This window comes from Paenibacillus gyeongsangnamensis (assembly GCF_027533625.1).
In the GTDB taxonomy this organism is placed as follows: Bacteria; Bacillota; Bacilli; order Paenibacillales; family NBRC-103111; genus Paenibacillus_G; species Paenibacillus_G gyeongsangnamensis.
In genome coordinates, this window is the sequence record NZ_JAQAGZ010000015.1 from 57,672 (window position 1) to 173,014 (window position 115,343).

At 47.5% G+C, this 115,343-nt stretch carries 104 protein-coding genes, 6 pseudogenes and 3 riboswitches (2 of these 113 cut by a window edge); of the genes and pseudogenes, 83 read left to right on the plus strand and 27 right to left on the minus strand.

All coding sequences use genetic code 11. The annotated features are described in order from the left end of the window. From O9H85_RS21965 to O9H85_RS22025, 13 genes are all read left to right on the plus strand, one after another. Nucleotides 1–1,508, plus strand: the 3' portion of a protein-coding gene (locus O9H85_RS21965) for an ABC transporter permease (RefSeq protein WP_269883566.1). The gene continues 217 nt to the left of window position 1, outside the view; the window shows 1,508 of its 1,725 coding nt (coding positions 218–1,725); its start codon lies off the left edge, out of view; the stop codon is at nt 1,506–1,508. Between the two features lie 13 nt (nt 1,509–1,521). Beyond that, entirely contained in the window at nt 1,522–2,826 is a 1,305-nt protein-coding gene (locus O9H85_RS21970; RefSeq protein WP_269883567.1) for an ABC transporter ATP-binding protein, read from the plus strand. A 62-nt stretch (nt 2,827–2,888) separates the two neighbouring features. Then, nucleotides 2,889–3,359: a polysaccharide deacetylase family protein gene (locus O9H85_RS21975; protein ID WP_269883568.1), complete on the plus strand. Its 471-nt coding sequence runs from the start codon at nt 2,889–2,891 to the stop codon at nt 3,357–3,359. Nucleotides 3,360–4,006: 647 nt separating this feature from the next. After that, entirely contained in the window at nt 4,007–4,309 is a 303-nt protein-coding gene (locus tag O9H85_RS21980; RefSeq protein ID WP_269883569.1) for a sensor histidine kinase, read from the plus strand. Nucleotides 4,310–4,617: 308 nt separating this feature from the next. Then, nucleotides 4,618–5,211 (plus strand): class I SAM-dependent methyltransferase, encoded by a 594-nt coding sequence (locus tag O9H85_RS21985; RefSeq protein ID WP_269883570.1) that lies wholly within the window; start codon nt 4,618–4,620, stop codon nt 5,209–5,211. Between the two features lie 467 nt (nt 5,212–5,678). Beyond that, on the plus strand, nt 5,679–5,999 hold the full coding sequence (locus O9H85_RS21990; protein WP_409348182.1) for a metal-sensitive transcriptional regulator: 321 nt from the start codon (nt 5,679–5,681) through the stop codon (nt 5,997–5,999). Between the two features lie 15 nt (nt 6,000–6,014). Continuing rightward, entirely contained in the window at nt 6,015–6,218 is a 204-nt protein-coding gene (gene copZ, locus O9H85_RS21995) for a copper chaperone CopZ (protein WP_269883572.1), read from the plus strand. Between the two features lie 89 nt (nt 6,219–6,307). Next, complete coding sequence (locus O9H85_RS22000) at nt 6,308–8,731, plus strand: heavy metal translocating P-type ATPase (RefSeq protein WP_269883573.1); 2,424 nt, start codon at nt 6,308–6,310, stop codon at nt 8,729–8,731. Between the two features lie 20 nt (nt 8,732–8,751). Then, nucleotides 8,752–9,369 carry an NAD(P)/FAD-dependent oxidoreductase gene (locus O9H85_RS22005; protein WP_269883574.1) on the plus strand — a complete coding sequence of 206 codons (618 nt, stop codon included), beginning with the start codon at nt 8,752–8,754 and terminating at the stop codon, nt 9,367–9,369. Beyond that, complete coding sequence (locus tag O9H85_RS22010) at nt 9,366–10,061, plus strand: response regulator transcription factor (RefSeq protein WP_269883575.1); 696 nt, start codon at nt 9,366–9,368, stop codon at nt 10,059–10,061. The genes O9H85_RS22005 and O9H85_RS22010 overlap by 4 nt, the downstream gene beginning before the upstream one ends. Next, the gene (locus tag O9H85_RS22015; RefSeq protein ID WP_269883576.1) at nt 10,058–11,146 is read left to right on the plus strand and encodes a sensor histidine kinase; all 1,089 of its coding nucleotides are present in this window, start codon (nt 10,058–10,060) and stop codon (nt 11,144–11,146) included. The genes O9H85_RS22010 and O9H85_RS22015 overlap by 4 nt, the downstream gene beginning before the upstream one ends. A gap of 42 nt (nt 11,147–11,188) precedes the next feature. After that, nucleotides 11,189–12,049: a hypothetical protein gene (locus tag O9H85_RS22020; RefSeq protein WP_269883577.1), complete on the plus strand. Its 861-nt coding sequence runs from the start codon at nt 11,189–11,191 to the stop codon at nt 12,047–12,049. Between the two features lie 162 nt (nt 12,050–12,211). Then, complete coding sequence (locus O9H85_RS22025; RefSeq protein WP_269883578.1) at nt 12,212–13,099, plus strand: polysaccharide deacetylase family protein; 888 nt, start codon at nt 12,212–12,214, stop codon at nt 13,097–13,099. A gap of 47 nt (nt 13,100–13,146) precedes the next feature. Here the strand turns inward: O9H85_RS22025 and O9H85_RS37855 are convergent, their stop codons facing one another. Then, on the minus strand, nt 13,147–13,326 hold the full coding sequence (locus tag O9H85_RS37855) for a DUF3973 domain-containing protein (RefSeq protein ID WP_409348179.1): 180 nt from the start codon (nt 13,324–13,326) through the stop codon (nt 13,147–13,149). Nucleotides 13,327–13,552: 226 nt separating this feature from the next. Between O9H85_RS37855 and O9H85_RS22030 the strand changes: the two genes are divergently transcribed. From O9H85_RS22030 to O9H85_RS22045, 4 genes are all read left to right on the plus strand, one after another. Continuing rightward, on the plus strand, nt 13,553–14,536 hold the full coding sequence (locus O9H85_RS22030) for a hypothetical protein (protein ID WP_269883579.1): 984 nt from the start codon (nt 13,553–13,555) through the stop codon (nt 14,534–14,536). A gap of 148 nt (nt 14,537–14,684) precedes the next feature. Next, complete coding sequence (locus tag O9H85_RS22035; RefSeq protein ID WP_269883580.1) at nt 14,685–16,811, plus strand: bifunctional metallophosphatase/5'-nucleotidase; 2,127 nt, start codon at nt 14,685–14,687, stop codon at nt 16,809–16,811. A gap of 144 nt (nt 16,812–16,955) precedes the next feature. After that, a riboswitch (M-box (ykoK) riboswitch) is annotated at nt 16,956–17,120 on the plus strand. Nucleotides 17,121–17,401: 281 nt separating this feature from the next. Next, nucleotides 17,402–18,652, plus strand: a complete 1,251-nt coding sequence (locus tag O9H85_RS22040) for a magnesium transporter (RefSeq protein WP_269883581.1) — start codon at nt 17,402–17,404, stop codon at nt 18,650–18,652. A 3-nt stretch (nt 18,653–18,655) separates the two neighbouring features. Beyond that, complete coding sequence (locus O9H85_RS22045) at nt 18,656–19,909, plus strand: Nramp family divalent metal transporter (RefSeq protein WP_269883582.1); 1,254 nt, start codon at nt 18,656–18,658, stop codon at nt 19,907–19,909. Between the two features lie 162 nt (nt 19,910–20,071). On the opposite strand, the gene O9H85_RS22050 is transcribed toward O9H85_RS22045, so the two are convergent. After that, the gene (locus O9H85_RS22050) at nt 20,072–21,832 is read right to left on the minus strand and encodes an ABC transporter ATP-binding protein (protein WP_269883583.1); all 1,761 of its coding nucleotides are present in this window, start codon (nt 21,830–21,832) and stop codon (nt 20,072–20,074) included. A 503-nt stretch (nt 21,833–22,335) separates the two neighbouring features. On the opposite strand from O9H85_RS22050, the gene O9H85_RS22055 reads away from it, so the two are divergent. From O9H85_RS22055 to O9H85_RS22080, 6 genes and pseudogenes are all read left to right on the plus strand, one after another. Then, nucleotides 22,336–22,632 carry a metal-sensing transcriptional repressor gene (locus tag O9H85_RS22055; RefSeq protein WP_269883584.1) on the plus strand — a complete coding sequence of 99 codons (297 nt, stop codon included), beginning with the start codon at nt 22,336–22,338 and terminating at the stop codon, nt 22,630–22,632. Between the two features lie 125 nt (nt 22,633–22,757). Next, nucleotides 22,758–24,122, plus strand: coding sequence for an MATE family efflux transporter (locus O9H85_RS22060; RefSeq protein ID WP_333474241.1), 1,365 nt, complete (start codon nt 22,758–22,760; stop codon nt 24,120–24,122). A 347-nt stretch (nt 24,123–24,469) separates the two neighbouring features. Beyond that, nucleotides 24,470–24,934: a phosphotransferase gene (locus tag O9H85_RS22065; RefSeq protein ID WP_269883585.1), complete on the plus strand. Its 465-nt coding sequence runs from the start codon at nt 24,470–24,472 to the stop codon at nt 24,932–24,934. 23 nt (nt 24,935–24,957) lie between these two features. Further along, nucleotides 24,958–26,010, plus strand: coding sequence for a Cj0069 family protein (locus tag O9H85_RS22070; RefSeq protein ID WP_269883586.1), 1,053 nt, complete (start codon nt 24,958–24,960; stop codon nt 26,008–26,010). A gap of 116 nt (nt 26,011–26,126) precedes the next feature. After that, nucleotides 26,127–26,711 (plus strand): 3'-5' exonuclease family protein, encoded by a 585-nt coding sequence (locus tag O9H85_RS22075; RefSeq protein ID WP_269883587.1) that lies wholly within the window; start codon nt 26,127–26,129, stop codon nt 26,709–26,711. Between the two features lie 18 nt (nt 26,712–26,729). Then, nucleotides 26,730–27,883: pseudogene (locus tag O9H85_RS22080) on the plus strand (DNA polymerase). Between the two features lie 290 nt (nt 27,884–28,173). Here the strand turns inward: O9H85_RS22080 and O9H85_RS22090 are convergent. After that, complete coding sequence (locus O9H85_RS22090) at nt 28,174–29,124, minus strand: DUF1259 domain-containing protein (protein ID WP_269883588.1); 951 nt, start codon at nt 29,122–29,124, stop codon at nt 28,174–28,176. Nucleotides 29,125–29,674: 550 nt separating this feature from the next. Between O9H85_RS22090 and O9H85_RS22095 the strand changes: the two genes are divergently transcribed. Both O9H85_RS22095 and qcrB read left to right on the plus strand, forming a co-directional pair. Continuing rightward, nucleotides 29,675–30,088: a helix-turn-helix domain-containing protein gene (locus tag O9H85_RS22095; RefSeq protein WP_269883589.1), complete on the plus strand. Its 414-nt coding sequence runs from the start codon at nt 29,675–29,677 to the stop codon at nt 30,086–30,088. A gap of 525 nt (nt 30,089–30,613) precedes the next feature. Continuing rightward, entirely contained in the window at nt 30,614–31,285 is a 672-nt protein-coding gene (gene qcrB, locus O9H85_RS22100; protein ID WP_269883590.1) for a menaquinol-cytochrome c reductase cytochrome b subunit, read from the plus strand. A 384-nt stretch (nt 31,286–31,669) separates the two neighbouring features. Here the strand turns inward: qcrB and O9H85_RS22105 are convergent, their stop codons facing one another. The 5 genes from O9H85_RS22105 to O9H85_RS22125 form a co-directional block, all read right to left on the minus strand. Continuing rightward, nucleotides 31,670–32,794 carry a YncE family protein gene (locus tag O9H85_RS22105; protein ID WP_269883591.1) on the minus strand — a complete coding sequence of 375 codons (1,125 nt, stop codon included), beginning with the start codon at nt 32,792–32,794 and terminating at the stop codon, nt 31,670–31,672. Nucleotides 32,795–33,073: 279 nt separating this feature from the next. Beyond that, nucleotides 33,074–33,985 (minus strand): DUF1259 domain-containing protein, encoded by a 912-nt coding sequence (locus O9H85_RS22110; RefSeq protein ID WP_269883592.1) that lies wholly within the window; start codon nt 33,983–33,985, stop codon nt 33,074–33,076. Between the two features lie 213 nt (nt 33,986–34,198). After that, on the minus strand, nt 34,199–37,219 hold the full coding sequence (locus O9H85_RS22115; protein ID WP_269883593.1) for an amino acid permease: 3,021 nt from the start codon (nt 37,217–37,219) through the stop codon (nt 34,199–34,201). Between the two features lie 229 nt (nt 37,220–37,448). After that, the gene (locus O9H85_RS22120) at nt 37,449–37,853 is read right to left on the minus strand and encodes a hypothetical protein (RefSeq protein WP_269883594.1); all 405 of its coding nucleotides are present in this window, start codon (nt 37,851–37,853) and stop codon (nt 37,449–37,451) included. Nucleotides 37,854–38,222: 369 nt separating this feature from the next. Further along, the gene (locus O9H85_RS22125) at nt 38,223–38,726 is read right to left on the minus strand and encodes a C40 family peptidase (protein WP_269883595.1); all 504 of its coding nucleotides are present in this window, start codon (nt 38,724–38,726) and stop codon (nt 38,223–38,225) included. Between the two features lie 312 nt (nt 38,727–39,038). On the opposite strand from O9H85_RS22125, the gene O9H85_RS22130 reads away from it, so the two are divergent. From O9H85_RS22130 to O9H85_RS22145, 4 genes are all read left to right on the plus strand, one after another. Further along, complete coding sequence (locus tag O9H85_RS22130) at nt 39,039–40,244, plus strand: chromate transporter (RefSeq protein WP_269883596.1); 1,206 nt, start codon at nt 39,039–39,041, stop codon at nt 40,242–40,244. A gap of 62 nt (nt 40,245–40,306) precedes the next feature. After that, nucleotides 40,307–40,741, plus strand: a complete 435-nt coding sequence (locus tag O9H85_RS22135) for a Chromate resistance protein ChrB (protein WP_269883597.1) — start codon at nt 40,307–40,309, stop codon at nt 40,739–40,741. Continuing rightward, nucleotides 40,738–41,157 carry a chromate resistance protein ChrB domain-containing protein gene (locus tag O9H85_RS22140; protein ID WP_269883598.1) on the plus strand — a complete coding sequence of 140 codons (420 nt, stop codon included), beginning with the start codon at nt 40,738–40,740 and terminating at the stop codon, nt 41,155–41,157. The genes O9H85_RS22135 and O9H85_RS22140 overlap by 4 nt, the downstream gene beginning before the upstream one ends. A 60-nt stretch (nt 41,158–41,217) precedes the next feature. Next, nucleotides 41,218–42,132, plus strand: a complete 915-nt coding sequence (locus O9H85_RS22145; protein ID WP_269883599.1) for an OB-fold nucleic acid binding domain-containing protein — start codon at nt 41,218–41,220, stop codon at nt 42,130–42,132. A gap of 150 nt (nt 42,133–42,282) precedes the next feature. Here O9H85_RS22145 and O9H85_RS22150 read toward each other — a convergent pair whose 3' ends face one another. Both O9H85_RS22150 and O9H85_RS22155 read right to left on the minus strand, forming a co-directional pair. Beyond that, entirely contained in the window at nt 42,283–43,275 is a 993-nt protein-coding gene (locus O9H85_RS22150) for a cation diffusion facilitator family transporter (RefSeq protein ID WP_269883601.1), read from the minus strand. 16 nt (nt 43,276–43,291) lie between these two features. Then, on the minus strand, nt 43,292–43,555 hold the full coding sequence (locus tag O9H85_RS22155; protein ID WP_269883602.1) for a metal-sensing transcriptional repressor: 264 nt from the start codon (nt 43,553–43,555) through the stop codon (nt 43,292–43,294). Between the two features lie 187 nt (nt 43,556–43,742). Between O9H85_RS22155 and O9H85_RS22160 the strand changes: the two genes are divergently transcribed. From O9H85_RS22160 to O9H85_RS22205, 10 genes are all read left to right on the plus strand, one after another. Further along, a complete protein-coding gene (locus tag O9H85_RS22160) occupies nt 43,743–44,351 on the plus strand; it encodes an undecaprenyl-diphosphatase (protein WP_269883603.1) in 609 nt (202 codons plus the stop codon). 31 nt (nt 44,352–44,382) lie between these two features. Continuing rightward, nucleotides 44,383–46,317, plus strand: coding sequence for an efflux RND transporter permease subunit (locus O9H85_RS22165; protein ID WP_269883604.1), 1,935 nt, complete (start codon nt 44,383–44,385; stop codon nt 46,315–46,317). A 44-nt stretch (nt 46,318–46,361) separates the two neighbouring features. Beyond that, entirely contained in the window at nt 46,362–47,477 is a 1,116-nt protein-coding gene (locus tag O9H85_RS22170; protein WP_269883605.1) for an efflux RND transporter permease subunit, read from the plus strand. 135 nt (nt 47,478–47,612) lie between these two features. After that, on the plus strand, nt 47,613–48,905 hold the full coding sequence (locus O9H85_RS22175) for a bifunctional DedA family/phosphatase PAP2 family protein (RefSeq protein WP_269883606.1): 1,293 nt from the start codon (nt 47,613–47,615) through the stop codon (nt 48,903–48,905). 24 nt (nt 48,906–48,929) lie between these two features. After that, nucleotides 48,930–49,466 (plus strand): RNA polymerase sigma factor, encoded by a 537-nt coding sequence (locus tag O9H85_RS22180; protein ID WP_269883607.1) that lies wholly within the window; start codon nt 48,930–48,932, stop codon nt 49,464–49,466. Then, nucleotides 49,466–49,945 (plus strand): anti-sigma factor family protein, encoded by a 480-nt coding sequence (locus tag O9H85_RS22185; protein WP_269883609.1) that lies wholly within the window; start codon nt 49,466–49,468, stop codon nt 49,943–49,945. Before O9H85_RS22180 ends, O9H85_RS22185 begins: the two co-directional genes overlap by 1 nt. 15 nt (nt 49,946–49,960) lie before the next feature. Next, on the plus strand, nt 49,961–50,797 hold the full coding sequence (locus tag O9H85_RS22190; RefSeq protein ID WP_269883610.1) for a hypothetical protein: 837 nt from the start codon (nt 49,961–49,963) through the stop codon (nt 50,795–50,797). A gap of 18 nt (nt 50,798–50,815) precedes the next feature. Further along, nucleotides 50,816–51,394: a DedA family protein gene (locus tag O9H85_RS22195; RefSeq protein WP_269883611.1), complete on the plus strand. Its 579-nt coding sequence runs from the start codon at nt 50,816–50,818 to the stop codon at nt 51,392–51,394. Nucleotides 51,395–51,451: 57 nt separating this feature from the next. Beyond that, on the plus strand, nt 51,452–52,597 hold the full coding sequence (locus O9H85_RS22200; protein ID WP_269883612.1) for an MFS transporter: 1,146 nt from the start codon (nt 51,452–51,454) through the stop codon (nt 52,595–52,597). 202 nt (nt 52,598–52,799) lie between these two features. Continuing rightward, nucleotides 52,800–52,965: riboswitch (cyclic di-AMP (ydaO/yuaA leader) on the plus strand. A gap of 171 nt (nt 52,966–53,136) precedes the next feature. Next, on the plus strand, nt 53,137–55,050 hold the full coding sequence (locus O9H85_RS22205; RefSeq protein ID WP_269883613.1) for an APC family permease: 1,914 nt from the start codon (nt 53,137–53,139) through the stop codon (nt 55,048–55,050). A gap of 121 nt (nt 55,051–55,171) precedes the next feature. On the opposite strand, the gene kamA is transcribed toward O9H85_RS22205, so the two are convergent. The 5 genes from kamA to O9H85_RS22230 form a co-directional block, all read right to left on the minus strand. After that, a complete protein-coding gene (gene kamA / locus O9H85_RS22210) occupies nt 55,172–56,578 on the minus strand; it encodes a lysine 2,3-aminomutase (RefSeq protein ID WP_269883614.1) in 1,407 nt (468 codons plus the stop codon). A 176-nt stretch (nt 56,579–56,754) separates the two neighbouring features. Then, the gene (locus tag O9H85_RS22215; protein WP_269883615.1) at nt 56,755–57,606 is read right to left on the minus strand and encodes a carbohydrate ABC transporter permease; all 852 of its coding nucleotides are present in this window, start codon (nt 57,604–57,606) and stop codon (nt 56,755–56,757) included. After that, nucleotides 57,603–58,544, minus strand: coding sequence for a carbohydrate ABC transporter permease (locus tag O9H85_RS22220; protein WP_269883616.1), 942 nt, complete (start codon nt 58,542–58,544; stop codon nt 57,603–57,605). Before O9H85_RS22220 ends, O9H85_RS22215 begins: the two co-directional genes overlap by 4 nt. Nucleotides 58,545–58,558: 14 nt before the next feature. Further along, entirely contained in the window at nt 58,559–59,896 is a 1,338-nt protein-coding gene (locus O9H85_RS22225; RefSeq protein WP_269883617.1) for an extracellular solute-binding protein, read from the minus strand. Nucleotides 59,897–60,563: 667 nt separating this feature from the next. Beyond that, nucleotides 60,564–62,012: a sigma-54 interaction domain-containing protein gene (locus O9H85_RS22230; protein ID WP_269883618.1), complete on the minus strand. Its 1,449-nt coding sequence runs from the start codon at nt 62,010–62,012 to the stop codon at nt 60,564–60,566. Between the two features lie 344 nt (nt 62,013–62,356). Here O9H85_RS22230 and O9H85_RS22235 point away from each other — a divergent pair, with 344 nt between their 5' ends. The 18 genes from O9H85_RS22235 (at nt 62,357) to O9H85_RS22320 (ending at nt 81,097) form a co-directional block, all read left to right on the plus strand. Next, nucleotides 62,357–63,610 carry a nickel pincer cofactor-dependent isomerase, group 22 gene (locus O9H85_RS22235; RefSeq protein ID WP_269883619.1) on the plus strand — a complete coding sequence of 418 codons (1,254 nt, stop codon included), beginning with the start codon at nt 62,357–62,359 and terminating at the stop codon, nt 63,608–63,610. Between the two features lie 21 nt (nt 63,611–63,631). Continuing rightward, the gene (locus O9H85_RS22240) at nt 63,632–65,821 is read left to right on the plus strand and encodes a dihydroxy-acid dehydratase domain-containing protein (RefSeq protein ID WP_269883620.1); all 2,190 of its coding nucleotides are present in this window, start codon (nt 63,632–63,634) and stop codon (nt 65,819–65,821) included. Between the two features lie 139 nt (nt 65,822–65,960). Next, nucleotides 65,961–66,920 (plus strand): U32 family peptidase, encoded by a 960-nt coding sequence (locus O9H85_RS22245; protein ID WP_269883621.1) that lies wholly within the window; start codon nt 65,961–65,963, stop codon nt 66,918–66,920. A gap of 77 nt (nt 66,921–66,997) precedes the next feature. Then, entirely contained in the window at nt 66,998–67,771 is a 774-nt protein-coding gene (locus O9H85_RS22250) for an IclR family transcriptional regulator (protein ID WP_269883622.1), read from the plus strand. Between the two features lie 78 nt (nt 67,772–67,849). Beyond that, nucleotides 67,850–68,749 carry a fumarylacetoacetate hydrolase family protein gene (locus O9H85_RS22255; protein ID WP_269883623.1) on the plus strand — a complete coding sequence of 300 codons (900 nt, stop codon included), beginning with the start codon at nt 67,850–67,852 and terminating at the stop codon, nt 68,747–68,749. A 46-nt stretch (nt 68,750–68,795) separates the two neighbouring features. Then, entirely contained in the window at nt 68,796–69,101 is a 306-nt protein-coding gene (locus tag O9H85_RS22260) for a UxaA family hydrolase (RefSeq protein ID WP_269883624.1), read from the plus strand. Next, nucleotides 69,088–70,254 carry a UxaA family hydrolase gene (locus O9H85_RS22265; RefSeq protein ID WP_269883625.1) on the plus strand — a complete coding sequence of 389 codons (1,167 nt, stop codon included), beginning with the start codon at nt 69,088–69,090 and terminating at the stop codon, nt 70,252–70,254. Before O9H85_RS22260 ends, O9H85_RS22265 begins: the two co-directional genes overlap by 14 nt. 41 nt (nt 70,255–70,295) lie before the next feature. Continuing rightward, nucleotides 70,296–71,762: an alpha-ketoglutaric semialdehyde dehydrogenase GucD gene (gene gucD / locus O9H85_RS22270; RefSeq protein WP_269883626.1), complete on the plus strand. Its 1,467-nt coding sequence runs from the start codon at nt 70,296–70,298 to the stop codon at nt 71,760–71,762. Nucleotides 71,763–72,033: 271 nt separating this feature from the next. Then, nucleotides 72,034–73,329, plus strand: coding sequence for an MFS transporter (locus O9H85_RS22275; protein ID WP_269883627.1), 1,296 nt, complete (start codon nt 72,034–72,036; stop codon nt 73,327–73,329). Nucleotides 73,330–73,342: 13 nt separating this feature from the next. Next, nucleotides 73,343–74,362 (plus strand): galactitol-1-phosphate 5-dehydrogenase, encoded by a 1,020-nt coding sequence (locus O9H85_RS22280; RefSeq protein WP_269883628.1) that lies wholly within the window; start codon nt 73,343–73,345, stop codon nt 74,360–74,362. 40 nt (nt 74,363–74,402) lie between these two features. Continuing rightward, nucleotides 74,403–75,548, plus strand: coding sequence for an ABC transporter substrate-binding protein (locus O9H85_RS22285; RefSeq protein WP_269883629.1), 1,146 nt, complete (start codon nt 74,403–74,405; stop codon nt 75,546–75,548). Between the two features lie 27 nt (nt 75,549–75,575). Further along, the gene (locus tag O9H85_RS22290; RefSeq protein WP_269883630.1) at nt 75,576–76,445 is read left to right on the plus strand and encodes a branched-chain amino acid ABC transporter permease; all 870 of its coding nucleotides are present in this window, start codon (nt 75,576–75,578) and stop codon (nt 76,443–76,445) included. A 14-nt stretch (nt 76,446–76,459) separates the two neighbouring features. Further along, entirely contained in the window at nt 76,460–77,455 is a 996-nt protein-coding gene (locus O9H85_RS22295) for a branched-chain amino acid ABC transporter permease (protein ID WP_269883631.1), read from the plus strand. After that, complete coding sequence (locus O9H85_RS22300; protein ID WP_269883632.1) at nt 77,452–78,231, plus strand: ABC transporter ATP-binding protein; 780 nt, start codon at nt 77,452–77,454, stop codon at nt 78,229–78,231. The genes O9H85_RS22295 and O9H85_RS22300 overlap by 4 nt, the downstream gene beginning before the upstream one ends. Continuing rightward, nucleotides 78,215–78,922 carry an ABC transporter ATP-binding protein gene (locus O9H85_RS22305; protein ID WP_269883633.1) on the plus strand — a complete coding sequence of 236 codons (708 nt, stop codon included), beginning with the start codon at nt 78,215–78,217 and terminating at the stop codon, nt 78,920–78,922. Before O9H85_RS22300 ends, O9H85_RS22305 begins: the two co-directional genes overlap by 17 nt. Nucleotides 78,923–78,934: 12 nt before the next feature. After that, nucleotides 78,935–79,933 (plus strand): C-terminal binding protein, encoded by a 999-nt coding sequence (locus O9H85_RS22310; protein WP_269883634.1) that lies wholly within the window; start codon nt 78,935–78,937, stop codon nt 79,931–79,933. A gap of 140 nt (nt 79,934–80,073) precedes the next feature. Next, nucleotides 80,074–80,781 (plus strand): DUF3231 family protein, encoded by a 708-nt coding sequence (locus tag O9H85_RS22315; protein WP_269883635.1) that lies wholly within the window; start codon nt 80,074–80,076, stop codon nt 80,779–80,781. Between the two features lie 19 nt (nt 80,782–80,800). Next, nucleotides 80,801–81,097, plus strand: coding sequence for a DUF3231 family protein (locus tag O9H85_RS22320; RefSeq protein WP_269883689.1), 297 nt, complete (start codon nt 80,801–80,803; stop codon nt 81,095–81,097). A gap of 16 nt (nt 81,098–81,113) precedes the next feature. On the opposite strand, the gene O9H85_RS22325 is transcribed toward O9H85_RS22320, so the two are convergent. Then, nucleotides 81,114–81,782, minus strand: a complete 669-nt coding sequence (locus O9H85_RS22325) for a substrate-binding domain-containing protein (RefSeq protein WP_269883636.1) — start codon at nt 81,780–81,782, stop codon at nt 81,114–81,116. 210 nt (nt 81,783–81,992) lie between these two features. Beyond that, on the minus strand, nt 81,993–82,904 hold the full coding sequence (locus O9H85_RS22330) for an IS1595 family transposase (protein WP_269883637.1): 912 nt from the start codon (nt 82,902–82,904) through the stop codon (nt 81,993–81,995). 174 nt (nt 82,905–83,078) lie between these two features. Here O9H85_RS22330 and O9H85_RS22335 point away from each other — a divergent pair, with 174 nt between their 5' ends. The 10 genes and pseudogenes from O9H85_RS22335 (at nt 83,079) to O9H85_RS22380 (ending at nt 92,313) form a co-directional block, all read left to right on the plus strand. Then, nucleotides 83,079–83,501 (plus strand): DUF4372 domain-containing protein, encoded by a 423-nt coding sequence (locus O9H85_RS22335; RefSeq protein ID WP_269883638.1) that lies wholly within the window; start codon nt 83,079–83,081, stop codon nt 83,499–83,501. Between the two features lie 15 nt (nt 83,502–83,516). Next, the gene (locus O9H85_RS22340; RefSeq protein ID WP_269883690.1) at nt 83,517–84,221 is read left to right on the plus strand and encodes an IS4 family transposase; all 705 of its coding nucleotides are present in this window, start codon (nt 83,517–83,519) and stop codon (nt 84,219–84,221) included. A gap of 196 nt (nt 84,222–84,417) precedes the next feature. Continuing rightward, nucleotides 84,418–85,973: pseudogene (locus tag O9H85_RS22345) on the plus strand (ABC transporter substrate-binding protein). 139 nt (nt 85,974–86,112) lie between these two features. After that, nucleotides 86,113–87,681 (plus strand): glutathione ABC transporter substrate-binding protein, encoded by a 1,569-nt coding sequence (locus O9H85_RS22350; RefSeq protein ID WP_269883639.1) that lies wholly within the window; start codon nt 86,113–86,115, stop codon nt 87,679–87,681. 193 nt (nt 87,682–87,874) lie between these two features. Beyond that, nucleotides 87,875–87,978: riboswitch (purine riboswitch) on the plus strand. Nucleotides 87,979–88,140: 162 nt separating this feature from the next. Beyond that, the gene (locus tag O9H85_RS22355) at nt 88,141–88,761 is read left to right on the plus strand and encodes a xanthine phosphoribosyltransferase (RefSeq protein ID WP_269883640.1); all 621 of its coding nucleotides are present in this window, start codon (nt 88,141–88,143) and stop codon (nt 88,759–88,761) included. Further along, the gene (locus O9H85_RS22360; RefSeq protein ID WP_269883641.1) at nt 88,751–90,037 is read left to right on the plus strand and encodes a nucleobase:cation symporter-2 family protein; all 1,287 of its coding nucleotides are present in this window, start codon (nt 88,751–88,753) and stop codon (nt 90,035–90,037) included. The genes O9H85_RS22355 and O9H85_RS22360 overlap by 11 nt, the downstream gene beginning before the upstream one ends. A gap of 98 nt (nt 90,038–90,135) precedes the next feature. Then, nucleotides 90,136–90,566 (plus strand): annotated as a pseudogene (locus O9H85_RS22365) (amino acid permease); the annotation flags it as partial. Between the two features lie 141 nt (nt 90,567–90,707). Continuing rightward, the gene (locus O9H85_RS22370) at nt 90,708–90,983 is read left to right on the plus strand and encodes an RICIN domain-containing protein (protein ID WP_333474243.1); all 276 of its coding nucleotides are present in this window, start codon (nt 90,708–90,710) and stop codon (nt 90,981–90,983) included. 235 nt (nt 90,984–91,218) lie between these two features. Beyond that, nucleotides 91,219–91,557, plus strand: coding sequence for a zinc ribbon domain-containing protein YjdM (locus tag O9H85_RS22375; protein WP_269883642.1), 339 nt, complete (start codon nt 91,219–91,221; stop codon nt 91,555–91,557). Between the two features lie 168 nt (nt 91,558–91,725). Beyond that, nucleotides 91,726–92,313 carry a uracil-DNA glycosylase gene (locus tag O9H85_RS22380; RefSeq protein WP_269883643.1) on the plus strand — a complete coding sequence of 196 codons (588 nt, stop codon included), beginning with the start codon at nt 91,726–91,728 and terminating at the stop codon, nt 92,311–92,313. 60 nt (nt 92,314–92,373) lie between these two features. Here O9H85_RS22380 and O9H85_RS22385 read toward each other — a convergent pair whose 3' ends face one another. The 8 genes from O9H85_RS22385 to O9H85_RS22420 form a co-directional block, all read right to left on the minus strand. Beyond that, nucleotides 92,374–93,333 (minus strand): aminopeptidase, encoded by a 960-nt coding sequence (locus O9H85_RS22385; RefSeq protein WP_269883644.1) that lies wholly within the window; start codon nt 93,331–93,333, stop codon nt 92,374–92,376. A gap of 15 nt (nt 93,334–93,348) precedes the next feature. Then, on the minus strand, nt 93,349–94,020 hold the full coding sequence (locus O9H85_RS22390; protein WP_269883645.1) for an AroM family protein: 672 nt from the start codon (nt 94,018–94,020) through the stop codon (nt 93,349–93,351). 42 nt (nt 94,021–94,062) lie between these two features. Beyond that, the gene (locus O9H85_RS22395) at nt 94,063–95,010 is read right to left on the minus strand and encodes a DUF1177 domain-containing protein (protein ID WP_269883646.1); all 948 of its coding nucleotides are present in this window, start codon (nt 95,008–95,010) and stop codon (nt 94,063–94,065) included. A 23-nt stretch (nt 95,011–95,033) separates the two neighbouring features. After that, a complete protein-coding gene (locus O9H85_RS22400; protein ID WP_269883647.1) occupies nt 95,034–96,092 on the minus strand; it encodes a DUF917 domain-containing protein in 1,059 nt (352 codons plus the stop codon). Between the two features lie 10 nt (nt 96,093–96,102). After that, nucleotides 96,103–97,701, minus strand: coding sequence for an OPT/YSL family transporter (locus O9H85_RS22405; protein WP_269883648.1), 1,599 nt, complete (start codon nt 97,699–97,701; stop codon nt 96,103–96,105). A gap of 22 nt (nt 97,702–97,723) precedes the next feature. Further along, nucleotides 97,724–98,656: a DMT family transporter gene (locus tag O9H85_RS22410; RefSeq protein WP_269883649.1), complete on the minus strand. Its 933-nt coding sequence runs from the start codon at nt 98,654–98,656 to the stop codon at nt 97,724–97,726. A 4-nt stretch (nt 98,657–98,660) separates the two neighbouring features. Further along, a complete protein-coding gene (locus tag O9H85_RS22415) occupies nt 98,661–99,308 on the minus strand; it encodes an aspartate/glutamate racemase family protein (RefSeq protein ID WP_269883650.1) in 648 nt (215 codons plus the stop codon). A gap of 142 nt (nt 99,309–99,450) precedes the next feature. Beyond that, nucleotides 99,451–101,004 (minus strand): PucR family transcriptional regulator, encoded by a 1,554-nt coding sequence (locus tag O9H85_RS22420; RefSeq protein ID WP_269883651.1) that lies wholly within the window; start codon nt 101,002–101,004, stop codon nt 99,451–99,453. A gap of 518 nt (nt 101,005–101,522) precedes the next feature. On the opposite strand from O9H85_RS22420, the gene O9H85_RS22425 reads away from it, so the two are divergent. The 16 genes and pseudogenes from O9H85_RS22425 (at nt 101,523) to O9H85_RS22500 (ending at nt 114,506) form a co-directional block, all read left to right on the plus strand. Then, complete coding sequence (locus tag O9H85_RS22425; RefSeq protein ID WP_269883652.1) at nt 101,523–101,744, plus strand: hypothetical protein; 222 nt, start codon at nt 101,523–101,525, stop codon at nt 101,742–101,744. Nucleotides 101,745–102,029: 285 nt separating this feature from the next. Then, nucleotides 102,030–103,004 carry a ubiquinol oxidase subunit II gene (locus tag O9H85_RS22430; RefSeq protein WP_269883692.1) on the plus strand — a complete coding sequence of 325 codons (975 nt, stop codon included), beginning with the start codon at nt 102,030–102,032 and terminating at the stop codon, nt 103,002–103,004. A 20-nt stretch (nt 103,005–103,024) separates the two neighbouring features. Continuing rightward, a complete protein-coding gene (gene qoxB, locus O9H85_RS22435) occupies nt 103,025–104,995 on the plus strand; it encodes a cytochrome aa3 quinol oxidase subunit I (RefSeq protein ID WP_269883653.1) in 1,971 nt (656 codons plus the stop codon). Further along, nucleotides 104,995–105,603, plus strand: coding sequence for a cytochrome o ubiquinol oxidase subunit III (cyoC, locus tag O9H85_RS22440; protein WP_269883654.1), 609 nt, complete (start codon nt 104,995–104,997; stop codon nt 105,601–105,603). Before qoxB ends, cyoC begins: the two co-directional genes overlap by 1 nt. 1 nt (nt 105,604) lies before the next feature. Next, the gene (cyoD, locus tag O9H85_RS22445; protein ID WP_269883655.1) at nt 105,605–105,943 is read left to right on the plus strand and encodes a cytochrome o ubiquinol oxidase subunit IV; all 339 of its coding nucleotides are present in this window, start codon (nt 105,605–105,607) and stop codon (nt 105,941–105,943) included. Nucleotides 105,944–106,198: 255 nt separating this feature from the next. Continuing rightward, nucleotides 106,199–106,519, plus strand: a complete 321-nt coding sequence (locus O9H85_RS22450) for a hypothetical protein (RefSeq protein ID WP_269883693.1) — start codon at nt 106,199–106,201, stop codon at nt 106,517–106,519. A gap of 346 nt (nt 106,520–106,865) precedes the next feature. Next, nucleotides 106,866–108,400, plus strand: a pseudogene (locus O9H85_RS22455) (spore germination protein). Nucleotides 108,401–108,494: 94 nt separating this feature from the next. After that, nucleotides 108,495–109,425: pseudogene (locus tag O9H85_RS22460) on the plus strand (GerAB/ArcD/ProY family transporter). Further along, complete coding sequence (locus tag O9H85_RS22465) at nt 109,422–110,528, plus strand: GerAB/ArcD/ProY family transporter (RefSeq protein ID WP_269883656.1); 1,107 nt, start codon at nt 109,422–109,424, stop codon at nt 110,526–110,528. The pseudogene O9H85_RS22460 and the gene O9H85_RS22465 overlap by 4 nt, the downstream one beginning before the upstream one ends. Continuing rightward, nucleotides 110,525–111,778 carry a Ger(x)C family spore germination protein gene (locus O9H85_RS22470; RefSeq protein ID WP_269883657.1) on the plus strand — a complete coding sequence of 418 codons (1,254 nt, stop codon included), beginning with the start codon at nt 110,525–110,527 and terminating at the stop codon, nt 111,776–111,778. The genes O9H85_RS22465 and O9H85_RS22470 overlap by 4 nt, the downstream gene beginning before the upstream one ends. Further along, nucleotides 111,775–112,002 carry a hypothetical protein gene (locus O9H85_RS22475; protein ID WP_269883658.1) on the plus strand — a complete coding sequence of 76 codons (228 nt, stop codon included), beginning with the start codon at nt 111,775–111,777 and terminating at the stop codon, nt 112,000–112,002. The genes O9H85_RS22470 and O9H85_RS22475 overlap by 4 nt, the downstream gene beginning before the upstream one ends. 12 nt (nt 112,003–112,014) lie before the next feature. Further along, the gene (locus tag O9H85_RS22480; RefSeq protein WP_269883659.1) at nt 112,015–112,170 is read left to right on the plus strand and encodes a hypothetical protein; all 156 of its coding nucleotides are present in this window, start codon (nt 112,015–112,017) and stop codon (nt 112,168–112,170) included. 137 nt (nt 112,171–112,307) lie between these two features. Then, a complete protein-coding gene (locus O9H85_RS22485) occupies nt 112,308–112,916 on the plus strand; it encodes a TetR/AcrR family transcriptional regulator (RefSeq protein WP_269883660.1) in 609 nt (202 codons plus the stop codon). Between the two features lie 128 nt (nt 112,917–113,044). Continuing rightward, complete coding sequence (locus tag O9H85_RS22490; protein WP_269883661.1) at nt 113,045–113,167, plus strand: YjcZ family sporulation protein; 123 nt, start codon at nt 113,045–113,047, stop codon at nt 113,165–113,167. A 194-nt stretch (nt 113,168–113,361) separates the two neighbouring features. Next, a complete protein-coding gene (locus O9H85_RS22495; protein WP_269883662.1) occupies nt 113,362–113,631 on the plus strand; it encodes a hypothetical protein in 270 nt (89 codons plus the stop codon). Between the two features lie 98 nt (nt 113,632–113,729). Then, nucleotides 113,730–114,506 (plus strand): annotated as a pseudogene (locus O9H85_RS22500) (alpha/beta hydrolase). Between the two features lie 91 nt (nt 114,507–114,597). Here O9H85_RS22500 and O9H85_RS22505 read toward each other — a convergent pair. Then, complete coding sequence (locus tag O9H85_RS22505) at nt 114,598–114,822, minus strand: hypothetical protein (RefSeq protein ID WP_269883663.1); 225 nt, start codon at nt 114,820–114,822, stop codon at nt 114,598–114,600. A 157-nt stretch (nt 114,823–114,979) separates the two neighbouring features. Further along, nucleotides 114,980–115,343, minus strand: the 3' end of a protein-coding gene (locus O9H85_RS22510; protein ID WP_409348183.1) for an ABC transporter substrate-binding protein. The gene runs 1,010 nt beyond the window's last position; only the last 364 of its 1,374 coding nucleotides appear in the window; its start codon lies beyond the right edge, outside the window; it ends in the stop codon at nt 114,980–114,982.

Consider the following 115,343-nt stretch of genomic DNA (forward strand, 5'->3'; position numbering starts at 1 on the left):
CATTCGGAGCTTCACTTTTATTTACATTTGTTTATGGTCGAATCGCGGCTTATAACCGCATTGCTGAAAAAATAATGATTCCTGCCATCGACATCTTGCAGTCAGTACCGGTGTTAGGTTTCCTTTCGGCAACCGTGTTGATGTTCATGGCTTTATTTCCTGGGAGTTTGCTTGGTGTTGAATGTGCTTCGATTTTTGCCATTTTTACGGGTCAGGTTTGGAATATGACATTCAGTTTTTATCACTCTCTTACGACGATTCCACGCCCTCTAAACGAAGCTGCAAATATTCATCGTCTTGGCGTATGGTCACGCTTTACAAAACTCGAAGTTCCTTTCTCCATGATCGGATTAGTTTGGAACAGCATGATGTCATTCGGCGGAGGTTGGTTCTTTCTCGCGGCAAGCGAATCGATCAGCGTGTTGAATCAAAATATTCATTTGCCTGGGATTGGCTCGTACATGGCAATGGCCGCTGACCAAGGTGATGTAAAGGCCATTTTATATTCTATTGTCACTATGGTCATCTTGATATGCCTTATAGATCAGTTGTTTTGGCGACCCCTTGTCGCTTGGGCACAGAAGTTTAAGAACGAACAATCGGAAGCAGCTGAAGTACCAAAGTCATGGGTATATGATATATTAAAACGCGCGCGATTTATTGGTTATGTCAACCAAACAGTGGGTACTATCTCTCATGACTTGAAAAATAAATTTAAAAAAAGTAGCTCCTCCATTAATTGGCCGAAACCACCGTCTCTTGTGTCCAAAATGGTGATCTGGATCATTTGGATCGTCGTCGTCGTATTGGTTTGCAAGTATGTCTATGAAGCTGTTCTTGAAATCATACAACTAAGCTCGAAAGATTTACTTAGAGTTGTCGTACTCGGATTGGAAACAGCTCTTCGCGTATTCGTATCAACAGTTTTCGCTGTATCATGGACGGTTCCTGTAGGTGTCATGATCGGTATGAATCCTAAACTTTCTAGGATTGCACAGCCCATTGTACAGGTACTGGCTTCTTTTCCGGCAAATATGGCATTTCCTTTGTTTACGATTCTATATCTGAAACTTGGAGTTAGCATGAACATAGGTGCCATTCCTCTCATGATGTTGGGTACACAATGGTACATCCTGTTCAACGTGATTGCCGGAGCGATGGCGATTCCTTCTGATTTGAAAGAAGCCGCCGCTATTTTGCGACTGACCCGCCCGCAAACATGGACGAAATTAATTTTACCCAGTATATTTCCGTTTCTCGTTACGGGATGTATTACAGCAAGTGGGGGAGCCTGGAACGCGAGTATCGTCTCCGAGCTTGTTTCATGGAAAGATAACACTTTGCAAGCGTCTGGATTAGGTTCGTTCATAGCCCAAGCAACAACTAATGGAGATTGGCCGAAAATTATTTGGGGAATCATTGTTATGTGCTTGTTGGTTGTTCTTATAAATCGTTTGGTTTGGCGGAAGTTATATGCTCTCTCAGAAAAAAAATATCATCTGGAATAGAGGTGTTATTATCATGAAAAATAAATTGATTGAACTTCAAAAAATAAGTAAACGTTACGATATGCCAAATACAATGAATGTCAGCATCCTAGAAGATATACAGTTGAATATTACAGAAGGTGAGTTTGTATCCATCTTGGGGCCTTCCGGCTCGGGTAAGTCCACCCTGCTTAGGATTATTGCCGGACTAGTACCTCCTTCTCATGGTGCAGTCTTTTATAACGGAGAAGAGATACAGGGAACAAATCCTGGAGTAGGTATGGTGTTTCAATCCTTTGCGCTATTTCCTTGGCTTACCGTACTTGAGAACGTTAAATTAGGACTTGAAAATAAACCTTTAACAGAAGCAGAAAAAATGCGAAAAGCACTTTCCATCATTGATATGGTAGGGCTCGATGGATTCGAAGGTGCTTATCCGAAAGAACTTTCAGGCGGCATGAGACAACGCGTAGGGATTGGCCGCGCTCTCGTCATGGAACCAGATATATTGTTGATGGATGAACCTTTCTCCGCGTTAGATGTGTTGACGGCAGAAAATCTCAAGAGGGATTTGCTTGAATTATGGACTGAAAAAAAAATCCCCACGAAATCGATAATTATGGTCACACACAGTATTGAAGAAGCAGTCTATATGTCCGACAGGGCAATTGTCTTATCTCGGGACCCGGCTCGCGTTATAGCCGATATTGTGATTCCTATGTCTCATTGGCGCGATAAACAGGAAGCACAATTTACCGGGCTCGTTGATAAAATCTATTCCATATTAACTAAGCGTGAATTCAAGCAGAATGAACCCGTCGAGGAACAAAAGAAAAAGATCGAAAAGGTTCAAGAAGTACCCGCAGGTGCGTTAACAGGTTTTATTGAGTTGATTGATGATCTTGGAAATACGGTTGACCTATACAAGCTAGCTGATCAATTAAGTCTTAATCTGGAAGACTTCTTGCCAATTGTCGAAGCAGCCCAGATGCTCGGTTTTGCCCAGATTCAACAAGGAGATATTGAATTAACGGAAATTGGACGTCATTTTGCTGATGCCAGTGTTTTAGACAGGAAGGATATCTTCAAAAAGCAAGTGCTGCAACACGTCCCCATGATAGAGAAAATTATTTGGATCTTGCATTCGAAATCAAACAACAAAATGGAAAGAGAATTTTTCTTGGAAATCTTCGAAAAGCATTTTGGCTTGGAAGAAGCAGGTCATCAATTAGACATTTTGATTGATTGGGGAAGGTATGCAGAATTGTTGGCCTACGATGAAAAAGCAAAAAATCTCTACCTTGAACATGAAACTGCTGCGACGTCGGAAAAATATTAAGCATGAACGGCAGGAAACTGCAAAAGTTCACTTCGTAGTGTTCACCGTTTCATTGATTAGCGATGGACTGGGCAGCCGCGGCGGATTACACGCTTACGCCCGAGACTTTCAAAAAGCACCTCGAGCTCCTGGAGTCGAATTATTATCACGTCATTTCCATGCAGGAGTTCGTCGGCTTTCTTTATGGCGGGAATCCTGTGCCTCTGGATGCAGTCGTAATTACTTTTGATGATTGGTACGAATCATTTTACCGCTATGCATATCCCATCTTAAAGAAGCATGGCATGGTGGTAACCAACTTTATGCTTGTCAGCTATCTGGGGACCAATCCAGGTATTCTTTTTTTGTCCTGGGATGAAATTACGGCTATGGGGAAGACGGCTATTGCTTTTATTCTCATGACTGTATATGGGAACGCGAAGATCATAATAGTACTTCTTCCTTTGTTACTCTTATTACATCGATTCAAGTATTCAAGGCAGGTTGTCATAGGTGGTTCGATAGTTGCGTTGATTCTTGGGGGATATGGTTAAGTGAAAGGATTATTTCGGTAATCTAACGAAGAAGAAAGTTTGTAATAACTCTATTTAGAATCGGTGGATTTTCAACTACATGAAAACGAAGGGGGGGGCTGTCCCAAAAGAGTATCCGCAAGTGAGATAATCCCGAATTATGTACAAAGACGCTTCCAAAACCACTATATAAGTGGGACTGGAAGCGTCTTTGTATGTGCATATTCATGTCAAAGTGGGGCTTCAAAAATATTGATTGCCATGACTACAAAGTGTTATGGGTTGTATTCGGTTTTGAACATTCCGTGGCAGTTTAGGTTTGAACCAAAACATGAATGGCTGATTTTAATCATTCCGACTACTCAGATTGTTTACCATGTTAGAGGCAACACAAGAAGAATTAAATCGGGAGCGTTCTCGTCAGGCGGCGATAAAGGAACGTAAAAAGATCACGAGAGAGCTCATGATGGAATTGCGCAATCATTGTTTCTTTTGTCATGAGGATGGATCAGCTGGAGCAAGGGCAGCAAGATTCTGTTCAGGCGGAGAAAACCAAAGGACTCCGGAAAATCGAACACTAAGTCAATGACTATGTAAGACAGGCCATCTCGAGTCTAAAATACCCTAGCAACCCTGACGCCTTGCCTTGGATGCAGTATTTACAGAGCATGGTGATGATTTTAAAAAAGAGAGATGGGTTTGGAAGTACATTGGTTTGGAGATTATCGGACGAACTGTTTTCTACAAAGGAAAAAGTGGAACTTTACGCTTCCGTCCGCGAGGCACTGCTGAACGTAAGAAAGCATGCGCATGCAAAAGAAGTTTGGATTCGGGGCAAGGAAGAAAGGAAAAAATGGATTTGCGTCGTGGAAGACGACGGGCGGGGATATGAGGGGGATCCTCGTGGAGCATCTGCTGAAACGTCAATTTTCGATTTATTGATTACGTATGTGTGGCATGTGGTTGCATAGATCCTGTACCGGAATTCATAGTAGCAGAATGTGCCTATGACGTGGAGCCGGGAGAAGACCCGGAATTCTTTTGTCCAGAATGTAATGGAACGTTGGTAAGAAAGAAAGAGCCGACGGATAAGTAAACCGTCGGCTAGAAGGTTAAGTCACCCGAAGGGTGATTTTGTTCATTTATTTTAATAATCAGCGCAAGTTAAGGTATTGTATCCCAGTAAAGAAAGATGAGTTATAGTAAGATGAGCATTGGATAATGTTTTGTGAAGTAAAGCCATTTGATACACAAAAAGAAATGCGGGATGAATTTATAAATGGGAAAATTGTTTGCAAAGATTTATGATATAATGATGCAGCCTCTGGAACAAAAAGGATTAACTGAATTAAGAAAAAACCTGATACGTAATGCCAGGGGGAAAGTGTTGGAAATCGGGTCGGGTACAGGACTGAACTTTCCATTTTACGAACGGGCTGATAAAGTAATCGCAATTGAACCTCAACCATTGATGATGAATCGCTCTCTAATAAGAGCGAACGATGCTTTAGTTCCGATTGATGTTGTTTTAGCTGATGCAGAAGAAATCCCGTTTCAAGACAATACCTTTGATACTGTTGTTGGCACATTGGTTTTATGTACTATTCCAAACCCTTTAAAGACGTTAGAAGAAATAAGAAGAGTATGTAAACCTCACGGAACAATCCTTTTCTTAGAGCATGTCCGATTAGACCGTCCGATACTAGGGCGAATACAGGATTGGTTAACACCCATTTGGAAACATGTTTGCGATGGCTGTCATTTAAACCGGAAAACCGTTGAACTAATAAATAAAGTAGGATTCAAACTTGTTCGTAAAAAACAATATTGTAAAAATTTACTTCTGGAAATTGAATTGTTAAACAGTAAATAGCTTCCCAAAAATATGAGGTGAAACAAAGATTTCAAGCAAGTACGTGTAAAATTACGATGCCTCCTGATTGGTTCATTGAAGATAAAGCATTTTCTCTAGGGAATGGAGAATATCGTTTGACTGGCAGCTTATTACACGCAGGCTGGAGTAACCCAAATGGAAGTTATTGTAATGACCGACAATAATGAGGAGCTCCACTTTCCGTTTGAAATAAGAGTACCTTGAGCCTGTATGGCAAAGGAACGGCATTCCCTAGCACAAGCCAAACACATTTGACCGCATATTTGCGAATCTTGATTTGGATGCCTCAAGCATTCATTGGCGCAGATTTCACAAACTACGTATTGTGATGGATATGGCGGCGGGTGAGGTCTTTTTCTCATGCGCCCAAATTATAGAAAAAGACTTGATATACCATACAGGGGTATGTTATATTGTAACCAGAGGAGGTTGATTGAATGGAACATATGGACAATGAATTCAATGAATGCTGTCACACGGATTCCAGTGAACGTAAGAGCCATCACTCGGATAAAACAAAAAACAATCTCATTTCTCGTCTCAATCGCATAGAAGGTCAGATTCGGGGAATAAAAGGGCTTATTGAAAAAGATACGTATTGTGATGATGTGTTAAATCAAATTGCAGCGGTGCAATCGGCGCTTAACAGCGTAGGTAAAGTGTTACTGGAAAACCATATGAACAGCTGCGTTATTGAACGGATTCAGGAAGGCGATCATGAAGTGATCAAAGAACTTATGATTACGATGAATAAATTAATTAAATAAAGGGAGAGATTAGATATGAAAAACGTTACATTAAAAGTTGAAGGAATGTCTTGCGGTCATTGTGTTAACTCCGTTGAAGGAGCTGTAAAGAAACTCGGTGCATCCGGTAAAGTCGATTTAAATGCCAAATCCGTTACCGTTGAATTCGACGAGTCGAAGGTCTCCTTGGAAGCTATTAAGGAAGCGATTGAAGATCAAGGCTACGACGTGGTGAAATAAGGGGGCCGCTTTGCGGCTCTTCCTACAGACATATTTTTTTTGATTTTTATATACCCCATATGGGTATAATGATAAGAGGTGACGGTGACATGGAAAAACCATTGGAGCAGCAGCAAGCAATGCTGCAAATAGCAGGAATGACATGCGCGGCCTGCGCAAATCGTATTGAAAAAGGTCTCAAAAAATTAGAAGGCGTAACGGATGCAAACGTAAATTTTGCCCTGGAGAAAGCAGCTGTAACCTATAATCCGAACCAAGTAAGCCTTAAAGATATGGAACAAAAAATAGAAGATCTTGGTTACAGTTCCGTCAAGGATCAAGTTGACTTTAATATCATAGGAATGACATGTGCCGCTTGTGCTACGAGAATTGAAAAAGGCTTAAACAAAATGCCGGGTGTCAGCAAAGCTGTCGTTAACCTGGCTTTGGAGACGGCCCATGTAGAGTATAATTCCGCCGAGATCAGCTCTGCAGATATGATCAACAAAGTCGACCAGCTTGGATATCAGGCCATCCGCAAACAGGAAAACGCAGGAGTAGATTATCGGCAAAAAGAAATTCAACATAAGAAAATGCAACTGGCTGTTTCCGCGATTTTATCTTTCCCATTACTCTGGGCAATGGTCAGCCACTTTTCGTTCACATCATGGATTTACCTGCCCGATTTTTTAATGAACCCTTGGGTTCAGCTTGTACTCGCTACTCCGGTTCAGTTTATTATTGGCAGGCAGTTTTATGTAGGTGCCTACAAAGCACTTCGTAATAAAAGCGCGAATATGGATGTGCTTGTATCCCTTGGAACTTCCGCCGCATATTTCTATAGTCTGTATTTAACCATACAGTGGGCCGCCTCAAGTGAGATGCACCGCCATGCCCCGGATATGTATTACGAAACCAGCGCTATCCTTATTACTTTGATTATTTTAGGGAAATTATTCGAGGCTCTGGCTAAAGGGCGCACATCGGAAGCCATAAAAAAGCTTATGGGGCTGCAAGCCAAAACAGCGCTTGTTATTCGCGATGGAGCGGAGGTTTCCGTACCTGTTGAGGATTTGCTCATTGGGGACATCATTTTGGTTAAGCCCGGAGAAAAAATCCCTGTTGACGGTAAGGTGTTAGAAGGCAATTCCGCTGTTGATGAATCGATGTTAACGGGTGAAAGCATTCCGGTGGAGAAAAGAGCCGGGGATGGCGTCATTGGCGCCACAGTGAATAAAAACGGAAGCCTGAAAATCGAAGCTACCCGCGTGGGCAAAGAAACCGCACTCGCTCAAATCATTAAAGTAGTCGAAGAAGCTCAGGGATCAAAGGCACCCATTCAGCGTATAGCCGATGTCATTTCAGGTATTTTTGTACCGATCGTTGTAGGCATTGCGCTTGTAACGTTCTTGATTTGGTTCTTTTGGATTCAACCCGGAGAGTTTGCGGCTGCACTGGAGAAAGCGATCGCGGTGCTCGTCATCGCCTGCCCTTGCGCATTAGGTCTTGCGACGCCAACATCCATCATGGCAGGTTCGGGCCGAGCTGCCGAATTCGGTATCTTGTTCAAAGGCGGCGAGCATCTGGAATCGATGCAAAAAGTGCAAACCATTGTGCTTGATAAAACCGGAACCGTAACGAAAGGCAAACCGGAATTGACTGACATTTTATTGGATTCTGCGGATCAGCGAACCGCTTTACGCTTAATAGGTTCGGCGGAGAAACGGTCGGAGCATCCGCTGGCAGAAGCTATCGTGTCGGGCATTCTGCAGAAAGGGATTCCTTTGTCCCTAGTTGAGGAGTTCGAGGCGATCCCGGGATATGGTATACGAGCGATCGTTGAAGGTAAAGAAGTGCTTGTCGGAACCCGGAAACTGCTTCAGCGGGAAGGTATTGATTTCAGAAAGTCTGATACAGCGATGGAGCGTTTAGAGTCCGAAGGAAAGACGGCCATGCTGGCTGCGATCAATAACCAATTCGTTGGGGTTATAGCGGTTGCCGATACGATCAAAGAAACTTCCAAAGAAGGCATTGCCCGCTTAAAACAGCTGGGTATAGAAGTCATCATGATTACCGGCGATAACCAAAGGACCGCTCAAGCGATTGCCAACCAAGTGGGTATCGATCTTGTACTCGCAGAGGTGCTTCCGGAGGGCAAAGCGGAAGAAGTGAAGAAGCTTCAGGCCCAAGGCCGCAAAGTGGCAATGGTGGGTGACGGCATTAACGATGCTCCGGCGCTCGCTACGGCGGATGTAGGTATTGCGATTGGCACCGGAACGGATATTGCCATGGAAGCAGCCGATGTGACCTTGATGCGCGGAGAACTGACCGGCATTGCAGAGGCCATCGATATGAGCCGGAAAACCATGAGCAATATTAAGCAAAATCTGTTTTGGGCACTGGCATACAATACGCTGGGGATTCCCATTGCAGCTATCGGATTATTGGCTCCCTGGGTTGCCGGAGCAGCTATGGCATTAAGTTCCGTATCGGTAGTTTTAAATGCACTTCGCTTACAACGGGTGAAATTATAAATATGGGATGGGGATATCAGGTGGCTAAATTTGCTGTAACACCTGGCTTTTCTGAAGGTGGAACCATGTTTAAACCGGAACAGCTTGTCCTCCTCGGTTCGATTATAGGAGATGGCTCTCAGGTCGAACTTACAACGTTTAAGCAGCTCTATGTTGAGGTACAGGAAGATCGCATGGAGGAGGTTAAGGAGAAGCTTCAGGGAATCGGATTAGAAATTTATCCTGCAGGCTTTGTTACCAAGAGCCTGATCACCTGCAACTTTTGCCGCGGCGCTGAAGATGCCGGACTCCACGTAGCGGAGGAGCTAAACAAAGCGATTGCCGGTATGGAAACCCCCTCCCCGCTTAAAATTGGATATGCGGGATGTGCTCTCGGTACAAGTGAGCCCCTTCTTAAAGATATCGGGATTGTTAAAATGAAAGATGCTTTTGATATCTATATCGGCGGGGATGCCAAGTCGCTAAAACCTTCTTTTGCAACCCTGTTCCTATCCAATGTATCTGCCGATAAACTCATCTCTATCGTTCAAGGTCTAGTTCGATATTTCCAGATTCATGGTAAAGGCAAGGAAAAATTCTCGAAATTTATTAATCGCATCAGTCTTGAATCTTTACGTGAGGCAGTAAGCGCCGCATGAAAACAGTTCTAATGGTTGATGATGAAGAGAAAATCCGGGAAGTCGTGGTATCCTATTTGCAAAAAGAGGGATTCCAGGCGATGGAAGCAGAATCAGGAAATCAAGCCCTTGAACTGGTCCGCGGCGGAAGTATCAATCTTGTTATTTTAGATTTAATGCTTCCGGATATGTCCGGAGAAGAGGTTTGTAAGAAGATACGTCAGTTTTCACCCGTGCCTGTGATCATGCTGACGGCAAAAGTATCCGAAGATGACCGGATTCAGGGGTTGACACTAGGTGCCGACGATTATGTGGTGAAACCGTTTAGTCCTCGAGAGCTGATAGCCAGAGTGAAGGCCATCATGCGCCGCGCACAAAAAGATTCTCTGCTTACGGAAGTGATTTCTTTTCAAGAGGATGAGCTTGTGATTCATGCGACACAACACGAGGTATACAGACATGGGCAGTTGGTGAGCCTTACCCCTAATGAATTCAAACTGCTTCTTACGTTGGCTAGACATCCAGATCGAATATTTTCGAGGGATGAATTAGTTGAAAAAGTGCTCGGTTTTGATTATGAAGGTGACGCACGCGCTATAGACCAGCATGTAAAGAACCTGCGGCATAAAATTGAAACGGATCCTAAAAGACCAAAGTTTATCATTACCGTATTTGCCGTTGGGTACAGATTTGCAGGGGGAGACGTTTCATGAGAGGGTTAACGGCTCGAATTGCGATAGCCTTTATCGGAATCGTCTCCGGTATTTTGCTGATTTCCACCATCACATTTATTTTAGAGACGCATTACCATTTTGCCTTGTATCAGCATCAGGCACAAGATATGAACATGAACTCCCCCACATTTGATGCTCACTTTGAACAAGCATTGGTTCAATCCGTGCTTTGGACAGCCACCCTGGGCATAGCTTTGGCAATTGTGCTCAGTCTCTTTGTGGCAAGGCGAATCACCGCTCCGCTCATCCAGATGAAGGACATTGCTGAACGAATGGCAAAAGGAGAACGTGGAGCGAGAACAACCCTAAAAGGCAATGACGAGCTTTCTGAACTGGGAGGTTCGCTAAACTTTTTAGCCGAGCAGCTAGAACATCAGGAACAGCTTCGTAAAACGATGACTGCTGATGTAGCACATGAATTAAGAACACCGCTCACAACGCTTAAAAGCCACATGGAAGCGATGATCGAAGGGGTATGGGAGCCTACACGTAAGCGGCTTGTGTCTTGCTTTGAAGAAATTGAGCGGCTTCGGCATCTTGTGGGGGATTTAGAGCAGCTCACAGAGATGGAATCCCCTCATTTTAAGCTTTACAAAAATAGGGAAGACATTTCAGCTTTGATCCAGCATGCCGTTGAAGCTTCTATGGCTTCGTATGAACGAAAAGACGTTGATTTATATTTTGAAAAGGATGCTCCGGTATATGGCACTGTTGACCGTCAAAGAATTGGGCAAATACTCTTGAATTTGCTATCCAACGCGCTGAAATTCACCCCTCCAGGGGGATCCGTTTCCATCAAGTTAAAGCAGTTAAAGGATATGATATCCATTACTGTAACAGATACTGGAATCGGGATCCCGAGCTCCGAACTGCCATATGTACTCGAGCGGTTTTATCGAGTTGATAAATCCCGTGATCGCAAATCCGGTGGAAGCGGAATTGGACTAACGATCGTACAGAGACTGGTTGAAGCCCACGGCGGAATCATCAGACTGGAAAGTCATATAGGAGCGGGAACTGTCGTAACGCTTCTTTTCCCCTACACAAGTTCTACACAAGTATGATTTACAATGATCATGAGACAAAGAATGAATTAGGAGGAAATCATGAAAAAAGTTGTAATTTCCGTTTTACTTACTGCGGCGCTCCTAACAGCTTGCGGAAAAGCAGGAACGACGGATCAGCATTCGCACAGCGGAGCTGCAGGCTCAACGCAAGGCGATATGGCAGGCATGGATCATTCCGGGATGGCCAAAGGGGGGGACTCCTCCCAAGCCGCTAATGTTCAAGCCCAGTTTAAGCTTTCGACGGATAAGCCGCAGCCGAATCAAGATACGACAATCACCATAACGGTTCAAGATAAAAATGGAAAGCTGATTGATAAATTTGATACGGTGCATGAAAAACAAATGCATCTTATCGTTGTAAGCAAGGATTTGTCTTTCTTTAACCACATTCACCCTGATTATAAAGGGAACGGTGTTTTTACCGTTACAACTCAGTTCCCAACAGCCGGCGACTTTAAATTGATCGCTGACATAACTCCAACCGGTATGGGAGCGATGAACAAAAGCCAGTGGGTTACGGTTCAAGGTAGCGCACCGGCAGCCAAACCGATTGAACCGGATGCGACATACACTAAAGTCGTGGATGGAAAAGAAGTTACGCTTACGTTTGATCACTTGATGGCAAATATGGAACTGAACATGAATTTTAATATCAAAGATGCTCAAACGAAGAAGCCTGTCACGGACTTGCAGCCATACTTAGGTGCAGTCGGTCATGTTGTGATTTTAAGCCAGGATGCCGAAAATTATCTTCACGTCCACCCGACAGATGAGAAAGCAAAAGGACCAGACGCTAAATTTATGACGGCTTTCCCGCACAGCGGTATTTATAAAGTATGGGGACAATTCCAGCAAAACGGGAAAGTCATTACCGTACCTTTTGTCGTAAAAGTACCGTAATAGGTTTGAAGCTCAGTTGTTTTGCGACTGGGCTTCCTTCTTATGTGAAAAGTAAAGTAGCCAATTCGAATAAGAGTTGGCTACTTTACTTTTGATTTGATATAAATAAATTATGCGGCAATTATCAGATTGAACCATCATCATATTAAAGGCGGTTTGAACATGAAGTTGTATGGAGCTTCGTTTTTGGTTAGATTAGGTGCAGCTTCTCTTATAGTCCCCATGCTCCTTGTGTCGGGATGTCAATCTTCTCTTCCAAGTAATTTACCTGCGAAAGCTGACATGAATAATGTACAAGCAAATGAACAGCCCGTTACAACGGAAGTACAAAATTTAGAGGTTAAACCTTCGCAAGAGAAAGATATACCAAGTACACCGACAGATAAGATTCCTGATAACCCGTTGGGATCTGAAGTCGGAAAACCGAAGGAAGAAGCAAATGTTGTCGAAGCATCCAAAACGCACAAAATCTCCGCTTTAAAACCGGTTTACACCGTTGCAAAAGGCACGGTAGCGATTACGATCGATGACGGACCGACACGATATACAAAGGAACTTCTAAAGGTTCTTCGTGAGAATGATGCCAAGGTAACCTTTTTCTTTCTTGGGCAAAATGCCGCTGCTTACCCTCAAGCCGTAACCGAGGCGGTTTATGACGGTAATGAAATCGGTTATCATTCCAATTCGCACCCCAAAATGACTAGTATGACGTACGATGAACAAAAAAAAGAATTCGACCTCGGTTTAAATAAGCTGCAGAAATTGGTCGCCAAGCCTGTTAAACTATTCCGCCCTCCTTATGGAGCATATAATAATGATACAAAACTTGTGACGGAAGAGCACAGCATGAGCATGATTCTCTGGGATGAAGACCCACGGGATTGGTCCACAACCGATTCCGCCGCTGTGGTTAAGCAAGTATTAGCGCAAGTTAAATCAGGGGGGATTATTGTTATGCACGACCATCCCTCGACGATTGCTGCCTTGCCTGACATTATTAAAGGTATCAAGTCGAAAGGGATGAGATTGGTAACCATTCCGTCACGATAAAAATAAAAGGACATGTATGCAGTGCGGCGGCATCATGTCCTTTTCAGCTACAAAGCGGTGAGATGGTCATCTAAAGCATCATTTTGTAGCTGCTTAACTTGTTGCTCCCGACATAATCCCGCAGGATAAATAACTCCTTTAGAGGTGAAAAAGCCTGAATTGAAAACGAGCTCGTTCTCATTATAACCCCTGTCATGAATTTGAGCGCATTCAAGGCAATAATACATCTTCTTGTCACTTTCCTTCCCTCATCAAAAAAAAGTAACTGCTTTTATTATAATTCCGTTGATTCTTGGCGTATATTCAATAAAGTTATCATTTATATTGCAGAATTGAACAAAAAAATGGAATACGTGCCCATATGAACTAGCCACTGTAATACTATTCGTATAGGCTTCCGAATAGTATTACTACTGCATAATGTTCGAAGGAAAACTTATTTTATGAAGGAGGATGAGTCCGATAAAACACCGCGAGCATCTCATAACCATGTTGTTTGCCACTTGGTTGATTTTAGGTGTATTTGTCGATGGTTTTCATCACAACCATGGGGATGTAGATTCCTTTTGGACTCCGTGGCATGCCCTTTTGTACTCCGGATTTTTGGCATCCGCACTTTGGATTTTTTACTTGGTTTTCCGTACCAAAAAACAGACCGAACAAAGCTGGAAGAAATCCATTCCAAGCGGATACGGATTAGGCGTTCTTGGAATCTTTGTCTTTTTAGCCGGCGGAATTGCAGATATGATGTGGCATCTGTTTCTGGGAATTGAACACGATGTGGCTGCATTATTAAGCCCCAGCCATTTGACCTTGCTTGTCGGGATTCTTTTGATTGTTACAAGTCCATTTCGGGCGCTCTGGAGAGAAGCCGGGGAGATGCAGCCGTTTACGGCGTTATTATCCATTACTCTGACGTTTTGTATGCTCTCTTTTTTCTTATGGTATGCTTGGGCGTTTATTAATGATTTGTCATCCGCAAACGCGCTTAATCATTATTTATCGGTCTATCGTTCAAATCAACTGAAATCCGTTCTAGACGGGTTAGAAAAACGCGGAGTCGAACAAACGCTTCTAACCACCGCATTGTTGATGTATCCCATCCTTCTATCCTTAAAACGATGGAAAATCCCATTCGGGGCAATGACATTCGTTTTTGCTGTCGAAACAACGCTCATGAGTATGCTTGAGGGATTTACTTATGTTGAAAACATCTTATTAGCCATCATCGCCGGTGTTATAGGTGATATTATGATTAAATATGCCCGCTCCGCGGCTGTTGTCGCGATCATTGTTCCCTTAGTCTTATGGAGCTTATACTTTGCGGTAGTGATGGCAAAGGGAATGGCGTGGGCACCCGAAATATGGGGCGGTTCCATTGTATTATCGTCGATTGTCTCGTTCGGTTTGTACCAAATGAGCAAACCAAGTCAATAGCAAGCTGAATTTTATTCAGGTCAGGTCTCTTGGGACCTGATCTTTTGGTCTTATTTTACATTTGCTTAACAATCTGTTGATATAAGGAAAACGATTCTATCTTACAATGTTAAGGAGTTTATCTATAATATAGGGGAGAAGTGAAGTCATGAAAAATGCTTCGTCGATTCGAAAGAAAGGACTAGCTACGGTACTTTCAGGGTTCCTGTTGCTTTCTGTCCCGGTCACAGGTTTTGCTCATGATGGCGGTGCGGCAGATTCAAGTTCAGTGAAGTCCGAATTTGTAGGACCGGCTTTTGAAAAATCCACGCACGCGTTGTCACAAGTTACCTTTACGATCATTCATGATACGCATTTTCATGGAAACTTCGGAAATCCGAAAGAGCCGAATAATATTGCCAATTACTTTGGTATCGCTAACAAAATCAAGGCTGAGAAGCCCAATTCTCTATTCATCGGCAATGGCGATGATCTTGGAACATCCGTGATATCTTCCACATTCCAGGGACAACCCATCGTGGACGCATTCAATGCAGGCAAGCTCGATGTTGATACTTTTGGTAATCACGATTTTGACATGGGACCGGACCAATTGTCCAAGCTGGTGAAAGCCTCTGAGTTTCCATGGGTCAGCGCTAATGCAGTAGACAAGCGTACGGGAGACGTTTTTGCAGGTGAATCCGGAGCAAAACGGTTTATCATTAAAGAAGTGAATGGAGTCAAGATAGGGATCACGGGACTCATCAACGAGGAAGCGCCGCAAATTACTTCCATGGGACCGAATGCTATCGTGCTGAATCCAGTGGAAGCGATGAAAAAGATTGTTCCTGAAATGAAGGCGGCAGGCGCTCAGTTCATCATCGTGTCTTCACACCTGGCCAGCCCGGATGCTCGAATCGTCGCGGAAAAAGTGGACGGAATCGACCTGATCGTTGGCGACCATGCAGCTTTTGCATTTGATAGTCCTGAAAAAATTCACAACACGCTGCTTTGGTTCATTGGGGACGAGTTTACATACCTTGGGGAAATGAATTTTAACTTTCAAAACGGCAAAGTGGCCGATTTTAATTACCACCGATATGCATTGAAAACAGACGTGGCTAAAGAAGGCTATCAGCCGGACCCGAACGTCAAAGCAGTCATGGACGGCTACAACTCAAAGCTCAGCAAGGAGCTTGAAGTGCAAATCGGTTCTACACAAACCGAGCTCGATGTCATGAAATCTTCCCAACGTAAAGCGGAAACGGCTATAGGTAATCTGGTAGCTGACGCAATGAAGGACTATACGAAGGCGGACGTAGCTCTTATTAATGGCGGGGGCATTCGCGCGGAACGTATTTTCCCGGCAGGGCCGCTGACCAAGAAGGACATTCTGGACGCTATGCCGTTTACCAACTATGTCGAAAAGCTGGACATTACAGGAGATCAGCTATACCAAGCACTTGAAAATGGGGTAAGCCAAATCGAAAGCGGTGCCGGCCGGTTCCCGCAGGTCAGCGGCATTCAGTTTGTGTATAACCCTAAACTGACTCCAGGTGCTCGTGTGCTTGATGTTAAGGTGAATGGTCAGGCTCTCGATCGTAAAGCGCATTATAGCATTTCCGTCGTTGATTTTGTCGCAGAGGGCGGCGACGGCTACGATGTGTTCAAGGGCTCTAAAATATTGTTAGACAAAAATGCGGGTCCTGTATTGTCCAAGGTTGTTGGGGACTACATTCAACAAAAAGGTACTATTGCACCAAAAGTTGAGGGACGGATTCAGGTTTCCGGGGATGCTCCGACAAATCTTTATTCCGATTTAAACGGCCAGTCGTTCGAAGCCGTTCTGGCAGAAATGGATTTGCAAAACAAAGGTATTTTAGGCTCCGCTGACGGGGGCAAGCAGTTCCAGCCGGAAAAAGAGATGTTAGTCGGCGAGTTTACCCAAGTGCTGAGGAAAGCTTTAAATTTGAAGCCGTCGGATCTTCAGGAAGCCGATAAGCTGGACGCAAACGCAAAATTAACTCGCGAGCAAATGACGATGCTGCTCTCCAAAGCATTAAAAGTAATAAATAAACAGCCAACGGTGAACAGCGAAGCTTTGAAATCGTTGGATGCATTTGCCGATAAGGAAGCGCTGAATAATAATGCAAAGAGCGACTGGGTGGTTGTAGCCTATACCGGTCTTATCCGCGGCAAAGCGGATTCGAAAGGGAGAGCATATCTTTCCCCCGCGGATATTGTAACCCGAGTCCAAGCTGCGATTGTAATCGAACGATTGTTACAGCTGAAATAAAAGTTAAGTGAATAAGTTTAAGCCCCGAATCCTGATTCGGGGCTTTGTTATTCATTGCCATCGAAAGGTGGTTATTATTAATAATAAAATATAATTGACAGGCAGGAAAAACAGTCGTAAGATAACAATGTTTTCAAAATGAAATTTAATCCTCGTTAGGCGAGGCTCCTATACAAACATAGGCCATTGCCCGGAAACGTCGAAAGACGCCAATGGGTTACCAGGGATTGCCGGATTAAGGCTTTACCTAATATGGCTGAGCTGTTGCTCTACGTTGTATAGTGCTAAAGCTAAACTAGGGGGATGAATGTACTTCCGTGTACTTTTGTACTTCGAAGTCCAACCCCCTATGCCCATAGGGGGTTTTTAGTTTGCTTGAAAACCACCTTATCAGGAAACAATAACCATAACCGTTCCTGATGCTGGGAATACTATGGAGGTGAGTTTATGGATCCGGATCCTAGTATAGAGCGATGTAGACTGTGTGAGTCCGGAAGGATGCGTATATGAGAATTGAATGGTGATGCAATTCAGTTCTGATTTATGCATCCTTCCGGAGATTAAATGTTCAAACCGGGAGGGTTACCATTATGGCTGTCATACAAACCTTTTATTTGAGTCGGATTCTTGGTAACAAAATTTGGTCAGATCCGCAGCATGTAGTTGGAAAGTTATTGGATTTAATCGTGGATTTGACGGCTGTTCGTCCGCAAGTCGTGGCGGTTAAAGTGAAAGTCGGCAATAAGATTCGGATTGTTGATTTCTCATCTTTCACGATCTCGAAGGTGAATAAACAGTATTACATTGAATGTACGGATTTAAAAGAGAAGGACATTTCACCAGAACATACCTTGTTCCTTGTTAAGCATGTGCTCGATAAGCAAATTGTTGACATGTTCGGAAGGAAAGTGGTTCGGGTTAACGATCTTAGATTGGCGATTCTCTCCAACGGAGTTTATACGGTTGCGGTAGATGTGGGTTTTGAAGGTTTGTTGCGAAGACTTGGAATTGCTAAGCCTTTAAAAAATGTATTGAAACCGCTCGGAGTTAACATACCAAGCAATTTATTGCTTTGGGATGATGTGGAAACAATTGACTTTTCCCACCGGGGAATTAAGCTCTCCAAGTCGTATACCAAGCTATCTGCGCTTCATTCCTCGGATCTTGCCGATATTATTGAGGATTTGGATCGATCCACTCAGCTCGCCGTCTTTTCATCATTAGACGCCGAGAAAGCGGCGGATGTGCTGGAGGAATTGGAAACGGAAGCCCAGGTCAACGTGATAGAAAGTCTCACTACTGAAAAAGCGGCTAACATGCTTGAAAAATTACCGACGGACGAGGTTGCAGATATACTCGATGAAATGGATGAAGATCATGCTAATGAAATCTTAGATCAGATGGAAAGAGAAATATCGGAGGAAGTCAGGGAATTAATGGAATATCCTGATAAATCTGTTGGTAGTCTTATGACTACAGAACTGATTTCATTTAATGAAAATATTACGGTAAATGAGGCCATTCAAGAACTAAGAAGATTAAAACCGGATTCAGAGTCCATTTATTATATTTATATTGTAAATGATGAGGGAAAACTCATCGCCCATCTATCTCTTCGTGACTTAATCATTGCGGAACCCGAGACACAATTACAAGAAATTTTAGATCGCAACGTGATTTATGTTTCCGACGATGAACAGATCGATACACTTAATGAGATTATATCCAAGTATAATTTGCTTGCTGTACCTGTAGTTGATGACAAAATGTTTCTAGTGGGAATAGTCCCTATTAACGATGTGGTTTATAACCTGCTCAAATCCAGAAGAAAGAGGGCTTAACAAATGGTCTCTAATGTCACAAAAAAGCAAAGCTTCTGGAAAAGAACGCTACTTTTTTTAGCCCTCTTAGGGCCTGGAATTATTACTGGAAGCGTGGATAATGATGCCGGCGGAATTACAACGTACTCTGTAGCTGGGGCTTCTTATGGATATAATTTGCTGTGGACTTTAATTCCCGCCTTTATAGTGCTTCTTATCGTGCAAGAGATGAATGCTCGTATGGGCATTGTAACGGGAAAAGGACTTGCTGACCTTATTCGGGAGAATGCAGGAGTCAAAGTGACCTTCTTCATCTTTCTTGGTTTGCTTGTGGCTGATATCAGCAATACCATGACCGAATTTGCAGGGGTTGCAGGCAGTATGCAGGTATTTGGAGTCAGTAAATATATTGCAGTGCCTCTTGCGGCCGCGGCTGTTTGGTTGCTCGTGGTCAAAGGGACTTATCGATTTGCAGAGAAAATATTTTTAATTTTCAGCGTTGCTTTACTCTCATATATTATCTCGGCTTTAATGGGAAAACCGAACTGGTCTGAGATCGGAACAGCTATGATTCATCCTGAAATCAAGTTGAACATTGACTACGTTTCAACGGTCATCGGTATCATCGGGACAACCATTGCCCCCTGGATGCAGTTTTATATGCAATCCGCAGTAATTGAAAAGGGACTCAAGGTTGAGAATTATAAATATACCTTATTGGACGTCACTGTCGGATGCGTAGCCACGATCGTTGTAGCCTTCTTTATTATCGTCGCATGCGGATCTACCCTTTTTGTAAATGGACATGGTACGGAGATAACGGATGCGAAAGATGCCGCTTTAGCATTAAAGCCTTTTGCAGGAGCTATGGCATCGCAAGTATTTTCATTCGGGCTTTTCATCGCTTCCATTTTCTCGGCAACAATATTGCCTGTAGCTACGGCGTTTTACGTATGTGAAGCTTTCGGTTTTGAAGCGGGGATTGAAAAAAAGTGGAGAGAAGCTCCCCAGTTTTACTGGCTCTATACCGTGATATTAATCATTTCTGCAGGTATCATTTTGATACCGAATGCACCGCTCATAGCTATTACCTTGTGGTCCCAAAGAATTAACGGTCTTTTATTACCCATCGTATTGATTTGTATGATGCTTCTCGTAAATAATAAAGATGTTATGGGGAAATATACAAATAAGGCTTGGAACAACATTATTGGGTGGACCACCATCGTGATCCTTATTGTGTTATCCTTGATTTTAGTTATATTAACGTTGTTTTAAACAATGGCCCCTCCAGTTGAATGAGGAATATTGTGAAATAAGTGATATTGGAATTATCCCCTAGCGGTAAACAGTGAAAATAGAATTCATGGGATCATGAATTAAACGCTGTTAGCCGGAGGGGATTTTTTAATGCTGCATAGGACTATATCCATCCCATTTTTACATTTGAAGTGTGACGTCTTTGAGGTTTTGTACATTAAACAAGCGGGCATAGGCCCCATGCTTTAGCATCAATTCTTCATGAGTTCCTTTTTCCGTAATTTCTCCATGTTCAATGAGAACAATTTGATCTGCATGCGTAATCGTAGACAGTCGATGAGCAACAATTAAAGTTGTTCTGTCTTTTGCCAATTGTTCAAGGGATTCCTGTATTAAATGCTCCGATTCTAAATCAAGGGCAGATGTTGCTTCATCAAGAATCAAAATTCGAGGGTTTTTAAGAAATACCCTGGCTATAGCAATCCTTTGTTTTTGGCCTCCGGATAGCTTTACACCGCGCTCGCCAATTTCGGTTTCATACTCGTTCGGTAAACTCATGATAAAATCATGGGCATTTGCTGCACGCGCCGCGCTGAGTATTTCTTCCATCGAAGCCTTAGGATTTCCAAAAAGAATGTTTTCCCGGACGCTCCCGCTAAATAAAATATTGTCTTGAAGGACCATCCCAATCTGACTACGTAAGCTCCTTATTGTAATATCCTTGATATCTTTATCATCCAATAAAATTGTTCCCATCTGTATATCGTAAAAACGCGGGATCAGACTAATTAAAGACGATTTGCCGCCTCCGCTCATTCCAACAAAAGCTACCGTTTCTCCCTCATTGATAGTTAGGCGGATATCCTTTAGTACCCAATCCGTTGAGCTTTCATAGCGAAAACGGACTTGATCAAATACGATTTTGCCTTTTACCTTTTCAACGTTCTTAGCTTTTGGAGAATCCATAATATCATAGGGTTCATTCATGAGCTCAACCACACGCTCAAGGGAGGCGCTGGCTTGCGTCAACTCCGTAGAGGAATTTACTAATCGGCGAAGAGGACTATACAATCGGTCCAAGTAAGCAAAAAAGGCAACAAAAGCACCGAGCGTAATATGCCCTTGAATCACCTGGTAGCCGCCGTAAAATAATACAAATAAAGGTGCCAAATCCGTTAATGTATTGATGATGGCATTAGTGAGTGCATTCCATTTTGTTAAAGCCAATGCTTTTTGAAGGAAAACGTTGTTCTTCCCGCCAAATTTTTCTTTCTCCGCTTCCTCCAAGGTGAAGCTTTTTATAACAGGAATTCCGTTTACGCGTTCAAATAGATACCCCTGCATCTCCGCCAAGGCTTGAGACCTTGATTTAGTAAAAATCCTCAATTTTCGATATAGCTTTTTTACGGATAAGGCATAGAAAGGTAAGACGGCTATGGACACCAGGGTCAATTTAAAATCCATATGAAACATGAAGCCTATGGCAATGGAAAGAGTAAACAAATCAAGCCATACATTCATCATCCCGGTTTCTACAATGCTCTTTGTTTGTTCCGCATCATTGATCATCCGCGAAATAATTTCACCGGTTTTGTGATTCTGATAATATCTTAAAGAAAGCTTTTGAATATGCTCATACAATCGATTACGAAGGTCGTAAAGGATTCGGCTGGTTGTTAACTGTGCATAATACTGCCTGAGATACTCTATAGGTGCTCTTACGACTACAAATAAAACAGCCGCGCCCAACATGATATAGATCAATTTCTGCATCTTTACAGCGGCGGGAAGCGAGCTAAGCAATAAATCATCAACAACATACTTCATGATGAGAGGTAAGGTGAGCGGAATGCCAAACTTAATCATTCCAATCACTACAGTGAGTATGACAAGCTTCCAATAAGGCTTTACAAAAGTAAGATAGGTTTTAAATTCTGACATTTGATTACTCCTTTAATGAAACCCTTCTGCTTATCAAATTATATCCCCCTAGGGGGGAATGGTCAATTTATTGCTTTATCGACAAGCTCGGAAAAACTCCAATTCATTATGAATGAGGTCCGAACAAACGGACGAGTTGAGTCAATGTTCGTATTACAAGATATGCAATGCCGGTGCGGAAGAATGGAGCTATTGTTCCGATATTGCGACAACAGGCTTTTCCATCGGCACATGCCCATGCTCATCATGACCACAAACATGAACACCACCATTCACATGATAAGCATCATCAGCACTCTTCGGATGACCATAAGCATTCGCATCATAGCCATAAACACCATGTTACTAAGTAACCCAGTGAAATCCCATGCATTTATTCAATCATGGTAGATATAGGCTTACCCACGTTGGAGTGGATATCATCATTGTCATTAAAACCGCCCTTGTTTCCTTAACAAGGGCATGTTATTTTTAATGGATAAGAGCATGGAGGTAATAAAAAGATGAGTGACCACTCTGATCATACTCATGACCATCCCCATAAACACCGTAAAGACATCGTAAATCGCTTATCTCGTATTGAGGGTCATTTGAGGGCGGTTAAAGAAATGACTTCCGAAGGCCGAGACTGTTCCGAAGTATTGCTGCAAATCGCAGCGGTAAGAAAAGCATTGGATAATGCAGCCAAGCTGCTTCTTAAAGACCACCTTGAGGGTTGCGTTGTTGATGCAGTAAAGCATGGAGATGAAGAAAAAATATTGGCTGATTTGAACAAAGCGTTAGACCACTATATTAAATAAAGTCAATAAAAAGGGGATACCGGCACTGGTATCCCCTTTTTTACACTTGAAATAACCCCCTAGGGGGGATGTCATTAGCTTATATATTTTAAAAATAAAATCAATCTGATTCAGGGGGAATTGCTTTGTCAAAGAACATTGAAATCAAGGATACAAGCAATAAAGAAAAGATTAGAATCATTTTAGCTTTAGGTATACCGGCGATGATCGAAAATTTACTTCAAACGATCGTCGGATTTGTTGATACCCTGTTTGTCTCTAAATTAGGTTTGCTGGAAGTTACCGCTGTCGGTGTAACCAATGCGATCTTGGCTGTTTATCTGGCGGTATTTTTAGCGATGGGTGTCGGTACTTCCTCATTGATCGCAAAAAGCGTGGGTGCCGGAAATTTAGAGAAGGCCAAGGCAATTGCAAGGCAATCGACCTTGCTATCAGCTATTCTGGGCATTCTATTCGGTCTGGTTACGTTTTTCTTTGCTAAGCCCCTGCTTCAGCTCATGGGGGCGGAACCGGCAGTGCTAGCCAGCGGGATCGTCTATTTTCGTATTGTCGCCGTACCCTCAATATTTATTTCGCTTATGACCATTTTTGGGAGCATCCTGCGCGCCGCAGGCGATACCAAGACACCTATGAAAGTAGGATTATGGATTAACCTGCTGCATATAGGACTCGATTATATTTTGATTTTCGGATCATCAGACATACCCGGGATGGGAGTCGCAGGGGCAGCTTGGGCAACCGTTATGGTTCGAGTAATCGGCTCCATCGCACTATTTGCATATATCCGAAAATCCAAATTGTCATTTTCGTTCAAGAAGGGGACGGGCGAATACACGCTTCCGCTGCTGCAGCTTTCTGCTCCTGCCGCTGCGGAACGGCTGATCATGCGTTTTGGACAGGTTCTATACTTTGGGCTCATTGTGCGTATCGGTACGGAAGTGTACGCGGCTCACACCATAGCAGGAAATATTGAGATATTTTCCTACCTGCCGGGATACGGGCTTGCCGTTGCGGCCACAACGCTTGTAGGACAATACTTGGGTGCGGGTCGCCGTGAAGATGCGTACCGCTTCGGGCTTTTTACGACAGGGATTGCAGTCGTATTTATGTCCTTTGTGGGGATTCTCTTTTTTATCTTTTCCCCGCTCGCTGCAACCTGGTTTACAAACGAGCCCCCTGTCATTGATATGGTCACAACCGCGCTCCGAATTGATGCTTTTGCTCAGCCCTTTCTAGCGATAGGATTGGTTCTGGCTGGAGCTTTGCAAGGGGCAGGAGATACCAAAAGCCCCATGTACAGTACAGCCATTGGGATGTGGCTCATCCGGGTCGTAGGGGTTTACGTACTATGCATCTATTTAAAAATGGGAATTGCCGGTGTTTGGCTCTCCATAGCCTTCGATCTTTTCATTAGGGCCATTTTTCTTTTTATCCGGTTCAACGGGAAATTAGCGAAACCTGTATCCATACGAGAGGAAGGTAAATCATGAACTTCTATTGGTTTTCTATGGTGTTCTTTTTTGTTTGGATCGTTCTCGCGGTTCTGTATTCCTATATGCTTAAGAAAAAGTAATCAGATAAGTGCTTTTGACTCGTAATCGACTCTACCTTACCTAATCTAAATCATGTTCCGGCAGCAAAGGCAGTTCATAGAAGATGTTATTTTATTTGAGAAAATTAGACCATTTTGATTGTAAATTATGCTTGATTTTACAAAAAGTAAACTAAGCATTTTGTTAAGGAATGTTAAGTGAATATTGACAGTAAAAACATCTTATATATAATGTAACTATAGTTACATTATATATAAGATGCGATGGGCCTAAACGACGCGATAATGAGCTTGCTGGATGGTTATGATACGCCGCTCGGCGAATCGGGCAGCGCACTGTCCTTAGAGCGATCGTTTGGAAAACTAGAATTAAGAGGCACCGCGAAGGAAATTGAGCTCGCACGCCAAATTGCCGAGAAAGCGTTGGCCCAATTACCGGATGATGAAGCACTCGTGGCCGTGCACGCCAATCCGGCAACGACTCATACTTTCGTAGATCCGGATTCTGGACAATATATGGGAACGATCGATTTCGGCGATGCCTATATCAGCCATCCGGTGTTCGATCTTCGGAGATGGGGACCGGCCGACCACGGCATCCTTCTATCCGGTTATGTGTCGGAGAATCCTGTAAGCGAAGATTTTATGCGTATTTGGAACGTTGTACATATTGTCGACAGCATAAACGTTTTCAGCGATAAAGAGGATCTTAGTGCGGATTTGGCCGGACTATTAGAGAAATTGTCATAATTGATAAAAGAAGATGTCGGACCATGAATCGAAGTGCTAGAATAGCGATTCTTTGGCATGGCAACCGTGAAGCTCGGGATCATGCCACCGCCGAGAACAACAAGTTCAGTCCAATTTTTGAAGAATTTCAACGTTATAATAGCACGGCTGAGCCTGCGGTTTACAACGATGAATTTGTCGATGAAGTGCGGGATCAGCTGCGTCAAGTCGATGGCGTCCTCGTATGGGTCAATCCCATTGAAGGCGGAAGGAATCGGTCAATTCTTGACGACATGCTGAGAGATGTAGCTTCAAGCGGAGTTTTCGTCAGCACGCATCCCGATGTCATTTTAAAGCTGGGTACCAAAGAAGTACTGTACCAGACAAGGGAAATGGGATGGGGAGGCGACATTCATCTCTACAAAAACATTCATGAGCTCCGGGAGCAATTGCCTGTTCGCCTTGCAAATGGATCGTCACGCGTTTTAAAGCAGAATCGCGGCAACGGAGGGAATGGGGTATGGAGAGTTGAATTTGCGGGCGGAAGTACCGCACGAGAATCAGACCCCGTCGTCCGTGTACTTCATGCACTCCGCAACAGTACAGAGACCCAGATGCCGCTCAGTGAATTCATGAACCAATGCGAAGCCTATTTTGAAGGATCCGGGCAAATGATTGACCAACCCTTTTACTCTCCCGTCCCCAAAGGAATGGTTCGGTGCTATATGACCCAAAACGAGGTTGTCGGATTCGGACACCAGTACGTAACCGCATTACTCCGACCGGAGCCCGGTTCCGAACCTCTGCAGCCGCAACCGAGAATTTATCATCCCGAATCCAAACCTGAATTCCAGTCATTAAAAAGAAAGATGGAAGCCGAATGGATACCGCAGCTTCAGAAATTACTCGGGATTGAAACTGAAGCTCTTCCGATGATTTGGGATGCGGACTTTCTCTATGGACCAAAGACAGCAGCGGGCGAAGACACCTATATATTGTGTGAAATCAACGTCAGCTGCGTGCACCCTTTCCCGGATTCGGCTGTCCCTAAATTGGTACAAACCGCAGCGGCAAGCATTAAGAATGATCAGAAGTAATTAACTAAACTTCAACCTGCGCTTGCTTGAACATGCTGCATCGTTTCAGATTGCGGGTAGCGTCAGCTTCGCGGGCGCTACCCGCTACTATCATACGCGCAAAGGTTGATCAATGTATGCTTTCAACGGGAAGGGAATTACTGATTTTCCCGCAAGATGAGCTGGATTTGAAAACGCAGCTTGCCAAACTGAAGAGCATAAAGTGTGTGGGCGTCGATTCGGAAACGACAGGGCTTGATCCTTTCGTTCATGAGCTTCGGCTTGTTCAGCTTGCCGCTGAAGGTTATCCGGTGCTGGTCATTGACGTGCGGGAGCTTGATGCTCAGGACCTCCATGCGCTGCAAGACTTTTTGGCCGGTCCGACGGTTAAAATATTGCATAACGCCAAGTTCGATTTGAAATTTCTGCTAAAAGCCCATTTGCCTGTTGGAGGTCAGCTTTTCGATACAATGATTGCAGCCCAGCTGCTTCGTTCCGTATCGGGCCTGTACCGCTATGGACTCGAAGATCTGGCTGAGCATCATTTAGGTATTCGTTTGAACAAAGAAAATCAAACAAGCGATTGGTCGGGAATCCTTACACTGGAGCAGATCCGTTATGCAGCGGAAGATGCCTGCATTCTTCCGCGTCTTCGTGATGTGTTGGTGAAAGAGTTAAAGCGTTATCGCTTGATTGATGTTGCCAAGCTGGAGTTCGATTGAATCCGTGCGGTTGTAGAGATGGAACTCACAGGAATTAGGCTGGATCGTTTACGATGGGACAAATTACGGACTCAATGCGAGGCTGCGCGAGAGCATGCGGCAGCTGCTTTGCTGCAGGAGCTTGATACCTCGCCCGTCCAGCTTTGTCTGTTCGGGGATGAGCCTGCATTCAGACTGAATTTGGATAGCAATCAACAAGTATTGTTGGCTCTTCGGGGAAAGGGGATACTGTTAAAGAATACCTCCCGCCATTCGTTAATACCTCTCTCGATGGATTATCCCATTGTAAGGACGCTGCTGGAGTATCGTAAAGCGGCGAAAGCAATACAAGCGTTTATGTATAGCATTCCCTCCACGATCCATCAGGCTACCGGAAGAATTCATTCGAGCTATCGTCAGATAGGCGCATCTACCGGAAGGTTTTCCTGCGGCGGACCCAATTTACAGCAAATTCCGCGCGGGAAAGAATTTCGCGAATGTTTCGTAGCGTCCCCCGGGCACAAATGATTATAGCCGATTACTCTCAAATTGAACTGCGAATCGTAGCGGAAATCTCCAGCGATGCCACCATGATCGAAGCGTACAGACTTGGGCAGGATATTCATGCCCTGACAGCTTCGCTCCTGGCAAGTAAAAAAATCGAACAGGTATCCAAAGAAGAACGGCAAGCCGCCAAGGCGGTTAATTTCGGACTCATTTATGCCATGGGAGCCAAAGGCCTGCGGGCTTATGCCGAGGAGACCTATGGCGTCAAAATGACCCTGGAACAAGCGGAAACATTCCGCACCCGTTTCTTTGAGGCGTATAGCGGAATTGCGCGTTGGCACCAGCATGTTAAACAGCATCCGTCCACAGAAACCCGAACATTAAGCGGCAGGCTTAGGATTTCTAAAGAACCGAGCGTCACGGGGCAATATAATACGCCGGTACAAGGAACCGCGGCAGATATTACGAAAGTGGCTTTGGGCATGCTGGTTGCTGCTTTAAATGACACGGGGGCAAAGATGGTAGGAACGATTCATGACGAAATCATTCTCGAAGCTCCTGAGGATTACGCGGAGGAAGCGGCAATTTGTTTGAAAAACACGATGGAAATGGCAGGCTCGCGGTACCTGAAACGTGTTCCTGTTGTAGCGGATGTAGTCATAGGCGATAGCTGGGCAGACAAATGAAGGGAAGAAGAAAGCTTGAGAAATCAGGCTTTTTTTATGTAGGAATACTCCGGATCGTATGAGCTGTCGGTCAAGTATTTGCACGTTGTGAGACCGTCGTTTAGAAAGTCACAGTCGTTCATCTCGTCCTTTGACTTGTGGACTGGAAGGTGATATCAGCTTCGCTGATGTTGCTCCGCGAAGCTGATATCGACATAAAGATGGCCTACTACGGGATCAAGCTCATATACCATTTATAATTAAACGATTATAAGCTAATTGAACGACTAAGCCGTTTGATTCTCTAGAATTTATTTTGGTTTTTCAACGTTTGTTTGTTCCAAGGCCGCCTTTAATCCCTTGGCCAGATCCTCAGAATTCCCCAAACTCCAAAAATGCATGAAGTATAATTTGGGGGACTCATGAAGCATATGACTGTGAATGGCGGTAACGGTAATACCATTTTTCGTCAAAGCACGTTGTACGGAAGGAACTTCATTTGCAAGTAAAACGAAGTCGCCTGTGATGGCAGCTTTCTGTCCGACGGCTTGGAAATTAATTGCCGTAGCGGTCCCCATAAAAGGCGGAATAACCGTTCCGTCCATTTCAGTAATCTTTTCCTGACGCGGAACCGTAAATCCAATCACTTTTCCTTTTGCTTTTCCTTTATAACCTAAGATAGCCTCTACTTTAGACCAACCTGGAGTCTCTGATTGTACTTGTGTTTGCTGTAGTTCGAAAGGTGTTTTAGTAACGGAGAGGACGGCCTTCATTTGCTGGACCAACTTAACCGCTTCACCTTGTCCTTCATAGTGAACATAAGTTATGGCAGGGGATTCCGTCGTTAAGTGATTGTGGATGGCAGTCACATCGATATGCACTTTCGTTAGCTCGGATAATACGGCCGGTAGTTCAGATTGAAGTAAGACCAAATCCCCCATCACCATTACACCATCTTTGACCGGTTTAAATGCAACCCAAGAAGTTAAGGCAAATCCAGGTTCAATGGGTACTTCTCCAACACTGACTTTCAAATCTTCACGAGGAAAAGAAACCTTCAAGACATCATTGTCTACCGTTCCTTTTCGGCCAAACACTTGCTCCACTGTTCCCCAGTCAACCGGCTTTACGGCTTGATTGGAAGTTGCTTCTGCATGCCCCATAGCTTTTTTTTCATCTGGACCTTTAATCATCGCAATAATGCTGATTGCAATTACTAATAGTACTAAGCCGGTTCCAATCAGGAAAGATCTTTTTTTCATTGATAGTAACCTCCCTCAAACATATGTGCCATGTACACAATATACAAAAAGGCAACGTATACTTTTCAACTACTAAATGACTGGACGTTTAATACGTAACTTTTACCTCCTTTATTATTAAAATTGAAACCGTAGTTACACCCCCGCCTTTTTTTTCTAGCCTATCCTTATAAGGCGATAAATTCAAGGTCTTTCACAATATCTTAACAAGAGAGGTGCCGGTGACGCTGGCACGAGAGATGCTTTTTTTGAGAATTTGGAGCAATCTACACGTATGCCTAGCCTCCAACCTTCCCGCTATATGCCTTGTCACAAAATATTCCTATTCCCTTTATTGCATCATATCTCAATATCAAATATGATGTAACTGTGGTTACGTATTTTATAACTTTAGTTATATTTTTTGAGCTGCAACCGCGGACCTGATAAAAATCAAAAATGTTCCATCACATCAATCTTCCATTTAGGCTGTCAACTAGCAATACCTGGGGATAAAAAAGGATCATTCTAAAGCGTTTTTTTAAAATTACTACAAAATAAGGAGCGCAGAATGGCAAACAAAAAAATAATTGACAGACCAGAAAAGGAGACATTAAGTGGACTTTTAAAAGCAGGTAAAACTATCGATTGGATCTGTGAAAAATGGAATGTGACTCCACAAACCGTTCGTGTATGGATTTCTAAATTTAATTTGAAATTTCCTGAGAAAAAGAGCATAAAAACGAAATACACTAGAAAATCAAAACCGAATGCGAGAGATTGTCCTGTCTGCATGCAGAGCCGCTTCGTTCATTTTATAGCTACTGAAAAGCACTGGTATTGCACACATTGTGATGTGGAGTTCGACCGAAATAACGCTATACATGTATACGATGAAAATGGCAATATAATCGAAGTTCTCTCCAACAAGTCGGAGATTTGGGAAAAGTTAAGATTGGGGAAGGCATGGAACGTACATGCTTAAGAGATAACATCGATGTTGCAAGGATCTTGAGGAATTGGTTTGTATATGAATAGATAAATATTAGGACATATTACCCATTAAAAACCAAATTTACTAAAGAAAATGGTGAAGGGTGATGGAAATAAAGAGTAAATATTTATCGTTAAAAAAAGCTTTCGACTTAGTTAAGGTCTTATTGATTATATCTATTGTAATTATTGAAACAATTGGATTGTACTCGAATAATCCAAATGTAGGATTAGATACTTTACAAAATGTTCTTGTAGGTGCTTTTTTCTTGATATTGGGTATTCAATATCTTAAAACTAAAAAAAAACGATCATATGTTTTATTTGCTGCTGCACTATTGTTTTTTTTATTAGATATTCTCAATTTATTTATAGGGTGAAGTAAGATAGCTGAAGTATTATTTTTGACATTGAAATCTAACTTAAAACCTAAGTATTGCATTTAAATACAAATTAAGTATTATCAACTCAAATTAATGTAACCATAGTTACATATTTATATCAAAGGAGGATAAAAATGTTTAAAAAAGTCTATAATTGGATTGACGAACGTCTTGATATTACACCCATGTGGCGAGATGTGGCCGATCATGAAGTGCCCGAACATGTAAATCCTGCCCACCACTTTGCTGCCTTTGTGTATTGTTTCGGTGGTTTAACCTTTTTTCTTGTCGTAATTCAGATTTTATCCGGAATGTTTTTAACCATGTACTACGTGCCTGATATTTTGAATGCCTATGCGAGCGTTGATTACTTACAACATAAGGTAGCTTTTGGTGTGATTGTTCGGGGGATGCATTTTTGGGGAGCGAGCCTGATTATCACAATGATGTTTCTTCATACGCTTCGTGTTTTCTTTACAGGCTCTTACAAAAGTCCGAGGGAAATGAACTGGGTCGTAGGGATGCTCATTTTCTTCGTCATGATGGGGCTCGGATTTACAGGTTATCTGCTGCCCTGGGATAACAAGGCATACTTTGCTACGAAAGTCGGTTTGCAGATTGCAAATTCGGCACCGGTCATCGGTCCTTACATAACTAGGTTCCTTCAAGGTGGAGAAATAACCGGTGCTCAGACGTTAACCCGCTTTTTTACGATCCATGTGTTCTTTTTTCCAGCCATACTACTAGCATTACTTGGAGGCCACTTCTTTATGATTCGTAAACAGGGGATTTCAGGTCCGCTTTAATTGATTTATTTTAAGTAATATAGCAAGAACAACTTCCTTTCTAAATAATTCTGTTTGCCCCGGATCATGTAAATAATGGTTTCGGGGCTTTGCTTTGTCAAAAAACAACGGTCACTGGAATGATTACCTTTGTGTTTATTGTCTGGCAACTGTGGGAAACTCGAATTCAAAATGCACTTGGAGCAAAGGCGGACGTTGATTTGATGGTTAAAGGCGTGTGGGTATTGTTGCGGCAGTATTTTATTTAATTTCATTGTTGGTGATATCAGCTTCGCGGATGATGCAACCGAATCTGACATTGATACGACAGGATTCACTTCGGAATAATGTGGCGCGAGTGACTATCGCTCGAGTAGTAATGTCTAACAAAAGCCAATATTTTGATCATTCAATCGGCTCCATAATACGTAATACCGGACCGGTGATTTTTTCGAGTGGGAGGTAGACTCTATGCGTTTTCTGGTCCACAGCAATGGTATGAGCGTCTGGAGCCACAAAACCTTGGGTGATCTTTTCCAGAATAATTCCACCTCCCGAGTTACGTTCTTCAAATATCGCAAGCACACCGCTTTCCGCTGCTACATATAAGCGATGCAAACTTTCATCAAAGGCAAGAACATCCGGATCCTCACCGACGGTTTGCAGAGAAGTGACCTGCATGGTTTTGAGATCGATAACCGCAAGTTTCGCATTGTCGTCACAGGCTGCGAAAGCTAACCGAGATTGGGCATCAATAAGCAACCCATGTGGATGTTCACAACCGGGCAGATTATACTTGTCAACGACTACGTTCGTCTTCGGATCAATAGATGCCAGTTGATTTTGTGTCTGTATGACAGCCAGAATACGGTGTTCAATCGGATCGTACTGAGTATTGCCTACCTCCCCGCCCAAGGGAATTTCGGCTATCCGTTCGTTAGTCCGCGCGTCAATGACGATATCCTTACCACCAAATTCGTCAGAGACAAAGAGTTTTCCGTCCACTGGATCGTAAGCGATTCCATCAGGATACTGACCTCCGGGCGTACGGCCTACAATATGCAAGGTTTTATTGTCAATGGCGATTACTTCTTTGCTCCCGGAGGCTGTGGCAAACACTTTTCCCAATGAAGGCACCGCAAGGACACCATGAACGCTGGCGATATCAGGAATGTCTGCAACGACTTTCTGGCCTTCGGTATCAAACACTGTTACCGAACTTGACCATAAGTGGGCAATATAGAGACGGTTCGATTGCGGATCCAGGCTTTGATAATCATAACGGAATCCGCCGCCGCTAATGGGTATATCCGCGATGACACGCATGCCCGCTATAGAGTTTTCTGCATTAATAAGGAATGAAGTTCCATAACGAACATATTTAAAGGCAAAAATATCAACCAATGCATTAAAGATAACGAATAATAGTATGGCGATGCGGACTTTATTCCAGCGGCCGCGTCCCTTAATGACAGCACGAATGATCCAAATAATCCAAGCAACTGAAGATAGTTCAATTACAAAGAACAATATTGAGAGAACAGTGAATACGGAAATATTCAGTCCTCCTTTCCACTTTTGGCCAAAGATTATTATGCGGAAGGTTATATCATTTGATAAGCATCACCATCCTATTAATTTTAATATTGTACTCATAGTATCACTTTAATGTAACTATAGTCACATGAATAATCAGTAAATAAATTCTGTAAAAAATTATCATTGATTCGTAAACAAGGGAATTCAAGTCCGCTATAAATCGATATCAGCTTCGCGGATGATGCCACGCGAAGCTGACATGGACATTCATTATTTCTTTAAATGATTTGTTTTTTCCAATGCCGCTTTCAGACCCCGGGCCAATTTTTCGGGATCGTCGTATCCCCAGAAATGCATGAAGAATAGTCGTGGAGATTCAACCAACATGTGATTATGGATTGCTGTGACGGTAATACCGTGTTCTGTCAAAGCACGAATGACAGGGTTCACTTCGTTTGCCAATAGGACGAAGTCTCCCGTTATTGCTGCCTTGTTTCCGACTGCTTGAAAATTGATAGGTGAAGCCACTCCCATCGATGGCGTAATCACCATATGATTTTCCGTTATCGGTTCTGCGCGCGAAATATTGAACTGTAGAAGATTCCCGCTGCGATGACCCTTTTGGCCCATAATGGCTTCAACTTTTGACCAATCGAAAGATGAAGGTTGTTGAACGCTGGAAGGGGGAGTAAGCGGAGTACCCGACTTAGCTAAAGCCGCCTTTACGTTCTCGGCAAGCTTCGTAGATTCGCCGTATCCTGCAACATGCAAATACATCACTCTTGGCATTTCGTTAATGAGGTGATTGTGTAAAGCTGTTATCTCGATGCCGCTGCCGCTTAGTTCTGAGATGACCGGAGGCAATTCCGTTTCCAGAAGGACGAGATCACCCATCATCATTGTTTCGTTTCCATGCGGCTTAAAAGCAAGCCAGCCGGTAAGTGCGAGACCCGGTTCGATCATGACTTCGCCGACTTTTACTTTTAAATCGGTACGCGGAAACGTAACTTTAAATACGTCGTTTTGTATCGTGCCCTTTCGGTTGAAAATTTGTTCAAGCTTTTTCCAGACGGGTTGTTTTTCGACGCCTCTTTCTTCAGCGAAGATTTTGTCAGCCGGCCAGTTGAGCGGTTGCAAGAAAACAGCTGTAATCAGCAAAAAGACTAGGGTAATTTTTTTCATATGTACCTCCGGCAGAATAGGTTAGAGCCAAGAACAGCAATATTAAAAGGGGGATAGCGCTGGGAATCAAACCCAATCGGACTTTTTTGTACAATCGATCCTTGGTTAGCCATGCTGATAACTACACCTCATAATTTTTGGTGTAACAAGCGTTACCCGAAGTAAAGTTTGCCCGTGAAATTTCTGCCTTATTCAAAAGGTTACTACTTAGACTTAGATTTGCTGCGACTCGATCGTCGTTTCTGCCGTACTTCCAGTTTGGCCGCCAGGCTGTGGAATGATAGGGAATTGTTCCAAGTTTGGGCTGGGCATCATCCAGCTTGCAGCTACCGTCGTTAATGCTGCCGCACTCGCTGTCTGGCCAACAGCTTGTGCCGTTACTGAAATGGAATCGCCTATCGCCAAGGTCAAACCAGAGACCATCCAGTTACCACCGGTAGCTTCTATTGCCGGACGGGGTATTCCGTTAACGCTTAGCACTATACTTGCGCCGAAAGGGGCAGTTCCTGATACCGTTGTATCTGCTGCCATTATGATTCCGGATATTACTGGCTGTGCGGTTTGTAACAGCTCTGCAGCAACCACTGATGCCGCCGTACTCACCATTGGGCCATCAGACGGTGGAATGACTGGGAGTTGTTCCAAGCTTGAACCAGGCATAATCCAGTTTGCGGCTACTGTCGTCGTTGCTGCCGCACTTATGGTTTGGCCAACAGCCTGTGCGGTTACGGAAATGGAATCGCCTTTTGCCAAGGTTAAACCTGATACCATCCAGTTTCCGCCGGTAGCCACCACTGCCGGACGGGGTATTCCGTTAACGCTCAGCACGATATTGGCGCCGGAAGGAGCAGTACCTGACACAGCCGTATCTGCTGCTACTACTAATCTGGATATTACCGGCTCTGCCGTTTGAATTGGCGCTGCTACTTTCGTTGATGCTGCAGTACTTACGATTTGACCATCAGATTGTGACGTTACGGAAATGGAATCTCCTTGTGCCAAGGTTAAACCGGCCACCATCCAATTTCCGCCGGCAACTACCACTGCCGGATGGGACACTCCGTTAACGCTTAGCACTACACTTGCGCCGGAAGGGGCAGTCCCTGTCACCGTTGTATCTGATGCCGTTACGATTCCAGAAATTACTGGTTGTACGGTTTGTAACGGCGCTGCGGCAGTCGTTGATGCTATCGTCCTCAAAGGCTTACCGCTGCTGGCTAATACCGCTGGACGGGCTTTTCCGTTAATGCTAAGCGCTACTTTTGCTCCGTAAGGAGCAGTCCCTGAGACAGTTGTATCTGCTGCTGTTACAACCCCGGAAATTACCGGTTCAGCGGTTTTAAGTGGAGCTGGGGCTACTGTTGTTATTGCTGCTGTATGCACTGTTTCATCAGCAGACTGAGCGGTTACGGAAATGGAATCGCCTTGTGCCAAGGTTAAACCAGGTACAGTCCAATTTCCACCGGTTGCTACAACTGCTGGTTCGGCTTTTCCGTTAACGCTAAGCATTACACTGGCACCGGACGGGGCTTTCCCTGACACCGTTTTATCTACTTCTGTTACTGTCCCTGAAATGGTTACGGGTACTACGGTCTGGGGTGCTGGGGCTACTATCTTTGTTGCTGCTGTACTCATGGTTTCACCAGCAGACTGTGCCGTTACAGAAATGAAATCGCCTTGTGCCAAGGTTAAACCAAACACGGTCCAGTTTCCACCGGTAGCTGTAACTGCTGTTTGAGCCACTCCGTTAATGCTGAGCACTACACTTGCGCCGGAAGGAGCTTTCCCAGATACAGTTATGTCTGCAGCTGTTATTGTTCCAGAAATTACTGGTTCTTCCGTTTGAATTGGCGCTGAGGCTACGATCGTCGTTACTTCTGTACTCGCTGTATCACCAGCATATTGTGCGGTAACGGAAATGATATCGCCTTGTGCCAAGGTTAAACCAGATACTGTCCAGTTTCCTCCGGTATCTACGGCTGCTTTTTGGGTTACTCGTTTAAACAGCCAACGAATTCCGATAAGGAGTAAAAGGAATCCTATCGCCCCAACGACACTCCAACGGGGTAATGAAAAGAACAGCGCTATGCACGCAGCAATACCCAACCAGGAAACGATGGGCCGAGTAAAACGTTTTTCCTTACTGAGGTTTATAGCGGAAAGGTTAGTTGCTACATACCAGATGAGTGTACTGACGCTTGCCACCGGTATAAGCCGTCGCAAAGGAACCAGATTTATGAGTGCCAATGCCACGATAGTCAAAAGTAAAATCACGTATTGCGGACTTTTGAACCGCTTGTGAACGGTGCCAAACCAATGCGGCAATTCATGTTCTGCACCCATGGCATGGCCAACTTTGGAGGTACTCATCAGATCACTCAGTTGATCGCTAAATGCTAATATCCATGCAGATAACAGAATCGTCCAGATACCCCAGCCGGTAATCTTCGCTCCAAGCAAAAGCGGTGTATCGCTTTTCCCCATCGCGTTAGCGCCAAGAACACCGAGCGTAGTCTCTGCAAGAATGACGAAAATAATAGCGGCTAATGAAATTCCGCCAATAATGGCAAAGGGGAGTGTCTTGCGTGGATTCTTGACTTTATCCGCCATGATTGCCGTACGCTGAAAACCATCCCACGCCCAGAAAAAAGTCGCTGCTCCGCCAAGGATACCAGTGATTCCGGTCCCCAGAACCGGGGTCAGATTTTGTACCTTAACGCTCGGCATGGCCAAACCGACATATAGCCCCAGAAGAACCAGATTGATGAAGAATATACCGATGACTACTTTTGTAGTGGGTGTTATTCCGAAGAAATTTACGCCGGCAACAGCAAGCAGGGCGATACTTGCCGTAATTGGTATTGGTAATCCGGGGAATATCTGCGCTGAATAGGTCGCAAACCCGAGTGCGGCAATGCCAAGTCCAACAATTCCCTTTATTAAATATGAAATCCCCGCGGCAAAACTGATCGTAGGATAACCAAATATGCGCATCCAAATGAACGCACCACCTTCCTCCGGATATTTGGCGCCTACCTGCGCGGCACTGATACCTGTCAATAGTGCAATGATTCCACCAATGAGCATTGCAATCAAAATGCCGCTACGGGCTTCGGCTGTTGCTGCGCCCAATGTGGTGAATATTCCAGTACCAACCATCATTCCCGTCGTAAGAAGCAGTGCGGTTATTTTTCCTAGAGGTTGAGACTTGGAATTGGTTTTTGAAGTTGGCATAGCATGAATCTCTCCTTATCCATAATGGCCAGGGTTTTAGGTTTGCGGTCGATCTTTCCAAAATTTGTTGCAGGATTAATTCTGGATTTTTTTAGAGCATGAATCAAAATTCAGAAATGGATATCTATTATATATTTTGGTTATATAATTTTTTTGTATTCGTCTACAAAAAAAGAAACACTTTAGAAAAGAAATAGCCACAGCTCCTTGTCAGTCTGTGGCGTTATTTTTATTTCTGATATATTCGTTTTTCGGTTAATTTCCCATCGTCTGAATAAACTAGAGCCAAATAATATCCCACTGGATTGGATAGTGCAAACTCGTATGTTTTCTTCCCGCTCTCTTCTTTAATCTGCTTGCCTTTGGAGCCGGTTAGCTTCACCATATCTTCATATGTGCTGGTCATGCTAATCTGATCCGCCTGCTCCTTTGATATTACTGAAGGCGGAACTTCCTTCTTACCGGTGTTGCCCTTGTCTGAGCTTTGCGAGGCTGTAGACGACCCGCCTCCGCCTGTCGTTCCGCCTGCGCCTTCACTTTGAGTGCCTTGTGAAGATTCTGGATTTGCCGTACCCTGGGTGCAACCTGACGCGATGATCACAAAAGCCAACGCTATCATGAGCCGGATCCTCACGGTCAATAACCTCCTTCATGCTGTCCGCATAATTATTTTGTTCCCTGCCTTTCCCTTTTATCCGCGTTCGTCTTATGGTGAAATCTGATAAACCACCAATTCTTTGGTTGCGAATTAGGTCAGCGGATTCTTTCAGTAGCCTACGGAAAACAACGGCTCAACGGCGTGGGAGGTTTCCAAAGCAACTTTTAGTGTTGGACGAGTGAGCAGGTCCCAAATATTACGCAAAAGGACCTTCAACACCACTGGAAAAGTGGAGATGAAGGTCCTTTTAGCACATGAAATCCAACCTTGAGTAGAGGCTAGAAAATCATGAATGAGCACTTCCGATGACGCGAAATTCTTGAATAAAACGGATGGCGTTTAATTTTACAGATGACGCCCGGTGATGAAACGGTTCTTCCAATAGCCCGAGTTCATATCATAGATGGCAACGCCTCGGCTCGGCGAGTTGCCGACGAATTTGCCGTTACCCAAATAAATACCGACGTGGTTGATTTTGCCCGGTGTACCGACGCTGAACATGACGAGATCGCCCTTCTGCAGATGGGCTTTGTCCTTTACAGGAGATCCGACGCGAGTCTGGGCGCTAGAGCCCCATGGAATTGAAATGCCGTTTTTACTGAATACAAATTGCGTGAACGAGGAGCAATCGAAAGTCAGGTGCTGGGGATCTCTGACGCCAAAGCGGTATTTCACTTTCCCCTGGTATGACAACGCGGTATTCACGATTTGATCTGCCTTTGAGGTGCTAACCGCCGCGGCTTGTACAGACGGTGCAGGCAGCAGCAGGCTTGCCGAACCGAATAAGGAAAGGCATAGAGTTATGCCAACTAACGATTGACTAAGGCGATTTTTCTTCTTGTAAGACATTTTCGGAGATCCTCCTAATGAATCTAGTTAGTATAGTTGGTTAACCATGCCCGGTCACCTGAACTTACTATATCATGGATTTTGATGGAGGAATTTACTAGAGAAGTTCCCAAAACAAGTGGTTCCTAGGAAAAACCGCAATTATTAGAATTTAATGAGAAACCGATGGAGTGTTTATTCTTGACAGCCCCAATCGTAGAAAACATAACATTAAACAATGTGACTTAGCGTAATTTTATACTTCTATTGAAATGAATGACATCTCCGAATATAATGTAACTATAGTTACATTATACATGGAGGAATAAGAGCATGGTAGAAAGATCGCTTGAGAATGCGCGTGCAACGGTACAAACTGAACCCAAAGCATATAGCCTTTGGCAAATGATATTGTACTTTTTAAAATTAGGTACGTTCGGGTTTGGAGGTCCCGTCGCCCTCGTTGGATACATGTACAAAGACCTGGTCGAGAATCGGAAATGGATTTCCGATTCGGATTACAAAGACGGGCTGGCCTTAGCGCAATTAGCTCCGGGACCATTGGCCGCGCAGCTCAGCTTTTATTTAGGGTTCGTCCATTATGGGATTTTTGGAGCGACTATGGTAGGTGTGGCATTTACATTGCCGTCTTTTGTTATGGTGGTAGCTTTGGGGTGGGCCTATGTCCATTTCGGCGGACTGATTTGGATGCAATCCGTGTTTTATGCCGTTGGAGCAAGCGTCATAGGAATCATTACTTTTAGTGCCTATAAATTGACGAATAAAACCATTGGCAAAGATAAACTGCTTTGGGTAATTTTCTTACTCGTTACTGTTTTTACTGTCTGGAACGAATCGGAAGATGTCCTTATGTTTCTAGGAGCTGGTATCCTTTATTGGTTGGTCAAGTCTCCGCCGAAATGGAAATGGGGAAAGCATTCAGCCTTTTTTGGTTTAACGACAGAACCTCTCGGTCAAATTGCATCGGGAGTAACTACAGCTGATTCCAATATACTTTGGAGCTTATTTACGTTTTTTACTAAAGCCGGGGCGTTTGTATTCGGCAGCGGACTTGCCATTGTTCCTTTCCTTTTTACCGGCGTGGTCAAGGAACATCATTGGCTGACGGATAACCAATTTCTCGATGCGGTAGCGGTAGCCATGATTACGCCAGGACCTGTCGTTATCACCACAGGATTTATTGGATATTTGGCCGCGGGTTTTTCCGGAGCTAGCATCGCTGCGGTTGCTACCTTTCTTCCGGCTTATTTGTTTACCATCATTCCGGCTCCTTTTTTTAAAAAATATGGAAAAAAACCCGGGATTGCCAATTTTGTAACGGGGGTCACGGCAGCTGCCACAGGAGCAATTGCAGGATCCGTTATTGTCCTTGGAAAACGCTCCATTGTTGATATTCCGACATTACTTTTTGCACTCGTCACTTTATTGCTTCTTTGGAGAAGTAAAAAGATATCGGAACCGATTATCGTTCTTGGCGCGGCTATCGTTGGGCTTGTCGTATACCCGCTTATAAAGTAGAATTTGACAGGAAAGCTAATGATATAGCAATGTCCGGTTACCGTGATTGAAAGGGTGATTATATGCATGCTTGGCTCCTGTTCGTCTATAAAGTCCCTACTAAACCTACTTCAAACCGCGTATACGTTTGGCGTAAATTGAAAAAATTAGGAGCAATCTTACATCATGATGCTGTATGGGTATTGCCTTCGAATACTCATACGCTGGAACAGTTTCAATGGCTGGCGGCGGAAATTAAAGAACTGAAGGGCGAAGCCACGTTATGGGAATCCAAATTGGCTTTATCCTGGCAGGAAGAAGCCGTTATTCAACAGTTTTTGTCCCAAGTGGAACCCTTGTATGAGGAAATTCTTTCGGAGTTGGAACAAGAGGATGCTGATTTAACGTTGCTCTCCAAAAGATACCAGCAGGTTAGACTGCAAGACTACTTCCAATCCGATCTAGGGAAAATCGTAAGAATTAAGCTGCTAGGAGCACGAGGAGGAGATAGCGAATGAAATGGGTGACCTGGGAAAACGTCGGAGTGGATCGTATGGCTTGCGCTTGGTTAATTAAACGGTTTGTGGATCATGAAGCGGAATTTTTGTTTGTTCCGTCTGGAGATAAACTACCGGAAGATGCGGAGCCATTTGATATCCCGGGGGTGCGCTATACTCACCGAAGAGGCCATTGCACCTTTCATACGATGATTAAAGAATTTGAAATAAAAGATCCCGTCTTAATGCGACTAGCTCGAATCGTAGACGAGGCGGATACCGTACAAGAAGTATTGGTTGAACCGGCAGCTCCTGGAATGGATCTAATCTGTCGCGGAATCAGGAGTATAAGTGCAAGTGATGAAAAAGCGCTAGAAACGGGATATATCATGTATGAAGCGTTGTATGCTGAAATAGCGAAGGAAATGAAAAACTAAGATAAAGAAGTAACATTAAAAACCTGAACCAAAGCTAGACCTCTTCAAAGGAGATATTTTATGTTTTTATTGTTAGTGTATGTATCTATTGCACTATTGATTATATTCTTTATTGGTATAATCAAAGGCGGAATCCGTTCATTACGATTGCAAGGCAGAGGTACAAGTATATTTGGTTTTTTCATGTCCCTCTGTCTTCTTTTTTATTCCGTCATATCTTCTCCTGCGGAGTCTCCAAAAATCGGTTCCGCATCGGATTCAAATGACTATGAGGCCCAACAGAAGATAAGAGAAAATGGCAATGTAAAGGTGAAGCAATATGTTTCTTCCGCCCAAGCTAAGTTGGCCAATAATGATGTTCCAGGTGCCAAAGCGGACTTGAAGGAAGCACTTCAAATAGAACCCAAATTCCAAGAGGCACTTGACCTTTCAGCACAAGTAGACTTAAAAGAAAAAGAGGCGCTTAAAGAGAAAAACCAAGCGGAGGCTGCAAATTTATTAACTAGTGCAAAAGCCAAACTTGAGAAGAATGATTTTAATGGAGCACGAGCAGATCTGAAACAAGCACTAAGCATGAACTCGGGTTTACAGGAGGCCAATGAGCTTAGTTTAAAAATCGATTCGACTGAAAAGGCATACCTGGAACAACAAAAACAACAGGAAAAGGACCGATATAAAGCAGACAGTAAATCGATCACCTATGCTCAGTTATTAAAAAATTCGGAAGCTCTTATGGGAACAAAAGTAAAATTGCAAGGGAGAATTAGACAGATCAAAGACGGACATAATGGATCCTCGGCCTTTTTGGATATTACTTTCGATCAAGATAAGGGATGGATTGATCCTGTGAGACTATTTTATGATAAAATTAATGCTAATGAGGGGGATAGGATTATAGTTTGGGGCGAATTTATAAGCATAGACCAGACCACGGCTCCTTCGATAGAAGTTAAATATATGGAAAAAATACAATAACAGATTGCTGGCCTTTTGATGAGAGGTAAAGCCGTAGGCTTATTAATTGTCGTTCGATCAACTCCAATTTTCCCGTAACTGAAAGTTAAGTGAATAGGTTTAAGCCCCGAATCCAGGTTCGGGGCTCTTTGTTGTTTTCGTTTTAAGGTTTTAGTGATGATGGTGGCCATGATGATGATGGTCATGGTCTTTCTCCAGTTCCCGGCAGTAAATCGAATTTTCATGCGGATGCTGTTCGTCTTCGATTTGGATGGTAACATGCTCAATCTCTAAATGAAACAGCTTGTGTTCAATGGTACGCAAAGCACTTTGACACTCCTGAATCGTATGTACCCCATTCATCACAATGTGGCAGGAAAGCGCATTTTTTCCGCTTGTCAGACTCCACACGTGGAGGTCATGGATGTCCTGAACGCCGTCAATGGAGCGCAGTGTTGTAATTACCTTTTCCATGTCGATTCCGTGCGGTACACCCTCCATCAAAATGCTTATGGTTTGTTTTAAGATGCCCCAAGCGCCAAAAGCAATGATAAATGCAATCAGCACGCTTAAAATCGGGTCAATGATGTACCAATCGGTAAAGTAAATAATTATACCGCCGACAATGACCCCAGCGGATGCAACGGCATCCCCCAGCATATGAAGTACAGCCGCTCTGACGTTGATATTGTCATTCTTACTCAATCCAAGTGTTAAATAGCTATTGATCACGAGCCCTACGGCAGCCCCGATAAACATCCAAGTGCTTGTTACCGGAATGGGGTTGCGAATACGCCAATAGGCCTCGAAGGCAATGATAAAAGCTATTAAGATGAGAAACGAAGCATTAAATAATGCCGCTAAAATTCCTGCCCGATGATAACCAAAGGTTCTCTTTTCATCCGGCTTTTTCTTCGCTTGATTTATCGCAAACCAGGAAAGACCGATTGCTATAATGTCCGTTAAAACATGCCCTGCATCCGAGAGCAGAGACAAACTGTGTGAAATGATTCCGCCGGTTAGCTGGACCACAAAAATGAAAAGCGTAAGGAAGAAAGCTATTTTCAACTTATTTGCGGGAGCATGGCTATGAAAAACGTCATAATGGTCGTGATCATGTCCATGGTCGTGCCCGTGATGGTGGTGATGATGATTACCGCTCATTTTTTTGCCTAACCCCTTAAATGAATTTTTCTAACGCCTTTTTCATGCGTTCAACGGTTTCCGCGTCATTCTGCTGCCGAATCCCATCAATCACACAATCCTCTAAATAATCTTCTAAAATAACCCGTCCAACCTTGTTGATTGCTGCTTTAATGGCACTTACCTGCAACAGCAATTCCTCGCAGCTTCGCCCATCTTCAGCCATTTTTTTTATCCCTCGCACATGTCCCTCAATTTTGGCCAACCGATCTATAACTTCCGGTAATTTGTGAGAACTCATGACACACCTCCCCTCCCCCCGGGGGGGAGTAATGATGAGAATGTAGCAATTTTGATCTAAGATGTCAATAAAAAGGATACTTGATAAATATTAAGTTTAAATTTCAACAAATAAATCTGAACTTTTTCGACCCTTGGGCGGTCTTTTCATTTATCTTAAATTTACAAGCTGAAAGAAGGTTGAATGTATGGATTTGTCCGGCATTGATTTTCAAGTATTTCAATATATCAATCATTTGGCGGTGAAAATTCCCTTACTTAATCCTTTAATGCGGTTTTTATCAGAGGATGCGAAGTATCTGTTTTATTTGGGGATTATTGTTTATTGGTTTACCCGAGTTAAACAAAACAGACAAATGGTCGCGGAAGCACTAATTTCGGCTTGCTTGGCGTTAGGCGCGGGAGGCGCAATCTCCTATTTCTTTTACAGGGATCGGCCGTTTGTTCACCATGCGGTGAATCAATTAATCCAGCATCCGGCCAATGCTTCATTTCCGAGTGATCACGCGTTAGGAGCTTTTGTCATCGCAACGGCCATTTATTTATATCGAAAAAGAGATGGGGGCGTATGGTTTATTTTAGCGGCTATGATCGGAATTTCTAGAATTTGGACAGGAGTACATTATCCGCTTGATGTTATAGCCGGGGCTTTGCTTGGTATGATTGCTGCTTTAGCTGTTCATCAAGCGTTTAACCGCTGGTTTATAGCTCAGAAGTGTTGGAATATGGGCATTGATTTTTATGAAAAAATCGAACAAAGAATTTGGAGACGCGATTTTTCAAAAACAGAAGGTTAACACCGGCACGACCCAGGGGAGACATAAATAAATGAAAAAAATCATTGAAGCATCCATACAGAGGGCGATTCTCGTAGGTGTATGTATGCTCCTTATTCTGGCTTGGGGAGGAACGGCAGCCTTCCAAATGAAGCGCGATTACCTGCCGGGGATTAATAATACGACACTGCTTGTTTCGGTTCGTGCAGCATCATACCAGGCAGATCAAGTCAAACAAAATGTAACTCCTAAACTTGAAGATGCGATTAGATCATCTGACGGTTTAATGAATGTGGAGACGAATTCTTATGACGGCGGACTCTTAATGAATTTGTATTTTCCAATGGATTTTGACATGAAACAAGCCGAGAGCGAAATCAAGCAAGACCTCGCAGGCATCAATCTGCCGTCTGATGTAGGTGCACCTGTAGTAACACGTGTGACAACTAGCTCGTTTCCGATTTTGAGCTACAGTTTAACTTCCAATAATCCCAATATTAATGATACTGCACTGCGGTCTACGGTCGAAGCGGATATCGCCAAGCAATTGAAATCCGTTCCCGGTGTGGCGGATGTACGTGTCACGGGCTCAGCCAACAACGGATATGTATTGAACGTCAGAATGCCGGATTTATTGAATAACGGCTTGACGATGGATGATCTAAACCAATCGCTTGCCGCCGCGCTGCCGAATTGGACAACGGGCAAAGTGTCTAACAATAAAGATTCCTTTCCATTAACGGTAAATGGTTGGAACTTAACCGACCAAGAGTTGAATAATATTCCAATTAAAAATAAGCAAGGCATTAGTATCCCGCTTTCTAAGGTTGCCGATTTATCTCACTCGCTGACCGACGTTAAAACGGTATCGCGTACAAACGGAAAGGCAAGCATCCTATTGGATGTGTTAAAAACACCGTCTGCGAATATTACCGATGTTGGTCAGCATGTGAAAGATCGCATTCAGCAGATTGCGCCAATTAAAAATGGAGATGTTTCGTTAACCGTAATGCTCGACCGCGAACAGGAATTAAATGCTTCCTTGTTGGGACTTGTCCGCGAAGGACTCCTGGGCTGCGTATTCTCCATGCTGTGCGTGTTCTTCTTTTTCCGTAATGTTCGTTCGACACTGCTTATCGCCGTATCGCTGCCGATATCGCTTCTTGCGACAACGGCCCTTCTCAAATCCATGGGCATTACGCTTAACATTTTGACCGTATCGGGTCTTATTGTAGCCATGGGCAGAATTGTAGATGATTCCATTGTCATTCTCGACAACATGTACCGAAAATATCAGGAGAGCAAGGATCAATCCACCTTACATGCGTTAGCGTCTGCTGTTCATGAAATGGTACCGGCTATCTTTGCCTCGACTGCAACGACCATCGCTGTTTATGTGCCGATTGCCATGGTTGGCGGGATTATCAGCGCATCGTTCTCGGGATTTGCGTGGTCTGTTGTTATTGCGCTCATTGTATCTTTTTTTGTCGCAATGCTCGTTGTTCCCGCGTTTGCTTTTATGGGCTGGCGAAGTGACACAAGCAAAGCTGTGACGCTTGAACCTATGATGAAGCCCGTACTCCGGTTTGCGTTTAGTCATAAAAAGTGGATTGCTTCGGTATCGTTGATTATTTTCATCGGGGCGGCCGTGTTCGCAAGTACGCTGCCGATGAATTTGCTGCCTTCTGCAAAATCAGGTGAAATAGCCATTCAAATTGAATTGCCGAAAGGCAGTTCCATTCCTCAAGTCGATGGGGAAGTGCAAAAGGTCGAAAACGTATTGAAGGCAAACCCCAATATTGTTTCTTATTCAGCGAATTTCGGTTCCAATATGACGCCCCAAGCCGACGACGTCTTCGATACAGGCGGCGGGTATATTCAGCAGCCTAATATTGCAAATATGTCCGTTGCGGTAAAAGATAAAAATAATTTGGATCAAGTCATTGCAGATCTTCAAAAAACATTGCCGGGACTATCGAAAAAGTAGTTTACACGGTTACCAATCAAAATATATCCGGTGATGATAAACAGATGAAAATCATGCTCGCCGGTGCGGATCAAAAAACGCTGGATAGCGCGGCGCAGCTCGTTAGAAGCAAATTGGTCGAAGTTCCGGGTCTTAGTGTTCAGGGGGCGACCGATTTAACCAATGGCACGCCGAAGTATTCCATTACGCTTGATCGAAATAAAATGGAACAGGCTGGAGTAAAGGCAGAAGATGTCACGAAAATCATTAGTCGTTACATGACTGGAGGGAAAGATTTTAACATCCAGGTGGACCATAAAGCGATTCCGGCCGACATGTACGTCAATCAAGTATCCAAGGAAAATGCCACGCCTGCCGACGTTCTTTCACAGCTTGCAGCAGAAACGGTAAACGGCAAGGATGGACAAAAGGTGCGGATAGATCAATTGGCGACGATTGCACCTAACGAGGCTCCATCGTCCATCCAGGAACGCGATGGGATGCCGTTTGCTACGGTTACGGTTCAAATTACTTCGAACGACATTTCTAAAGTATCCAGTGATGTGGATAAGAAGCTTAACGGCATCTCCCTGCCGAGCGGAGTCACATATTCCATAGGCGGTATTTCCGAGCAGGTCAATCAAATGATTATCGACATGTCCATTGCGGTTGCTTTCTCCATCTTGCTTGTCGTGATCATTACAAGCAGCATCTTTAAAGGCTGGAGAGCGCCGCTGGCGGTACTGTTAAGCATTCCGCTTGCATTGAGCGGCGTGGTGCTTTCTCTACTGCTCTTTGGGGGCGAATGGAACTTGGCTGCGCTTATTGGGGTTCTGATGCTTACCGGTATTGTCGTCACAAACGGCATTGTGCTGATCGATAAAATTGAACGGAATCGCTTGGCCGGTATGGAGTTTAAAGAGGCCATTATGCAAGGCAGTCTATCCAGGGTAAGACCGATCTTTATGACCGCAGGCACGACCATTTTAACGCTTCTGCCTCTTGCCTTTACGCATAGTGCAGATACCGTTATTTCACAAACGCTGGGCATCGTCGTGATTGGCGGGATGATCACATCGACCTTGAACAGCTTCCTTGTGATCCCGACGTTTTACGAATGGTTGGCAAGGAAAAACACCAAATTACGTTCTCAAATCCAAATGAAAAATAATATGGCGTAATCTTAATACCCCTTGAGTTCGATGCTCAGGGGGTATTTTTATTTTCGGAAAGAAGAAACTAACAATGTATGATCTGAACTTTTATAATAAATAATAAGTCTTTTTATATAATCAAATGCTTTTATGGAGGTTCATATGGTACACTTCATCCAACATTTAATGGATCAGTATGGGTATTATGTGTTAGGTATAATCATGATGCTTGAACTGCTCGCCCTTCCGTTCCCTGGAGAAGTTTTTATGACCTATACGGGATTAATGGTTTTCCAAGGACATCTAAATTGGGTCTTAAGCATCATGACGGCAGGTTTGGGCGCTTCAGTCGGTATGACGATTTCCTATTGGATTGGATATAAATTAGGTATACCTTTTTTTGAAAAGCATGGTTCCAAGGTCCATTTAGGACCGGATAAGCTTAAGAAAACTTCTCAATGGTTTGAACGGTACGGAAACAAGCTCTTGATCATTGCATATTACATCCCGGGTATTCGTCATTTTACCGGTTATTTTTCGGGAATTACTCGCATGCCATTTCGAACCTTTATGATTTATTCTTATAGTGGAGCCATTCTATGGACCGGGACGTTTATATCGCTCGGAAAAATCCTGGGTCCCAAATGGGAGCAGTTTCACCATACGATTACAAAATACTTGCTTATTGCCGGAATTATAGCGGCGGCGATCTTTGTTTTGGTTTATTTATACAAAAAATACAGAAAGCAGCTCTATGATAAGGCGGTAATGAGCCTAAACAAAGGTATCAAAACATTTCATACTCTTGGCAGGATTAGGTTATTACTTCTCATATCATTTGGAGCGTTTCTTGCGCTTTTTATTTTAATGGCAGGCTTGGTTCAAGATTTTTTGTCAAACGAATTTGCCGATTTTGACACAGTCGCATCTTATATTGTCCACGCCGTATTTGATGAAAGCTGGGCAGCGTGGATGAATGGTTTTTCCTATTTGGCATCGTTACAGCTGCTCCTTGCGATTGCTGTCCTAACCCTAATCTGGATTTTGCTAACACGAAAGGACCGTATGCTTGAAGCAGGATTCTTATTGTTTGTAATCATTGTAGGGGAACTTTGGGATGAGGGGCTGCGGCGATTTTTTCATCGGGCTGGACCTACTAACCTTCTCGAGTCATTTCCAAGTGAACAGACGCTAATTACGGTCATTGTCATCGGTTTTGTATCGTTTCTTATTGCTCGGCATGTTAGAATCGCTTGGATTCAAACGGGTGCCGGCATCATTCTAATCGTTGTTTCATTATTAGTCGGTATCAGCCGTATTTATTTTGACATTCAATATCCGAGCGATGTCGTTGCCGGATATGTTTTTGGCGGAGTTTGGCTAAGTTTAAATATTGTATTGCTCGAGATATTTCGCTTTATCCGGAATAACAAGATGAACTTTTCTGTTCATTAGCGTGCTGTGGGGGGAAGATTATGCGTGGATCAAGAACTTTTTAATCTCATAAGCAAGGCAAAGACCGGTGACAAAGAATCGTTTGCCTTGCTTATAAAACGATATAAAGATAGCGTTTTTCGTTACGCTTATGGAATGCTTGCAAACCGTATGGATGCGGAAGACGTATCCCAGGATGCGTTTATTAAAGCGTTTTACTCACTTCCCAAGCTGGATAACATATACGCATTTTCATCTTGGTTAATGCGCATTGTCTCCAATTTATGCTATGACCGAATTCAGAAAAGAAAGAAAGAAAGCATGATTTCGGACGATTTCATTCAAACGCAAATAGCGAATAGCAACATCGAGCAAACGGATCTCCGTATGACCATTAAAGAAGCAATGAATAAACTAAGTCCCGAACACAGGGAAGCCGTTCTCCTAAGAGATGTTGAAGGATATTCATATGACGAAATCGCAGGGATGCTCCACATTCCGTTTGGCACTGTGAAATCACGCATTAATGCAGCCCGGTTGACGCTTCGTAAAGAAATGAATCGGGAGAGGGAGGACTACTAATGCAAAACCATATAGAGGACTTGCTTTCGGCTTATATGGATCACGAATTAACGGAAGATGAACGTCAACAAGTAGAAGACCATTTGGAAAGCTGCCCGCATTGCACGGCGATGCTAAACGAACTGATGGATATTCAAAACCAAGTCGTTACGGCTTTTCATTCGATCCAGGCGCAGGAAGGGTTGGAGGATCAGGTTATAAACGCAGTTGGTGTTGATGCTTCTAAACAGCGCAATTGGCTCTTGGTTCCGCTGTTGACCGTTTTGTGCTTCATTACAATTGCATTGGTTGCGGCAGGATCGCTGCTGTTCAAATTTGTTTCCGTTGGTTTTAGAGTCTTATATTACTTGGTTATTGCATTAGGAAGCATCTTAGGCTCAAACCCATATACAATTGCCGGATTGATCGGCTTTTCGATTCTTCTTATTGTGGTTTCGAGTATTTCGTTAAATCATTTGTTTAAAACGAAGTCCATTTAAGGAGGCTAGTTTTTTGTGAAAAACAAAAGCATTATTTTCATTGCTTTCATGCTGTGCACCCTCCTGTTTCTCACTCCTACCCATGCCATGGCAAAAGGAATATACGAGCATCAAGATACTTTCGTGCCGCAAAATCAGGCGGTCGACGATGTTGTAGTGGTCGGCGGGGATGCAACCATCTGGGGCACGGTGAATGATGCGGTGATTGTTGTTAACGGAAACGTGAATTTGAAAGCCTCTGCAAAGATAAACGGTTTTGTAGTAGTGATTGGCGGAAACGTGCGGCAGGAACCGGGTGCAGTGATCACAGGTGAAATCATTAGATTTTCTTTTGATAATGCGACAAAAAATAGCTTGCTGGTTGGCGGGGGGTTAGTTGCTGGAACCTGGTTATTGCAGCTTGCAATGACCATCGGGCTTATCATCCTGCCGGTTTTAATTGTTTTTCTAAGCAAGCATCATATCAATCCCTTTGTTGATCGCGCGCGGCAGGCTCCAGGGCATTTAATGTACATTGGTTTTTTCAGTATTCTCATCATCTTTGCGCTCACCGTTTTGCTCATTGTTACCATTATCGGGATTCCAATTGCCATATTATTGCTGGTTTTAGCCGCGGCATCGTTTATTTATGGTTTAGCCGCGGTAAGCTTACTGGTAGGGGAAAGAATGAAAGGGATGATCGGTCGACCTAACTGGATCGTCTCATTAGCGGGATCCGTCGTATTGATTTCATTTATGAACGTCCCCCTCCTTGGGGCCATACTTTTCATGGGGATATTCATTTTCACCATTGGAATGATGACTTTATGGATATTCGAAAAAATAAAAACGAAGCGTTTAAAGAAAACGTAGAAAAGGGGATCAACGCTGATGCAGGATAAGCTTTTGTATATGATTGCCCACTTTGGCTATATCGGCATTTTCGGTGCTTTGGTGCTTGGCATCATAGGCTTGCCTGTACCGGACGAGACCTTAATGACATTCGCAGGGTTCTTAATTTCAAAAGGTAAGCTTCACTACCTCCCGGCGGTACTCGTATCGGCGGTAGGCAGCTTTGCCGGCATGTCCGTCAGTTATTTTATTGGACATACATTTGGTTACCCCTTGCTCGAGAAGTACGGCAGTAAAATTCATATCACAAAAGAGAAACTGGATCATGTTCAGCATTGGTTCGAGCGTTTCGGGAAGTTTGCGGTTACGATAGGTTATTTTATACCTGGCGTTCGTCACTTATCTGCTTATTTTGCGGGGATCAGCAAATGGCCCTACCGTACCTTTTTTCTCTATGCCGCACCAGGGGCCATGATTTGGACAGTGACTTTTATAACCTTAGGTACCTATATAGGTGAGCATTGGCTCGTCGTTACGGAAACGATCCATAAATATCTCTTGTTTGTGATCGTTATTTTGATTGTTGCTGCAATCGGGATATGGTATATAAGAAAATGAAAACGAGGTGATCATGTGGACCCAGCGGCTGAAGGAAGAAGTAGGAAGCTTTTTGCGATGAATCGGGTCATTGTCGTGCTGGGATTGGTCAGTTTTTTTACCGATCTCTCCAGTAACATGATCGTACCGATTTTGCCGCTGTATCTCACCTCCGTATTACATGTGCAGGTGCAAAACATCGGAATTATTGAAGGGATCGCCGAGAGCACCGCGAGTATTTTGAAATTGTTCTCAGGCTGGATTACCGATCGCGTAGGCAAGCATAAGCTTCAGATGCTGATAGGATACGGGTTGTCGAATTTGACAAAACCGTTATTTGCTTTAAGCGCTACCTGGGGTCAGGTTCTGATGATTCGGTTTTCCGACCGATTCGGAAAAGGAATTCGAACGTCCCCGCGTGACGCGCTTGTCGCCGATTCGACAACCAAAGAGGAACGCGGCAAGGCGTTTGGCTTCCGCCGCGCGATGGATGCACTAGGGGCGGCAATCGGACCCTTAGCTGCCTTTGCTGTTCTAGCCGTATTCACGAATAATTATCAGCTCGTTTTTTGGCTTTCGATTATACCGGGGCTCATTGCTGTTGCTCTTATTGTTTTATTCTTAAAAGAAAAGAAGCAAAGCAACATTGGAAAAACCGCTTCGCTTCCGAAGATTGGATTTCGAAATTTAAATCGCCGTTTTATATGGTTTACCTTGATCTCAACCCTTTTCATGATCGGCAATTTCTCCGATGCATTTCTGGCTTTACGTGCACAAGATGCAGGGATGCTGCCCGCTTTAATACCACTCGCTTACTTTGCATTTAATTTGAGCACCAGTGTTTTTTCGATGCCGATCGGAATGTTGTCAGACCGAATCGGTCGCCGGCCGGTGCTGATTTCCGGATTCATTATCTTTGCGCTTATCTATTTTGGCTTTGGAATGGCAAAGAACGCAGCTTGGATCTGGATCCTGTTTGTTTTATATGGGCTTTACTACGCTTTTACGGAAGGAATTCAAAAGGCGTATATTGCAGATCTAGTACCGGAGGGGCAGCGTGGTACTGCTTTAGGTACATATAATGCGTTGACGGGATTAGCTGCACTCCCGGCAAGTATTATTGCGGGCTACATGTGGCAAGCATTCGGACCTGCCGTTGCATTTAACACAAGCAGTCTGATTGCCATACTCGCTGCAATAATGATGATTGTCTTTCGTGTCTGAGGCTTAATTATATGAAATTTTAATAACATCATTATTTTTGAAGAAAATAAAAGAAATAATTAGCTTGAAGGTAATGTAAGCGAATTAATCAGGAAATTCATCTATAACGAGGATGGTTTTGTCAGTTTTTATCACATCGTTAAGTTTTACAATCTATTTCATTAGGGGTATGATTAACCAGCATCATCAAATAACAATTCAAACGTCTTTATCGCTGAATCCCATTGTTACCGGGATCGGGGGAACCAATCGGGCATGTGTTATTGCTCATGGGGTGAATCCTAAAGCATATTTTTGTATGCTCAGGTAGGGCGACTCTTACGCCCGAATCCGACAGCTAACCTCGAAAGCGTTCAAAGAGAGGCGACTATTGTCGTGTGCAAAAAACATGGTATTGCTGTGTAAAAAAGCCGCGAGAAGAGTCAACTTCTTCTCGCGGTTATTTTTTGTGTGAAGGCAAACATAAGTTCGTTATTAAAACAATTTATGTTTCGTTTCTTACAACCGGGATTAATTACATTCGGGAGGAAGTCTGGTTCATGCATTATCATACGTTTAAAATGCTTGAGGTTATTTTCATTTTACTTGCCCTTTTTGCAATGTGGTACGCCTTTTCAAATTTCTCCAGCTTTAAAAGAATATTTATCGGCAGACCGATGCGTAACAAAGAATTGAACGCGCAGCATACTAAGTTATTCTGGATTCTGGCCCTTCCCATCCTATCTGCAGACTTGTATTCATCGGTTGCATACGGACCTGAGGCAGGCATTACAGAACTATTAAGTCTGGGTGAATCGGCGAAGTGGCTTATCCTGCCGATTACTTTTTCAACCGTCTTCTTGCTTGCCATACTGATCTTATCTTACATCATGGGCGTGATTGCGTACCCTAACGGCGGCGGAGCTTATGCTATTGCTAAGGATAACTTCAAATCTCCGTACCCTTCTTTGGTCGCCTCGAGCGCATTACTTGTAGATTATATATTAACGGTGGCGGTTTCGGTTTCAGCGGCGGTCGAGGCGGTCTCGTCCGCTTATCCTGTCGTAGCGCCTTATGAGACTTTATTAGCGATTTTATGCGTTTTCTTGCTAGTCGTGATCAATTTGCGCGGGGTAGCGGAATCGGCGGTCGTGTTTGCCTATCCAACCTTTTTCTTTATGGCATGTATGCTTTTTATTATCATCACGGGATTCACAAACGAATTCCATGATGGTTTTGTTCAAAACACGACACCTCCTTTCGGAACCTTTCCCCAAGGGCTAACGACTTTATTAATTTTAAAAGCGTTCAGCTCTGCATGCTCGGCATTAACGGGAATTGAGACGATTTCTAACGCAGTTCCTATTTTTCGGGAGCCTAAACAACGGAGTGCAATAAAAACTTATATTGCCCTTGGTATTCTTACCGCTGTTACGTTATCGGGGTTTGCTTATCATCTTTATGTTAAAGGCGTTGCACCGGATCCGCAAAACACCATGTTATCCCAATTGGCTGAAGGCTATTTTGGGCATGGCCTTGTTTATCAGCTGATCATTTGGTCCACCTTTATCGTGCTGATTTTGGCGGCGAACTCCACCTTCACCGGCTTTCCTCAATTGTCGGCTATCGTTGCCGCTGACGGTTATTTGCCTCGCGCATTAACAAACCGTGGAGACCGTTTAGGTTATTCCAATGGCATTTTATCTTTGGCCGGACTCGCTTCTATTCTCATCATTGCATTTAGAGCCCATACCAATGCCCTGATACCGCTTTACGCCATTGGGGTCTTTCTTTCCTTTACAGTCGCGCAATTTGGACTGTTGCGACGTTGGAAGAGGGTGAAGGACAAGAGTTGGCAGGCGAAATTCGCAATTAATCTCATTGGTACCGTCATTTCCGCCGTAGTGGCTGTCATTTTTGCGGTCACCAAGTTTACAAGCGGGGCATGGGTTGTTCTTATTGTTCTGCCGCTAATCGTATTATTCTCTTGCCTAATAAAGAAACATTATGTTGAGGTTGCAAATTCACTGCGGATTGATCCGAAAGTGACACGACCCGAGCAGCATCATATCGTTTCCATTGTGCTCGTTTCAGGTATTCATCGCGTAGTAAATAACACGGTCTCTTTTGCGAAAAGCTTGGGCTCGGAGGTTATAGCCGTATATGTAGGCTTCGATGACGAGTCGATCGAGAGAATGGAACACAAGTGGGAAGAATGGGGGGAGCCATGCAGATTGGTGGTACTAAGAAGTTCATACCGATCCATTCTTGAACCGATCACACGTTTTATTAACGCCATGGAAAAATGGGAAGGCGGGAAACCCGACCATATTCATATCGTAGTACCGCAGTTTATCCCTAAAAAATGGTGGCATAATATATTGCACAATCAAAACGCTTTGCTTCTGCGTGCGTGGTTATTCAGGCATAAAGATGTCATCATCACCACAGTACCCTATCACCTTGAAAAGTAAACACGAATAAGAAGCATTCGGTGCCGGCGAAAAGCCGCGGCGCATGAGAAAAAGACCTTACCCACGCGATGGAGGGACGATCCGGCGGCGGGTGAGGTCTTTTTGCAAACGGTGTTGCGGCTTAAGTCTCTTTCCCAGTACTTGGAGCGCCTTCTTTCTGCTGCGCTTTCATCAATTTTTCTTTCATTTCATCCCTCTTTTGCCGGCGGTCCTTGAGCGACGCATGCTCCGGCGTTTCCTGATACAATTTTCTTCTGCCGATCCGGCGCAAATTTTCCGGCACCAGATTAAATTTTTCATCTTTCATGAGTGCTATAATGCCGGTGCTTTCCTGCTGTTTTTCGATACCGTAGATTTCATTGAAATATTCATCCGCGCGGCCCGGTACGTAGTTTTTCGGTTCGGGGTAACCGACGATAACGCCTTCGTAGTTACGCAAAATGACTTTATCCTGGCTTTGCGAGATCAAATAGTTGGGCTGAAGCGCAATTTTTCCGCCCCCGCCGGGAGCGTCGACGACAAAGGTCGGTACCGCATATCCCGAGGTGTGGCCGCGGAGCGACTCGATAATTTCCAGCCCTTTGGATACGGGGGCCCGGAAATGGCCGATCCCTTCGGATAAGTCGCATTGGTAAATATAGTAAGGGCGCACGCGCATTTTCACAAGCTCATGCATCAGCTTCTTCATGATATAGGTGCTGTCGTTGATGCCGGCCAGAATGACGGACTGGTTGCCCAAGGGAAGGCCGGCGCCAGCCAGCATGTCGCAGGCCTTCTTCGCTTCGTCCGTTATTTCCAAAGGATGATTGAAATGGGTATTCAGCCAAACCGGATGATATTTTTTGATGATGCCGCACAAATGCTCCGTAATCCGCTGCGGGAAAACGACCGGGGCCCTTGTGCCGATGCGAATGATCTCGACATGGGGAATCGCCCGCAAATTTTTCAGTATATATTCCAAAATGTTGTCGTTGATTAATAATCCGTCCCCGCCGGAAAGCAGAACGTCACGCACCTCCGGCGTATTTCGAATATAGGCGATCGCATCGTCCAATTGTTTTTTCGGAACCCCCATGCCCACCTGGCCGGAGAAGCGGCGGCGCGTGCAGTATCGGCAGTACATCGAGCATTGATTGGTCACGAGGAACAGCACCCGGTCAGGGTAACGGTGAGTTAAGCCGGGCGTAGGAGAATCCTCGTCCTCGTACAAGGGATCCTCCAGATCGTATTTCGTTTTCTGCAATTCGGCGGAAACGGGAACGGACTGCATGCGGATCGGGCAGCGGGGGTCATCCGGATTCATCAGGGATGCGTAGTAGGGCGTAATATTTAGCGGGATCGTCTGCGTCGAGATGCGAACGCCTTCCGCTTCCTCAGGGGTTAAATTCACTACTTTCTTCAGATCCTCCAGGGTCCGAATGGTATGCGTCAGCTGCCAAAGCCAGTCGTTCCACTGCTCCTCCGTTACGTCTTTCCAAAGCTCAATCTGCTTCCAGTTGCGTCGTTCCATCATTGCACCCCCAGTCATGATGCTTTGCACCTTATTAAGATGCAAAACGCATGCCAACTCTTGGAGGAATCAAGAACCCGCTATTCCTTTTGCTGTATCTATACTGCTGCCTCCTCCAATGCTCGACGTTTGTTCCCAATCCAAATCCATCCCCTTTTGTCATCTGCCGATGATGTCTTCCTAATGATTTACGATCAACCTTTTACAGCCCCGGCGGTTAATGCGCCCACGATGAATCTTTGTAAGACAATGAACACTACCATAACCGGGATGATCGCAAGAACGCTGGCAGCCGCCAAGAAATGAATGGTAATCGTACTGCTGCCCTCCGTTGTTGCCATCAAGTGAACGAGGGCGACGGATACGGGGAACAGCTCGCTTTTATCCAGCAAAATAAGCGGTATGACAAATTGCGACCAGCTTTGCACCAACACGAGAATCGAAGCGGAAGCAATGCCGGGGATGATGACCGGAAAAATGATTTTGCTCAATATTTGCAGCTTGGTACATCCGTCGACTATGGCGGCCTCGTCCAAATCTTCCGGGATCGCATCCAGGTACCCTTTTAGAAACCAGGTTATAAACGGCAGTTCCACCGCTACGTATACGGCAATCAAACAAACGTAATTGTTGAAAAGCCCCAGTTGAACGAACAATCTATATAAGGGAACCCCGATCACAACCGGAGAAATCATCTGGCATACTAGAATGGACATTAGCGACGCCTGTTTCAAGCGAAATTTAAAACGGGACAATCCATAGGCGGCCGGTATGGCGATAAGCAGAGTGAAAATACAGGTCAATATTACGATTTGCGCGGAATTTTTCAAGCTCTGCAGAATGTCTGTGTTTTCCAGAACAAATGAATAATTTAACGTCATAAATTTCGAAGGTAGCAATTTTGGCGGGATGGCAAACAACTCCGGAACCGTCTTAAACGACATGGAAATGATCCAAAAAATCGGGAACATAAAAAACAGGGTAATGAGCACATAACTTATATACAACCCGAAATTAATCCAACGTTCCTTCCATACCCTGCTCATCTATTTCCCTCCTGTCTACCCATAAACCAGAAATAAACGATGGTCATGATCGCATTCAGGCACAGCAGCACCACAGCATTCGCCGCGCCTTGGCCCAAATTGGAGCCCGTAAAAATCGTGTTGTAAATATTTAAAGCAATCACGTCGGTGCTTTGCCCCGGTCCTCCGCCGGTCAGCGCCATCACCATGTCGAATGTATTGAAGGTTTGCACGGAAATTAAAATTAAATTAATAAGCAAAATCGGCGAAATGATAGGAACGACGACACGAAACAGCCTTTGCCAAACGTTGGTCCCGTCGATTTTAGCCGCCTCCAGCACATCGTTAGGGAAAGTCTGCAACGCCGCGTAAATGAGAATCATACTGAAAGCGGTACCTCTCCACACATTGGAAAAGATAACCGAAATTAAAGCAATGCTAGGAGAGGATAAAAAGGGAATGGCCTTAAAGCCCATGACTGTGAGTAAATTGTTTAAAATACCGGCTTTTGACTCGTTATAGAGAAGCTTCCATATGACCCCGATGATCACACCCGGGATAGCCCAGGCCGTCAGCACCGCAGTCCGTGCGATTACCGTTCCGAACAGTTTTCTCTTGGTGCCCTGATCTATCAATATAGCAATGAAAAAACCGAAAATCATCTGAAAAGTAACACTAAAGAAAACAAACAGCGCCGTAATCCAAAGCATCTTCCCGAAACCCGGCGTTGTAAACAAATTACTATATGATTTGAGCGTATAACTGTAGCCGTTATCCATTAGACTGGCATTGGTGAAGCTTAACCGGATCACTTCAAATATAGGATAAGCAAAAACCAGCACCAGTACGATCCCTAAAGGAAGTATCCAAGGTACCGGCGAATTCGCCAGTATCTTGGATTTAGATTTTTTAGCCGCCACGTTGTATGCCGCTAAGTTAGGTGGAGGGATATTTGCCATACATTGTTACCCCCTTATTGTTTGCTGACCGCATCCTGTGCATCCTTTAACGCATCTTCCGGCGATTTGCTTCCGGAAATTACACTTGAAAGCGCGATTTGCATTTGTTCGGATATTTTGCTATACACTGGAGCAGAAGGACGGGTTTGCGCATATTTGTCCAGCTGAAGCTTGAAATCGTCGTTGAATTTCGTGCCTTTCCAATCAGGAGAACCGTACAAAGATTTACGGGTAGGCAGCCATCCTCCGATGTCGCACCACTGACCCATTCCTTTGTCTCCCACAAACGCGTCAACCAGGAAATCAACTGCGGCCTGGGCTTTTGCCGGATCTTTGGTAAATACGCCATATACCCATCCGCCTGCGGCAGTCGCATTCTGGTCTGCACTCATTTGCGGGATCGGTGCTACGGCCCATTTGTCAAACTCCTGGTCCCCGAGAAGATCGTGCAGCACTTGACCCTGCCAGCTTCCGCCCAGGAACATGGCAATTTTTCCGCTAGGAAACTCGTTGTTTTGGTCGTTCTCGATCTTGTAGTTCGCTACGCGCTGCGGTGTAACGCCGGTTTGCACCAGCTTATTGACGAACGTGAGAAAATTTAACATTTTCTGTTTGTTGTCTCCACTGGCGAAGGTTGCGTTGCCTTGATCGTCAACCAACTTTCCGCCTTGTCCCCAAAAGAACGGTAGAATCGAAGTAATCGTAGCTCCTTCGCCGCGGCCGCCAGGGAAAATAAACGGATCCATTCCTTTCGCCTTAAGCTGCTGTCCGATCGTCAAAACCTCATCCCATGTTTTAGGCGGCTGGGGTATCAAGTCTTTCCGATAGAACAGGACACGTGTATCCGTGTTAAACCACAAGCCGTAAATTTTGCCGTCCGGTCCTTTGACAACCTTTTGCACAAACGGGAAGAAATCATCGGCTTTGATCCCGGCCTTAGCCAAATAGTCGTCAAGCGGCTGCAAATTTTTCATAAATTGCGGGAACATAAAGCTGTCGATCATACTGATATCCGGCGCTCTGCCCTGCGTCACCTGCTGCATCAGGTTGGCCATCGACTCATTCGAATTAGTTGAAGATAATTGGCTGTTGTCCAGCTTGAAATTCGGATGATTCTTCTCAAAATTTGAAACCGCATTTTTTACATATTCCAAACGTTTGGGATCCGGCGACTTCATTCCGTATTGCGGATGCGAAACCCAAGAGATTGTTTGCTGACCGCCTGCAGAAGGAGTTGTTTTACTGTCCATCGTTTTCGTACCGGCTACTTGGTTTCCACTGCTGCTGCAACCGGCGCCGAACATGGAAAGAGATATTACTAACGCTGCCAAACCTTTAGACTTTATCTTCACTGCCTCATTACCCCTTTCGAAGTTTTAGTTTTATATCGTTAGAGCATAATTTGCTCGGACGATCGAACAGATATTGCATAATCAGAGAAGCGGCTCCTATAATGGAAGCGCTTTCTCGAAGAAGAGCCGCCCAATATGATGGGTTCCGGATTAAAATAGTTGATTAGACTGGCGATCCCGATTCCAAAATACCATCCCGATTACGTTTAAATTCTCAATTTGTTCTATAATATAAAATTGCGTTTTGAAATTTTTGAGTTACAATTCTCAAATCAACTGTTTTCTCCCTGAATTCTCCTCTCAATTAATAAGCGAAAGGGGATCACACAAACGTTTTATAATATAAAACTATGTTTTATATGGATAGTACAGGATAAATCATAATATGTTTTATATTATAAAACTAGGTTTTGATTTTTTGTTCAAAGTAAACGATTACTATCATGAGAGATGTAATCGCTTAACAAAATACAATATATTCTGAAGTGTATAATATATCTAATTGTCGCTTATTGTCAATCCATTTGTTATTTTAACAACTTATCATGAAGCAGCTCGAATGGCGAAGGACGTTCTGGCGGCGGGTGAGGTCTTTTTGCAAACGGTTAGAGCAGCTGAAGTCTCTTTCCCTGTACTTGGAGCACCTTCTTTCTGCCGAGCTTTCATTTTACGGTTTTTTTGCGATGCCGTACCGATTCAGCTTATATTGCAAAGCCTGGCGCTTGATGCCCAAGGCCTGTGCCGTGAGGGTAATGTTATATTGATGCTGCTTCAGCGCCTCCGCGATGGCTTCCTTCTCTATTTGCTTCACTCTATCGGTCAATCTCCCGGCTGAATCATTCGCGGTTTTATCGCTCCAAGGACGGGACAAGAGAACGGGAGCCGCAGCTTTCATTTTATTCTCCATGAGCGAAGCGGGAAGGTGATGCTCTTCTATGGTTTCACATTCCAGCTCCATCATATTGTAAGTGGATTCGATGGCATGGCTTAATTCCCGGATGTTGCCGGGCCAGTGATAGTCTATCAGCCGATTCATGGCGGCGGGGGCGATGACCGTGATCTTCATGCCGAACATCGCATTGAATTTTTCGATGAAATGCTGCGTGAGGAGGGGGATATCTTCTTTTCTTTGCGCAAGCGGAGGAAGATAAAGATTAACCACACTGAGTCGGTAGTATAAATCGTTGCGCAACAATCCCTTTTCGAGCGCTTCTTTCGGGTCGATATTCATGGCCGTCAGGATCCGAACGTCCACTTGCTGTTCCTGGGTCCCCCCGATCCGGCGAACCATGCCGTCTTGAAGCACACGCAGCAGCTTGGCCTGCAATAATAAATCCAAGCTGTTCAGCTCATCCAAAAAAAGAGTTCCTCCGTTGGCCTGCTCGAATAAGCCGGCACGGTCAATCGCGCCGGTAAACGCTCCTCGCGCGGTGCCGAACATGATTCCTTCCATTAGCTCGTTGGGGACGGCCGCGCAATTTTGCGCAATAAACGGACGGTTCCTGCGGGCGCCGGCATTGTGTATGCTCTGAGCGAACAATTCCTTGCCGGTGCCGGTAGGCCCGCATATCAACACGGGGGAGCTTGTGCGTGAGGCCTTTTTGGCGAAGGAGACGGCATTTAGAAACAGCTCGCTCTTTCCGATCAAATCACTGAAATGATAAGGAGCGGAGCTTGCATTTTTTTTATCTTTTGCGGGGGATTCGTAGATTTGATGCCTGAGGTCCAGGATTTGGTCGTGGAGATGAACGATGCTTGTGATGTCCTTTGCCACTTCCAGGGCACCGATGATTTCGCCGTCTTCCAGAAGCGGGTAAGTGCTGTTAATCGTGGTGATTCGTTTCCCCTCGACATTGACATAGGTCTGTATTTTTTCGCGAATTTCTTTGCCGGTCTGCAGTACCTTAACGAACGTGCTCGTTTCATTGGTCAGGGAAGGGAAGAGGTCGAACACATTTTTCCCTAATACTTGCTCCCGGTGAAAGCCGTCGGTTTCAGCCATTTTATCGTTATAAAAAACGGTTATGCCTTTGTTATCGATAAGATGAACGCCTACATCGATCATATTGAGCATTTTCTCGAAATACTTGGATCCATCATCGTTCCGATCGGACATCAGGTTCACCCGCCTCGCGAAGAATGCTTCAACTAACATCTTATGATCTTTTGGTTGGAAAAAGAACAGGGGGGCTCCGGTTTAAAGTTTCTCCGGATTTATTGCCTGTGGCGGAATTTTATGGATTGACAATAAGCGATCCTTGGAGCTATGATTTAGATTAGAAAGAGTTGTAATCGCTTACTTCTTGCGCAAGCAAAATGAAAACCTAGTTCTATAATATAGAACAAAACTCCTTTGAAATGATTGCACAAGTTTGTTCTATGTAGAGAATATAAAACATAGTTCTATATTACAAAACAAAATCAAGGATAGTTCATCAACCGAAAGCAGGGTGAACAGCGATGAAGGTTATTGAAGATATGCTTCGCGAGATCCAATTGCCGCGCATGGTCAAAGTACGCCAACATTTCGCTGCGCCTGAGATTGACGATGTGCCCGCTGCCGTTCGCGAGGCGATGGTGCAGGCCGGCGTTCTCTCGCGGATTGTTCCGGGTGATAGGGTGGCCATTACGGTAGGAAGCCGCGGAGTAGCTGAAATACCGGTGATTACGCGGGAAGTGGTTCATGCCGTGAAGTCGGCAGGCGGGCAGCCTTTCATCATTCCTTCCATGGGAAGTCATGGAGGGGCTACGGCGGAGGGACAGAAGGAAGTGCTGGAGGACTTGGGAGTAACGGAAGAGTCCGTGGGCGCGCCGATACTCTCAAGTATGGAGGTCGTTCGAGTAGGCCAATTGCCGAACGGGCTGCCTGTTTATACGGATAAGCACGCTTTCGAGGCGGATAAAGTGATTGTGATCAACCGGATTAAGCCGCACACCGCTTTTCGGGGCCCGGTAGAGAGCGGACTTATGAAAATGATCACGATAGGGCTCGGCAAGCAAAAAGGAGCGGATGCGGCTCATGCCTATAGCTTTAAATACATGGCGGAGCATGTCCCGGAAATGGCCAAAATCGTGCTCTCCAAAGTCCCCGTTATTTTTGGCTTAGGCACCATTGAGAACGCCTACGACCGGCCTGCCCAAATCGTTGCGGTTCCGGCGGAAAGGCTGGAGGAAGCGGAGCCCGGCTTGTTGCTTGAAGCGAAATCTTTGATGCCGAGGATCATGTTCGATCCGATCGATGTTCTGGTAGTGGACGAAATCGGGAAGAACATTTCGGGCGACGGAATGGATCCGAATATTACGGGACGGTACGGAACGCCTTATGCAAGCGGAGGGCCTGAGATCACGCGGATTGTCGTATTGGGACTGAGCGAAAAGACGCATGGAAACGCCAATGGCTTGGGACTGGCGGATGTTACGACCAAGAAGGTGGTTGACCAGGTGATCTATGAAAAAGGCTATGCCAATGCTCTGACAAGCACCGTTGTGTGTATGGTTCGGACTCCCATGTTCCTTGAAACGGAAGAGCTGGCGGTAAAGGCGGCGATTAAAGCCTGCAACGCTTTCGATTTGACCAAGGCAAGAGTCGTGAGGATTCATAACACTCTGGAATTAAGGGAGATTTGGATTTCTGAGAGCTTGATTCCGGAAGCCTTATCCAATGAAGACGTTGAAATCTTGAGTGAGCCGGAGCCGATGGATTTTTCAAATTGATCATATAAAAGAGGGATAATCATGCCGCAGAGCTATCCGAAAATCGATAACACGGTAAATCCTTATCGCGATAATGTCCAGGGGAAGGCGAACGAGCCGATTACGGTTGCGGGTTTACTCGATCGCGCGAAGCAAATCCTCGGCTCTTCCTATGAGGGACCGGCTCCCGATTGGACATTGGAGGAAGTATACAACCGCCTGGAAGAGAACGCTCCCAGAATCGCGATTATCGGGGGATCGCCGGATCATCCGGCCCATATCATGGATTTTCAAACGTCCGCCCGTGCGGCGATCCGAATTTGGCGGAACGGCGGGGTGCCGTTTTATTTCTCCACGCCGGTCATGTGCGACGGAACCGCCCAGAGCAATCAGGGAATGAGCTATTCGTTGCAAAGCCGCAACGCCGTCGCCCAGATGGTCATTAACCAGTTGGAAGCCCACAGCTACCATGGCGCCTTCGTCATTCAGGGCTGCGACAAGCAGCCGCTCGGCGTAGTCAGCGCACTCGCCCATATGGACCGCATACGCCGTTATCGCGGAGAAGCCCCGTTTTTTGCCACCTTCGCACCCGCACATGTGCTTGCGGGAGGCACGATTCCGGCGGATTTGTTTGCCGAGCTCGAGGAGGTGGCGGAGAAGGCCGAGACGGCCGGCTTCGACGATATCGCGATCGATTTGCGCGATGCGTTGGCGTATATTCTGCAATGCTCCTCCAATACGGCTTTCCAGGGGGTACTGGAGAGGGCGCGGGAGAGGGGGATCATTACCAAAGACGCCCACAAGGATTACGAAAAGAGATTGGCCGTAGCCACCTGCGACGACAAAGGCGGGGTATGCGCCTTCAACGGAACGGGAAACAGCTCCCGCCATCTGGTAGCCGGTCTCGGTCTTGTTCATCCCGCCGTGGAACTCTTGACCTCGCCTCCGACCCAGGAGCAGGTCGATCGCGCTCTGGACGATTTGGGGAAGCTGATCAATGATCCCGTATTCGGCGTATCGAATATTATGGCGGCGAATATCAAAAATGCGATCCGCATCCACAGCGCCTCGGGGGGCTCGACCAACCTGATGATGCATCTTGTGGCAGGCATGCTCTATGGCGGCTACCGGTTCTCGCTCCGCGATCTGGATCGAATTCACCATGAGCATCCGGTGCCGGATCTGTTCGATTACAGCTTGACGCAGGGCAGGGACATTTTTCAGCTAGCCATGCAGTGCTGCAGCGGGAAGAGCAGAGGCATGGAGTCCTTGTTCCATGAATTGCTGCAGAACGGAGTCCCGATGGATGTCGATGCTCCGACCGTAACCGGTTCGACCTGGCGTGAGCGCCTCAAGTCAACGGAAAGTTTGTCGGCCTCCCATGTGGCGGAGAACCCGATTATCCTATCGAAGCCCCGGCGGCCGTTCAGCGGCGTAGATGTGTTAACCGGCAATTTCTTCGAGAGCGCGGTTGTCAAGATCAGCGGCATGACCACGTCGCAGCTCGACGCTTTCGATAAAAAAGCGGCGTTCGTTCTCTACTATGAGAATGAAGATGATGCGAACCGCAGCCTGCTCGATGCCGAGCTGGTGGAAAAGCTGAAAATCCGCCGCATGTTCAGCCATGAAAACTTGTTGGCGGTGTTGAAGCTTAATGCTCCGGCGTTATATGAAGCTTGGGAGCACGAAGATTACGATGCGTTGTATGACCTGATGGCGGACAAAGGCGTCCTCAAGATCGCCGTCATGATTTCGGGTCAAGGCCCGGCTGCCTTCGGCATGCCCGAGATGTTCACACCGATGCAGCATATCAATGCCAGCCGGAAATTAAAACGGCTTGCCGCATTGATCAGCGATGGACGCTATTCCGGCGTTACCTACGGGGCGGCCATAGGCCATATGACGCCGGAAGCTCATAGTGGCGGCGGCATTCTTTACCTGCAGACAGGGGATATCCTTTATTTGAATTTAAGGGAAAGACAAATTCAAATGCTCGATGAAGCTGCTTTACGCAGAGGCGAATTGAAATTTGAATTCGAAGCCATACGCGATTCCAGGCAGGCTCTGGCTGAGGAAAGAATGAAAACAATCAAAGCCCGCCAGCGTCTAGTTGCTGCGGCCAACCGGATGACCGGGCATACCGATGCCGCTAATGGCGTCGTGCCTATAGCCGTTTATGAAGAAGCCGTCTTCGACTACGAAGCGGACGTCTTAACGATACAGAAAGTTTAAGTTCGCTAAAGCATTAAAGCGGAATGCAACTTTCTGTACCAAGAAAAACTACCGCTAAAAACGGTCTGGCAACTTTGAAAGACTTCGATAAGGAGTTTTTCTTATTGCCCGTAAAAAAATGATCGGGGAGGAATGGATCGTGCAAAAAACGAGGGATTTGATTGAAAAATTAGGCTTTCCCGGCGGGGATTTGAATGAGCTGCCCAGCTCGGCCAAAACGTTTCCCGACGGCGCCCAGTACCGGGTGGAAATTCCAAGCTGCGAAGGTCCGGCCACCTTCGAAGCGATTGTGGAAGCCTGCGAGCAGTACGATGTTCTGATCCACCGGATCTCGCAGGGAAGCGGCATAATGCTTATGACGGACGACGAAATCAAGCGAATGGCTGAAATCGGCTGCCGCGAGAACCTGGAAGTCAGTCTGTTCGTAGGTCCCCGCGGAACCTTCGACATTACGCCGATGCAGCGTGCGAGCGCAGGAGGAATTGCCGGGCTTCGTTCTCAAGGCATGGATCAATTGGTTTATGCCATCGAAGATATTAAGCGGGCTTGCGCATTAGGCATACGCGGCATTCTTGTTGCGGATGAAGGCTTGCTGTGGCTCGTCAACGAATTTAAAATATGCGGCGAGCTTCCGGACGATCTGGTTGTAAAAATATCCGTGCAGCTGTACGGGGGCAATCCGGTAACCGTTAAATTATATCAAGACATCGGTGCCAATACATTCAACGTACCTTCCGATTTGACGTTGGCGAAGCTTGCGGCGATCCGTCAGGTAATCGATATTCCCATCGATATTTATGTGGAGGCACCCGATGATATCGGCGGATTTATCCGTCATTACGACATTCCGGAAATCATTCGCGTAGCTGCGCCGGTCTACATTAAGTTCGGCCTGCGCAACTCGCCCAATATTTATCCTTCCGGTACCCACCTGGAAGCCACGTCGATTGCGCTGGCCAAGGAACGGGTACGACGCGCGAGATTAGGCCAGGATATCATCCAGCGTTACGCTTCCCATCTTAGAACGTCGGCCAAGGGGGCTGCGGGGTTGGCCGTCCCTGCCGCTTCGGAGGGAACGGAAATTGAAATGATCCAATAAAGGCTGTGAATGGGTTATCCGCCTATGCTAATATAACATCTAAGACGATAGAAATTGACTTAAAAAGGGTGGATACAATGCCGATTATTCAAGCGGTTGACCGGGCTCTGCGGATTCTCGATTTGTTTGATGAATTTCATACGGAGCTGAAAATTACGGATATCAGCGAACGCATGGTTTTGCACAAAAGCACGGTTCATTCCTTATTAAAAACGCTCCAAATGCACGGTTATATCGATCAAAACCCGGAGAATGGCAAATACAAGCTCGGGATGAAGCTGTTTGAACGAGGCAACTTTGTCATTCACGGATTGGACATTCGAAAGATCGCCAAGAGTTATTTGATGAAGCTGTCGACGAATACGGGGCAAACGACTCACCTGGTCATTCTTGACGGCAAAGAAGGCGTCTATATCGACAAAGTGGAAGGCCCGCAGGCTCTGATTGTCTATTCGCGGATCGGCAGAAGAATTAACCTTCATTCGAGCGGGGTCGGCAAAGCGTTGGCCGCTTTCCGAAGCCATGATGAACTCAAAAAAATGTTGGATGGCTACGAATATAAGCGGATGACCCCCAATACCATTGATAATGAATCCGATTTTCTCAAAGAGCTTCGGAAGGTGGCGGACCAAGGATACGCGATCGACAATCAGGAGAATGAGCCGGGCGTACGCTGCGTTGCGGCACCGATTCTCAATCATACGGGGCATGCCATCGCGGCCATCAGCTTGTCCACGCTCACTTCCCGGGTCGACGACGATCAATTTGCCGGTTACATCGACATGGTGAAGAACGCTGTGGAAGAGCTGTCCGAACAAATGGGATACGGTATTCGCAATATTCGAAAATGAGCGTAGGCGTCCAAACCATTTTATGTGATTAATTATCGAAACACAGTTTTATATTATAAAATGAAAGGGGCTTTCTCTTTGCGAATTATTCGATTCATCAATGAGCATTCAGTACCCGTACTTGGCGCTTTAACGGATGACGGCAAGGTGTATCCTTTGCCTTGCGCCGATTTTATGGAGCTTGTCGATCAGGCTGAAAAAGAAGGGACGACGCCTTCCGATTTCATTCGGTCCAACATTCAATCAATAAAACCGTTGGCGGCAGGACTTGAAGATTTGCAGCTGCTGGTGCCGATTGTCGCACCGGAGGTTTGGGCAGCGGGCGTAACTTATGAAAGAAGCCGGGATGCCAGAAATTATGAGGCTACCGGCGGGAAACTGGATGCTGCAACCTTCTATGATAAAGTGTACGACGCGGTTCGTCCGGAAATTTTCTTTAAGTCGACGGCTGCGCGAACGGTTGGAACCGGTCAGCCTGTATATATACGGAGCGATTCCAACTGGCAAATCCCTGAGCCGGAGCTTGGCCTCGTGGTGAATAAAGAAGGCAAAATCCTCGGCTACACGATTGGAAATGACATGAGCTGCCGTGACATTGAAGGGGAAAATCCGCTCTACCTGCCGCAGGCCAAGATCTGGAAAAATTCCTGCTCAATCGGTCCGGCGATCCGCCTTGTCGATACGGTCGAAGATCCGTACGACTTTCAGCTGACTTGCAGAATCTACCGTAATGAAGAAAAAGTGGTGGAGGGAACGGCAAATACCGGGCAATTAAAGAGAAAGTATGATGAACTCGTTTCCTATCTGGTAAGAGACAATGAGATCTTCGACGGTACGGTTCTTTTGACCGGCACATGCATTGTACCGCCGAACGATTTTACGCTTCAGGACGGCGACCGCATCGAAATCGAAATCTCCGGCATCGGGGTTTTGAGCAATCCGGTGAAGCGGCCGTCCACTCACTCGGTTGCCGTTTAAACCCTCAGGCAGGGAATGAATAACGGGAAAGGAGCGATGGATTGAAATGGAAAAGCGGTATAAGACCGTGATGATGAATGCGCAAGACCAAGTGGCGGTGGCCCTGGAGAACATCCCTGAAGGCGCTGTTGTTCAGGTGGATTGCCAAGGCAATTCGTTCAAAATCGATGTAAGGGAACCTATTGATTTCGGACACAAGTTTGCCGTAACGGCTATCGGTCAAGGGGAAGATGTTCTCAAGTACGGCGAGGTGATCGGAGCGGCGTCCAGAGATATTTTCCCGGGGGAGCACGTCCACATTCACAATTTGGAAGGAAAAAGGGGAAGAGGGGATCAAATTGCCGGAGCTTAAATTTTGGGGCTATAGAAGGCCGGACGGCCGTGTCGGTGTAAGAAACCATGTATTGATTCTTCCTACGATTACTTGCGCGACTCAGGCCGCAAGGCAGATTACCGAGCTGGTTCACGGCACGGTAAGCTTTATTCACCAGCATGGCTGCGCCCAGGTTGGCGTCGACTATGAACAGACGTTCCGCACGTATGCGGGGATGGGAACCAATCCGAACGTATACGGAGTCGTCGTTCTGGGACTTGGCTGCGAAACGCATCAGGCAAGAAGCGTTGCGGGTGAAATTGCAAAGAGCGGAAAGCCGGTGGAGGTCGTATCCATTCAGGATCACGGCGGAACGCTCGGGGCGATTGCCCAAGGCGCAAAAATTGCGGCGAAGATGGTGCAGGACGCTTCCGCGCAAATGCGCGAGCAGTGCGATTTCAGCGAATTGATTATCGGAACGGAGTGCGGCGGCTCGGATGCTTGCTCCGGACTTTCGGCCAACCCCGCCGTCGGCGAGGTAAGCGACCTGATTGTCGACCACGGCGGTACGGCCATCCTGGCCGAGACCACCGAATTGATCGGAGCCGAGCATCTGCTCGCGAACCGGGCCGTAGACGAAAAGGTGGCCAAGAGGGTTTACGAGGTGATTCAAGCCATGGAAAACCGCGCGTTCATGATGGGCGTCGATATCCGTACGGGCAACCCGAGTCCGGGCAACATCAAGGGCGGACTCAGCACCTTGGAGGAAAAGTCGCTGGGAGCGGCGAACAAAGCCGGCTCCAGACCGCTGCAGGAGCTGATCGATTACGCGCAGGCGCCAAGTCGGAAAGGTCTTGTTTGGATGGATACACCCGGTCATGATATCGAGCAATTAACCGGTATGGTAGCCGGCGGTGCGCAACTGGTATTGTTTACGAGCGGCAGGGGGACGCCGACGGGTTCACCCATTGCTCCGGTGATTAAAATTTCCACGAACACTCCGATGTTTGAAAGAATGGGCGACAATATGGACATCGATGCCGGTACGATTATTGACGGGATTGAAAGCATCGGTCAAGTAGGCCAACGCATTTTTGAAGAGATCGGCCGGGTATGCAGCGGAAAGCTGACGAAGGCTGAAATTCTCAAGCAGCACGATTTTGGTATTTGGCGAATCGGACCAACGTTTTAATTTTATGAATGCAAATAAACGAGAGGACAGGTGAGTCAATCATGTCATTACAGACCCAATCGAAAACCTACTTGAACTATATCAATGGCGAGTGGACGGCATCTTCCGCCAATGCAGTGGAAGCAAGCTTGAATCCGGCCGATAAGCATGAGATTGTCGGATACATTCAAAATTCATCCAAGGAAGACCTGGACCGGGCGGTTGCGGCGGCGAAAGAGGCGCAGCCGGCCTGGAGAAAGCTTTCCGGTCCGGCACGCGGCGACTATTTGTACAAGATGGCGAATGCGCTGGAGAAGCACATGGACGAAATCGCGGAAACGATGACCCGCGAAATGGGCAAAACCTTCCCGGAGGCCAAGGGAGAAACGGCACGCGGCGTTGCCATTCTGCGCTATTATGCGGGGGAAGGCATGCGCAAGGTGGGGGATGTCATTCCGTCCTCCGACAGTGAAGCCTTCATGTTTACGACACGAGTTCCGCTCGGTGTCGTCGGAGTGATCACGCCCTGGAACTTCCCGGTAGCGATTCCGATCTGGAAGATGGCTCCGGCCTTGGTGTACGGCAATACGGTCGTGCTGAAGCCGGCTACCGAAACGGGGGTAACGGCGGCGAAGATCATCGAGTGCTTCCACGAAGCCGGATTGCCTGCAGGGGTAGTGAATCTGGTTACCGGCCGGGGCTCCGTGATCGGGCAGGGCTTGATCGACCATCCGGGCATCAACGGGATTACGTTTACGGGCTCCAATACCGTAGGCAAGCAAGTAGGCCTGGGGGCGATTGCCCGTGGTGCGAAATACCAGCTGGAGATGGGCGGGAAAAACCCAGTCATCGTGGCGGAGGATGCCGACATCGAATTGGCGGTGGAAGCGACGATCAGCGGCGGACTTCGTTCCACCGGCCAGAAGTGCACCTGCACGAGCCGCGTCTTTGTTCAGAGTGCCGTTTACGATGAATTTAAGGAAAAGCTGTTGAGCAAGGTCAAAGCATTGAAAATCGGCAACGGGCTGGACGCGCAAACCTGGATGGGGCCGTGCGCAAGCGAAAGCCAATACAACACCGTCGTGCATTACATTAATAAAGGGATTGAAGAAGGGGCAACCCTGCTGTGCGGCGGCAATAAACCTGAAGGAGAGGGCCTCGATAACGGATTCTACATTCAGCCTGCCGTATTTGAACATGTAAAGCCGTCCATGACCATCGCGCAGGAAGAAATCTTCGGGCCGGTCCTCGCCCTGATCAAGGTTGAAACCATGGAAGAGGCGCTGGAGCTGGCTAACGATGTGAAATTTGGTTTAAGCGCGTCGATCTTCACCAGGAATATCGGAAACATGCTTTCCTTTATCAACGAAATCGAGGCCGGTTTGGTGCGGATCAACGCGGAAAGCGCCGGCGTCGAGCTGCAGGCTCCGTTCGGCGGCATGAAGGAGTCCAGCTCCCATTCCCGCGAGCAGGGGCAGGCGGCGATCGAATTTTTCACTTCGATTAAGACGGTATTTGTAAAAGCTTAACACACATTCCAAGCTAAGCATGTTTAAATCAACGGTTTCCGTATTTTTGCACAGTCGCCGGTGGGAAAATACGGACCGTTGGTTTAACTTCCCCCACTCCGGAAGGAGTGATCGCCGGTTATCCGGAAGAACAACGCGAATGGCTGAAAGACGGGGACGAAGTGACGGTTGAAATCTATATTGTAAGCGCTTAAATTAACAGTAACGACAGCTTTCTCCAGGCATAACATCAGAGCCATAAAACTCATTTTCAAGGAGGTACGATGGTTTTATGAAAAGCGAAGTGAAACGAGCAGGTTATCCCCATCCTTCGTTAAATTCCGCTGTGGGCAATGTGCGCTGGAAAATCATTTTGTGGCTGCTGATCGGCGGGATTATCAACTATCTGGACCGTGCGAATCTATCGATCGCCGCGCCGGAGATGATCAGGGAGCTGCACCTGAGCCAAACCGATATCGGCTTACTCGGAACCGTGTTCTCCTGGACTTACGCGATCATGCAATTGCCCTCCGGCTGGCTGATCGATAAATTCGGCGCGAAGCGGATTTATTCTATTGCGGTGCTTTGGTGGAGCGTCGCTACCTTTTTGACCGGCGTTTGCAATAAAATGGGCTCTCTCATCGGGATCCGACTGCTCCTGGGTATAGGCGAAGCACCTTGCTTTCCGACGTCGGCCAAGGTCACTTCCCAATGGTTCCCGAAAAAAGAGCGCGGACTCGCCACGGGGGTGTGGGACTCGTCCTCCAAATGGGGTCCGTTCATCGCGCCTCTCCTTCTGGCTCCTATCATGGCCGTCTATGGCTGGAGAAGCCTCTTCTATATCACGGGTTTGCTGGGCATTGTCTTTATTGTTTTCTTTAAGCTTTTTTACAAGCGTCCGGAAGAAAGCAGCAGTGTTTCACAGGAGGAAATGGCTTATATCCATTCCGATTCCACCGATTCGAATCTGCAAAGAACGGTAAAGTGGGGCGAGCTGTTCAAATCCAGAACGGTTTGGGGCATGATTTTAGGATTCTTTTGCACGATTTGGATTTGGAACATCTTTATCGTATTTTTGCCGACGTATTTGAAAAATGTGTTTCATGTCGATCTTAAGACGCTGGGGATCGTTGCAAGCATCCCTTGGTTCGGCGGAATTGTCGGCAACCTTGTCGGCGGATATATCACGAAAAAAATCGCGGATCGCGGCAAGCATCCAATGACGGCCAAACGCGCCATGGTATCCGTTTGCGCTCTTCTGGCGGCGGTATGCGTCATCTTGGTGCCCTTTGCTTCCGGTTTGACGATGTCCATCATTCTTATGACCCTTGCCCTAGGCTTTATTTCCGCCATGACGGGAAGCGCATGGGCCTTAACCAGCGATGTGGCGCCGAGCTATTTGGTAGCGTCCGTCGGCGCGATTCAAAACTTCGGCGGATATTTCGGAGGCTCATTCTCCACGACCGTTGCCGGCTATATCGCCGATACGACAGGCTCCTTCGCCATGGCCTTCGTCAGCGGGGGAATCATCGCCGGATGCGCAGCGATCTGTTATTGGTTTATCGTTAAAAAACCGATCGCGGAATAAGGAGGAGACCGGAATGAAGAGTCTGGTTTGGACGAAGCCGGAATGGATGGAAATTCAAGAGACGGCTGAACCCGAAATTTCGGAGAACGATGTTCTGGTTAAGGTAGATGCGGTCGGAATATGCGGCTCGGAGCTGGAAGGCTACCTCGGCCACAATAGCCTGCGGGTTCCTCCCTTGGTTATGGGGCATGAATTCAGCGGTACGATCGAGCGTGCCGGTTCGAAAGTAAAAGGCCTGTCGGAGGGCCAGAGGGTCGTTGTGAATCCGCTGCAATCCTGCGGAAGCTGTAACGTCTGCCGCAAGGGATTGGTCCAACTCTGCAGCGAACGGTCCATTATCGGGATTCACCGTCCGGGAGCTTTCGCCGAGTATGTTCGTGTTCCGGCTTCTTCCCTTCATGTCATCCCGGAGACGATTAGCCCTTACCGGGCTTCCTTGACTGAACCGCTGGCCTGTTCCCTTAGAGCCGTCCGGCGGGCCATGGGGAATCATCCCTTTGCCAACGTCGTTGTGTTCGGGGCGGGAACGATCGGCCTTCTAAGCTTCCTCGTAGCCCGGATTATGGGGGCGTCCCGGGTCGTCGTCATTGATCGGAACGAGGAGCGGCTCAAAGCGCCGGAACGGCTCGGAGCCTTCGGCACGATAAGTCCGGCCCGGGACGGCTACATACGGAAGATTAAAGAATCGGTGGGGCCGCCCGGGGTTGATGTGGTGATTGATGCGGCCGGTTATGAGTCTACCCGGCAAGCGGCGCTTGAGCTTATCAATCCGGGAGGCACCGTCATGAACATCGGACTTGGGGTGAACGAAACGCAAATTCCGGTGAATGTGTGCATCCGAAGCGAAATTACGATATTGGGCTCTTTCTGTTACGAGGCGCAAGACTTTCACGATGCGCTTCAGCTGTTAATCCGCGGGAAAATAGACGAAACGCCGTGGTCGGAAATTCGCTCTATGCAGGATGGGAATCAGGCGTTCCGGGATCTGGTGAATGGAAATGTGAAAAGCGCAAAGATTTTTCTAACCCCATGACAAGCGATCGAACTAAAATTAAATTTTAGGAGGTTCGTCAATGAATAAGTGGGTAAAAGGCGTCTTACCGTTCACAGCAGCCATCGGCCTAATGCTTTCGGGCTGTGCGAATTCAGCATCAAGCGGAGGCTCGATCCGCATCGGTCTCGTAACGGCCTTGACGGGCGAGTATACGATCGTCGGCCAATATTTGCAGGAAGGGGCAGCCTTGGCCATCGATGAGATTAACGCGAATGGAGGCATCAACGGACGCAGAATCGAGACGGTAAAGGAGGATTCCGCCAATACGAATCCGACGGCGGTCAATGCCTTTAACAAAATGGTCAACAACGACAAAGTGGTTGCGATCCTCGGTCCGGACCTTTCAACACAGCTGCTGGCCGTCGCCCCTATCGTGAACAAGACTAAAATCCCGGTACTGGTCCAAGGAACGAATCCTAAGCTTACGACCGAATCGTCCTGGTACTTCCGGTTGCGTCCCGACGATTCGATCGCAGCGTCGGCGGCGGCCAACTTCGCCGTGCAGAAGCTCAATATGAAGAAGATCGGGATTACGCACGATACCGACGAGTTCGGATCGGGAGGCACCAAGATTATTCAGGATACGCTAACCTCGCTTGGAGCGACGGTGGTTGGAGTCGAAGCCTATAATTCCCAGGATAAAGATTTGTCGGCCCAGCTGACCAATCTGAAAAACAAGGGGGCCGAAGCGATTATCGACTGGGGACATCCTCAGCAATCCGCTACTCTGATGAAGCAGAATCGTCAGCTTGGAGTGAATTTGCCCATCGTCGGTTCGCCGGGGATGGCCATGCCGGCCACGACCTCGCTTGCCGGGGATGCCGTTAAAGGGGTATACGTGGTCGTCGATACCGTAGGTAAGGAAAATCCGGATCCCAAGGTGCAGGAATGGGTTAAGAAATACCAGGCCAAATATAACCGGCAGCCGGATTTCCATGCTTTAGCCGCATACGACGGCGTGTATATGCTGTCCGAAGCGTTGAAAAAGTCCAAGGATTTGTCCGCTCAAAGCATTGCCGACGAAATGCGCAAGATTGCCGGTTACAAGGGCATCGCCAATGAGTTCGATTTCTCCAAGAGCGGAGACGGAGCCAAGCAAGTGATGGTCGTTCAGCTGGAAGATGCCGATCGTCTCAAATTGATCGATACCGTGAAAGCGAAGTAAGACAGGGAAGGACAGGAGGGAATCCGAATGTTTTTGCAGCTGTTCATCAACGGGCTTGCCATGGGCGCAATTTATGCGCTCGTGGCCCTCGGCTTCGTGCTTGTGTCGAACGCGGTGAATGTCGTCAACTTTTCCCAAGGGGAGTGGGTGATGCTCGGCGCTTACTTTGCCGTAACCGCTTCGGTCGCCTTTCATACGCCGCTCATCTGGGCTTACCTCATCTCGGTCGTCGTCATGATTTTGTTCGGCTGGCTCTTTCAACGGGCCGTCTATCATCCGCTTCGTGATAAGCCTTTTATAACGATTGTCATCTCAACCATTGGCGTGAGCCTGTTTCTGAAGAATATCGCCCGCATTATTTGGGGGCCGCAGCCCACCACCTTCCCGTCCCTGTTCGGCGAGAATGCTTTGGATGTATTCGGGGTTCATATCCTCCCGCAAAATCTGATTATTATCGCCGTAACGGTCATCCTGGTTATTCTTCAGGAGCTCTTCTTTAACCGGACCATGGTAGGGAAAATGATGCGGGCCACGGCGCAGGACCAGGAAGCCTCCTCCTTGATGGGGATCCGGGTCAGCCGCATGGTATCGTTCACGTTTATGTACAGCGCGGCATTAACGGCGATTGCCGGTGTTCTGGTGGCCCCGATTTACTTTGTTTCGGCGGATATGGGAGGCAATTTGGCGCTGAAGGCGTTCGCCGCCGCCATCATCGGCGGGTTCAACAATGTGCGCGGAGCCATCATCGGAGGTCTGCTGCTGGGGGTACTCGAAACCTTCGGCGCAGGATACATTTCCTCCGTCTTTAAAGACGCCTTTACATTTTTCATATTAATCCTGTTCTTGGCGTTTCGCCCCGAAGGCATCTTTCGGGAACGGATTGCGGATAAGGTCTAGGGGGAGGGGAACGAATGGCTCGCCGAACGTCACTTATGATTGTGGGGACTGCCGTCTCGATCGGATTGCCGTGGTTCATGCCCAATAACTACTACGTCCAGGTTCTTGTGCTCGCCATCATCTACATCATCGCTGCGATGGGGCTTAACTTTATTTATGGTTTTACCGGCTATATTTCTTTTGCGCAAGCGGCGTTCCTCGGGATCGGAGCTTATACTACGGCCATATTGACCGTCGATTACGGCTGGCCGCCTTTATTATCCTGGATTGCCGTCATCGTCGTATCCGCTGTTTTCGGGATCCTCCTGGGAATACCGTCCTTGAGGCTGAAGGGACACTATTTGGCCATGGCTACCATCGGATTCACCATCGTTTTGCAAATGATATTGATGAACTGGAATGCCGTAACGCATGGGGCCGTTGGCGTGAACGGGATTCCCAGCGTTCAAATCGGAGCCTGGAAAGCCGATCAGCCGACTTCCTTTTATTATGTCGCTATGGCTGCAGCAGGTATCCTCTTCCTGTTTCAACGAAATATATTGCGATCGAAGCTGGGACGCAGCTTTCTGGCCATTCGCGAGGATGAAATTGCGGCAAGCAGCGCCGGGGTGAATTTGACGCGCACCAAGGTGTTCGCCTTTGTGCTCAGCGCCGTATACGGGGGGCTTGCCGGCGCACTCTATGCTCAGTTCTCCAGCTATATCAGCCCGGATACGTTCTCCTTCGACCAATCCATCGTCTTGTTCAGCATGATCCTGATCGGCGGCTCCGGAACGTTATTAGGGCCTGTGGTCGGGGGCGTACTGCTTACCTTCTTACCGGAATGGCTGCGCTTTATTAAAGAGTATTATATGGCGATTTATGGCCTCGGCATCTTTTTCGCCGTCCTGTTCATGCCCCGAGGGATCGTTCCGGTCATAACCCATTGGCTGGAAGGAAGACGCAGGGTCCGGAACCCGTCCGACACGATGCATGTGGTCGAAGCTTCGAACAAGGAGGGGGTCGTATGAGCTTGCTGGAAACGCGAAGCATCACCATGAAGTTCGGCGGGCTAACCGCGGTCGGGGATGTTTCGATGAAGGTGAAGCCGAGCCGGCTCCATGCTTTGATCGGGCCGAACGGTGCGGGAAAGTCAACGCTGATCAATGTGATCAGCGGATTTTACCGGCCGACCTCCGGCAGCCTTCTCTTTGAAGGGCAGGAGGTTCAAGGGAGGGGATCGGCGCAGCTGTCTCATCTCGGCATTTCCCGCACGTTTCAGAACCTTCGATTATTCCGCAACCTGACGGTGATGGAAAATATATTGATCGGTTTGCACAACCAAATTGATGTTTCCTTTCTGCCTTCCTTGTTGCGAACCTCGGGGCATCGGGCGGCGGAGCGGGAGGCCATGGAGACGGCCGAAGCCATGTTGAATGAAGTCGGCTTACGGGAATTTCGGGACCGGCCTGCCCGAACGCTTCCTTACGGAAAGCAAAAGTGGCTCGAGGTCGCGCGTTCGCTCGTATCGAGGCCCAAGCTGCTGCTGCTGGACGAACCCGCTGCAGGGCTCAATGCAACGGAAAGCGAGGAGCTCGAGCAATTCATCCGCACCTTGCCGGATAAGGGAGTTACCGTTCTGCTGATTGAGCATGACATGCGGCTCGTGATGAGCTTGGCCGAACGGATTACCGTCTTAAATTTCGGACGCGTGATTGCGGAGGGCACGCCGCAGGAGGTCCGGGACGATCCTACCGTCATCGAGGCGTATTTGGGGAAGGGGAGAAGCCATGCTGCAGCTCATTGACGTGATAACCTCCTATGGAGCAACGGAGGTGCTGCACCGGATTTCGCTTGAAGTGGGGGAGGGCGAGCTGGTAACTCTCCTTGGAAGCAATGGGGCAGGCAAGACGACCACCCTTCGGGTTATCTCCGGTCTTCATAAGCTGCACCAGGGCCAAGTGAAATTGGGCGGCGTGAACCTGGAAAATCGTCCTCCCGACGACATTGTGCGGATGGGGATCGCTCATGTGCCCGAAGGGAGGCGAATTTTTCCGGGGCTGACGGTCAGGGAAAATCTCGAGCTCGGAACGGTAGCTTGGCGCAAAAGAGGAGACCGGTTCGATCAGGATCTCGAACGCGTCTATCGGCTGTTTCCGGTCCTCCGGACCCGGGATCAGCAGCTCGGCTGGAGCATGAGCGGCGGTGAGCAGCAAATGGTCGCCATCGGGAGAGCTTTAATGGCCCGCCCGAAAGTATTATTGCTTGACGAGCCTTCCCTTGGCTTATCCCCGCTGCTCGTGGATCAGGTATTCGCCGCCTTGGAGGAGATTAAACGGCAGGGAACGACCATTCTCCTTGTCGAGCAGAATGCGGCGATGGCTTTGGAAATTGCCGACCGGGGATATGTATTATCGGGCGGAACCATTGTACTCGAAGATACGGCCGGAAGATTGAGCACGAACCCGGAGGTAAAGGCTGCCTATTTGGGCGGATAGGAGGATTCCGTTATGAAGAAGTGGAGGGTTGTCGTCACCGATTGGGAATACGAGGATTTGCGTTACGAGCAAGAGGTGCTGCATCACGATTCCATCGAGTTCATTGCCGCCCAGTGCCGCACGGAAGAGGAAGTGATAGCGGTCTGCCGCGATGCGGATGCGCTGATCAACCAATATGCTCCCATTAGCGCTAAGGTCATTGCGGCGCTGGATAACTGCAAGGTCATTACGCGTTACGGCGTAGGAGTCGACACCATCGATACGGAAGCCGCTACGGAGAAAGGCATTTGCGTCGCCAACGTGCCGGATTACTGCAAGGATGAAGTAGCCGACCATGCTTTGGCTTTGATCCTTGGATGGACCCGTAAAGTGGCTTTGGCCAATCAATATGTGAAAAACGGAGTATGGGATTTTAAAGTCGCCAAGCCGATTTACCGTTTAAGAGGCCGGATTCTCGGTTTGGTGGGATTCGGCATGATCCCGCAAGGATTGAATGAAAAGGTGAAGCCTTTAGGCCTAGAGGTGATTGTCTATGACCCTTACGTTCCGGAAGAGACGATCCGGCGGAAGGGAGCGGAGTCCGTCACTTTAGATGAATTGTGCAAAAGGGCGGACATCGTCTCCGTTCACGTCCCGCTTACGAAATCAACCGCAGGAATGATCGGAAGAGATCAATTCGGACAGATGAAGCAAGAGGCGGTCCTGATCAATACGTCAAGGGGACCCGTCGTTGATGAGGACGCGCTGGTCGAGGCTCTATCGGGCGGACTTATTGCGGGCGCTGCGCTGGATGTCCTGGAGAAAGAACCGATTCGCCCGGATCATCCGCTGCTTTCCATGGACCATGTGATTCTTACCCCTCATGTCGCGTGGTATTCGGAAGAATCCGCCGCGGAGCTGCGGATTAAGGCGGCTATGGGGGTTGCGGACGTGCTGCTCCGCGGGGCGTATCCGAAATATTTGGTAAACAAGCAAGTGAGGCCGCTATTAAGTCTTAGAGATCATACGTAGGATCTTCAGCGAGACCGATCCGGTCGCCGGTGCTTCATGCATCGGCGATTTTTTAGCTTCCGCAGGCAGCAATGGAATAAATTGCTTAAACATGCAAAATACTATCCATTGAAGGAAGTTTAGTCTAGCGGAGGATGTTTATGTCATCTCAAAAGCCTCAAGAAAAGACATCGAATATCGATTTATGCTGTACGGAAATCGGGGGACTTTGGGGCGTTTATTTTCAAGAGAGCATGACGGAATGCTTCCTTGTCTACTTACTGCATCATCTTCAGGATAAGGAAATTATTCCTTTGGCCGAAGAGGCTTTGAGCATTTCGCAGAAACGAATTGATAAAATTAAACAAATTTTTCTTGCGGAAAATTTCCCGATACCCGCAGGGTTTTCCGAAGGCGACGTGAACTTGGCCGCTCCGCCGCTATTTCACGATACGTTCACCTTAAGCTTCATCTACATGATGAACCGGCTCGGAATGATTAATTTCTCTTTTACGGCGTCCAATAACGTTCGTTTGGATGTGCTCGATTTTTTCAACGAATGCATCCATACATCGACCGAGATGTTCGGGAAAGCGGTACGAATGATGCTGGAGAAAGGCATCTATGACCGTCCGCCGAAAATGAACTACCCCCAAAAAATCGAGTACGTTGAGAAGAGTTCCTTCATCGACGGGTTGTTTGGGATGAAGCGGCCTCTCAATGCGATCGAGTTGTCCGAAATCTTTTTCAATATTGAGCGAAATTACTTTTCGGTTATTGTCATGCTCGGCTTTGCGCAAGTATTGGAGGATAAAAAATTAAGAGAATTCATCAAAAGAGGCAAAAAAAATAAGCGAGCGGCAGATTGAGCTGTTTAACCATCTGTTGATGGAGGAAGATTTGCTCGGAACGGTAACCGTAAGCATGGAAGTTACGGATTCCACCATTTCACCTTTTTCAGACAAGTTTATCATGTCGATGATTAATGTATTGAACTCGGTCGATATTTTGCTGCTATCGCATGCCTTGTCTCTATCGATGCGGCTCGACCTCACCACTCATTATGCCAAAATTATCGGCGAGGTGATGTCGTACGCCAAGGATACGTTTGATCTATTGGTCGAACGGAAATGGCTCGAGCAGCCCCCGCTGACAACCAATCGTAAACAGCTGACTCAATCTTAAACATGCCTAACGCTGCTCAGTTGTTCGATGGAGTCGATATATACTTGATAAACGCATGGACGATGGATAAATTCATAACGGACTCCCGGTAGTTCATCCAGCTCTCCATAACATACCGTTCCCCGTCTTCGGTCGGCAGCTCAATGATATGCAAGGGGTCATGGGGGTCCAGACAACCTTGAGGAACGAAGGCAACGCCTAGTCCGTTCATTACCATCCGCTTGCAGGTTTCCACATATTCCGTTTCCATGGTGATCAATGGAGGCGTCGCGAACCTTTTTGGCCACCAACCCGTAAGGACGTTTTTCAGCGAAGGGGTTGAGATATGGATCAGGTTGAGCGAAGGCAGATCTTCGACGGCTATCTTATCTTTGGAAATGATGCAAATCTTCTCACTATTGATTAAAACTTTCCGCTCCAACCATGCATGCCCGCCGCTCTCAATGCAGATATGAATTTCACGATCATACAGCAGCTTCATGACTTCTTTGCCCACTCCCGTTCGAAGTAAAATTTTGACCTTGGGATAGGCCTCGACAAAGCTGCCCAGGATCGAAGGCAATTTATAGAGGGCAAAATTATTGGCGACGCCGAGCTTTAACGTGCCTTGCACTTCGTTGCCCATGCTCTGTATATGATCGATGAGTTTTTCCGTTTCGGCCAGCAGGTTCTTGGAACTCTCCACCAAATATTCCCCTTGTAAAGTGAATTGAACTCCTTTATTTCCTCTGATTTAAGATGGGGGCTATTTGACGCTTACTTATCAACGATTATTAATAGATATAAGGAAGATTTTTTGTGGATTTTATCTGTTTGGATGGACAGCTGCTCTGCGTGGACTTCCGTAAGTGTGATTATCATTTGTGTCATTTCTGCTGTTTATATTTATATTTGATCATCCAACTAGCTCAGGATAGGTCACTGTCTTTGACAAAAGGCAACATTGAACTAGCCGGTTGAACAACTGACTCTTGATCTCGCGGCGATTAAATCGATAACAAAACTCATTGAGATAAGACTGAAGATGTTTAGAGTCGAGGCCATGATAGGTGCCACCAATAAAAGCTTTGGCATTAGAAATGATGGTGTGAAGCCATTTTAGATGATCTGGATTTTCTTCCAGGTTGTACGTTTTTGCTTCATGTTGAAAACCCTTCTTAGCTAAGGCTCTGTAAGAACCATATCGATCACTGGCAATCGTTGAACCTGATTCGATGTATTTGGTTGCAAAATCCGTGATTGTCGTTCCTTTCACATCAGGAATGACCTGCATTTTCAGATATTTCGGGCAGCCTTTCTTGTCTAGAGACAAGGCTACGAGCACGGGAGTTTGTTCAGTGCCGCGACCACGTTTCCCGCCTTCCGTGGGGGCTCCGAAAAAACCTTCGTCGAGTTCAACAATACCGGCAAGCATGTAGGCAGCAGCCCGTTCCCCCATCGCCTTGCGCACTTTATGGGTTATTGTCCAAGCTGTTTGATAAGCAATGCCAAGTTCTTCGGACAGTTGGGTAGCCGAGACGCCGCGCTTGTCTTGGGCGATTAAGTAAATGGCCCAAAACCACTTGAGCAAATCTGTCCGTGTCTTCTCGAAGATCGTTCCAGCAATCACGGTTGTCTGGTGTTCGCAATTTGCACACTCATACAGAGGCATTTTGCGAGTCTTGATTTCATAAGCTTTCGAATGCTGGCATTTCGGGCAACGAAATCCTTCGGGCCACTTCATGTTGAACAAGTGCTGGTGACAATCTTCCTCCGTTTGAAACCTTTTTTGAAATTGAATCAGGTTGATCGTTTCTTGTTTACCCATGGCGCTCACTCCCGAACGTACGTTTGATTTTATTATATCAAACCACTAGCGTTGCATTAATTTTCTCTGAATGTTCATAATCTTCTGTCTTTTTATCATCAGGGCATAAAAAAATCCTTTACAATGAAATGGCAGGTAGTTCCTGTCCATAATCCACTGAAAAGGATTAAGCCCATGGACAAGGATACTCTATTTTCTTCATTTGGTAAATGGTTAGCACCCATTTGTACGAAATCGTTCACGGAAAAAGTGAAGGAAACGAACCAAGATAAGTACGTTAAGAAATTCACTACGCTGTCCTATCTGAAGCTATTCCTTCATGCTCAGATTCAGCAGCGGGACGGACTGCGTGAAATCGCCGATGATGTGCTTTCGAAAGACTTCCAGAAAGAACTTGGGTTGAAATCGATCTCTGCCGCTCAATTGAGTCGGAAACATAACCAAGTCGATTCCGCTTTGCTGGAGCATGTTTTTATGCAGTTGGTTTTACGTATTCGCCAACATACAGCGCCCTCCATGTTACGGAAAGATTTTAAAATCATTGACTCCACAACCATCGGACTGTGCTTGCAAAAGTACAAATGGGCAGAATTCTGAAAAACAAAAGCAGGTATTAAACTGCATTTCCGGCTGGAATACATCGATGATGAGACGGTCGTTCCCGAGAAAGTGACGATCACCTCGGCAAAAAAGAATGATCGAACTCAGATGGATGCTTTAGTCAACGAACTCGGAGTCACCTATGTGTATGATCGCGGCTACATCGACTACGGGAAGTTCGATGATTACTGTGACCGCGGCATTTTCTTCGTGACCCGAACGAAGAAGAATACGATGATTCGTCCGATAGAATCCTTTAGCTTGCCGCCAGAGAGCGCCGTTCTTACCGATGAAATGGTCTATGTCGGTACCCCGCAAAAGAGAATGGAAAACGTGCTGCGTCTGATTCACACGGTAGATTCCGAGGGTAACCCTGTCGCCATTTTAACCAATCGATTTGATCTGAATGCCGATGAAATTGGACAGATCTACCGGGAACGGTGGGTGATTGAAACCTTTTTCAAATGGATGAAGCAGCACATCCGGATTAAGTCGTTTTACGGAACAAGCGAACAAGCCGTGATGAACCAAGTATGGACAGCACTGATTGCCTTTTGCTTACTGGTATTGGTGAAACTGGAGACAGGAACTCGTCACAGCCTGCTTCAGCTCTACCGATGGTTGAAAGTCTTGTTATGGGATTCCGTTCAAGACTGGATGGAACGAATACATCGCTTGCCTCAAAGGATATCCGAGGGTAGACGGAAAAAGCAATAAGCACCGTTGTTGGATGGAAGAGTAAATTACCATATAATTACCAAATGGGCAGAGCTACCTTTCAGGGGTGATCGACCTTTTGGCGATGCGACTTGAATCGTTGTTCTGAATAATTCGACAACTTATCCAAACGATTTTAATGCAACGCTAGTGTATCTAAATAAGAAATTAAATTCAGACGTAAAGGGGAAATCGTATGAAAAAGAAAATTGTTAGCGCTTTCTTGGTTCTGTCTTTGGCACTGGCCGGCTGCTCTTCCGGTAAGGAGACGAGCGGCGGCAGCAAGGAAACAACCCCTGTTGCCCAAAAGAACGGCGGTACGCTTGTCATTGCGCGTTTGAGCGATGCGAACAATCTCGATCCGCATTTCAGCACCCAGATCAACTCCATGGCCGTCATTCAGCATAAAATCTATGAAGGCCTCGTTCAAATGGATAAGAACAGCGAGTACAAGCCTTTACTGGCGTCGGAATGGAAGCAGTTGAATGATTTGACGTGGGAATTTAAGCTCCGCAAAGGCGTGACGTTCCATGACGGTACGCCATTCAACGCAGAAGCGGTGCGCAAAACGATAGCACGCGTGCTGGATAAGAATCAGCCGACGCCAAAAGCGAATCTTTTCTCGATGATTAAGGAAGTCAAAGCGGTTGACGATTATACCGTTCAATTTATTCTCGAGTATCCGTATGCTCCGCTGCTTTCCATTTTGGCCAGTGCGGAAGGCAGCATCCTGAGTCCCAAGGCGATCGAACAGTATGGCAAGGAGTTGACGAAACACCCTACGGGAACAGGACCGTTCCGCTTCGAATCGTGGACGCCCGGACAGGAGATCGTACTTGTGAAAAACGATGCTTACTGGGGAGATAAAGTAAAGATCAATAAGGTCGTTTTTAAAACCGTGCCTGAGGATACGACCCGCGTCGCGATGGTTGAAACGGGAGAAGCCCAGGTCGCCGAACAGCTACCGGTTACCGAAATTGAACGCGTGAAGTCTTCATCCGTCATGACCCTTGGCCGGTTCGATGCATTTGCCGTGGACCATATCGGTTTTAACACAAGTAAAAAGCCGTTCAACGATGTTCGTGTTCGTCAGGCCGTAGCTTATGCCATCGATAAGGAAGCGATCATTAAAGGCGTATATAATAATGTCGGCAAGGCATCCAATTCCAGTCTGGGACCGAAGGTAATCGGGTATAGTCCTAACATTAAAGGTTTTAATATGATTTGAACAAAGCGAAGCAATTGCTTGCGGAAGCCGGTTATCCGAACGGTTTGAAGGCAACCGTTTATTTAAACGATAACAAGCAACGAATCAACGTAGCGGAAGTTCTCCAGTCGCAGTTAAAAGGAATCGGCATCGATCTCCAGGTGAAAGTGATGGAGTTTGGAGCTTACCTCGATGCAGCAGCCAAGGCACAGACGGAAATGTTCATCAGCGGTTGGGGCAACGCGACAGGCGACGCCGATTACAACCAATATAACCTTTTCCACAGCAGCTCTCATGGGGTTCCCGGCAACCATTCCTTTTATAACAATAAAGAGGTGGATAAGCTGATTGAAAGCGGACGGAAGGAAGCCGATCCGGAGAAGCGCAAACAGATCTATGAAAAGGCGCAAGAAATTGAAATCAATGATGTTGCTTTATTGCCGTTCCGCAGCTCGGAGAATTTGGCTGCAATCGCTAAAAACGTCACAGGTCTATGGATCAGCCCTTCCGGGTATGTTGAAATTAATGAAGTAACAATGAAGTAAAATTCTGAAAATTAGTAAAGATTCTTTAAATAAACGTAAAGATCGTGCAATGCGGCCATGTCATGATTTTTTTATAATACTTGTAAGCATGTAAGGTGCTTTATTCTCAGCATGAGTGAAACAGGAGGGTTATTTTAGAATGAAAAGAAAAGTTATTCTTGGCGGTCTTCTCGCGATGTCTCTTGTAGCTACGAGCGTATTGGCCGGATGCTCGTCGCAATCGAAATCGCCGGAAGATGCAGGGCAAGCCGCAGAAGCTCCGAAAGCCGGCGGTACGCTGACCATCGCCAGAAAAGCGGATGCCAACAATTTGGATCCCCAATTCATTACCAACATTCCTTCCGCCAACTACATCTTCGGGAAAGTTTACGAAGGACTGATCAAGACGGATAAGAACATGGAGTACAAGCCTGCGCTAGCGTCGGAGTGGAAGCAGGTGGACGACGTGACTTGGGAATTCAAGCTGCGCAAAGGCGTTACGTTCCATGACGGAACTCCATTCAATGCCGATGCGGTCAAGAAGACGATGGAACGCGCTTTGGATCCGAAAGTGAACTCTCCGCGCGCCAGCAATTTCGACATGGTGAAAGAAGTGAAGGCCGTGGATGAATATACCATTCAATTCATTCTGGCCTACCCGTACGCGCCTATTCTGTCTATCCTAGCGAGCAATGAAGGCAGTATTCTCAGCCCGAAAGCGATGGCGGAACAGCCGAATAAGCTGTCGAAAAATCCTATCGGTACAGGTCCCTTCAAATTCCAGTCCTGGACGCCGGGTCAAGAGATGGTCTTGGTCAAAAATGACAGCTATTGGGGCGATATGCCGAAAGTAGACAAGGTTGTTTATAAAGTAGTGCCTGAGGATACTACTCGTATCGCGATGGTCGAATCCGGCGAAGCGCAGATCGGCGATCAGCTGCCTGTAACCGAATTGAACCGCGTACAAAGCTCCTCTGCGATGACACTGGCACGGGCCGAAGGACTGGGCGTCGAATACATCGGGTTCAATGTGAAGAAGAAACCGTTCGATGATGTTCGTGTACGTCAGGCGATTGCCTATGCGATCGAAAAGGATGCGATTATCAAGGGAGTCTATAACAGTGTGGGCAGCAGAGCCGTCTCAGCCCTGTCTCCTAAGATGATCGGCTTTAATTCCAGTTTGAAGGATTATGAGTACAACGTTAATAAGGCTAAGCAATTGCTTGCCGAGGCGGGGTACCCGAACGGGTTCAAAACATCGCTTGTGACAGACGACAGAAAAGAGCGCATAAACGTGGCGGAAGTCATTCAATCGCAGTTGAAAGGCATCGGCATCGAGCTTGAAGTGAAGGTGATGGAGTACGGCGCTTATCTCGATATTACCGGCAAGGGCGAACATAATATGTTTATCGGCGGCTGGGGGAATGCAACCGGCGATGCGGATTACAACCAATACAATGTGTTCCACAGCTCCTCCCAAGGCAGCAAAGGCAACCTTGCTTTCTACGTCAATCCGGAAGTGGATAAGCTAATTGAAGCGGGCCGCCGTGAAAAGGATACGGAGAAACGTAAAGCCATCTACGCTAAAGCGCAGGAAATAGAGCTTGAGGAAAGCCCGTTAATCCCTATTCTAACCGTTGATCACGTTGCAGCAGCAGCGAAAAATGTAAAAGGCTTCTGGCTCAATCCGGTCGGATATCTGATGCTGGGTGACGTTACTGTAAAATAAAAAAACATATTATTTAAAAGGTGTAGCTGCTGAAAATGCAGGCGCAAAAGAGCAAGAAAATGAATCTCTTGCAAGGCTGCCTTGAAGTCAAATTCAAGGCAGCCTTGTTTTTGAATAAAAGGTGCAGGCGGTTTTGACGAAAGCTGGAGAAACCTGCTCTTGAAATCACAGGACACCCTGTGTATTATATATTAAGATTTAAATTAAATAATCTCATATAATCATGGGGATATGGCCCATAAGTTTCTACCGGACGACCAATATAATTGTCCGACTATGAGTGAAAACGCATCGAAGGTTCCGCTTCTTGTCTCTTTGGCAAGAGCGGCTGGTCCAAGCGATGGACACGTTACGTGTCTACACCACTAAGGATAAAAACCGAGCAGGACAGGTTTCACTTGAGAGGGAAGAACTCAAGGAACTTGTCCTTTTTTAATTGAAAAGGAGCCATGAACGCCAATGAAGTTATTAAAGGAACGCATATGTCAAGAGGGATTGATTCTGTCCGAAACGGTGCTGAAGGTGGATTCGTTTTTGAATCACCAGGTGGACACGGAGCTTGTGCTGGAGATTGGGAAGGAATTTGCACAAATATTTGGGGATGAACCGATTACCAAGGTACTCACTGTAGAGGCAAGCGGTATCCAGTTTGCCATGGCGACCGCGGCAGCACTCGGCGTCCCGTTTCTTTATGCAAAAAAGAAGAAAGCAATCACACAGGCTGAAAAAATGTATTCAGCATCGGTCTTTTCGTTTACACGTCAGGAAACATATCAGATATGCGTATCCCAAAAATACCTCGGCCCGAGTGACAAGGTGTTGATCGTTGATGATTTTCTCGCCACCGGTGCGGCGTTGATAGGGCTAACAGATATCGTTAAAGAAGCTGGAGCTCAGCTAGTGGGGTGCGGCTGCGTCATCGAAAAAAGCTTTCAAGAAGGGCGGAATTGGCTGGAGAACAAAGGTGTACGCGTCCATTCCCTAGCCCGGATAGCTTCGATGTCCCCGGGGAAGGTCGAATTTTTGGAAGAACATCATTTAAACCGACAAACTCAAGGGAGAGAAGAAATTGTTAAGTAAACAAAAAGCCTTCACCCTAGGCTTTCAACACGTCATGGCTATGTATGCAGGAGCTGTTGTCGTGCCATTGATCATCGGGGGGGCGCTGAAGCTTACCGTCACTCAAATTGCTTATCTGATCGCTGCAGATTTATTCACTTGTGGGCTTGCCACCATATTACAAGTCATGGGGACGAAATACTTCGGCAGCAGACTGCCCGTTGTTTTAGGCTGTACCTTCACAGCGGTCGGGCCGATCATTGCGATTGCTTCTGCATCGAATTTAACAACAGTATACGGCGCTATCATTATTTCCGGATTGTTCGTTATTTTAGCTGCGCCGCTTTACGGAAAACTGCTCAAGTTTTTCCCCACGATTGTAACCGGGTCAGTTGTAACCATCATCGGGCTCTCCCTCATCCCGGTAGCGATGAACAACTCGGCAGGCGGGCAGGGAAGCGCCGATTTCGGCCAGCTGCACAACTTGCTGCTCGCGCTTCTCACGTTGATCGTCATTCTTGCAGTTAATCGCTGGGCTAAAGGATTTGTACGAAGCATTTCCGTACTTATCGGGTTAGCGGTCGGAACAGCGGCAGGATACGCCATGGGCGTTGTTCATTTTTCGGCCGTATCGGAAGCATCATGGCTTAGAATTGCGCAGCCTTTCTACTTTGGAACACCTCAAATGAACGTAACTGCCATTATTACAATGATTATCGTATGTATCGTTAGTATGGTGGAATCCACAGGCGTCTATTTCGCAGTTGGGAAAGCGACGGATCAACAAGTGAAACAGGAGCAGATCGTTAGCGGCCTACGCTCCGAAGGTCTTGCGATCGTACTAGGCGGGATTTTTAATGCGTTCCCATATACTGCATTTTCCCAAAACGTCGGCTTGATCACGCTCACTCGAATTAAATCCCGCGATGTCATTTTTGCTGCGGGCGGCATTATGGTTATTCTCGGTTTGTTACCTAAACTGGCAGCTTTAACTACCGTCATTCCGAATGCGGTTCTTGGAGGAGCCATGATTGTCATGTTCGGTTCGGTTGCGGCCGCCGGCATATCGATTCTATCGGAGGTTGACCTGCGCAAAGGCGACAATTTGTTGATCGCAGCTTGCAGTATCACTGTCGGTCTAGGTTCGGCAATTCTTCCGCAAATGTTCTATCACCTTCCGGACTTTGCGAAGATGTTGATGCAGAACGGCATCGTATCCGGTTCTTTGACGGCCATTATGTTGAATCTTTTCTTTTCGAATCGAACTGCTGATAGGGAAACGGTTACCGATCAGTAAACAATTGGGAAGTTGTGAAAATGGATTTCCCAAATATTCATTTCTTAAAACCTATTTGACCCTTCCGCTTAGAATTGCAGAAGGGTTTTTCCTAATTTTATACATTAGGAGTAAATGGACAGGCACCGAAAATTTTTACGAAACTATCCCATAACGGAGTGCCCCTGCTGGGTATGATTGGCGTGCTCGTGGGATTGGGCATTGGCGTGATCTTAAGCTATATTGCACCGGAAAATCTGTTTGTGCATGTATATAGCGCCAGCGTGCTTCCCGGTATGTACCGTGGTTTGTTATTCTGATCAGTCAAGTGAAATTCAGGAAAATAAAGGGGGATGAATTGGATAATCATCCGTTCAAAATGCCTTTCACCCCAGTAACAAACTATGTAACCATTGTCTTTTTGCTTATGGTATTGGTCGGTATGTGGATTAATGATGATACACGCATCTCCCTTATTACCGGAATTGTTTTCTTAGGTATGGTTATGATTAGTTTTTACGCTTTCGGAATTGGCAAAAAACACGTTTAATATGGACATTGGTACGATAACAATACCCGCAGCCCCATCGGTAATAGTTATTTCGGATCGTCCAATACGCAAATTGTTTGGAAGGAATTAACTTCTGCGCAAAACACCGGCTACGCGATAAAAGTCCAAGCTGCGAGCTATGTGGAAAATCAACCAATGGTTATCTATACCGATTCTGCGGCTGCAAGTCAAAAGTTTGATTTTGCACCGATGGGAGACGGCAGCTTTAAAATCGTGAGCAAAGGTGATCCGAGCATGGTGTTAAAGGTGCAATCCGGGATATTTGCGAGCGATCAGCCGGTGGTAAGCAATAATTCATACTACCTGAAGAACAAGTCCGGAATTATTGCCAACAATAATCCGATCGTGATCAACACTTGGGTTGATACGGCTGAGATGAAATGGATTGAAAAGTAAAGTCATCAAATAACCTGTGAACTGCCCTGTTAAAAAATGTAAAACAAAAAGAAGCCGTTTCTTACTAAAATGGAGGCGCGAAACCGCCATTTGAAAGGAAACGGTTTCTTTGTAGGCGTTGGGGTATGAAGCGGTCAAGTTGTAGTTTAAATTTACGATATGCCAATAGATTTGCTAAACTGAAAAGATGGTGACAGTATTTTAGAAAATAACTAACGAATGGAGAACAACAACCGTGTCCAATTTACCGAATTGTCCCAAGTGTAATTCCGAATATACTTACGAAGATGGAAGTCTTTTTATTTGCCCGGAATGCGGTCATGAATGGAGTGGAGAATCGGAGGCGGTACATAACGAAGAAAAAATCGTTAAAGATGCCAATGGGAACGTCTTAAAGGATGGCGACTCTGTAACCGTAATTAAAGACCTTAAAGTAAAAGGAACTTCATTAGTCGTAAAAATAGGTACAAAAGTAAAAAATATTCGTTTAGTTGACGGTGATCACGATATCGATTGCAAAATTGACGGGTTTGGAGCCATGAAATTAAAATCGGAGTATGTAAAAAAGATCTAAAAGGCGATTTTAAAGAAGCCTCTTGCAAAAGCGGCTGCTATTAGGGTAGTCGAATAAGAAAAGCTCAGCCTGTCATTCTTGACTCGGCTGAGCTTTTTAAATAATTGTTGCTAGAGGCGGGCATAATGGAATTCATTGGGTACTGAGAAGGAGCTGCGATGAACTGGAATGGATAATCCATTTGAAATCTTACCCGAAGAATCAGCGCCACAAGGTCTGCAGCATTGTGAGCGCTGTGAACTATCTAAGCAGCGGACTCGCGTCATCTGGGGTGAAGGAAATCCAGATGCTTCGCTCCTGATGATTCTGGATAATCCCGGAGCGCGGGAGGATCGACAAGGAAATTCTTTTCTGTGCGGTACTCGCGAGACACTCCGACGCGGCATGAGGGAAGCGGGTTTAGATACAGGCTCTGTATATGTTACCTATTTGCTTAAATGTAGTCCGATCCGTGCCTATAATAAGCCGGAGGCCAGAAAAGCTTGTTTACCGCATCTTCAGATGCAGCTCCTGGAGAAGCGGCCTCTTGTATTATTTGGATTCGGGAATATCGTGGCGGAAGCTTTATTCCCATGGAAGGAGAATGCCAGCGTTAAGGAGTTGCGAGGGAGCTGGCACGAGTTTCAAGGTATCCCCATTGGGTTTACCTATCACCCGCTTGCAGTAAGAAGGCGTCCAAACTTAATGAAGTTTTTCGTGAATGATCTCATAGCTCTCAAGGATAAGTGGAATGGGGTTCAGCGCGAGGGGCAGTAGTACGGTGAGAAGGCCATCCATAAAAGGATGGCCTTCTGCGCCCTGAGCATCAGAGGTCCCTCATAGCGATTCGATAAGCTTCCCCTGCTCCATAATCATTACATCGTCGATGAAGACGTTCGGTTTCGTAACCACTCCATCAATATGGACACCGGCCGAGATCGTCCCGCCGAACGTATTATTGCTTCCGAACGCGACATGGATCGTTCCGTACACTTTCTCGTCTTCGAGCACCACGCCGGTAATTCTCGCCTTATTGTTTGTGCCGATGCCGAATTCGCCAAGCAGCCTGCCGTCGCCATCCCCCAGAATGCGGAGCAGCTGTTCCGCTTCGGGGCCTTCTCCTTCGGCGCGGATGATGCGTCCGCGTTCAACCGTCAGCAGCACCGGCGCGCTTAATTTGCCGATTCCGGCGAACGAGCCGTCAATGCGGATTTGACCTTCGCCGCTGCCTTCGACTGGAGCGATGTAAGCTTCACCGGAAGGCAAGTTTCCGGATTCACCAGGGTTCACGTAGACGCCCGTACTTGGAATGCCCTGCCGCTCGGCAATGGAGAAGGTCAATACATGACCTTCCTTCTCGATCCGCACCTTGCTGCCCTTCGTCAATCGCTCCGTAACCTCGTTTGTTAACTGCATAACCCCCGCATAGTCGGCCGAGATCGCGCCTTCCAGGAACATGTCTTCCGTAATGCCGGGCATGGTCGCGAGACGCGCTCCTACTTTTACGGCATTTTTGCGGGCTTGCGTGTGCGTCAGGGAATGCTCGGTAATGCATAGAACGACATCGGCGTTTGCCATCGCTATAGATATCGCCGCCGGCGGCTCCTCGCCCGATTTCTGCCGCTCCTTCATGACGACCATCATCGCTTCGGAGCCAAGCTGCTTGCCCGCTTCGTAGACCGCATCCGCGATCTCTTTTTTGGCATCGTCCGTTACAATGAGAAACGATTCGTTTTCCCGGAGCCCCAGGCAATTTCGGAGCACATTTTTACTGATTTCGGTAATTTGCTGGTTCATTCTTGTTACCTCCGGTCAGATCATCTCGGATACTAGCTTGGCCATAATCGCATTGGATAGCACCGCGGGAAGTCCCGTCGCCTCCGCCAACAGCCGTCTGGCTTCCTCCGTATACCCCATGCAGTCCAACAAGAGGAGATCCGCCTGGTCCTTCAGCTCTTGGGCAGCTTTACGGAAATCGATCTCGTCGTTCTTATAAGGCGAAGCGACGGCGAAGACGGGATCGAATCCATGCGGCTCATACTTCGAGCGCAGCGATTCTTTCTGCTCTTCGAGCGGCACCAGAACCCCCAGCCGGCGGGAGCCGACCATCGCCTTGATCGCAGGCGGAATGATATGGTCCGGCTCGATCAAATACGAAGTGCCGGTGTGGAGCCCAGGGAAGACGCCGGTGCAAAGCAGCAAAATCTGTTTGATTCCTTGCGCTTCAAGCTCGTTGATCTTGCTTTGCAGGATCGGCTGGATTTTGTGCCGGGCCATGACGACAGATTCACCGTTCGTCAGGCGGGAAGTCAGCACGTAATCTCCTTCCACGGGATACAAATGTTCTTCAATATACGCTTTTGAAAGTCCGTCCAGCACGCCGGCCTGAACGAGCTCGGCGCGATCCTCCAAATATTTCTCGACGATCGGCGCCACGTCACTGCGCGGCGCTTGGCCGATTGTTATCATTCCCAAACGTCCCATAATTAGCCTGCCTCCCATCGAATCGAACAAGAAGTATCGCGTTTATCCGCGGGCGGCGTTTTCTCCGCCGGTTTGCAGTATTTTCATGGAGCCATAGAGTCGGGTGATCCGTTCGAACTCCTCTTGATCGTAAAACCGGCAGGTTCCGTTCGTAAACTCCTTGGCCACCTCAACGGAAAAGCGAACGGCAGCGGCAATGTCGGTTTCATGGCTTGCGCCCGTACCGCAGCCCGGTACAGCCGATTGCGCGGTGACAGCGACTCCGACAACCGGCACGTCCGTTGCAACGCTCGGCTGCAATATGGAGTTGATATGATACAAATCATTACCGTAAGGGGTAATATCCTGCATGGTGATCGGGAAGGTCACGGCGAGTTGTCCTGTCGCCATCTCCATAATCCGCACCAAATCTTCGCTGATGCGTAAAATATAGCCTTCCTTGACGGTCGGCGAAATGGCGATGCCCTTGTGGTTAATGACCCGGTTCCCTTTGGTTGTATCGATGGAAAGGATCGCTTCCATTTCAGGGGCAACCTCATGCTGATTCATCGTCAAAATATCGACCGGTGAATCCATAAAATCGACCGGCTCGTGCGGGCGTGTCGGGGCGTCCGGGCAAATATGGGTGCTGACGATCACATCGCCTTGTAACGCATCCCCCTTCGTTTGCATATCTGCCAGCTTGAGAGCGGAAGCGACGGCTGCGACGGCTCCGTCGGCATCGGAGACGAGCCCGATCCGGCTCGGCCGTGCGCCGATACCGCCAAGACGGCCGATAATACCGAAGGTTGGGGCGCTGCCGCCTTTGAGCTTTCCGTTCGTTCCCGGAATAACGATTTTAATAAAGTCCGTACTGCCTTTCTCGCCGGTTACTTTCGTTACGGTAACCGAAACATCAGGATACTCGTTAAACAGCGCCTTGACCTTTTCTCCGTTTACGAAACCGTTGTCCAATACATCAAATGCAATCAGAGTTTGTTTCAATGCCATTTCAATACACTCCTATCTATTCTTTATAAAAATGGAATAATCGATTTTTTGATGATTTCTTCAACCGGCTTTAACAGATTTTCGTTACGCATGGTGCTGCTCAGAAGCAGCTTCTCCTTCGGTACGGTGATGACGGCAAGCTGCTGTCCTATTTCGACGGCCGCCGTCACGATCGGCTTTGCGGTCTTGGCGTCCAGCGTCATAATCAGATCCGGGAAAGTGCCGAACCGCTCCCCGTCCTTCTCCAGCGTCATATACTCGTTCCAGAACGTTAATTCGTAGGCATGATCGATCTGCACCGTACCTACGTCGAATCCGCCGGTCGTTTCCAGCTGGAAGTCCGTCACCGTCCCGGCCGTAACCAGCTTCCCTCCAAGCTCGGAAACGACCGAGTCAATAGCGGCTTCCCCTTGACGGGAGAGCAGCGCCCTGCCTACTTCAATGGCTTGGGAGATGGCGCCTGCCGCGCCATGCTGCCTCGCATAGGCGACCGTGACCGGATTTCGCGCCACAGCCACAAGTCCTCCCGCCTCGATGGATGCCCTGCGAATCATGGAAGCAGCCTTCTCCAGCGTCCCCGATACGCTCAGCTCGATATAATTGTCACCCTTGCCGCCGGCTGCGGCTTGATGGGAAACATAGCCTTCCAGCTCCGTCAAATTGAGCGATCCCATCGCTCCAGTCGGATGGGCGCGTCCGTTGCAGGCCAAATCGACAATCGGAAGACCGGTGACGGCGGCTTGAAACCATCCGTTGACCGTCGTTCCCGCTCCGTTCTCGTTCGTATTCAGCGCTTTAATCGGCCTTCCTATTTTTTGCGAGAGCATGTCCAGCGCTTTGGCGTAATGAATCGGCTTGACATATTGGTCCTTCGCGGCAGGCGCGCCGACCATCGATACGGTGACGAGCAAATCCTCGTCGTCAAATTCGTCGACCGTAAGAAGCTCGGGCTGTCCGACCTCGAGCGCTAAACGGCCGATCTTCAGCCCTTCTTCGATCCAGCCGCCCCCGCCGCCGCCCAGGACGGCACCGCCATAAACCGCATATTCAACCATTTTCTCGTCTAATTTAATTTTTGCCATGAAGCAAACCTCACTTTCTGAACTTGAATACGGAATTAAAGAAGCTGTAGAGCGCATCCCCTGCAATGAAGCCCGCGGCCATAATGCTCATTGGGGTTTCCGCTTCTTTCTTCCAAATCTTCAGTACGATCAACCGAATCGCAATCCCCGCGAGTACAGCCCAACAAGCGTTCGGCGTTAAAATGAGAAGACCGGTAGCGAACAATACGCCGATTTGACGGCTCGGTCCCCCGACAAATTGCAGAATGGCGCCCGGGATGGCCCAGAGCAGAAGCTGTATCATAATGTCCGGAGAAGCGCCGGCTTTAATGGTCGAAACGTATACCTTGTCGATCGGCGGCACGAGATTTTGCGCAAAATAGCCTTTATAAGAGACGATTACCGTAAGCAGCGCCACGCCGAAAGCGATCATGCCGGTAATATACTGCTGCTTTCTGCCTTGCAGCTCCAGCTCCTTGTCCTCACCGTTGCCGCGCAAAATATGGCCGGTTTTCAGATCGTATCCCATGTCGGCAAAAGCCGGACCCGTAGCGGCGCTAAAGCCGGCGAGCAGGGCAAGAGCCGTCGGCGGGAAGCCGATCAGAATACCGAAGAGAAGCGTAATAAACGCTACGGCAAAAGCCGGAAACCAGCCGGAGTGCATCGCTGCGATCCCGACGATCAATTCGTGGACGAAGGCGGCAAAAGCGGCAAACACCATAAAACCGATCAGCATGCCGAAGGACATGTGTGTAATCAGCCCGCCAATAAGGGCAATGATCAGCGCAATAATGAGATAAGCGACAAAACCGAAACCGAGTGCCCGTTTCGCTTCGTTGATCGGGCGGGTCAGTTTTTCGTCGGAAGCGGCTTCCGCCGTTGCATTCGATTTCTGTTCGTTTTTATGCTTGCTGAAAATGAGTATCGAAACCTGGATCAAAGCGACGATTCCGGCGCCAATCATCACTCCATGCGCAATATAAAGCTTATTCACATCCACATTGAACCATGGGATGGAATACTGGCGGATCATAAGACCGATGCCGAACATGGTCAGAGCCCAAATGTTGCCGATAAACGCAACGCCGAAGGCCGACATCGAGATATGAAAATAAGAACCGATCAATCCGAGAGCCGTACCGACACCAAGCAACCCTGCTCTTTTCCCGCCTTTGTCTCCGGCCAGTATCGATTCGGCGGTGGCGACGCCGGGCGCCCAGGTACCGGATGCCGGGAACAGCTTGGAGTCGAAAATTTTGTACAAAATCGCCGCATCCACGAACATGGCGAGCGCCGCGCCGATCAGCATCGGTACAATAAGATTCGGCGTTCCCATGGCAAACGGGATACCGATTGGAATTAATAAGCTGTTCGCCGCCCCGAAGGTCGCAGACGAGATGGAGGTCTGGACAATATTTTGGCGATGGACGGATTTGTATTTTTTAAATATCGTAATCGGGATTCGGGCAATCAGCATAGCCACAAGCGCTCCGATGATTGCGGTATTCGGGGTTACCCCGAGTGTCGTCACGATTTGCATACCGATAATAGCGCCGATCACCGCGGTGACGATATTCAGAATGAGCGCGAACGGTTCGAAAATACTTGGATGTTTTTTTTCTTTTTCCATGGACTTGTCCCCCAATTCATCATTAAGCTTCGATATTGCGGTTTGAAGGCAATTCTGGCTGGTTCATGTTTTTCTGCTTATAGAAGCTCCCGGGCATCGTTCCGAGGAGGACACCGGCAAATACAAGCGAAACGCCGAATATTTGCTTTCCAGTAACAATATGGCCTAACAGTATAAATTCTAGCAGAATAGTCATCATCGGCTGCAGATTGAGCACGATAGCGGCCCTGGCGGCTCCCACCGTTTCCATCCCCTTGTTCCACATGACATTGGTCAGCCCTTGGGCGACGAGTATGGATACAATAGCCAGTACCCATATAGAGAAGGAATGATGCCATTGCATCTCGGTAAACAAAAATACGAACGGGTCATATAACAGGAAGCTGACGGCAAAGCTGTAAGCCGTAATCAGGAAAGGCGACAACCGCTGTGAAAGCATCCGGACGAAAATCAGATTGCAAGAGAACGTAAACGTGGCGCCCAGTATCATCCAATCGCCGATTTGCAGCTTGATTCCCGTCATGTTCAGCGCTTGGTACAAACCCGCTAACGCGATCAGACATCCCGCAATCATGCGCCAGGTGACGGTTTCTTTTAAAAACAGGGCAGCAAGCCCCGCCGTCATCAAAGGCGACATGGTAAAAATCAACGAAGCGTTCGTTGCCGACGTCATCTGCAAGCCTTTATACAAAAAAATTTGGTTGGCGATCAGACCGACGGTGGCCGACAGCAGCAGCAGCGCCATTTCTTTTCGCGTAACGGAAACGATCGATTTCGTCATGAAGGCAGCGGCTACAAAGATGCAGGAAACGACAGTGAGGCTAAGAGCTGAAAGAAAAAAAGGTGAAAATTCCTTCAAAAGAATTTGTCTGACGATGTAATTGAGCGCCCAAATGAAGACGGAGCCCAAAAGAAGCAGATACGATATGCCGAAGGAACGCCCTTTTCCAGCCAATCGTTTACTCACCTCTAAGCTGTCTGTACAAGTTGGAGGCAATTAGACCTTCCGCTTCCACCGCATCAATGACCGGAATGTTCAGCTCTTTCCTTAATATTCCGGCAAGGCCGATCGTGGAAAATCCCGTACAAGCGAATACAATCACTTCGATTCCTTGCTCCATTAACGTTTTGGCCGCAGCAATCGCCTGTTCGCGTCCTGCCGGTGTCAAAAGATCGGTTGTGTTCGTTACCCCTTCAGGCCGGATATACCGGATGAACAAATCGCCCAAAATATCGAGCATGACTGCCGGCACCGTATCTGTGATCCCCATCACCCCGACAGGTTTTCCAATCATACGCGCCATATAGGAGGCAGCGCTGCCGGCACCGATGACGGGAACGGATACATTCCTGCGGAGCAGCTCGACAGCCGGATCGGCCGCGCAGCTGACGACAAGCACTTTGCAGCCGTCCTGCTCCATGTGCTTGCCGAGCGCTACAATTTTCGGGTTGGCGAGCTGTTCCGTTTCGTCATTGTAAATCCCGAGCGGCTGTTCCGGAATGCAATCGCTTTTCACTGGAACCGCATACATTTCCAAGATCAAGCGGCCGTGCTCGTGAAGAACCTCTGCGTTTGCTGTAGTTAATACCCTAATTAGCCCGATCACTGGTCTCATTCCCTTCTTGACTCGCTTTAATAGGTTGAATCGATAAATAAATTGTAAAGGTTCACGGAACGTTCACACAATGTACTGGCTCGCCAAAACTAAAGAAGCCCTATTGTGCTGTCAGCACAAATAGGGCGGAATCTCAATCTTCTTTCTTCAATAAATAGAACGCCGCGCACAAATAATATACAAAGCGGTTAAGCGGATTCTCCAGATCCGCGTCGGATATTTCCTTAATCCGGTCCAACCGGTATTTCACGGAGTTTCGATGAACGTACAGCAGGTTCGCCGTCTCCATCAGGCTGCCTCCGGTCGCCAAATAATAGTAGAGGGTAGACACAAGATCCGTTCCATTTTGTTTGTCGTATAGGCACAACTTTCCTATTTTCCTCTCGATTAACGCATCGAATGGAACCTGCTCCGAAGCATCCAACAATAATTGAAACATTTCCACATCGTTAAAGGTAAATACGGCTTTGTAGCGGTCGAGATGAGTGCCGATGAATATCGCTTTTCTCGCTTCGATATAGCTGCGGTGCACTTCCCACAGCGAGCATTTGCTTCCGAAACCTACACGGATCCCGCTCCATCCGGCAAGAAACGAGGACAGAATGTGCGGCCACTCCTTGACGTCGTCCCGTCCGACCGATCCTTTTTTAATCGGATCCGTCAAAGGTCCCGTAGCCAGCAGCAGGATCAGGCGATCCCCCTGCCGCAGCACATGCGAACGCACGCGGATTCTCCGGTGCTCCGATTCGCGCTGAATCAGCGCATTGAGTTCCGATAAAAAAGGAGACTGCTCTTCGAAATGCGACGAGTCTCCTTCGACCATGCCAACCTCCCAAATCCATCCCGGCAATAGTCCCAGCTTGCTTCCCTTGTCCTCCACCTCCTGCCTGGACAGCGGCAAACCTAGCAAAAGCTCTTCGAGAAAACTGCCTCTCAGTCTGACCTCGGTATCGAAGGCAATCTTCCTTCTCATCAGCTCCAGTGAAAACACGAGCCGCGCTTGCTCGATACAGACCTGCTCGAATTCGTCCAGCTGCTCTTTCCCGACGATCAATTTTCCGACAAATTGCTTATCGACCGTAACCTCCCAATGGCGCGTCTTGATGGTGGATACGTACGGTATGTCTGCAGGAGAGGATACGAGAACATCCCCAGCACTACTGATCACCCAAATCGGGCATTGGACCAGTTCGGCCACATTGTCCGCCATGACCTGAATGCCGCTGTTGCTTAGAACCAGATTCGTAAGCGCTTTGTATATTTCTTCGGATCTCCTTAACAAAGCCGCTTGCCGATCCAAAATCTGTTCCATAATCGTATAAGTGATATCGATATAAGGAATACCAGGCGGAATTTGAATGATGGGAATATGATACAAATTGCTTTTATCTATGACTTCCTGCGGAATTTTCGATAAAAACCGTTCCGGCTTAATGGCGAGCGCCGCTCCATTCACTTGCGCCAGATGCTCGACCACATCCTCCAGCAGAGCCGGATTATGGCGGATCGAATAACCGGTGGTTAAGATCAGCTCGCCTTCCCTCAGCCAGCCTTTGATATCCGGAACCTCCATAATATCGGTAAAACGTACGATGCGGTCCAGCCCCTGTTCGCCGCCGATCACCTTCGCATCCTTTAGAATCGGCAGCCGCAGCAGCTCCTTGACGGTCACACCCTCGAATTTCATTTTTGCCTCCCCCGTTCAGACGGAATGATCCATTCTCAGGCTGTAGAGAAACCCATGAAATAGAGAAATCTGCATTGGTACCCGGTGGGGTATCCCCTTCCGGCCGCTGTTGTTATCGGAAAACTTTCAATTAATCCGTTAAACAGCGGTAATTTTCCGATAACAAAGGCGGACGCTATCGCTCCTACAGGGGATACCCCACCTACACCTTTGGCATTTCAGCATATTAGGGTTTCTCGTGAATCTGGGAATGATCCATTCTTTTATTGTAGCATGTTTCATTCCCGACATACGTCCCAGGCTCAATAATTGCGTAACGATGAAGCTAGGTCTTTGCGGTTTCATTACGCTTCCTTACGAAAATAAGGTTAGCGCAGCGATTCATTTTGGCTTCAGCTGGCCTTCCGTACATTTTGTCTAAAATTTGATCAAATTTTGAATATTTTTTGAACAAAATCCGTATCAATGTGTTATAATAAGGGTAATCCTATTTATAACGACTCGGTGAGGTGATTCAAATGCAAGAGAACGGCGTGAAAGAATATTCTGTCATGATAAAGCTTTCGTTTATTCTTACGGCGATCGGCCTTGTATTTTGTTTCTGGAATGTAAGCGACTTCAGTGATCAGAATTTATCCTTGATGGTAGGGATCGGATTCATTGTCGGTGCGATTCAAATTGCGGTGATCGGCATAGCCGTTGAATTGTTTAATGGGAAGACGCCCCGGACATTTCCATAATGCAGCGTGATTAGCATGGGCTTCCAAGTCAGCCGTTTCCACGGCTGGCTTTTTTTGTGTGAACTCCTTCCCGAACGGGTAAACATTGGTGAAATTGAAAACTTTCCGTGAACACTTTTTGGCTAAGAAACGACAGAATCTTGAAGGATTTGAAAACAGTGAAAAATGTCACATGGTTCTCTGTTATGATAATGGCATAGTAGTACAGAGACAGATTCGGCAGGTAAGAGGAGATGAAGGAAATTGGGAGCTAACAAACGATTCGCGCTCTGGAAGCTGGTGCTGATGACAGTGCTGACGGCGGTTCTGCTGTCGGGCTGCAGCGGCTCATACTTGGTTCTGGATCCGAAAGGTCCGGTTGCGGAAACCCAGCAACGCTTGATCATCATATCGGTGATATTGTGTGCGATCGTGGTCATTCCGGTCTTATGCATTCTGGTTTATATCGTCTGGCGCTATCGGGATAAGCCCAATAATAAAGCGCCTTATACGCCGCACTGGGAAGACAGCAAGGTGTTGGAAATCATTTGGTGGGGGATTCCGGTCATCATCATCGGCATTCTCGGCTTCTACACGGCTAGAGATACGTATGCTCTGGTGAAGCCTCCGGTGGCGGCCGACTCCAAGCCGATCAAGATTCAAGTGACGTCGCTCGACTGGAAATGGTTCTTTACTTATCCGGACCAAAAGATCGCGACTGTCAACTACGTTGAAATTCCGGCCGGCGTCCCAGTACAGTTCGAGCTGACCTCGGACGCGCCGATGAACTCTTTCTGGATTCCGCAGCTGGGCGGCCAGGAGTATACGATGCCGGGCATGGCGATGCAGCTGTGGCTGCAGGCGGACCAACCGGGCGATTATTACGGCACGGGCGCGAACTTCAGCGGCAGAGAATTCGCTCACATGCGCTTCCAGGTCGTTGCGAAGACCCAGGCCGAGTTCAATGATTGGGTACAGCAGGTGAAGAAGGATTCGCCGGCGCTTACCCAGGAAGGCTACGCTAAGCTTGCGACGCCGGGAACGGCGGAGAAAGCACTGTATTCTTCTTATCCCGACGGATTGTTCCAGTCGATCGTCGATAAGAATGGAGGACATATGAATCACTCCGGCGGCGGGCATGACATGGGCGGCATGCAGCACGAAGGCTCCTTGAAGCAGTCGGCGCCGTCCAAGGAAGAGAAGCCGGGCTCCTCTTCGACGAAAAGCATGGACGACATGAAGGGCATGGACATGAAGGACATGCAGCACAATCATAACTAGGGGAATAGAAGGAGATACCTATGATCGAGCAAATCAAAGACTTCGCCTCCCACTTCTTTGTTACCGGCGACCCGCTCATTTACGGCGCGGACGTGGCGATCGGTCTGACGATGGTGACGGTCGTCGCCGTCCTTACGTACTTCAAGAAGTGGGTATGGCTTTGGAAAGAATGGCTGACTACGGTTGACCATAAGAAGATCGGCATCATGTACTTGATCGCCTCGCTGCTCATGCTGTTCCGCGGCGGCGTGGACGCCCTGCTCATGCGGCTGCAGCTCGCTTTGCCGAATGTACAGTTTCTGAATGCGGAGCATTATAATTCCGTCTTCACCACGCACGGTACGATCATGATCCTGTTCATGGCGATGCCGATGATGTTCGCCTTGTTCAATATCGTCGTTCCGCTCCAGATCGGCGCGCGCGACGTCGCCTATCCTTACCTGAACGCACTCAGCTTCTGGCTCTTCTTCTGGGGAGCGATGCTGTTCAACCTGAGCTTCGTTATCGGGGGATCGCCGGACGCCGGTTGGCTCAGCTATCCGCCGCTCTCGGAGATGTCACACAGCCCGGGCGTCGGAGAGAACTTCTACATCTGGGGCATTCAGATTTCCGGTATTGGGAGTCTTGCGACCGGAATTAACTTTCTCGTTACGATTCTGAAGATGCGCTCTCCGGGCATGAAGCTGATGAAGATGCCGATGTTTTCCTGGTCCGTCTTCTCCACCAGCATCATTATTATTTTCGCCTTCCCGATTCTAACGGTGACGCTGGCGCTGCTCTTCATCGACCGCTTCGCCGGAGGACATTTCTTCACGATGACAGGCGGGGGCAACCCGATGATGTATGTCAACCTGATCTGGATGTGGGGTCACCCCGAGGTGTATATCGTCGTGCTGCCGGCCTTCGGGATTTTCTCGGAGATCGTGGCTACTTTCTCGAGAAAGCGCCTGTTCGGCTACAAATCCATGGTCTTCGCCATGATGATTATCAGTATTCTGTCGTTCTTTACCTGGGTGCATCACTTCTTCACGATGGGCGCCGGGGCGGACGTCAACACGTTCTTCGCGATAACGACAATGTTGATTGGCGTACCGACCGGGGTCAAGGTGTTCAACTGGCTCTTCACGATGTTCCGTGGCCGAATCCGGCTGCAGCAGCCGATGCTGTGGACGCTCGCGTTCATTCCGTGCTTCGTGGTCGGCGGCGCGACGGGGGTCATGCTGGCGGTGGCGCCGGCGGATTACCAGTACCACAACAGCTACTTCCTGATCGCCCACTTCCACCAGGTTCTGATCGGCGGCGTGGTGTTCGGTTACTTGGCAGGGATTTATTATTGGTGGCCTAAAATGTTCGGCTTCAAGCTCGACGAGAAGCTCGGCAAATGGGCGTTCTGGCTGTGGAACATCGGCTTCTATGTTTGCTTCATGCCGCAGTACGCGCTCGGCTTCATGGGCATGACGCGCCGCGTGTACACTTACGGCTGGGATATGGGCTGGGCTCCGCTCAACTTCGTATCGACCATCGGGGCGTTCCTGATGGGGATCGGCTTTATCTTCCAAGTATGGCAAATTGCTTACAGTATCAAAAAGGGCGACCGGGACATCACCGGGGACCCATGGAACGGACGTACGCTCGAATGGTCCATCCCTTCGCCGGCCCCGCTGTATAACTTCGCGGTCGTACCGAAGGGGGATGAGCGGGACGCATGGTGGGAAGCGAAGGAACGCGGCGTAGAGGGAGCGACGATGAATAAAGGCGCTCATCTGGAGCCGATTCATATGCCGAAAAACTCCGGCATTCCTTTCATCATGTCGATCTGCTGGTTCGTGGCCGGCTTCGGCTTCGTCTTCGGCTGGTTGTTCTTCGCGATTCCGGGACTCATCGGCGTCGCCCTGTGCCTCTTGGCCCGTTCGTTCCAGTATGACACGGATTATTACATTCCCGTGGAGGAAGTCCGTTCCACGGAAGCGTCGCTGGGGAGGTCGTTATAATGGCGCAAACAGCCGCTCACGCTCAGCACGAGCATCATGAGCACCATGTAGATCAAGAAGGCCTGAAGGTACTGGGCTTTTGGATATTTCTCGTTACCGACTGTCTGCTCTTCGGGACGTTGTTCGCTACGTATGTCGTGCTCCGCACCCATACGGACGGCGGCCCGATCGGCAAAGAAATTTTTGAAATGCCGGGCGTGATCGCCGAAACGTTCATATTGCTGACAAGCAGCTTCACCAGCGGTCTCGCGATGCTTGAGATGCACAAGGGGAACCGCAAAGGTCTTATCGTCTGGCTGATCGTAACCGCGATTCTGGGTCTGGCGTTCGTAGGTCTCGAAATCAACGAGTTCGCGAAGCTGGCTGCCGACGGAGCGACCATCTACCGAAGCGCCTTCCTGTCGTCCTTCTTCACGCTGGTCGGCACCCACGGCTTGCACGTGTCGGTCGGTATCGTCTGGATGATCGGCATCATGATTCAGCTCTCGCGGCACGGCATTACGCCCGTGACGACCCGCAAAGTAACGATCATCGGGCTGTATTGGCACTTTCTCGACGTGGTATGGATCTTCTTGTTCACGGTCGTATATTTGATGGGGGTGATGTAGCATGGCTCAGCCGCATTCGCAGCATCACGGGCATGGGCATGAGCAGCAGGGACACGGTTCGTTCAAGAGCTACGTGATCGGTTTTATCCTGTCCATCGTGCTGACCATTATTCCCCTGGTGCTGGTCATGAACCACATGCTGTCCAAAATTCCGCTCCTGATCCTGATCCTTGTGATGGCGGTGCTTCAATTCCTCGTGCAGCTGTTCTTCTTCATGCACATCCGCGAGGGGGAGAAGCCGCGGTATAACGTGATGACGCTCATTCTGGGTCTGGTGATCGTATTCACGATCGTGGCCGGCTCGGTATGGATCATGTCCTTCAACTCGCAAGTCCAGTAAATTCGCTTAATGAAGCCTTCGGTCATGGAATCCATGGCCGGAGGCTTTTTCAATTGAAAAGAATTTATATCCCGAGCCGAGGGCTGGAGTCTATTTTTCGGGCGGTTGGGTAAATACCGTGTTCCCTATAGGTAGATCTCCATAGACTGATGGTGTGTTCGATAGGAACACTTTACCTGATTTGAACCTTGCGGGGGCGGCAGCCGTGACCGGTTGTCTGTGCATCCGCTACATTCTACGGAGGTGTCCGAATCAATGGAAAACATTAGCCCGCTCGGAATGCACAAACCAATGCCTTACCCAAACATGATGCCTACAGCTGTTTCGCCAATGGCTGCAGGGCCTGCCAACATTGCGCCAATGGCTGTAGGGCCTGCCAACATTGCGCCCATGGCCGCTGCACCGATGATGCCCTACCCGGCTCCTGTCAACGTTCATACCAGCTATGAAGAAATCAACATCTACGCGCCAAAGAAGCATTACTTTCATGGCTATCCAGGATGGACATCGGTAGGCGTCATCCTTGTGCTCTACATCTTGCTGGTTATCGTGCTACGCGGCTTGCACCGCTTCTAACGGGCGGATCCGCGCAGGCGGTCTTGCCGGGTAAGTGAAACTGAACCGGATCCACCGCCGCTGCGCCAAGGCTCCCTGTCGGCAGGGAGGGCAGGGAGCCTTGCGAAGGTGGAAAGTATAACGACAGGCCCAGTGACTTACAGGGCGTTAAAGCGCTCATAGAATCGAATACATAGTTAGTAAGCTTAATAAAAGACATCTGAACGAAGGGGTTGCTGTCAAGCAGCTCCTTTTATATTTCTTGACCTCGCCCTTGCTTGCTAGTGATGCATAAATTTCCTCATTCTAACAAAAAATAGGATCGTTTTATCGAGAGAAGGGGCAGATTATATTGTTGTTTCACAAGTTGCTTCTAAAGTCCAGACAACTGAAAAAGGAACAGACGGTCACGACTGAGCAAAATCCGCTTTCAACGGATTTGAACGAAAATTTGCGAGTTTTTCACTCAGTCTATGCCGATTGTTCGGACGCCGTCTTTCGTACCTTTGTGATTGGCGGAACCAAAAACGCGGCTCTGATCCACATAGACGGCCTGTCCAACATAGAGGAGATCGATCGGAGTGTACTCGCCCCGCTCATGCAGGAGAAGGAGGCGGGATCCGACAATCTTAAAGCGATGTTTGACCAAAGGCTGTCCGTCGCCAAGATTAAGGAAGTCCTGACGTTCGCCGATTGGAACAAATTTCGTTAGGAAATCCCGTACTTTTGGTGGATCAAGAAAATCGGGGGTTTTCTTTGGGGCTCGGCAAATGGGAGAAGCGGGGAATCGAAGAGCCGGTCGCCGAAGCGGTTCTGAGGGGCCCCAGGGAAGGATTTACAGAAACGTTGTCGGTGAATATGTCCCTGCTGCGCAGAAAGATCAGAACCCCCGAGCTGAAAATGAAATCGATGCAAATCGGGCGCCGTACCCGGACGGAGGTCGTTATCTCCTACATGGAGGGGGTCGCCGAGCAAACTTTGATTGAAGAGGTCAAGACCAGGCTGCAGCGAATTGATATCGACGGCGTGTTGGAAAGCGGATATATCGAGGAGATGATTGAAGACAATTCCTTTTCCCCGTTTCCTCAAATCTTGAATACGGAACGGGTCGATGTTGCCGCTTCTTCCCTGCTCGAAGGACGTGTCGTCATTTTGACTGACGGGACTCCCTTTGCCCTGATTGCTCCAATTACGTTTTTTTCGCTGCTTCACTCGGCGGAAGATTATTACCAACGGTTCATGATCGGCACAGCCATCCGCTGGCTGCGCTATATCTTTCTTGCGATCTCGATGCTTCTTCCTTCGCTCTATGTGGCGGTTCTTACATTTCACCATGTGATGGTGCCAACGACGCTCCTGATCAGCATGGCGCGATCCCGGGAAGAGATTCCGTTTCCGGCGCTCGTGGAAGCACTTATAATGGAGGTCACTTTCGAAGCGCTGCGGGAAGCGGGTGTCAGGCTGCCGAAACAGGTGGGTGCCGCCGTCAGCATCGTAGGAGCCCTGGTGATTGGGCAAGCGGCGGTGTCGGCAGGCATCATTTCGGCACCGATGGTCATGGTGGTCGCGATAACGGGAATCGCTTCCTTCACGGTCCCGCGTTATAACGCGGGAATCGCGCTCAGGCTGATGCGCTTTCCGATGATTTTACTCGCGGGAACGTTAGGATTACTCGGGGTTATGCTTGGAATTATAGTGACCTACACCCATTTGTGCACCTTGCGTTCCTTTGGGGTTCCGTACCTGAGCCCAATCTCTCCCATGAAGGTCCGCGATATGAGAGACGTATTGATTCGGTCTCCGTGGTGGGCGCTCAATACAAGACCTCACTTAACGGGGGAAGGGGACCAGTACCGGCAAGCTCCCGGACAAAAACCGGGGCCGACCAGAGGAAGCGAATAGAAGGCAGGTGCACGAACATCGTACACCCGTCGAGGGAGGCGAAGGAACAATGATCGAGAAAGGCCGGATTTCGGCAGTTCAGATGGCCGTCATGATGTATCCGGTTGTGGTGGCAACGGGAGATCTCTTGCTGCCTGCCATTTCGGCGAAGGCGGCAGGGCGGGACATGTGGCTGTCCCCGATGTGGTCTTCTCTCATCGGATTTTTGATCGTTTATATCGTATTTCGTTTGAACAAGCTTTATCCGAAAGAGAGCATGATCCAATACACCGATGTTTGTAGTTCTTGGAAGCCTGGTATTGGTCTGCGCCTTCGCCGTACGCGGAGGTTTGGAGGTAGTAGCAAGAGCCGCCCAATTCTTCGTGCCTATTTTGATTCTTTTATGGGTATTGATCATCGCCATGCTGATTCCTGACTTAAAACCGAATCTTATGTTTCCGATTATGGAGAAGGGGATGCTGCCGTCCATCAAAGGGGCGCGTACTCCACATGCTTTTTTCACCAATTTTATTTTAATTTCTTTCCTGCTTCCTTTTTTGACGGACCGGGTAAACGGGATGAAATGGGGAATGATCTCGGTGTTCGGGATTATGGTTACAATGACCGTTCTCAACATTGGGGTTCTGTTCTTGTTCGGGGACATTGCGGCCAGCTTCGCTTTCCCGGTGATGGAAGCTACAAAATACATCAGTATTGCAGACTTTCTTGAACATCTTGAAGTTTTGGTCATGGTGATTTGGGTGGCGGGGGCATTTATCAAAGTCTCAGTCTTCTATTACGTGCTTGTTCTTGGCGCAGCCCAATGGCTGAATCTGTCCGATTACCGGCCGCTAGTATTTCCTTTCGGTTTTCTGTTGGTGTTGATCGGCGTTTGGTCCGCTTCCAATATCGAGGAATTGTCGGGATTTTTAAGAACGATCGTCCCTTTTTACCAAAGCACAATCCAATTGGCGATCCCGCTGCTGCTGTTCCTTATCGCTGTCATACGTAAGGGCGTACCCGGAAGAAAAGGGGTGAGCGGGTGATTGAGAAGGGTAAAATCTCCTCGTTCCAGATGGCAATCATGATGTACCCGACCATATTGGCAACGGCGCTTTTACTCTTGCCGGGCATTACGGCGGCGCGCGCGGGCCGCGATATGTGGCTGTCTCCCGTTTGGGCCTCCCTCGCCGGCTTTCTTGCCGTGTATCTTGCCTATAGGCTGAACCGGTTATATCCGAAGGAATCGATCATCCAATACAGCGGGCATATTGTCGGCAGGACTCTGGGCAAGGCGATCGGGCTTATCTACCTGTTCTTTTATCTGCACACCACCGGGATCATCTTGCGGGAGTACGCGGAGTTCATCCTTTCGAGCTATCTCTTCAAGACCCCGATAATTATAGTTATCGGCAGCATGGTCATCGCCTGTTCTTTAGCAGTAAGGGGCGGAGTGGAAGTGCTGGGAAGGATCGCCCAGACCTTCGTTCCCATCTATATTGTTCTCTTGATGCTCATGATGATCATGCTCTTGCCTGAACTCAAGACGGATAACATGCTTCCGGTTATGGGGAAAGGGATCGTGCTATCGATGCTGGGAGCCGTTACGCCGTCTAGCTGGTTTATTGGCGAATTCATTCTGATGTCTTTTCTGCTGCCGGTTGTGACCGATCGGGAAAAAGGGCTGAAATGGGGCATCATCTCCACGTTTGCCATCATGCTGACCATGGTTTTTACCAATCTGATCACCCTGTTTATATTCGGGGATATTACGTCAACTATAACTTACCCGGTAAATGAAGCGGCGCGCTGGATTAGACTGGCGGATTTTTTTGAGCATGTCGAGTCTATCGTGATGGTGATTTGGATGGCAGGGACGTTTGTCAAAATATCGGTATACTTTTACGCGCTTGCCGTCGGCACTGCTCAATGGCTGAATCTCTCCGACTACCGGCCGGTCGTGCTGCCGCTCGGTTATCTCGTGGCGCTGTTCGGGATTTGGTCCTTCTCCAGTCTCCAGGAAATGGCTCATTTTCTCGGAACGACAGGCACTTTTTACCCTGCGTCGGTGCAAACGGTGGTTCCGATCGTGCTGCTGCTCGTATCCGCCATAAGAAAAGGAGATCGGCAAGGGGGATTTAAGAGTTGAACTTCTTTTCTCCAGGCAACAAGTCCAGAGCGCTTCTGATCACGTTCCTTTGTGCGTCCGTTCTGCCGCTTGCCGGATGTTGGGACCGAAAGGAATTGAACGATGTTGTCCTGATCATGGGGGCAGGCATCGACAAGAAAGGGGACAAGATTGAGGCTTCGGTTCAACTTACGGTTCCGAGAGCCATGGGCGGCGGGGAGCAGTCACTGGGTGGAGGAGGCGGAGGCGGCGGAAAAGAAAAGCCGTCGCTCGTGAGATCGGCAACCGGCGTCACGGTTGCCGATGCGATGGCGAGGCTTCAGGAAAAGGTCCCGCGCAAACTCTTTTGGGGGCATACGAAAATCCTTGTCATCGGCGAAAAGCTGGCGAAGGAAGGCATTCGGGAGTACATGGACTACATAGCCCGCCACCCGGAGCCTCGCTTGCGCATGTTTGTTTTTGTCAGTAAGGGCAAGGCGGCGGATATACTGGATACGATCCCGAAATTAGAAAGAGAGTCGGCGGAAGCCGCCCGGGAAGAGGCCAAATTCCGATTCGCGATGCAAGTGACGTTCAAAGATTTGATGCAAATGTTTAGGGGCGACTCGGGCGCGGCCGCTCTGCCTTGGCTCGAAATGGTGCCCGGAAGACCGGGCGGAACCGAATCGGTGCTCCGTCTTAACGGAACCGCTGTTTTCAAGAAGGATAAAATGGTCGGATATATCGACGATGAGGTGACGAGAGGGGTTGTGTGGCTGAGAAACGAGATCAAAACAGCCACGATCACGATTGAGCCGAAGGAGGCGGAAGGGCATATTTCCTTTGTAATGCTTCGGGCCACCACGAAGCTGATTCCGCAAATTTCAGGCGGAACTTGGAAAATGACGGCTAAGCTCGAGACGGAAGACGATATCGTCGAAAATACGACCAGCCTGAATATGATGAATCCGACCGTTGTGAAATTACTAGAGCAAGAAGCCGAAAAAGACCTCGAAGAGCGCACCCGTAAGGCGCTCGATGAAGGACAGAAAAAGCTGAAGGCCGACATCTTCGGCTTCGCGGAGGCATTTCACCGCAAGTACCCGAAGCAGTGGGAAGCGTCGAAAGACCGCTGGGATGAGATTTTTCCCAACATTGACGTTCAATTGGAGTCCAAGGTCCGTATACGCAGACCTGGACTAGCGACCGAACCGCCGGCCGTACCGGAAGAAGAAGTGAAGGCGAAGGAGAAAGAGGTCAAGCAGAAAGAGAAAGAGGTGAAGGAAAAATGAAATGGGGCGCCGTATTGGGTGCGACTGTTATTTTGTTTTTGATGGCTCTTTATGAATGGCCGAAAATGAATCAGGAGCCGAAAAAAGAGAAAGCGGTTTTTGTGTCATTGGCGGCCATGGGATGGATCCTTGCTGTCCTGCTCATTTTCTTCCCGGACATGCCGGGTCCCACGCAGTTGATTGATAAGATCTATAAACCGCTAGGCAGATTAATTGAAAAGTGAGCAATCCGCCGCGTGAACGAAGCAGCGGATCGATTTTACATGGCGGACGCAGCGGCGCTGGCATGCATCTTGGCCGTTTATGCTGCCGTTGGCATCTTGTTCACCGCGCTCCGCAAAGAAGCGGAGGCCCGCGGGGCAGCCTTGCGGCCGGCAGGCTCGAGCGCTTAAGAGCATGGCTAGGCAAGATTCGACCGAGTCCATCGGATGGCCCGGTTTTTTTGATAGGACATGAATGCGCTTTCCCGGCTTGCACTTCCGCTTCTTTCGCCCCATAATTGAGCTTAAGCATGGAAGGGGAGGTCCCTATGGCACAGGCAGAATCCGAAATGAAAATGCGCATATTGTTCGCGGCAAAGAAGCTGTTCGCCAGACAAGGCTTTGACGGGACGAGCGTACGGCAAATTTGTGAGGAAGCGGGAGCTAACGTCGCGCTCATTTCTTATTATTTCGGCGGGAAAGAAAAGGTATACAGGGCGCTGTTCGAATGTTTTTTCCCGGGTCAGCGCATGTCGCAGTACGAGGATTTGTTGAAATCGCCGGTTGAAGGCCTTAAGCTTCTGATCAGCGAAATTATATCTTTCAGCATGAACGACAAAGAGCTCAGCAGCATCATCCAGCAGGAAATGGTCATGGTATCGCCGCGTACCGAGCTGATTGTTTCCTTTACGGGGCCGGTATGGAAGAAGGCGAGGGAGCTGCTGGAGCAGGGCCGGGAGCAAAGCTTGTTTCATTTTGACTCGCTCGATCAGGCGCTGATGATGGTCGTAGGCGTTACCTTGGCCCATAAGAAGCAGAACTGCTACAGCGGGCTGCTGACCGACGGCCCGCCCAAACGGGAAGAGACGGTCGAGAGCGCCGTCCGGTTCGTCTTGCTGGCGCTGGGGGCGGATACGGCTGGAACGGCCCCATCCTGACGTAAATTTCCCGCGGCAGGGGTGCAGGTGTCCATACCAAGCAGACATAACGCCATATACTATCTTGAGCGTCGATGGAGCCGTCTTCCTCCAAAGACTCATCACGAAAGGTGAAGGAGCGGATCACTGTGGGTGGATTTGTTGGCGGAGTAGGCTGCGGCGGTTTAGGATTCGGATTTACAACGACCGGCATTATTCTGGTTCTCTTTATTCTGCTCGTTATCATATTGTCCGCCGGTTTCCTGATCTAACCGGGAACGGGGCAGAGGGCCGGCCTTCGGGGCGGCTCTTTGTGCTATAGGCAGCGCATCCGTCTAGCTGAACGCTGATCTGCAAGACCGGACAAAAGCACCCATAAATCCCGGCTGCACGGGACGGTAGCCTAAGCCCCCGGGCGGGCTTGCTGCATAAGATATAGGGAAACTGGATAACAAAGGTGATACCAATGGATATGAACCGGGTTCCTTACGTGATGAGGCAGGTTAACGAAGGACTGGACGAATTGCTGGTGGCGCTGGGGAAGGTGAACTCCCTTTATGAGTCGGCGAAGCAAGTATCCCCGATGCTCACGGATTTTGCCAAATGGATGTATGCCGCGGAGAAGAGCGCGGGCAAAGCGCGCGTACACAGCGAATCGGCTCCCGGAGGAGCCAAACGCAAGAAAAAGAGCGCGAAACGCAGCGGCAAGAGCGTCGTATATCGCCGGGACTTTTAGTCCGGGCTTTTTTTCATTATTAAAGGAGAAGAGGTTGGCAGCTTCTGCGGGACGCTCTATACTGGAATAAACTGTACCGAAAGGAAATGTGTATCCTTATGGCTTTTATTGACTGCCACTTCTTCTCCGAGACGCTGGGCTTAAGCACTTCGATGTATGTCATTCTGCCGCAGCCTGCATCATCCGGTCAAATCGGGCTGGAATCGCGTGCCGGAAGCGGTAAGCATCCGGTGCTGTTCCTTCTGCACGGACGCTCGGACGATCATACGATTTAGCTGCGCCGCACCTCGATCGAACGGTATGCCTCGGCGCTGGGGCTCGCCGTCGTCATGCCCAATGTACACCGGAGTTTTTATACGGATATGGCCGCGGGCGCTCGGTACTGGGCCTTTATCAGCGAAGAGCTGCCTGCGCTTGCGCGGTCGTTCTTTCCGCTCGCGGAGGAGCGGGAGCGGACGTTCGCCGCGGGGCTGTCGATGGGCGGCTACGGCGCCCTGAAGCTGGGATTGACGCATCCTGAACGCTATGCCGCCGTTGCGAGCTTATCCGGGGTTGCAGACGTGCATGAATTTGCGTTAAAGCATTCGGACCGGCGGGAGTCGGAGCTGATCTTCGGCGACCTGTCGGCTATTCCGGGCAGCGATGCGGATTTGTTCCATCTGGCGAGCCGTCTGGCGGCTTCGGACAAGCCGCGGCCGAAGCTTTACCAATGCTGCGGAACGGAGGATTTCCTGTATGACGGCAACGTGCGGCTCAGAGAGCATCTGCGCGGCGCGGGGCTTCCTCTAACTTATGAGGAAGGTCCAGGGACGCATGAGTGGGGCTATTGGGACCGGCAAATTCAACAGGTGCTGGCTTGGCTTCCGCTAACGTAGCGGTGGAGGAAGAGCCGAGGTCCGCCTTCGGCTGCCTGCGGGAGAAGCGGTAAGACCGAAAGGCGGAGCAACCCGGGACATGTGATGAGGCCTATCTTTTTCTGCGTTTGACCTTCTTGGCTGCTATGGTTGCGTTGCAGAACTCATCTTTCACCGATACGCAAAAAAGATGGTTCGGAACCGGAACGCAGTGATGGCGGTTGACGATTTCGATCGGATGAATGACGTTGACGATTTGAGGATGGAAGAAATCCTGAAAGACGCGTACCGGCGGATCGAATACCTCTCTTGTCGGACAATGCGGATGACAAGACATGAGCGAGTCACTCCTTTCGGTGATTTGATTTATCCTATGAGCAGGGGATCGGTTTGGACTAGACTTCTTCCCATAGACTAACGGCATTCCGCTAAAAAGGCCCCCGTCTTCGCTTGCGGAGCAAGCGAAGACGGGGGCCTTGCTGAGACCGGAAAGCTTATTTGCTTACCGTTTTGTTGTACGTTGCAATTTTCGCTGTAATCTCCTTGGCCGCGCCGTCCAGCGCGTCTTTCGGGGATTTTTTGCCGTTCAAGGCCTCTTCGATGGCGGTCTCGGTCAGCTGGCGAGCTTCCGGGAATACGCCCATGACGGCACCTTGCGTCGCTTTGATCGCTTTCGTTTGATGCAGCTGGTCAACGGCCGTTTTGAACTGCGGATACTTCGCCATGTTGTCCTTCACGCTCTGCTCGTCGTAGGCTTTCTTCGTGATCGGGAAGTAGCCGGTGTTGACGTGCCAGTAAGCCTGCTGCTTCGCATCGGCAAGGAACTTCATGAACTCCCATGCGCCCTTCTGCTCGGCT

Excerpts from the sequence above, each read along its gene's own strand:
- O9H85_RS22250 (WP_269883622.1), top strand. The coding sequence starts at position 66,998 with ATGCCGATTATTCAAGCGGTTGACCGGGCTCTGCGGATTCTCGATTTG.
- O9H85_RS21975 (WP_269883568.1), top strand. The coding sequence starts at position 2,889 with ATGGACTGGGCAGCCGCGGCGGATTACACGCTTACGCCCGAGACTTTC.
- O9H85_RS22160 (WP_269883603.1), top strand. The coding sequence starts at position 43,743 with ATGGATTTGTCCGGCATTGATTTTCAAGTATTTCAATATATCAATCAT.
- qcrB (WP_269883590.1), top strand. The coding sequence starts at position 30,614 with ATGTTTAAAAAAGTCTATAATTGGATTGACGAACGTCTTGATATTACA.
- O9H85_RS22305 (WP_269883633.1), top strand. The coding sequence starts at position 78,215 with ATGCTGCAGCTCATTGACGTGATAACCTCCTATGGAGCAACGGAGGTG.
- O9H85_RS22050 (WP_269883583.1), bottom strand. The coding sequence starts at position 21,832 with ATGTCAGAATTTAAAACCTATCTTACTTTTGTAAAGCCTTATTGGAAG.
- O9H85_RS22385 (WP_269883644.1), bottom strand. The coding sequence starts at position 93,333 with ATGAACCAGCAAATTACCGAAATCAGTAAAAATGTGCTCCGAAATTGC.
- O9H85_RS22200 (WP_269883612.1), top strand. The coding sequence starts at position 51,452 with ATGAATCGGGTCATTGTCGTGCTGGGATTGGTCAGTTTTTTTACCGAT.
- O9H85_RS22070 (WP_269883586.1), top strand. The coding sequence starts at position 24,958 with ATGAATCGAAGTGCTAGAATAGCGATTCTTTGGCATGGCAACCGTGAA.
- O9H85_RS22240 (WP_269883620.1), top strand. The coding sequence starts at position 63,632 with ATGCCGCAGAGCTATCCGAAAATCGATAACACGGTAAATCCTTATCGC.
- O9H85_RS22310 (WP_269883634.1), top strand. The coding sequence starts at position 78,935 with ATGAAGAAGTGGAGGGTTGTCGTCACCGATTGGGAATACGAGGATTTG.
- O9H85_RS22155 (WP_269883602.1), bottom strand. The coding sequence starts at position 43,555 with ATGAGTTCTCACAAATTACCGGAAGTTATAGATCGGTTGGCCAAAATT.
- O9H85_RS22420 (WP_269883651.1), bottom strand. The coding sequence starts at position 101,004 with ATGAAATTCGAGGGTGTGACCGTCAAGGAGCTGCTGCGGCTGCCGATT.
- O9H85_RS22015 (WP_269883576.1), top strand. The coding sequence starts at position 10,058 with ATGAGAGGGTTAACGGCTCGAATTGCGATAGCCTTTATCGGAATCGTC.
- O9H85_RS22135 (WP_269883597.1), top strand. The coding sequence starts at position 40,307 with ATGCATGCTTGGCTCCTGTTCGTCTATAAAGTCCCTACTAAACCTACT.
- O9H85_RS22095 (WP_269883589.1), top strand. The coding sequence starts at position 29,675 with ATGGCAAACAAAAAAATAATTGACAGACCAGAAAAGGAGACATTAAGT.
- gucD (WP_269883626.1), top strand. The coding sequence starts at position 70,296 with ATGTCATTACAGACCCAATCGAAAACCTACTTGAACTATATCAATGGC.
- O9H85_RS22140 (WP_269883598.1), top strand. The coding sequence starts at position 40,738 with ATGAAATGGGTGACCTGGGAAAACGTCGGAGTGGATCGTATGGCTTGC.
- O9H85_RS22355 (WP_269883640.1), top strand. The coding sequence starts at position 88,141 with ATGAAGTTATTAAAGGAACGCATATGTCAAGAGGGATTGATTCTGTCC.
- O9H85_RS22025 (WP_269883578.1), top strand. The coding sequence starts at position 12,212 with ATGAAGTTGTATGGAGCTTCGTTTTTGGTTAGATTAGGTGCAGCTTCT.
- O9H85_RS22285 (WP_269883629.1), top strand. The coding sequence starts at position 74,403 with ATGAATAAGTGGGTAAAAGGCGTCTTACCGTTCACAGCAGCCATCGGC.
- O9H85_RS22395 (WP_269883646.1), bottom strand. The coding sequence starts at position 95,010 with ATGGCATTGAAACAAACTCTGATTGCATTTGATGTATTGGACAACGGT.
- O9H85_RS22425 (WP_269883652.1), top strand. The coding sequence starts at position 101,523 with ATGCAAGAGAACGGCGTGAAAGAATATTCTGTCATGATAAAGCTTTCG.
- O9H85_RS22280 (WP_269883628.1), top strand. The coding sequence starts at position 73,343 with ATGAAGAGTCTGGTTTGGACGAAGCCGGAATGGATGGAAATTCAAGAG.
- O9H85_RS22205 (WP_269883613.1), top strand. The coding sequence starts at position 53,137 with ATGCATTATCATACGTTTAAAATGCTTGAGGTTATTTTCATTTTACTT.
- O9H85_RS22220 (WP_269883616.1), bottom strand. The coding sequence starts at position 58,544 with ATGGCAAATATCCCTCCACCTAACTTAGCGGCATACAACGTGGCGGCT.
- O9H85_RS22165 (WP_269883604.1), top strand. The coding sequence starts at position 44,383 with ATGAAAAAAATCATTGAAGCATCCATACAGAGGGCGATTCTCGTAGGT.
- O9H85_RS22380 (WP_269883643.1), top strand. The coding sequence starts at position 91,726 with ATGGATAATCCATTTGAAATCTTACCCGAAGAATCAGCGCCACAAGGT.
- O9H85_RS22260 (WP_269883624.1), top strand. The coding sequence starts at position 68,796 with ATGGAAAAGCGGTATAAGACCGTGATGATGAATGCGCAAGACCAAGTG.
- cyoD (WP_269883655.1), top strand. The coding sequence starts at position 105,605 with ATGGCTCAGCCGCATTCGCAGCATCACGGGCATGGGCATGAGCAGCAG.
- O9H85_RS22405 (WP_269883648.1), bottom strand. The coding sequence starts at position 97,701 with ATGGAAAAAGAAAAAAAACATCCAAGTATTTTCGAACCGTTCGCGCTC.
- O9H85_RS22275 (WP_269883627.1), top strand. The coding sequence starts at position 72,034 with ATGAAAAGCGAAGTGAAACGAGCAGGTTATCCCCATCCTTCGTTAAAT.
- O9H85_RS22295 (WP_269883631.1), top strand. The coding sequence starts at position 76,460 with ATGGCTCGCCGAACGTCACTTATGATTGTGGGGACTGCCGTCTCGATC.
- O9H85_RS21970 (WP_269883567.1), top strand. The coding sequence starts at position 1,522 with ATGAAAAATAAATTGATTGAACTTCAAAAAATAAGTAAACGTTACGAT.
- O9H85_RS22195 (WP_269883611.1), top strand. The coding sequence starts at position 50,816 with ATGCAGGATAAGCTTTTGTATATGATTGCCCACTTTGGCTATATCGGC.
- O9H85_RS22235 (WP_269883619.1), top strand. The coding sequence starts at position 62,357 with ATGAAGGTTATTGAAGATATGCTTCGCGAGATCCAATTGCCGCGCATG.
- O9H85_RS22150 (WP_269883601.1), bottom strand. The coding sequence starts at position 43,275 with ATGAGCGGTAATCATCATCACCACCATCACGGGCACGACCATGGACAT.
- O9H85_RS22020 (WP_269883577.1), top strand. The coding sequence starts at position 11,189 with ATGAAAAAAGTTGTAATTTCCGTTTTACTTACTGCGGCGCTCCTAACA.
- O9H85_RS22115 (WP_269883593.1), bottom strand. The coding sequence starts at position 37,219 with ATGCCAACTTCAAAAACCAATTCCAAGTCTCAACCTCTAGGAAAAATA.
- O9H85_RS22300 (WP_269883632.1), top strand. The coding sequence starts at position 77,452 with ATGAGCTTGCTGGAAACGCGAAGCATCACCATGAAGTTCGGCGGGCTA.
- O9H85_RS22035 (WP_269883580.1), top strand. The coding sequence starts at position 14,685 with ATGAAAAATGCTTCGTCGATTCGAAAGAAAGGACTAGCTACGGTACTT.
- O9H85_RS22335 (WP_269883638.1), top strand. The coding sequence starts at position 83,079 with ATGGACAAGGATACTCTATTTTCTTCATTTGGTAAATGGTTAGCACCC.
- O9H85_RS22090 (WP_269883588.1), bottom strand. The coding sequence starts at position 29,124 with ATGAAAAAAAGATCTTTCCTGATTGGAACCGGCTTAGTACTATTAGTA.
- O9H85_RS37855 (WP_409348179.1), bottom strand. The coding sequence starts at position 13,326 with ATGTATTATTGCCTTGAATGCGCTCAAATTCATGACAGGGGTTATAAT.
- O9H85_RS22450 (WP_269883693.1), top strand. The coding sequence starts at position 106,199 with ATGGAAAACATTAGCCCGCTCGGAATGCACAAACCAATGCCTTACCCA.
- copZ (WP_269883572.1), top strand. The coding sequence starts at position 6,015 with ATGAAAAACGTTACATTAAAAGTTGAAGGAATGTCTTGCGGTCATTGT.
- kamA (WP_269883614.1), bottom strand. The coding sequence starts at position 56,578 with ATGACTGGGGGTGCAATGATGGAACGACGCAACTGGAAGCAGATTGAG.
- O9H85_RS22055 (WP_269883584.1), top strand. The coding sequence starts at position 22,336 with ATGAGTGACCACTCTGATCATACTCATGACCATCCCCATAAACACCGT.
- qoxB (WP_269883653.1), top strand. The coding sequence starts at position 103,025 with ATGATCGAGCAAATCAAAGACTTCGCCTCCCACTTCTTTGTTACCGGC.
- O9H85_RS22175 (WP_269883606.1), top strand. The coding sequence starts at position 47,613 with ATGGTACACTTCATCCAACATTTAATGGATCAGTATGGGTATTATGTG.
- O9H85_RS22230 (WP_269883618.1), bottom strand. The coding sequence starts at position 62,012 with ATGTCCGATCGGAACGATGATGGATCCAAGTATTTCGAGAAAATGCTC.
- O9H85_RS22145 (WP_269883599.1), top strand. The coding sequence starts at position 41,218 with ATGTTTTTATTGTTAGTGTATGTATCTATTGCACTATTGATTATATTC.
- O9H85_RS22330 (WP_269883637.1), bottom strand. The coding sequence starts at position 82,904 with ATGGGTAAACAAGAAACGATCAACCTGATTCAATTTCAAAAAAGGTTT.
- O9H85_RS22110 (WP_269883592.1), bottom strand. The coding sequence starts at position 33,985 with ATGAAAAAAATTACCCTAGTCTTTTTGCTGATTACAGCTGTTTTCTTG.
- O9H85_RS22390 (WP_269883645.1), bottom strand. The coding sequence starts at position 94,020 with ATGGGACGTTTGGGAATGATAACAATCGGCCAAGCGCCGCGCAGTGAC.
- O9H85_RS22495 (WP_269883662.1), top strand. The coding sequence starts at position 113,362 with ATGGATATGAACCGGGTTCCTTACGTGATGAGGCAGGTTAACGAAGGA.
- O9H85_RS22030 (WP_269883579.1), top strand. The coding sequence starts at position 13,553 with ATGAGTCCGATAAAACACCGCGAGCATCTCATAACCATGTTGTTTGCC.
- O9H85_RS22125 (WP_269883595.1), bottom strand. The coding sequence starts at position 38,726 with ATGTCTTACAAGAAGAAAAATCGCCTTAGTCAATCGTTAGTTGGCATA.
- O9H85_RS22130 (WP_269883596.1), top strand. The coding sequence starts at position 39,039 with ATGGTAGAAAGATCGCTTGAGAATGCGCGTGCAACGGTACAAACTGAA.
- O9H85_RS22290 (WP_269883630.1), top strand. The coding sequence starts at position 75,576 with ATGTTTTTGCAGCTGTTCATCAACGGGCTTGCCATGGGCGCAATTTAT.
- O9H85_RS22400 (WP_269883647.1), bottom strand. The coding sequence starts at position 96,092 with ATGGCAAAAATTAAATTAGACGAGAAAATGGTTGAATATGCGGTTTAT.
- O9H85_RS22185 (WP_269883609.1), top strand. The coding sequence starts at position 49,466 with ATGCAAAACCATATAGAGGACTTGCTTTCGGCTTATATGGATCACGAA.
- O9H85_RS21990 (WP_409348182.1), top strand. The coding sequence starts at position 5,679 with ATGGACAATGAATTCAATGAATGCTGTCACACGGATTCCAGTGAACGT.
- O9H85_RS22040 (WP_269883581.1), top strand. The coding sequence starts at position 17,402 with ATGGCTGTCATACAAACCTTTTATTTGAGTCGGATTCTTGGTAACAAA.
- O9H85_RS22315 (WP_269883635.1), top strand. The coding sequence starts at position 80,074 with ATGTCATCTCAAAAGCCTCAAGAAAAGACATCGAATATCGATTTATGC.
- O9H85_RS22475 (WP_269883658.1), top strand. The coding sequence starts at position 111,775 with ATGAAATGGGGCGCCGTATTGGGTGCGACTGTTATTTTGTTTTTGATG.
- O9H85_RS21985 (WP_269883570.1), top strand. The coding sequence starts at position 4,618 with ATGGGAAAATTGTTTGCAAAGATTTATGATATAATGATGCAGCCTCTG.
- O9H85_RS22485 (WP_269883660.1), top strand. The coding sequence starts at position 112,308 with ATGGCACAGGCAGAATCCGAAATGAAAATGCGCATATTGTTCGCGGCA.
- O9H85_RS22320 (WP_269883689.1), top strand. The coding sequence starts at position 80,801 with ATGGAGGAAGATTTGCTCGGAACGGTAACCGTAAGCATGGAAGTTACG.
- O9H85_RS22000 (WP_269883573.1), top strand. The coding sequence starts at position 6,308 with ATGGAAAAACCATTGGAGCAGCAGCAAGCAATGCTGCAAATAGCAGGA.
- O9H85_RS22170 (WP_269883605.1), top strand. The coding sequence starts at position 46,362 with ATGAAAATCATGCTCGCCGGTGCGGATCAAAAAACGCTGGATAGCGCG.
- O9H85_RS22215 (WP_269883615.1), bottom strand. The coding sequence starts at position 57,606 with ATGAGCAGGGTATGGAAGGAACGTTGGATTAATTTCGGGTTGTATATA.
- cyoC (WP_269883654.1), top strand. The coding sequence starts at position 104,995 with ATGGCGCAAACAGCCGCTCACGCTCAGCACGAGCATCATGAGCACCAT.
- O9H85_RS22065 (WP_269883585.1), top strand. The coding sequence starts at position 24,470 with ATGAGCTTGCTGGATGGTTATGATACGCCGCTCGGCGAATCGGGCAGC.
- O9H85_RS22430 (WP_269883692.1), top strand. The coding sequence starts at position 102,030 with ATGACAGTGCTGACGGCGGTTCTGCTGTCGGGCTGCAGCGGCTCATAC.
- O9H85_RS22075 (WP_269883587.1), top strand. The coding sequence starts at position 26,127 with ATGCTTTCAACGGGAAGGGAATTACTGATTTTCCCGCAAGATGAGCTG.
- O9H85_RS22505 (WP_269883663.1), bottom strand. The coding sequence starts at position 114,822 with ATGTCTTGTCATCCGCATTGTCCGACAAGAGAGGTATTCGATCCGCCG.
- O9H85_RS22350 (WP_269883639.1), top strand. The coding sequence starts at position 86,113 with ATGAAAAGAAAAGTTATTCTTGGCGGTCTTCTCGCGATGTCTCTTGTA.
- O9H85_RS22045 (WP_269883582.1), top strand. The coding sequence starts at position 18,656 with ATGGTCTCTAATGTCACAAAAAAGCAAAGCTTCTGGAAAAGAACGCTA.
- O9H85_RS22010 (WP_269883575.1), top strand. The coding sequence starts at position 9,366 with ATGAAAACAGTTCTAATGGTTGATGATGAAGAGAAAATCCGGGAAGTC.
- O9H85_RS21980 (WP_269883569.1), top strand. The coding sequence starts at position 4,007 with ATGGTGATGATTTTAAAAAAGAGAGATGGGTTTGGAAGTACATTGGTT.